This window comes from Streptomyces sp. NPDC021356 (genome assembly GCF_040641015.1).
In the GTDB taxonomy this organism is placed as follows: domain Bacteria; phylum Actinomycetota; class Actinomycetes; order Streptomycetales; family Streptomycetaceae; genus Streptomyces.
The window spans coordinates 1-112,242 of record NZ_JBFACU010000020.1 but is presented as its reverse complement, the minus strand read 5'-3'; the positions used below and the strand labels follow the sequence as shown (position 1 = coordinate 112,242).

Annotated in this window: 102 protein-coding genes and 11 pseudogenes (1 of these 113 only partly in view); 63 read left to right on the top strand and 50 right to left on the bottom strand. The window is 70.6% G+C overall.

Annotation, left to right across the window (positions count from 1 at the left end; all coding sequences use genetic code 11):
* Window positions 1–221, bottom strand: the 5' portion of a protein-coding gene (locus tag AB0G56_RS26105; protein WP_360973305.1) for a helix-turn-helix domain-containing protein. 160 nt of this gene lie to the left of the window's left edge; 221 of the gene's 381 nt are visible here — the first part of the coding sequence; it begins with the start codon at window positions 219–221; the stop codon falls past the left edge of the window.
* A gap of 98 nt (window positions 222–319) precedes the next feature.
* On the opposite strand from AB0G56_RS26105, the gene AB0G56_RS26100 reads away from it, so the two are divergent.
* A complete protein-coding gene (locus AB0G56_RS26100) occupies window positions 320–1,252 on the top strand; it encodes an NADP-dependent oxidoreductase (RefSeq protein WP_360973303.1) in 933 nt (310 codons plus the stop codon).
* Here the strand turns inward: AB0G56_RS26100 and AB0G56_RS26095 are convergent.
* The 3 genes from AB0G56_RS26095 to AB0G56_RS26085 all read right to left on the bottom strand — a co-directional run bounded on the left by AB0G56_RS26095 (window position 1,242) and on the right by AB0G56_RS26085 (window position 3,307).
* On the bottom strand, window positions 1,242–1,685 hold the full coding sequence (locus AB0G56_RS26095) for a helix-turn-helix domain-containing protein (protein WP_360973369.1): 444 nt from the start codon (window positions 1,683–1,685) through the stop codon (window positions 1,242–1,244). The two genes, AB0G56_RS26100 and AB0G56_RS26095, sit on opposite strands and share 11 nt — an antisense overlap.
* 56 nt (window positions 1,686–1,741) lie before the next feature.
* Window positions 1,742–1,975, bottom strand: coding sequence for a hypothetical protein (locus AB0G56_RS26090; RefSeq protein WP_360973301.1), 234 nt, complete (start codon window positions 1,973–1,975; stop codon window positions 1,742–1,744).
* A gap of 405 nt (window positions 1,976–2,380) precedes the next feature.
* Entirely contained in the window at window positions 2,381–3,307 is a 927-nt protein-coding gene (locus AB0G56_RS26085; protein ID WP_360973299.1) for an NADP-dependent oxidoreductase, read from the bottom strand.
* Between the two features lie 132 nt (window positions 3,308–3,439).
* On the opposite strand from AB0G56_RS26085, the gene AB0G56_RS26080 reads away from it, so the two are divergent.
* Together AB0G56_RS26080 and AB0G56_RS26075 are read left to right on the top strand one after the other, a co-directional pair.
* Window positions 3,440–4,501: a helix-turn-helix domain-containing protein gene (locus tag AB0G56_RS26080; RefSeq protein WP_360973297.1), complete on the top strand. Its 1,062-nt coding sequence runs from the start codon at window positions 3,440–3,442 to the stop codon at window positions 4,499–4,501.
* A gap of 86 nt (window positions 4,502–4,587) precedes the next feature.
* Window positions 4,588–5,160, top strand: coding sequence for a HutD family protein (locus AB0G56_RS26075; protein WP_360973295.1), 573 nt, complete (start codon window positions 4,588–4,590; stop codon window positions 5,158–5,160).
* Between the two features lie 112 nt (window positions 5,161–5,272).
* Here AB0G56_RS26075 and hutG read toward each other — a convergent pair whose 3' ends face one another.
* From hutG to AB0G56_RS26060, 3 genes are all read right to left on the bottom strand, one after another.
* Entirely contained in the window at window positions 5,273–6,262 is a 990-nt protein-coding gene (gene hutG / locus AB0G56_RS26070) for a formimidoylglutamase (RefSeq protein ID WP_360973293.1), read from the bottom strand.
* Window positions 6,259–7,944: a urocanate hydratase gene (gene hutU, locus AB0G56_RS26065; RefSeq protein ID WP_360973291.1), complete on the bottom strand. Its 1,686-nt coding sequence runs from the start codon at window positions 7,942–7,944 to the stop codon at window positions 6,259–6,261. The genes hutG and hutU overlap by 4 nt, the downstream gene beginning before the upstream one ends.
* Before the next feature lie 210 nt (window positions 7,945–8,154).
* Window positions 8,155–8,937, bottom strand: a complete 783-nt coding sequence (locus AB0G56_RS26060) for an IclR family transcriptional regulator (protein ID WP_360973289.1) — start codon at window positions 8,935–8,937, stop codon at window positions 8,155–8,157.
* A 62-nt stretch (window positions 8,938–8,999) separates the two neighbouring features.
* On the opposite strand from AB0G56_RS26060, the gene AB0G56_RS26055 reads away from it, so the two are divergent.
* The 20 genes from AB0G56_RS26055 (at window position 9,000) to AB0G56_RS25960 (ending at window position 30,972) form a co-directional block, all read left to right on the top strand.
* Window positions 9,000–9,131 (top strand): hypothetical protein, encoded by a 132-nt coding sequence (locus AB0G56_RS26055; RefSeq protein ID WP_360973287.1) that lies wholly within the window; start codon window positions 9,000–9,002, stop codon window positions 9,129–9,131.
* Between the two features lie 443 nt (window positions 9,132–9,574).
* Window positions 9,575–9,778, top strand: a complete 204-nt coding sequence (locus AB0G56_RS26050; protein ID WP_360973285.1) for a hypothetical protein — start codon at window positions 9,575–9,577, stop codon at window positions 9,776–9,778.
* An 86-nt stretch (window positions 9,779–9,864) separates the two neighbouring features.
* Window positions 9,865–10,671 carry an XRE family transcriptional regulator gene (locus AB0G56_RS26045; protein WP_360973283.1) on the top strand — a complete coding sequence of 269 codons (807 nt, stop codon included), beginning with the start codon at window positions 9,865–9,867 and terminating at the stop codon, window positions 10,669–10,671.
* 10 nt (window positions 10,672–10,681) lie between these two features.
* A complete protein-coding gene (locus tag AB0G56_RS26040) occupies window positions 10,682–11,707 on the top strand; it encodes a hypothetical protein (RefSeq protein ID WP_360973281.1) in 1,026 nt (341 codons plus the stop codon).
* Window positions 11,708–12,235: 528 nt separating this feature from the next.
* Window positions 12,236–12,868, top strand: coding sequence for a hypothetical protein (locus AB0G56_RS26035; RefSeq protein WP_360973279.1), 633 nt, complete (start codon window positions 12,236–12,238; stop codon window positions 12,866–12,868).
* A 121-nt stretch (window positions 12,869–12,989) separates the two neighbouring features.
* Complete coding sequence (locus AB0G56_RS26030; RefSeq protein ID WP_360973277.1) at window positions 12,990–14,177, top strand: FAD-dependent oxidoreductase; 1,188 nt, start codon at window positions 12,990–12,992, stop codon at window positions 14,175–14,177.
* Window positions 14,177–14,434 carry a 2Fe-2S iron-sulfur cluster-binding protein gene (locus tag AB0G56_RS26025; protein ID WP_360973275.1) on the top strand — a complete coding sequence of 86 codons (258 nt, stop codon included), beginning with the start codon at window positions 14,177–14,179 and terminating at the stop codon, window positions 14,432–14,434. Before AB0G56_RS26030 ends, AB0G56_RS26025 begins: the two co-directional genes overlap by 1 nt.
* Window positions 14,427–15,845 (top strand): FAD/NAD(P)-binding oxidoreductase, encoded by a 1,419-nt coding sequence (locus tag AB0G56_RS26020; protein WP_360973273.1) that lies wholly within the window; start codon window positions 14,427–14,429, stop codon window positions 15,843–15,845. The genes AB0G56_RS26025 and AB0G56_RS26020 overlap by 8 nt, the downstream gene beginning before the upstream one ends.
* On the top strand, window positions 15,842–16,771 hold the full coding sequence (locus AB0G56_RS26015) for a dihydrodipicolinate synthase family protein (RefSeq protein ID WP_360973271.1): 930 nt from the start codon (window positions 15,842–15,844) through the stop codon (window positions 16,769–16,771). Before AB0G56_RS26020 ends, AB0G56_RS26015 begins: the two co-directional genes overlap by 4 nt.
* Window position 16,772: 1 nt before the next feature.
* Window positions 16,773–17,774, top strand: a complete 1,002-nt coding sequence (locus AB0G56_RS26010) for a proline racemase family protein (protein ID WP_360973269.1) — start codon at window positions 16,773–16,775, stop codon at window positions 17,772–17,774.
* A gap of 236 nt (window positions 17,775–18,010) precedes the next feature.
* Window positions 18,011–18,679, top strand: a complete 669-nt coding sequence (locus AB0G56_RS26005; RefSeq protein WP_360973267.1) for a GntR family transcriptional regulator — start codon at window positions 18,011–18,013, stop codon at window positions 18,677–18,679.
* A 459-nt stretch (window positions 18,680–19,138) separates the two neighbouring features.
* Window positions 19,139–20,698 (top strand): ABC transporter substrate-binding protein, encoded by a 1,560-nt coding sequence (locus tag AB0G56_RS26000; protein ID WP_360973265.1) that lies wholly within the window; start codon window positions 19,139–19,141, stop codon window positions 20,696–20,698.
* A gap of 1 nt (window position 20,699) precedes the next feature.
* Window positions 20,700–21,656, top strand: coding sequence for an ABC transporter permease (locus tag AB0G56_RS25995; RefSeq protein WP_360973263.1), 957 nt, complete (start codon window positions 20,700–20,702; stop codon window positions 21,654–21,656).
* Entirely contained in the window at window positions 21,653–22,651 is a 999-nt protein-coding gene (locus AB0G56_RS25990; protein ID WP_360973261.1) for an ABC transporter permease, read from the top strand. Before AB0G56_RS25995 ends, AB0G56_RS25990 begins: the two co-directional genes overlap by 4 nt.
* Window positions 22,648–23,463: an ABC transporter ATP-binding protein gene (locus AB0G56_RS25985; RefSeq protein WP_360973259.1), complete on the top strand. Its 816-nt coding sequence runs from the start codon at window positions 22,648–22,650 to the stop codon at window positions 23,461–23,463. Before AB0G56_RS25990 ends, AB0G56_RS25985 begins: the two co-directional genes overlap by 4 nt.
* Entirely contained in the window at window positions 23,460–24,302 is an 843-nt protein-coding gene (locus tag AB0G56_RS25980; RefSeq protein ID WP_360973257.1) for an ATP-binding cassette domain-containing protein, read from the top strand. Before AB0G56_RS25985 ends, AB0G56_RS25980 begins: the two co-directional genes overlap by 4 nt.
* On the top strand, window positions 24,299–25,588 hold the full coding sequence (locus tag AB0G56_RS25975; protein ID WP_360973255.1) for an alpha/beta fold hydrolase: 1,290 nt from the start codon (window positions 24,299–24,301) through the stop codon (window positions 25,586–25,588). Before AB0G56_RS25980 ends, AB0G56_RS25975 begins: the two co-directional genes overlap by 4 nt.
* Window positions 25,585–26,955: an aminopeptidase P family protein gene (locus AB0G56_RS25970; protein ID WP_360973253.1), complete on the top strand. Its 1,371-nt coding sequence runs from the start codon at window positions 25,585–25,587 to the stop codon at window positions 26,953–26,955. The genes AB0G56_RS25975 and AB0G56_RS25970 overlap by 4 nt, the downstream gene beginning before the upstream one ends.
* Window positions 26,952–29,606 (top strand): beta-L-arabinofuranosidase domain-containing protein, encoded by a 2,655-nt coding sequence (locus AB0G56_RS25965; RefSeq protein WP_360973251.1) that lies wholly within the window; start codon window positions 26,952–26,954, stop codon window positions 29,604–29,606. The genes AB0G56_RS25970 and AB0G56_RS25965 overlap by 4 nt, the downstream gene beginning before the upstream one ends.
* A 244-nt stretch (window positions 29,607–29,850) precedes the next feature.
* Window positions 29,851–30,972, top strand: coding sequence for an aminotransferase class V-fold PLP-dependent enzyme (locus AB0G56_RS25960; RefSeq protein WP_360973249.1), 1,122 nt, complete (start codon window positions 29,851–29,853; stop codon window positions 30,970–30,972).
* Between the two features lie 426 nt (window positions 30,973–31,398).
* On the opposite strand, the gene AB0G56_RS25955 is transcribed toward AB0G56_RS25960, so the two are convergent.
* From AB0G56_RS25955 to AB0G56_RS25945, 3 genes are all read right to left on the bottom strand, one after another.
* Window positions 31,399–31,884: a hypothetical protein gene (locus AB0G56_RS25955; protein ID WP_360973247.1), complete on the bottom strand. Its 486-nt coding sequence runs from the start codon at window positions 31,882–31,884 to the stop codon at window positions 31,399–31,401.
* 1,355 nt (window positions 31,885–33,239) lie between these two features.
* Entirely contained in the window at window positions 33,240–34,052 is an 813-nt protein-coding gene (locus AB0G56_RS25950) for an alpha/beta hydrolase (RefSeq protein WP_360973245.1), read from the bottom strand.
* A 112-nt stretch (window positions 34,053–34,164) separates the two neighbouring features.
* On the bottom strand, window positions 34,165–34,830 hold the full coding sequence (locus tag AB0G56_RS25945) for a DUF4097 family beta strand repeat-containing protein (protein WP_360973243.1): 666 nt from the start codon (window positions 34,828–34,830) through the stop codon (window positions 34,165–34,167).
* 232 nt (window positions 34,831–35,062) lie between these two features.
* Between AB0G56_RS25945 and AB0G56_RS25940 the strand changes: the two genes are divergently transcribed.
* A complete protein-coding gene (locus tag AB0G56_RS25940; RefSeq protein WP_360973241.1) occupies window positions 35,063–35,827 on the top strand; it encodes a helix-turn-helix domain-containing protein in 765 nt (254 codons plus the stop codon).
* Between the two features lie 460 nt (window positions 35,828–36,287).
* On the opposite strand, the gene AB0G56_RS25935 is transcribed toward AB0G56_RS25940, so the two are convergent.
* Entirely contained in the window at window positions 36,288–36,989 is a 702-nt protein-coding gene (locus tag AB0G56_RS25935; RefSeq protein WP_360973239.1) for an SDR family NAD(P)-dependent oxidoreductase, read from the bottom strand.
* Between the two features lie 140 nt (window positions 36,990–37,129).
* Here AB0G56_RS25935 and AB0G56_RS25930 point away from each other — a divergent pair, with 140 nt between their 5' ends.
* The 5 genes from AB0G56_RS25930 to AB0G56_RS25910 all read left to right on the top strand — a co-directional run bounded on the left by AB0G56_RS25930 (window position 37,130) and on the right by AB0G56_RS25910 (window position 42,091).
* On the top strand, window positions 37,130–37,591 hold the full coding sequence (locus AB0G56_RS25930) for a MarR family transcriptional regulator (protein ID WP_360973237.1): 462 nt from the start codon (window positions 37,130–37,132) through the stop codon (window positions 37,589–37,591).
* 239 nt (window positions 37,592–37,830) lie between these two features.
* Window positions 37,831–38,697, top strand: coding sequence for a helix-turn-helix transcriptional regulator (locus tag AB0G56_RS25925; protein ID WP_360973235.1), 867 nt, complete (start codon window positions 37,831–37,833; stop codon window positions 38,695–38,697).
* A complete protein-coding gene (locus tag AB0G56_RS25920; RefSeq protein WP_360973233.1) occupies window positions 38,694–39,593 on the top strand; it encodes an aldo/keto reductase in 900 nt (299 codons plus the stop codon). The genes AB0G56_RS25925 and AB0G56_RS25920 overlap by 4 nt, the downstream gene beginning before the upstream one ends.
* An 89-nt stretch (window positions 39,594–39,682) precedes the next feature.
* Complete coding sequence (locus AB0G56_RS25915) at window positions 39,683–40,480, top strand: alpha/beta hydrolase (RefSeq protein ID WP_360973231.1); 798 nt, start codon at window positions 39,683–39,685, stop codon at window positions 40,478–40,480.
* Window positions 40,481–40,873: 393 nt separating this feature from the next.
* Window positions 40,874–42,091 carry an MFS transporter gene (locus tag AB0G56_RS25910; RefSeq protein WP_360973229.1) on the top strand — a complete coding sequence of 406 codons (1,218 nt, stop codon included), beginning with the start codon at window positions 40,874–40,876 and terminating at the stop codon, window positions 42,089–42,091.
* 327 nt (window positions 42,092–42,418) lie between these two features.
* Here AB0G56_RS25910 and AB0G56_RS25905 read toward each other — a convergent pair whose 3' ends face one another.
* Window positions 42,419–43,417: an NADP-dependent oxidoreductase gene (locus tag AB0G56_RS25905; RefSeq protein ID WP_360973227.1), complete on the bottom strand. Its 999-nt coding sequence runs from the start codon at window positions 43,415–43,417 to the stop codon at window positions 42,419–42,421.
* 122 nt (window positions 43,418–43,539) lie between these two features.
* Between AB0G56_RS25905 and AB0G56_RS25900 the strand changes: the two genes are divergently transcribed.
* Entirely contained in the window at window positions 43,540–44,415 is an 876-nt protein-coding gene (locus tag AB0G56_RS25900) for a LysR family transcriptional regulator (RefSeq protein ID WP_360973226.1), read from the top strand.
* 276 nt (window positions 44,416–44,691) lie between these two features.
* On the opposite strand, the gene AB0G56_RS25895 is transcribed toward AB0G56_RS25900, so the two are convergent.
* On the bottom strand, window positions 44,692–46,311 hold the full coding sequence (locus AB0G56_RS25895) for an FAD-dependent monooxygenase (protein WP_360973224.1): 1,620 nt from the start codon (window positions 46,309–46,311) through the stop codon (window positions 44,692–44,694).
* Between the two features lie 88 nt (window positions 46,312–46,399).
* Between AB0G56_RS25895 and AB0G56_RS25890 the strand changes: the two genes are divergently transcribed.
* Complete coding sequence (locus AB0G56_RS25890; RefSeq protein WP_360973222.1) at window positions 46,400–47,008, top strand: TetR/AcrR family transcriptional regulator; 609 nt, start codon at window positions 46,400–46,402, stop codon at window positions 47,006–47,008.
* A 399-nt stretch (window positions 47,009–47,407) separates the two neighbouring features.
* Here the strand turns inward: AB0G56_RS25890 and AB0G56_RS25885 are convergent, their stop codons facing one another.
* Window positions 47,408–47,887 (bottom strand): CGNR zinc finger domain-containing protein, encoded by a 480-nt coding sequence (locus tag AB0G56_RS25885; protein WP_360973220.1) that lies wholly within the window; start codon window positions 47,885–47,887, stop codon window positions 47,408–47,410.
* A gap of 106 nt (window positions 47,888–47,993) precedes the next feature.
* Here AB0G56_RS25885 and AB0G56_RS25880 point away from each other — a divergent pair, with 106 nt between their 5' ends.
* On the top strand, window positions 47,994–48,860 hold the full coding sequence (locus tag AB0G56_RS25880) for an alpha/beta fold hydrolase (RefSeq protein WP_360973218.1): 867 nt from the start codon (window positions 47,994–47,996) through the stop codon (window positions 48,858–48,860).
* Between the two features lie 212 nt (window positions 48,861–49,072).
* On the opposite strand, the gene AB0G56_RS25875 is transcribed toward AB0G56_RS25880, so the two are convergent.
* Complete coding sequence (locus tag AB0G56_RS25875; protein WP_360973216.1) at window positions 49,073–49,618, bottom strand: EF-hand domain-containing protein; 546 nt, start codon at window positions 49,616–49,618, stop codon at window positions 49,073–49,075.
* A gap of 979 nt (window positions 49,619–50,597) precedes the next feature.
* On the opposite strand from AB0G56_RS25875, the gene AB0G56_RS25870 reads away from it, so the two are divergent.
* Together AB0G56_RS25870 and AB0G56_RS25865 are read left to right on the top strand one after the other, a co-directional pair.
* Window positions 50,598–51,032 carry a hypothetical protein gene (locus AB0G56_RS25870; RefSeq protein WP_360973214.1) on the top strand — a complete coding sequence of 145 codons (435 nt, stop codon included), beginning with the start codon at window positions 50,598–50,600 and terminating at the stop codon, window positions 51,030–51,032.
* Window positions 51,005–52,660 (top strand): S1 family peptidase, encoded by a 1,656-nt coding sequence (locus AB0G56_RS25865; protein ID WP_360973212.1) that lies wholly within the window; start codon window positions 51,005–51,007, stop codon window positions 52,658–52,660. The genes AB0G56_RS25870 and AB0G56_RS25865 overlap by 28 nt, the downstream gene beginning before the upstream one ends.
* Window positions 52,661–52,978: 318 nt before the next feature.
* Here the strand turns inward: AB0G56_RS25865 and AB0G56_RS25860 are convergent, their stop codons facing one another.
* Both AB0G56_RS25860 and AB0G56_RS25855 read right to left on the bottom strand, forming a co-directional pair.
* Window positions 52,979–53,995: a hypothetical protein gene (locus AB0G56_RS25860; protein ID WP_360973210.1), complete on the bottom strand. Its 1,017-nt coding sequence runs from the start codon at window positions 53,993–53,995 to the stop codon at window positions 52,979–52,981.
* 353 nt (window positions 53,996–54,348) lie between these two features.
* Window positions 54,349–55,362 (bottom strand): NADPH:quinone reductase, encoded by a 1,014-nt coding sequence (locus AB0G56_RS25855; RefSeq protein WP_360973209.1) that lies wholly within the window; start codon window positions 55,360–55,362, stop codon window positions 54,349–54,351.
* A 114-nt stretch (window positions 55,363–55,476) separates the two neighbouring features.
* On the opposite strand from AB0G56_RS25855, the pseudogene AB0G56_RS25850 reads away from it, so the two are divergent.
* Window positions 55,477–55,595, top strand: a pseudogene (locus tag AB0G56_RS25850) (IS256 family transposase); the annotation flags it as partial.
* Window positions 55,596–55,598: 3 nt separating this feature from the next.
* Here AB0G56_RS25850 and AB0G56_RS25845 read toward each other — a convergent pair.
* Both AB0G56_RS25845 and AB0G56_RS25840 read right to left on the bottom strand, forming a co-directional pair.
* On the bottom strand, window positions 55,599–56,225 hold the full coding sequence (locus tag AB0G56_RS25845; RefSeq protein WP_360973207.1) for a hypothetical protein: 627 nt from the start codon (window positions 56,223–56,225) through the stop codon (window positions 55,599–55,601).
* 319 nt (window positions 56,226–56,544) lie between these two features.
* Window positions 56,545–57,324: a helix-turn-helix domain-containing protein gene (locus AB0G56_RS25840; protein ID WP_360973205.1), complete on the bottom strand. Its 780-nt coding sequence runs from the start codon at window positions 57,322–57,324 to the stop codon at window positions 56,545–56,547.
* A 106-nt stretch (window positions 57,325–57,430) separates the two neighbouring features.
* On the opposite strand from AB0G56_RS25840, the gene AB0G56_RS25835 reads away from it, so the two are divergent.
* Window positions 57,431–57,889 carry a nuclear transport factor 2 family protein gene (locus tag AB0G56_RS25835; protein WP_360973203.1) on the top strand — a complete coding sequence of 153 codons (459 nt, stop codon included), beginning with the start codon at window positions 57,431–57,433 and terminating at the stop codon, window positions 57,887–57,889.
* A 268-nt stretch (window positions 57,890–58,157) separates the two neighbouring features.
* Here AB0G56_RS25835 and AB0G56_RS25830 read toward each other — a convergent pair whose 3' ends face one another.
* The 3 genes from AB0G56_RS25830 to AB0G56_RS25820 all read right to left on the bottom strand — a co-directional run bounded on the left by AB0G56_RS25830 (window position 58,158) and on the right by AB0G56_RS25820 (window position 61,626).
* The gene (locus AB0G56_RS25830) at window positions 58,158–59,198 is read right to left on the bottom strand and encodes a hypothetical protein (RefSeq protein WP_360973201.1); all 1,041 of its coding nucleotides are present in this window, start codon (window positions 59,196–59,198) and stop codon (window positions 58,158–58,160) included.
* A gap of 39 nt (window positions 59,199–59,237) precedes the next feature.
* Window positions 59,238–61,175, bottom strand: coding sequence for a DNA/RNA non-specific endonuclease (locus AB0G56_RS25825; protein ID WP_360973199.1), 1,938 nt, complete (start codon window positions 61,173–61,175; stop codon window positions 59,238–59,240).
* Window positions 61,176–61,254: 79 nt separating this feature from the next.
* Window positions 61,255–61,626, bottom strand: a complete 372-nt coding sequence (locus AB0G56_RS25820) for a hypothetical protein (RefSeq protein ID WP_360973197.1) — start codon at window positions 61,624–61,626, stop codon at window positions 61,255–61,257.
* A gap of 882 nt (window positions 61,627–62,508) precedes the next feature.
* Here AB0G56_RS25820 and AB0G56_RS25815 point away from each other — a divergent pair.
* The 3 genes from AB0G56_RS25815 to AB0G56_RS25805 all read left to right on the top strand — a co-directional run bounded on the left by AB0G56_RS25815 (window position 62,509) and on the right by AB0G56_RS25805 (window position 65,114).
* Window positions 62,509–63,111 carry a dihydrofolate reductase family protein gene (locus AB0G56_RS25815; protein WP_360973195.1) on the top strand — a complete coding sequence of 201 codons (603 nt, stop codon included), beginning with the start codon at window positions 62,509–62,511 and terminating at the stop codon, window positions 63,109–63,111.
* A gap of 1,042 nt (window positions 63,112–64,153) precedes the next feature.
* On the top strand, window positions 64,154–64,363 hold the full coding sequence (locus tag AB0G56_RS25810) for a hypothetical protein (protein ID WP_360973193.1): 210 nt from the start codon (window positions 64,154–64,156) through the stop codon (window positions 64,361–64,363).
* 61 nt (window positions 64,364–64,424) lie between these two features.
* Entirely contained in the window at window positions 64,425–65,114 is a 690-nt protein-coding gene (locus tag AB0G56_RS25805) for a restriction endonuclease (protein WP_360973191.1), read from the top strand.
* Window positions 65,115–65,629: 515 nt separating this feature from the next.
* On the opposite strand, the gene AB0G56_RS25800 is transcribed toward AB0G56_RS25805, so the two are convergent.
* The 4 genes from AB0G56_RS25800 to AB0G56_RS25785 form a co-directional block, all read right to left on the bottom strand.
* Window positions 65,630–66,568: a MerR family transcriptional regulator gene (locus AB0G56_RS25800; protein ID WP_360973189.1), complete on the bottom strand. Its 939-nt coding sequence runs from the start codon at window positions 66,566–66,568 to the stop codon at window positions 65,630–65,632.
* Window positions 66,569–66,789: 221 nt separating this feature from the next.
* Window positions 66,790–67,587, bottom strand: a complete 798-nt coding sequence (locus tag AB0G56_RS25795; protein WP_360973187.1) for an ABC transporter permease — start codon at window positions 67,585–67,587, stop codon at window positions 66,790–66,792.
* On the bottom strand, window positions 67,574–68,521 hold the full coding sequence (locus tag AB0G56_RS25790) for an ABC transporter ATP-binding protein (protein WP_360973185.1): 948 nt from the start codon (window positions 68,519–68,521) through the stop codon (window positions 67,574–67,576). The genes AB0G56_RS25795 and AB0G56_RS25790 overlap by 14 nt, the downstream gene beginning before the upstream one ends.
* 11 nt (window positions 68,522–68,532) lie before the next feature.
* On the bottom strand, window positions 68,533–69,558 hold the full coding sequence (locus AB0G56_RS25785) for a hypothetical protein (RefSeq protein ID WP_360973183.1): 1,026 nt from the start codon (window positions 69,556–69,558) through the stop codon (window positions 68,533–68,535).
* 82 nt (window positions 69,559–69,640) lie between these two features.
* Between AB0G56_RS25785 and AB0G56_RS25780 the strand changes: the two genes are divergently transcribed.
* Both AB0G56_RS25780 and AB0G56_RS25775 read left to right on the top strand, forming a co-directional pair.
* Window positions 69,641–69,952 (top strand): helix-turn-helix transcriptional regulator, encoded by a 312-nt coding sequence (locus AB0G56_RS25780; RefSeq protein ID WP_360973181.1) that lies wholly within the window; start codon window positions 69,641–69,643, stop codon window positions 69,950–69,952.
* Window positions 69,949–70,713 (top strand): hypothetical protein, encoded by a 765-nt coding sequence (locus tag AB0G56_RS25775; protein ID WP_360973179.1) that lies wholly within the window; start codon window positions 69,949–69,951, stop codon window positions 70,711–70,713. Before AB0G56_RS25780 ends, AB0G56_RS25775 begins: the two co-directional genes overlap by 4 nt.
* Window positions 70,714–71,128: 415 nt before the next feature.
* Here the strand turns inward: AB0G56_RS25775 and AB0G56_RS25770 are convergent.
* Window positions 71,129–71,557: pseudogene (locus AB0G56_RS25770) on the bottom strand (DUF664 domain-containing protein); the annotation flags it as partial.
* Between AB0G56_RS25770 and AB0G56_RS25765 the strand changes: the two are divergent.
* Window positions 71,449–71,673: pseudogene (locus tag AB0G56_RS25765) on the top strand (hypothetical protein); the annotation flags it as partial. The pseudogenes AB0G56_RS25770 and AB0G56_RS25765 overlap by 109 nt on opposite strands.
* Before the next feature lie 167 nt (window positions 71,674–71,840).
* Here the strand turns inward: AB0G56_RS25765 and AB0G56_RS25760 are convergent.
* The 3 genes from AB0G56_RS25760 to AB0G56_RS25750 form a co-directional block, all read right to left on the bottom strand.
* The gene (locus AB0G56_RS25760; protein WP_360973177.1) at window positions 71,841–72,542 is read right to left on the bottom strand and encodes an alpha/beta hydrolase; all 702 of its coding nucleotides are present in this window, start codon (window positions 72,540–72,542) and stop codon (window positions 71,841–71,843) included.
* A complete protein-coding gene (locus AB0G56_RS25755) occupies window positions 72,539–73,081 on the bottom strand; it encodes an RNA polymerase sigma factor (protein WP_360973175.1) in 543 nt (180 codons plus the stop codon). Before AB0G56_RS25755 ends, AB0G56_RS25760 begins: the two co-directional genes overlap by 4 nt.
* A gap of 291 nt (window positions 73,082–73,372) precedes the next feature.
* Window positions 73,373–74,407, bottom strand: coding sequence for a LuxR C-terminal-related transcriptional regulator (locus AB0G56_RS25750; protein ID WP_360973173.1), 1,035 nt, complete (start codon window positions 74,405–74,407; stop codon window positions 73,373–73,375).
* Window positions 74,408–74,507: 100 nt separating this feature from the next.
* Between AB0G56_RS25750 and AB0G56_RS25745 the strand changes: the two genes are divergently transcribed.
* Both AB0G56_RS25745 and AB0G56_RS25740 read left to right on the top strand, forming a co-directional pair.
* On the top strand, window positions 74,508–74,915 hold the full coding sequence (locus AB0G56_RS25745) for a hypothetical protein (protein WP_360973171.1): 408 nt from the start codon (window positions 74,508–74,510) through the stop codon (window positions 74,913–74,915).
* 370 nt (window positions 74,916–75,285) lie between these two features.
* Window positions 75,286–75,987: a TMEM175 family protein gene (locus tag AB0G56_RS25740; protein ID WP_360973169.1), complete on the top strand. Its 702-nt coding sequence runs from the start codon at window positions 75,286–75,288 to the stop codon at window positions 75,985–75,987.
* Window positions 75,988–76,568: 581 nt separating this feature from the next.
* Here the strand turns inward: AB0G56_RS25740 and AB0G56_RS25735 are convergent.
* Window positions 76,569–77,087: pseudogene (locus AB0G56_RS25735) on the bottom strand (ABC transporter permease); the annotation flags it as partial.
* Window positions 77,088–77,100: 13 nt separating this feature from the next.
* Window positions 77,101–77,196, bottom strand: a pseudogene (locus AB0G56_RS25730) (ABC transporter ATP-binding protein); the annotation flags it as partial.
* A gap of 292 nt (window positions 77,197–77,488) precedes the next feature.
* On the opposite strand from AB0G56_RS25730, the gene AB0G56_RS25725 reads away from it, so the two are divergent.
* From AB0G56_RS25725 to AB0G56_RS25715, 3 genes are read left to right on the top strand one after another with little or no spacing between them, the layout of a single operon-like run.
* Window positions 77,489–77,926, top strand: coding sequence for a hypothetical protein (locus AB0G56_RS25725; protein ID WP_360973167.1), 438 nt, complete (start codon window positions 77,489–77,491; stop codon window positions 77,924–77,926).
* 38 nt (window positions 77,927–77,964) lie between these two features.
* Complete coding sequence (locus tag AB0G56_RS25720; protein ID WP_360973165.1) at window positions 77,965–79,065, top strand: histidine kinase; 1,101 nt, start codon at window positions 77,965–77,967, stop codon at window positions 79,063–79,065.
* 46 nt (window positions 79,066–79,111) lie between these two features.
* Complete coding sequence (locus tag AB0G56_RS25715; protein WP_360973163.1) at window positions 79,112–79,732, top strand: response regulator transcription factor; 621 nt, start codon at window positions 79,112–79,114, stop codon at window positions 79,730–79,732.
* 287 nt (window positions 79,733–80,019) lie between these two features.
* Here AB0G56_RS25715 and AB0G56_RS25710 read toward each other — a convergent pair whose 3' ends face one another.
* From AB0G56_RS25710 to AB0G56_RS25670, 9 genes and pseudogenes are all read right to left on the bottom strand, one after another.
* On the bottom strand, window positions 80,020–80,451 hold the full coding sequence (locus tag AB0G56_RS25710) for a DUF4267 domain-containing protein (protein WP_360973161.1): 432 nt from the start codon (window positions 80,449–80,451) through the stop codon (window positions 80,020–80,022).
* 251 nt (window positions 80,452–80,702) lie between these two features.
* A pseudogene (locus tag AB0G56_RS25705) lies at window positions 80,703–80,912 on the bottom strand (DUF1772 domain-containing protein); the annotation flags it as partial.
* A 121-nt stretch (window positions 80,913–81,033) separates the two neighbouring features.
* A complete protein-coding gene (locus AB0G56_RS25700; RefSeq protein ID WP_360973159.1) occupies window positions 81,034–81,384 on the bottom strand; it encodes an antibiotic biosynthesis monooxygenase family protein in 351 nt (116 codons plus the stop codon).
* Window positions 81,385–82,043: 659 nt separating this feature from the next.
* Window positions 82,044–83,096: an acetylhydrolase gene (locus AB0G56_RS25695; protein WP_360973157.1), complete on the bottom strand. Its 1,053-nt coding sequence runs from the start codon at window positions 83,094–83,096 to the stop codon at window positions 82,044–82,046.
* Window positions 83,097–83,393: 297 nt separating this feature from the next.
* On the bottom strand, window positions 83,394–85,646 hold the full coding sequence (locus AB0G56_RS25690) for an FtsX-like permease family protein (RefSeq protein ID WP_360973155.1): 2,253 nt from the start codon (window positions 85,644–85,646) through the stop codon (window positions 83,394–83,396).
* Window positions 85,643–86,329: an ABC transporter ATP-binding protein gene (locus AB0G56_RS25685; protein WP_360973153.1), complete on the bottom strand. Its 687-nt coding sequence runs from the start codon at window positions 86,327–86,329 to the stop codon at window positions 85,643–85,645. Before AB0G56_RS25685 ends, AB0G56_RS25690 begins: the two co-directional genes overlap by 4 nt.
* Complete coding sequence (locus AB0G56_RS25680; protein ID WP_360973151.1) at window positions 86,326–86,850, bottom strand: PadR family transcriptional regulator; 525 nt, start codon at window positions 86,848–86,850, stop codon at window positions 86,326–86,328. The genes AB0G56_RS25685 and AB0G56_RS25680 overlap by 4 nt, the downstream gene beginning before the upstream one ends.
* A gap of 89 nt (window positions 86,851–86,939) precedes the next feature.
* Complete coding sequence (locus tag AB0G56_RS25675) at window positions 86,940–87,884, bottom strand: DUF6233 domain-containing protein (RefSeq protein ID WP_360973149.1); 945 nt, start codon at window positions 87,882–87,884, stop codon at window positions 86,940–86,942.
* A 253-nt stretch (window positions 87,885–88,137) separates the two neighbouring features.
* Window positions 88,138–88,476, bottom strand: a pseudogene (locus AB0G56_RS25670) (alcohol dehydrogenase catalytic domain-containing protein); the annotation flags it as partial.
* A 152-nt stretch (window positions 88,477–88,628) separates the two neighbouring features.
* Here AB0G56_RS25670 and AB0G56_RS25665 point away from each other — a divergent pair.
* Window positions 88,629–89,314, top strand: a pseudogene (locus AB0G56_RS25665) (TetR/AcrR family transcriptional regulator).
* Window positions 89,315–90,072: 758 nt separating this feature from the next.
* On the opposite strand, the gene AB0G56_RS25660 reads toward AB0G56_RS25665, so the two are convergent.
* Window positions 90,073–90,423: a hypothetical protein gene (locus AB0G56_RS25660; protein WP_360973147.1), complete on the bottom strand. Its 351-nt coding sequence runs from the start codon at window positions 90,421–90,423 to the stop codon at window positions 90,073–90,075.
* Window positions 90,424–90,925: 502 nt separating this feature from the next.
* Between AB0G56_RS25660 and AB0G56_RS25655 the strand changes: the two are divergent.
* The 3 genes and pseudogenes from AB0G56_RS25655 to AB0G56_RS25645 all read left to right on the top strand — a co-directional run.
* A pseudogene (locus tag AB0G56_RS25655) lies at window positions 90,926–91,135 on the top strand (aminoglycoside phosphotransferase family protein); the annotation flags it as partial.
* 256 nt (window positions 91,136–91,391) lie between these two features.
* Window positions 91,392–93,371 carry a protein-arginine deiminase family protein gene (locus tag AB0G56_RS25650; RefSeq protein ID WP_360973145.1) on the top strand — a complete coding sequence of 660 codons (1,980 nt, stop codon included), beginning with the start codon at window positions 91,392–91,394 and terminating at the stop codon, window positions 93,369–93,371.
* A 593-nt stretch (window positions 93,372–93,964) separates the two neighbouring features.
* The gene (locus AB0G56_RS25645) at window positions 93,965–94,393 is read left to right on the top strand and encodes a VOC family protein (RefSeq protein ID WP_360973143.1); all 429 of its coding nucleotides are present in this window, start codon (window positions 93,965–93,967) and stop codon (window positions 94,391–94,393) included.
* Between the two features lie 30 nt (window positions 94,394–94,423).
* Here the strand turns inward: AB0G56_RS25645 and AB0G56_RS25640 are convergent, their stop codons facing one another.
* The 3 genes from AB0G56_RS25640 to AB0G56_RS25630 form a co-directional block, all read right to left on the bottom strand.
* On the bottom strand, window positions 94,424–94,711 hold the full coding sequence (locus AB0G56_RS25640) for a hypothetical protein (RefSeq protein ID WP_360973141.1): 288 nt from the start codon (window positions 94,709–94,711) through the stop codon (window positions 94,424–94,426).
* 18 nt (window positions 94,712–94,729) lie between these two features.
* Window positions 94,730–94,870 carry a hypothetical protein gene (locus tag AB0G56_RS25635; RefSeq protein WP_360973139.1) on the bottom strand — a complete coding sequence of 47 codons (141 nt, stop codon included), beginning with the start codon at window positions 94,868–94,870 and terminating at the stop codon, window positions 94,730–94,732.
* Window positions 94,871–95,162: 292 nt separating this feature from the next.
* Window positions 95,163–95,636, bottom strand: coding sequence for a cupin domain-containing protein (locus AB0G56_RS25630; RefSeq protein ID WP_360973137.1), 474 nt, complete (start codon window positions 95,634–95,636; stop codon window positions 95,163–95,165).
* Window positions 95,637–95,693: 57 nt separating this feature from the next.
* On the opposite strand from AB0G56_RS25630, the gene AB0G56_RS25625 reads away from it, so the two are divergent.
* The 3 genes from AB0G56_RS25625 (at window position 95,694) to AB0G56_RS25615 (ending at window position 98,365) form a co-directional block, all read left to right on the top strand.
* Entirely contained in the window at window positions 95,694–95,873 is a 180-nt protein-coding gene (locus AB0G56_RS25625; protein ID WP_360973135.1) for a ribbon-helix-helix domain-containing protein, read from the top strand.
* A gap of 1 nt (window position 95,874) precedes the next feature.
* A complete protein-coding gene (locus AB0G56_RS25620; RefSeq protein ID WP_360973133.1) occupies window positions 95,875–96,219 on the top strand; it encodes a VOC family protein in 345 nt (114 codons plus the stop codon).
* 478 nt (window positions 96,220–96,697) lie between these two features.
* Window positions 96,698–98,365, top strand: a complete 1,668-nt coding sequence (locus AB0G56_RS25615; RefSeq protein WP_360973367.1) for an MFS transporter — start codon at window positions 96,698–96,700, stop codon at window positions 98,363–98,365.
* A gap of 291 nt (window positions 98,366–98,656) precedes the next feature.
* On the opposite strand, the pseudogene AB0G56_RS25610 reads toward AB0G56_RS25615, so the two are convergent.
* Window positions 98,657–99,658: pseudogene (locus AB0G56_RS25610) on the bottom strand (IS5 family transposase).
* A gap of 340 nt (window positions 99,659–99,998) precedes the next feature.
* Window positions 99,999–100,718 (bottom strand): TetR/AcrR family transcriptional regulator, encoded by a 720-nt coding sequence (locus AB0G56_RS25605; protein ID WP_360973131.1) that lies wholly within the window; start codon window positions 100,716–100,718, stop codon window positions 99,999–100,001.
* Window positions 100,719–100,881: 163 nt separating this feature from the next.
* On the opposite strand from AB0G56_RS25605, the gene AB0G56_RS25600 reads away from it, so the two are divergent.
* The 8 genes and pseudogenes from AB0G56_RS25600 to AB0G56_RS25565 all read left to right on the top strand — a co-directional run.
* On the top strand, window positions 100,882–102,534 hold the full coding sequence (locus tag AB0G56_RS25600) for an amidohydrolase (RefSeq protein WP_360973129.1): 1,653 nt from the start codon (window positions 100,882–100,884) through the stop codon (window positions 102,532–102,534).
* Between the two features lie 51 nt (window positions 102,535–102,585).
* Window positions 102,586–104,235 (top strand): ABC transporter substrate-binding protein, encoded by a 1,650-nt coding sequence (locus AB0G56_RS25595; protein WP_360973127.1) that lies wholly within the window; start codon window positions 102,586–102,588, stop codon window positions 104,233–104,235.
* The gene (locus AB0G56_RS25590; protein ID WP_360973125.1) at window positions 104,235–105,182 is read left to right on the top strand and encodes an ABC transporter permease; all 948 of its coding nucleotides are present in this window, start codon (window positions 104,235–104,237) and stop codon (window positions 105,180–105,182) included. Before AB0G56_RS25595 ends, AB0G56_RS25590 begins: the two co-directional genes overlap by 1 nt.
* On the top strand, window positions 105,179–106,111 hold the full coding sequence (locus tag AB0G56_RS25585; protein ID WP_360973123.1) for an ABC transporter permease: 933 nt from the start codon (window positions 105,179–105,181) through the stop codon (window positions 106,109–106,111). Before AB0G56_RS25590 ends, AB0G56_RS25585 begins: the two co-directional genes overlap by 4 nt.
* Complete coding sequence (locus AB0G56_RS25580) at window positions 106,108–107,109, top strand: ABC transporter ATP-binding protein (protein ID WP_360973121.1); 1,002 nt, start codon at window positions 106,108–106,110, stop codon at window positions 107,107–107,109. Before AB0G56_RS25585 ends, AB0G56_RS25580 begins: the two co-directional genes overlap by 4 nt.
* Window positions 107,106–107,918, top strand: coding sequence for an ATP-binding cassette domain-containing protein (locus AB0G56_RS25575; protein WP_360973119.1), 813 nt, complete (start codon window positions 107,106–107,108; stop codon window positions 107,916–107,918). The genes AB0G56_RS25580 and AB0G56_RS25575 overlap by 4 nt, the downstream gene beginning before the upstream one ends.
* A gap of 44 nt (window positions 107,919–107,962) precedes the next feature.
* Window positions 107,963–108,352 (top strand): transposase, encoded by a 390-nt coding sequence (locus tag AB0G56_RS25570; RefSeq protein ID WP_360973117.1) that lies wholly within the window; start codon window positions 107,963–107,965, stop codon window positions 108,350–108,352.
* Between the two features lie 100 nt (window positions 108,353–108,452).
* Window positions 108,453–108,566, top strand: a pseudogene (locus AB0G56_RS25565) (IS5/IS1182 family transposase); the annotation flags it as partial.
* Window positions 108,567–108,917: 351 nt separating this feature from the next.
* On the opposite strand, the gene AB0G56_RS25560 reads toward AB0G56_RS25565, so the two are convergent.
* The gene (locus AB0G56_RS25560; protein WP_360973115.1) at window positions 108,918–109,850 is read right to left on the bottom strand and encodes an alpha/beta hydrolase; all 933 of its coding nucleotides are present in this window, start codon (window positions 109,848–109,850) and stop codon (window positions 108,918–108,920) included.
* Window positions 109,843–111,123, bottom strand: coding sequence for an MFS transporter (locus tag AB0G56_RS25555; protein ID WP_360973113.1), 1,281 nt, complete (start codon window positions 111,121–111,123; stop codon window positions 109,843–109,845). Before AB0G56_RS25555 ends, AB0G56_RS25560 begins: the two co-directional genes overlap by 8 nt.
* An 88-nt stretch (window positions 111,124–111,211) precedes the next feature.
* On the opposite strand from AB0G56_RS25555, the gene AB0G56_RS25550 reads away from it, so the two are divergent.
* Window positions 111,212–111,802 (top strand): TetR/AcrR family transcriptional regulator, encoded by a 591-nt coding sequence (locus AB0G56_RS25550; protein WP_360973111.1) that lies wholly within the window; start codon window positions 111,212–111,214, stop codon window positions 111,800–111,802.
* Between the two features lie 98 nt (window positions 111,803–111,900).
* Here AB0G56_RS25550 and AB0G56_RS25545 read toward each other — a convergent pair.
* The coding region (locus tag AB0G56_RS25545) for a zinc-binding dehydrogenase (protein ID WP_360973109.1) at window positions 111,901–112,242 on the bottom strand (342 nt) is incomplete at its 5' end.

Genomic DNA, 112,242 nt, shown 5'->3' with positions numbered 1-112,242 from the left:
GCGTGGCGGCGGACGAGTCCGTGCGCCTCGAGCCGTCGGAGCGTCTGGGTGAGCATCTTGCGGGAGATGCCACCGATCAGCTCGATCAACCCGCCATGGCGCACCGGGCCCTTGCTGAGGCCGTAGAGCACGACCACCGTCCACTTGTCGGCGATCAGCTCGACCGCCAGACGCGCCGGACAGTCGGCGAGAAAGGGATCACCGGGACCGAAACCGCTCATGGCGGCAAAGGTACCTGCTGGTTCCTGTCGGAAACATAGCCTGGCTTCTCTCCCCCCTTTCCGAGCCAGTTCCGAGCCAGTTCCGAGCCAGGAGAGTCATGCGAGTCATCACCCAGCAGACGTTCGGCGGTCCCGAGGTGCTCACCATCGTGGACGCGCCCGAGCCCCGGCCCCTCCCGACCGAGGTTCTCGTCCGTGTCAAGGCGATCGGGCTGAACCCGCTGGAGGCGCTCCTGCGCGCCGGCGAGTTCCCCCCGCTGCTCGGCCGGCCGCCGTTCGTCCTCGGCTGGGACATCAGCGGCGTGGTCGAGGAGGGGTCGCTGACGTACAGGTTCAGGCCCGGCGACGAGGTGTTCGGGATGCCGCTGTTCCCGCGGGCGGCGGGTGCGTACGCCGAGGTCGTGTCGGCGCCGGCGTTGCACCTGGCACGCAGGCCGGCGTCGCTCTCGCACGTCGAGGCGGCGGCACTGCCGGTCGTCGGGCTGACGGCGTGGCAGGGGCTCGTCGACCTCGGTGGCGTGAGCGAGGGGGACCGCGTCCTGGTCCACGGCGGTGGCGGCGGGGTCGGCCACGTCGCGATCCAGATCGCGAAAGCTTTCGGCGCACACGTGATCACGACTGCCAGTGGGAGCAAGCGGAAGTTCGTCGAGGGGTTCGGCGCCGACGAGGTGATCGACTACACGGCGGTCGACTTCACCGAGGCGGTCCGCGACATCGACGTCGTGCTCGACACGATCGGCGGCGACACCGTCGAGCGGTCACTCGAAGTACTCCGCCCCGGCGGTCACCTGGTGACGGCGGTCGCCGAGGAGGATCCGGCGCTCATCGCCAAGTACGAGGCGGCCGGCATGCGCTTCAGCGGCATCGCGGTCGACCCCGATCCGGTCGCCCTGCGAGGTCTCGTCGAACTCGTCGAACAGGGCAGGCTCCGGGTCCACGTGCAGGAGACGTTCCCCTTCGAGCGCGTCGCCGACGCGCACCGGCTGCTCGACGCCGGTCACCTCCAGGGCAAGCTCGTCCTCACCGTCTGATCCCGTCGTGGTGCCTCGCGTGAGCGAGGCGAGGCCCCGCTGATGAACGGCTGGTAAGTCCGGGGTTTGACATCGATGCTGAAGGACGGTCTGTGACGTGTGCCCGGGCGGGCCCGTGCGGAAGCGGCGGACTCGCGGCCGCCTGGCGTCGAACGGGCATCATGTGGCACGTACCGGCTTCGTCGTGTGTGCGGCGGGGGAGGAGCGGAATGCCCTGCGGTAGGCGGAGGGGGGTGCTCTCCAGGGCGTCCCGTATGTGCCGGCGCAGGTTCGTGCCGCTTCCCAGGCAGGTGCGGGCGGCGATGTCGTCCACGGGCAGCTCGGTCGACTCCAGCAGGTGGCGCGCGTGCTCCAGACGGGCCGAGGTGAGCCAGGCGGCGGGGGAGAGCCCGGTCTCCTGCCTGAACCGCCGGGTGAACGTCCGTACGCTCATGTGGCAGTGCGCCGCGGGGTCCTTGAGGGCCAGCCGCCTCTCCAGGTGCGCTGTCATCAGCGCCCGTGCCCCGGCCGTCGAGGACCCGCGTCCCCGGAGACCGGGTGCTCGATGTACTGCGCCTGCCCGCCGTCGCGCATGGGGGCGACGACGTGGTACCGGGCGACCCGGTTCGCCACGGAACTGCCGTGGTCCTCGCGGACCAGGTGCAGGCACAGGTCGATGGCCGTCACGCCGCCGGCCGGGATCCCGCGATCGGCCACGTACAGCGGGTCGGTGTCGAGGTCCACCGTGGGAAGAGCCGCCTGAACTGCTCGGCGTAGCGCCAGTGGGTCGCGGCCCGGCCGCCCTCCAGCAGGCCGGCGGCCGCGAGGACGAACGAGCCGGTGCACGGGACACCAGCCGGACGCGCGCCCGGGCCGCACCCTGGCGGGCGAGGAATCGACCACACAGCGGAACCGGTCCGGCTTCCGCACCGGGTTCGGCTCGGTGAGCAGGACCTCGCGCGGTCGCTGCCAGGCCCCGGCCTCGTTCCAGCCCCGCGGCCCGCGCCGGCACCTCGTGCCCGGACCGGGCCTCAGCTCCTCGCAAGGCGCCCGCCGCCTGAGTTGCGTGCGGCCGCGGCAGAGCCCCGGCGCCGGAGGCGTTCCGGGGCTCCGCCCGCCTCCCTCGGCCCGTGCCGCCCGCCGCGGGGGTCAGCCGACGGTCAGGACGATCTTCCCGGTGGTGCGGCCCTGCTCACCGATCTCGTGTGCCTTCGCGGCCTCGGCCAGCGGCAGGACCGTGTCGACCACCGGCTTCACCACGCCCTGCTCCACCAGGGCGGCGATCTCACGCAGGCCGAGGTGGTCGGGCTCGACCAGCATCCACACCGCCCGCACGTGTTCGGGGACGGCAGCCGGGACGTCGTCCGGGCCGGGCAGGGTGACCAGCCGCCCGCCCGCCCGCAGCACCTTCAGGGAGCGCTCGGCGGTCTGGCCGCCGAGCCCGTCCAGCACCACATCCACGTCCTCGACGGCATCCTCGAACCGGACCGTGCGGTAGTCGATCACCTCGTCCGCGCCCAGTTCCCGAAGCAGGTCGTGCTTGCCGGCGCCGGCGGTACCGACGACGTACGCGCCGCGCGCCTTGGCGATCTGCACGGCGAGGTGGCCGACCCCGCCGGCCGCCGCGTGCACCAGCACCCGCTCACCGGCGCGCACGCCGGCGGTGTCCACCAGGGCCTGCCAGGCGGTCAGCGCGGCCAGCGGCAGCGCCGCCGCCTGGACGTGGGTGAGGTTCGCCGGCTTGGGCGCGAGGTGGCGGGCCGGGGTGACGACGTACTCGGCGTAGGCGCCGGCCTGGCGCGGGAACAGCGGCATGCCGTAGACCTCGTCGCCGGGACGGAACACCCCCACGCCCGGTCCGACGGCCTCGACGGTGCCGGAGACGTCCCAGCCGACCGCCGGCACCTCGCCCCACTCGATCAGGGCCCCACTGGCCCGGGTCTTGAAGTCCACCGGGTTCACTCCGGCCGCGTGGACCCGGACCAGGACCTCGTTCAGTCCGGGCTCGGGCCGGGCCACCTCACGCTCGACGAGCGTCTCCGGTCCGCCCCACTGCTCCACGACCACCGCACGCATGCTGTCCGCCTCGCTCTTTCCGTCTGATCGGATGTGCCACCCGGGTCGTTCCCGGTGCGACGCCGTCCACGATCCGGTACCCGCCCCCTCCACGGTGTTGGCCGCTTGGCCACTATGTGACAGGATCTGGCCATGAGCGAGACGCAGTCGCCATGCACCGACCCCCGCGCCGACCGGGCCGACGACGCACCGGAACCGCACCGCATCGCGGTCCTCGCCCTGCCCGGCGTCCCGCCCTTCGAGCTCGGCATACCCTCCCGGGTCTTCGGCAGTGTCCTGGACGCGGGCGGACGCCCGCTGTACGAGGTCACCGTCTGCACCGCCGACGGCGCCCCCGTCCTCAGCGACGCCGGGTTCACCGTGCAGCCCGCGGCCGGCCCGGAGGCCCTGGCCGCCGCCGACACCGTGATCGTCCCGCCCACGCACGCCATGCCCGAACTGGGCCGCGGCGGTCCGCTGCCGCCCGAGGTCACCGCGGCCATCGCCCGGATCCGGCCCGGTGCCCGGCTGGTGTCCATCTGCACCGGCTCCTACGTCCTGGCCGCAGCAGGCCTCCTCGACGGGCGGCCCGCCACCACCCACTGGAACCTCGCCCCCGAGTTCCGCCGCGCCTACCCCCGCGTGAAGGTCGACGAGGACGTCCTCTTCGTCGACGACGGCGACGTCCTGACCTCCGCGGGCGTCGCCGCCGGCGTCGACCTGTGCCTGCACATGATCCGCCGCGACCACGGCGCCGCCGCCGCCAACCGCGCCGCCCGCATGTGCGTCGTACCGCCCTGGCGCGACGGCGGGCAGGCCCAGTACATCGACCGCCCGGTCCCCGAACCCACCGTCGCCACCACCACCGCCACCCGCGCCTGGGCCCTGGAACACCTCGGCGAACCCCTCTCCCTGAACCGCCTCGCCGAACACGCCCGGATGAGCCTGCGCTCCTTCACCCGCCGCTTCCGCGACGAGGTCGGCATGACCCCCGTGCAGTGGCTCACCGCGCAACGCCTCGAACTCGCCAAACAGTTGCTGGAGACCACCGACCTGTCGATCGGCCTGGTCGCCCATCGCTCCGGCTTCGGCTCCGCGAACTCCCTGCGCGCCCACATGAGAGCGGCCTTCGGAGTCTCACCCGCCGCCTACCGCCGCACCTTCGGCCCCGACGACCCCGTCGGAGCCCGAGCGGCCGTGACGGTCCGATGCTGATCGGTCGACGCCCGGCGACGCGTGCGGTTGCGCGTGCGTCACCCAACCGGCGTGTTTCTGGCAGTTCGATCCCAGGAGGAAACAACATGGCACCACAGATCCTGCGTGCCAAGGACAGGACGCCCGCACCGTGGAAGAACGGTGGCGGCGTGACCTCGGAAGTGGCAGTCCATCCGCAGGGCGCGGGGACGGATGACTTCCTGTGGCGGGTCAGCGTCGCGGACGTGGCGTGCGACGGACCGTTCTCCGCGTTCGCGGGAGTCGACCGGATCATCACCCTCGTCGACGGACCGGGCATGGCCCTCACCGTCGACGGGGCCCTGCACAGGGTGGACGCGCCGTACGAGCCGTTCGCCTTCTCCGGCGACGCGGTCACGGAGTGCCGTCTGCTCGGCGGGCCGATCGTCGACTTCAACGTGATGGTACGGCGTGCCGAGATGACGGCGCGGGTCCGCGTGGCGCGCTCTGACACATCCGTGCGGCCGGCCGCGGGGACGGGTGTTCTGGCGATCGTCCTGGACGGGTCCGCCGTGCTCCAGCGTGCCTGCGTCCGCCTCGGCCGCCTCGACGCGGTACTGCTTCGGGAGGGGGAGGGCGACAGCTTCGGCGTCGACGGGGTCTTGGCGGTCGTGGACCTCGCGGCCAGGACCGGCCGGTGACCGGGCCTGCGTTCGCGTAGGGGAAGCCGCGGCCGCCAGGCCGCGGCTCTCGTCGCTTCGCACGGCCTGGCGGCCGGTTCGGGGGGCGGGCCGGGCCGGCGCCCGCGGGGTGTCACGCCAGGGTGGTCGCCATCCGGTGGATCAGGCGGGCGCCGGCGCGGGCCGTGCGCTGGTCCACGTCGAATTCCGGGTTCAGCTCGGCGATGTCGCAGACCGCGAGCTTGTCACTGGCCGCCACCCGGTGGCAGACCCGCTCGACGACTTCCATCGGCACCCCGTAGGCCGCGGGCGCGCTGACGCCTGGTGCGACCGCGGCGGGGAGCACGTCGAGGTCGATGCTCAGGTGCACGATGTCGCAGCTCGCGAGGAAGTCGTCGGCGAACCTCTCGGCGCGCTCCAGGTCCGGCAGCCCGCACTCGGTGTCCGGCAGCCAGCGCACGCCGAGCCTGTCCGCGGTGCCGAACAGCCGCTGGGTGTTGCTCGGCTGGCTGACGCCCAGCACCCAGTAGTTGAACTCCCGGCCGTGCCGCTCCTCGCTCTGCGCGATCTGCAGGAAGGGTGTGCCGGAACTGGGCCGGATGTCGTCGCGCAGGTCGAAGTGCGCGTCGAGGTTCAGCACCCCGAGACGGCCGCCCTCGCGCAGCGCACGCGTCTGCTGCAGTCCCCGGTAGCTGCCGTACGCCACCTCGTGGCCGCCGCCCAGCACCATCACCGGGTGACCGCGGTCGACGAGCGGGGCGACCGTGCGCCCCAGGCGCTCCTGCCCTGCCTCCAGGACGCCCTCGCCGTTCCCGGTGACCTCGATGTCACCGGCGTCCAGCGCCCGCAGCGGCTTCGGCAGTGCCATCGACGCCAGAGCGCGGCGCAGGGCGCCCGGGCCGTTCGCGGCGCCCTGCCGGCCCTTGTTGCGGCGTACGCCCTCGTCACTGCGGAAGCCGACGAAGGCGACCTCACCCGGTGCCGCCTCTTCCGGGTCGAGGTGAACGGCCTTGTGCCAGCGCAGGTTCTCGGCGCCGGGGCCGTCGTCCCGTCCGGTCCACGGCGTGGCACGCACGTCCGGGGGGACGTGCCGGGCTTCCTGCCGCGTGAACGCGGCGCTCACGCCGCACCGCCTTCGGTCTCCGTCATCGGGATGCGCACGCCCCGCTCCTCGGCCACCGAGGCGGCGTGCTCGTAGCCGGCGTCGACGTGCCGGATGACGCCCATGCCGGGGTCGTTGGTCAGGACGCGGGCGAGCTTACGGGCCGCGAGTTCGGTGCCGTCGGCGATGCAGACCTGACCGGCGTGGATGGAGCGGCCCATGCCGACGCCGCCGCCGTGGTGGATGGAGACCCAGGAGGCACCGGACGACGTGTTGACCAGGGCGTTGAGCAGCGGCCAGTCGGCGATGGCGTCGGAGCCGTCGAGCATCGACTCGGTCTCGCGGTAGGGCGAGGCCACGGAGCCGGAGTCGAGGTGGTCGCGGCCGATGGCGACCGGGGCGGACAGCTCGCCGGAGGCGACCATCTCGTTGAAGCGCAGACCGGCGCGGTGCCGCTCGCCGTAGCCCAGCCAGCAGATGCGGGCGGGCAGACCCTCGAACGCCACGCGCTCGCCGGCCAGCTTCAGCCAGCGGTGCAGGTGCTCGTTCTCCGGGAACAGCTCCATGATGGCCTTGTCGGTGGCCTCGATGTCCTTCGGGTCTCCCGACAGGGCGGCCCAGCGGAAGGGGCCCAGGCCCTCCTCGAACAGCGGCCGGATGTGGGCCGGCACGAACCCCGGGAAGTCGAACGCCCGCTGGTAGCCGGCCTTCCGGGCCTCGTCGCGAATCGAGTTGCCGTAGTCGAAGACTTCGGCGCCGGCGTCGAGGAAGCCGACCATCGCCTCGACGTGCTTGGCCATGGAAGCACGGGAACGCTCGGTGAAGCCGGCGGGATCCTTGCGGGCCTGCTCGTGCCACTCCTGCACGCTCACGCCGACGGGGAGGTAGGACAGCGGGTCGTGGGCGCTGGTCTGGTCGGTGACGATGTCGATGGGCGCGCCCCGCTCCAGCAGGTCGGGGAAGACCTCCGCGGCGTTGCCGAGCAGGCCGATGGAGAGCGGCTTGCGGGCGTCGCGGGCCTCGACGGCGAGGCGAAGGGCGTGGTCGAGGTCGTCGGCGGCGACGTCGAGGTAGCGGTGGGCGATGCGGCGCTCGATGCGCGTCGGGTCGCAGTCCACACAGATGGCAACCCCGTCGTTCATGGTGACGGCCAACGGCTGGGCGCCGCCCATACCGCCGAGGCCGGCGGTGAGGGTGACGGTGCCGGCCAGGCTGCCCCCGAACTTCTTGCGGGCGACGGCGCCGAACGTCTCGTAGGTGCCCTGGAGGATGCCCTGGCTGCCGATGTAGATCCACGAACCAGCCGTCATCTGGCCGTACATCGTGAGCCCACGGGCCTCCAGCGACCGGAACTCCTCCCAGTTGGCCCAGTCGCCGACCAGGTTGGAGTTGGCCAGCAGCACGCGCGGCGCCCACTCGTTGGTCCGCATCACCCCGACGGGCTTGCCGGACTGCACCAGCAGCGTCTCGTCGTCCTTCAGCGTCTTCAGCGTACGGACGATGGCGTCGTACGCCTCCCGGTCGCGTGCCGCCTTTCCGGTGCCGCCGTAGACGACGAGGTCCTCGGGGTGCTCGGCGACCTCGGGGTCGAGGTTGTTCATGAGCATCCGCAGGGCGCCTTCCTGCTGCCAGCCGAGGCAGTTGAGTTCGGTGCCACGCGGGGCGCGGACGACGCCCGGTGCCTCGGGGGGAACGCTGGTCATGTGCACTCCTTACGGAGGGATGGAGCAGTTGCCCCGCCATGACACGGCAACGGGGGGCGCCGGACCAGCGGCGCCGCCTGCGTTTCTCGGATCCGAGACCCTTCCTTCCGCCGCCGGTATCGGTCCGTTCGTGGTCCGGTGCGCAGGGAGAGGGGCCGCGGGAAGAGCGGCACCCACCCGGGCCGGGCGAGGACGACCGGTCCTCGCCCCTCACCCGGTCGTCGGCGCGTGGCCCGAGACGGCCGTGGTGAGCCGTGCGGCACCGAACCGCAGGGCGTCCCGCACCTCGTCGGTGTCGTGCCGGGGGTGGGAGCGGCGCCAGGTGGTGCTGATGGCCGCGATGGGCCGCCCGTGGTGATCGAACGCAGCCACCCCCATCGAGCAGAACCCCCGGGTGACCAGTTCGACCTCCTGCGACCAGCCGCGCTCACGCTCCCGGGCCAACTCCGCCACGAGTCCCGCCGGCGTGCGCGGCCCCTTGCCCGTGCGGGTGGTCAGGTCGCCCGGCCGGGAGAAGAGCGCCCGCAGCTGCGCCTCGGAGGAGTGGGCGAGAATGGCGCGCCCGTTGGCCGTGAGGTGGGCCGGCAGACGTACGCCGACGTCGGTGACGAGGGCGATGTCGACGTCGCCGGCCCGGCCCGCGGACGGCCGCTCCTTGAGCAGGTAGACCGTCTCGGCGCCGTGCAGGATGCCCAGGTGCACCGTCTGGCCGAGCCGGCGCGCGAGAGTACGCAGGATGGGCCGGGCGAGCCGCTCCAGGGGCTCGTGGCGCAGGTAGGCGGAGCCCACCTCGAAGGAGGTGACACCGAGCCCGTACGCCTGCTCCGCCGGCACGTGGGTGACGAAGCCGCGATCGGCCAGAACGGTGAGGATGTGGTACGCGGAGGACCGCGGGATGCCCAGGTCACGGGCGAGCGTCGAGGCCTGCACCAGGCCGGGGCGCGCCGCGAGATACACCAGGATGTCCAGCGCCCGGCCGACGGCTGGCGACACGCTCGAGGACGTACCCGACGACATACCCGGCGTCGTCTCGTGTTCGTTCACCGGACCACCCCTTGACGTACCTGCACAGACAGGAAAATACAGGGCGTGTCGTCGGCGTCCGTCGCATCCTGGCCTCGCCCGGGGGCGAGGCCAAGTGGTGGGCGGCGATCGAGGAGCCGCCGTTCCACCACTGCGGTGAGTGACGGTGGGCCCGGAACTCGCCCGGCGTGGTGCGCGGTCCTGGTCCGCTTCCGCCCAGCGCGTGAGCGGCTGGACGGAAGCGGGGCGGTCCCCTTCGGTGGTTCTTCAGCACAAGGGGGCCGCGCGGCCTCCCAGACCGGAAGGTGCGACGCCGGGGCGTCACTTCCATAGTGCGCTCTCCGGTTCGTCCCGCACCGAGAAGGACGGGATCGCCGTCAAAAGTGTTCATTCAGCCGTGATTTGGTGTCGGTGACGGCCGAGATTGACGTGCTGCGGCGCCTGCGACGTGGCGGGGGCACGGGGCCATTGTTCCGCAACTCCATGATCACGTTGAGTGATGCGCGGTGGGAGCACCATGCTGTGGTCCAGCTTTCCCGGCGGCGCTTCAGCACCGCCGCCGGGGAGGCGCCCCAGACACTTCTCTTCCCTGCGCACGGAAGGCGCCATGACCAGTAAGCAAGTGATGACCGTGGCCGTACTGGCGACGGTCCTCGCGTGGAGCACGGTGATGACCGTGCTCGGGCATCTCGCGGCCGTGGCCGCGCTGCTGCCCTCCCTCGGACTCCTCGTCCAGCAGATCGTCGCCGCGTTCGACGGCGTCGGTGCACAGTGCGACCCGGCGGCCGGGAGCGAGGGACCGTCGCGGTGAACATACCCCGGATATCCGACCAGCCCGATGGCGAGCCTCCCAGCCGCAAAGGACGCCCGCCCGGCCCCATCTGCGACACCGTCGGTGTGACCCACCGGACCTGGCTGGAGCAGGTGCGCAGACGGCTCGCCGCCAGCGGACTGACCCTGGACGAACTCGTCAGCCGCTCCGGCTACTCCAAGACCAGGCTGTCCGAACTGCTGCGGGGCAAGGGCTACTACCCGGGCTGGGCGATGACCTACAGCGTGGTCAAGGTCCTGGACATCCCTCCCTGGCCGTTACGGCGCCTGTGGACGGCAGCCGCACGGGAGGCAGCGAAGAAGGACACCTGGATCGAGGACGGTATCCACGCCGTGCAGCCCCTGGGGCCGGAGGAACCCCCGATCGCCCACCTCGCCTTCAAGCAGGTCATGGGCCGCCCCTACACCGCGTACGCCCAGGCGTTCCTGCAAACCGAAGCCCGTGCCCGCCGGGTGGTCGCGGAGACCTTCGACATCCTGTGGCTGAACTGGAACGAGGCGACGAGCAGCAGCAACACCCCGCGCCACGCATGGAACCTGCTGCGGGCCAAGGTCATGGCGCGGGCCGACACCCATGACGGGCACCCCGACCTTCGCACGGCGGCCCTGCGGACCACGGCCGTCGCCAAAGCCGCCGGTCCCGACGACTGCCTGGCGCGGGCCGCCAGGATGGTGGCCTTCTTCGAGGCCGTCTCCCGCCTCCCCGACGATCAGATGGACGTCACCGTCCTGCGCTTTCTGTGCGGCATCGACGAGGGCGCCGTGCCCGGCATCGTCGGCCTGCCCCCGGCCATCACCCACAGCCTCACACGCCACGCCAGGGGTGCCCTGCACGGCCTCCACCCCGGCATCCGCCCCGACACCCTGGAGTGATCAGCCCCCCATGAGCGCCATCGACGATCTCCTCGCCCAGTCCCGCCTGCTGGACCACTACGTCCCTGCGGACGTCGTCCCCTACGACGACTCGGCCTACCACGCCTTCGACGACGTCGCCCAGGCCGGGAACAAGCCCGGCCACGACCCGGCCGGCGAAGACGCAGCCGCAGAGCTCGCCGCCCTGTGCGAGACGGCCGTCGCCCACTGCAGCGCCGCACAGCTCGTCGACTTCCTCACCGACCAGGTGCCCCAGCCACGCGCCGCCTGGATCCTCGGCTGCGTACTGCAGATCGCCGGCGGCGACGACGGCGCTCGCTTCTGGTGGCAGTACGCCGCCGGCGCGGACGACGCGCCCGCCTCCTACTGCCTCTACCTGCACCACCTCGCCCGCGGCGACGCCCACGCCGCCGCACTGTGGCAGACCCAGATCAGCGCCTACGCACGAGGAGAGGGCAGCGCCTCCTTCTACGGCCCGACCTCGCCCGCCTCCAACGTGGTCAACGCCGACACCAGCCTGCCCACCCTGCTGCGGATCCTCAGCCGCCTCACCCCGGCCGGCCCCCGCCAGCACACCCAGACCGCCACCGCCGTCATCAAGTTCGTCTCCCGTGCCGTCACGATCGGCTACCACCGCCACCCCGACCTCGAAATCCCCGCCCCGGGCACGCACTTCGCCGAACAGCTCCAAGTCATCCTCGCCGCAGCCCCCTCAGCCCCGGACGGTCCCGCGGCCCACGGACCCGCAACCCGTACCACCGGGGCGGGTGGGCGGGCCGAGGAACTGCCCAACAGGACGGCGCCGGAGGCCGCTGACGAGCGCGCCCCCGCCCAGCAGCAGACCCCCGAACCGCGAGGGCTGCTGGTGGAAGTCACCGCCGGCGACCGCGAGTCCGCCCCCCAGTTCTTCAAGGAGGCGAGCGCCGTGTGCTGGAAAGACGCCACCGACGCGCGGCCCAGTGGACGCGGCAGCACCCTCGTCTACTACCTGCACCGCTTCCTCAGCCCCCGCATCCGCACCGCGCCGGCGCATTGAAGGCCCCGACGGCACTGCGACCGCCGGATCGGCCTCAGTCGCAGGGTGCCGTGGAGGCGCTGCGGGGCCCGGCACCTGCCGCCGAAGCCGATCTCGCGGTAGACGCACACGTATTCGCTCGGGCAGTCGATCCTTCCCGTGACGGACCGGCCGCGGGAGAGGGCGGGACGGCGGGCAGCCGCAGGACCACGCCATGGTGACGAGCGGTGCGGGCGGTCCCTGTGGCTGTTCGGTCCCTGAGATCGACGCCCGGGCGACATCTGCGTCACCTGCGGTCTGCGCGCCCTCCCCCTGTTCGCAGCGGACGCATGACGCCGGTCACGACCGCATGCCCACCGCTTGCGTTTGCACGGCCGGGCGCGGGGGACCCGCCGCCCGTGGAGGCTGCCGGCGAGCCTGGGGGCACTTCTCGCAAGGAGTCAGGCATGTACGCTCCGCAACATCACGGCCCTGGGCGCCGACGGCTGCTTCTTCCTGACGTCGGCCCGCGGCGCGGGACCGCTCCGGCCGCAACGTGCGGGTGAGCCGGTGCCCCGGTGGACCACGCGGCGCCCCCCGCTGCTGCGTTTCGAGGGCTGGATCGCGGGCCTGGGCACGTGCTCCGGGACGCGCATCGTGCTCGGCCACTGGCAGCACTCACCGTTCGGCCCGTTCAGCGACGTGATGCTGGAGCGGCCCGAAGGCGAGCGGCTGCTGCTGGCCCCCACGCGACAGACCGCGGACTTCATCGCAGGAACCTACGTCTTCGACACCGTGCGCGTCGTCCCGGTGCGGGTCCGGATCGCCGACGGCTCCTGGACGGTCACCGCGGGCCCGTTGCAGCTGCGCTTCGTCGCCGGCAGGCGAGGGCCTCTGGGTCTTCTCCTGCGGGCCCTGCCCGGCACTCTCGTCCGCCGGCCGGCGTGGAGCACGCTCACGGACTGGCCGGCCCGCCTGCTCCTGCGCGGTGTGCGGACCCGGGGCAGTGCCGGTGCGGGCCGCCGCGAATGGTACGGCGCACGGGATCTGCGGCCGATCCGCGTCATCTCGGCGTCCTTCGAGGGCGCCGACCTCGGCGCCACGTCATCCGTGGAACCGCCCGTCCGCTTCGGCTTCGGATCGGTGCCGAGGAAACCCTCGCTCACCCGGGTCACGACGACGGTGGCCCTCGGCCCCGGGTAACCGGAGCCGGCCGGCCCAGGGCACTGAACTCTGCGAGACCGGAGTTCCTTGACCCAAGAGATCAGAAGATCAAGAGATCAAGGGCCTCCCACCGCAACGGGACATGTGACATAGTACTGATGTGGCCATTCCTCTTCGGATCGTCGTCGTGGGCGCCGGTATCGTCGGCGCGGCGATCGCCCGTGCCCTGGTCCGGTCCGGCTGCGACGTGACCGTCGTCGACCGCGGCCCCACAGCCGGGGGAACCTCCGCCGGCGGAGAGGGCAATCTGCTCGTCTCCGACAAGGAACCGGGCCCCGAGCTGCGGCTGGCGCAGCGTTCGCTCGCCGCCTGGGCGCGGATCGGGGACGAGCTGCGCGACGAGCTCCCCGCCGGATTCCCCGGCTTGGAACTGGAACGCAAGGGCGGCCTCGTGGTCGCGACGACCGAGGCCGGCGCGCAGGCCCTGCTGGCGTTCGCGGACGCCCAGCGGGGTGCCGGGGTGCTGGCCGAGACGGTGGACGACGCCCAGGCCCATGAGCTGGAGCCCGACCTGACACCGCACGGCACCGCCACGGTGTTCTACCCCGAGGACATGCAGGTGCAGCCGGTGGCCGCGACCGAGGCGCTGCTGGCCTCGGCCCGCCGTCACGGTGCGCGTGTACTGCAGGGCGTCGAGGTGACCGGGCCGGTGCTGTCGTCGGGTCGGCTCGCCGGCGTACGGGTCGCTTCCGGGACCCTGCCCGCCGACGCCGTGGTGCTCGCCGCCGGACCCTGGTCCGGCCTGGTCGCCGAGCGGCTCGGTGTCCTCCTCCCGGTGCGTCCGCGTCGCGGCACGGTACTGGTCACCTCACGGATGCCGGCGCGTGTTCGGCACAAGGTGTACGACGCCGACTACGTGGGCGCGGTCGGCTCGGGCTCGGCCGATCTCCAGGTCTCCAGCGTGGTCGAGTCGACCGCCGGCGGGACCGTCCTGATCGGCTCCTCCCGGGAGCGCCGCGGCTTCGACGAGCGCATCGAGGCCCGGGTGCTCGCCGCGCTGGCCGCCAAGGCATTGCTGCTGTTCCCCTTCCTGGCCGACGCACAGGTGATGCGCGCGTACGGAGGGTTCCGGCCGTTCGTCCCCGACCACCTGCCGGTCATCGGTGCCGACCACCGGCTGCCCGGCCTGTGGCACGCGACCGGGCACGAGGGCGCCGGGGTAGGCCTGAGCCTGGCCACCGCCGAGCTGCTGCGCGACCAACTCCTAGACGGGGCCGCCGATCCGCTGGCCGCCGAGTTCAGACCGGACCGTCCCACCCTGCTGCCGCACCTCGAAGGGGCCGCCTGATGACGGGGATTCACATCGAGGTCGACGGGGACCGGATCGCCGGTCTGGCCGGGCAGAGCATCGCCGCGCTGCTGCTGGCCGACGGGCGGGTGGCCTGGCGGCGTACCCGCACCGGCCGCCCCCGCGGTGTCTTCTGCGGGATCGGCGCCTGCTTCGACTGCCTGGTGACCGTCAACGGCCTGCGCGACGTGCGGGCCTGCCAGCGACGGGCCGTGGACGGCGACAAGGTCGACCTGCAGGAGGACGATCGTGACTGAGGTACTCGTCGTGGGCGGCGGACCCGCCGGGATGGCCGCGGCGCTGGCCGCCCGCCGCCGCGGCGCCCGTGTCGTGCTGCTCGAAGCGGGCGACGACGTCGGCGGGCAGTACTGGCGGCATCTGCCGAGCGGGCGCGCCGACACGAGCGAGCGGCTGTGGCATCACGGCTGGGACCGCTTCGTCGCGATGCGCGACGAACTGCTGGCCGACGAAGGCTGCGAGGTCGTGACCGGCGCGCACGTCTGGTCGGTCGACCGGCGTGATGACGCGCCGCCGCTCGTGCACGTGCTCGTCGGCGAGCCGGACGGGCAGGGACGCGAGCCGCGTACCTACGATCCGGCGGCCCTGGTGCTCGCGACCGGGGCGTACGAGCGCACCCTGCCGTTTCCCGGCTGGGACCTGCCCGGCGTCTTCACCGCCGGGGCGGCGCAGGCACTGGCCAAGGGCGAGCGGGTGGCCGTCGGCCGCCGCGTCCTGGTGGCCGGTGCCGGGCCGTTCCTGCTGCCCGTCGTCTCCAGCCTGCTGCGGATCGGCGCCGAGGTCGCGGGCGTGGTCGAGGCGGCCGGCCCGGCGCAGCTCGTCGGAGGCTGGGCGACCCGGCCCTGGCAGCTGCTCGCGGCTCGGCACAAGGCCGGTGAACTGGCCGGGTACGCCCGCCGACTGGCCGCCCGCCGCATTCCGTACAGGACCGGGGCGGCAGTCGTCGCGGCGCACGGCACCGATCGCGTGGAGGCGGTGACGGTGGCGCGCCTGACCCGGGACTGGACGCCGGTCCCCGGTACCGGACGACGGATCGAGGTCGACGCCGTCTGCGTGAGCCATGGCTTCGTCCCGCGCACCGAGCTGGCCGCGGCGGCCGGCTGCGCGCTGGGCGTGGACGGTGCGGTCACCGTCGACGAGCGGCAGCGCACGTCGGTGCCCGGGCTCCTGACCGCCGGCGAGCTGACCGGCATCGGCGGCGTCGACCTGGCCCTGGCCGAGGGGGAGATCGCCGGGGCCGTCGCCGCCGGGGGCGTGCCCGCACCGGGCGCGGTCCGCGAGCGCGCGGTCTTCCGGAAGTTCGCCGCGCGGCTCGCCGCCGCGCACGGCATCCGCCCGGGCTGGCGTGCCTGGGTGGACGACGACACCGTGGTGTGCCGCTGCGAGGACGTCACCGCGGGCGCCCTGCGCCGGACCGCGGAGCTGACCGGATCCCGCGGGCTGCGCTCGCTCAAACTGACCACCCGGGCCGGACTGGGCCTGTGCCAGGGCCGCACCTGCGGCCGCACGGTCGAGGACCTGCTCACCGGTGCGAACGAGCCCGGCCTGCTCGACCCGGGCCGTACCGCCCACCGACCGATCGCCATCCCCGTACGCCTGGGCGAACTCTCCGTTTCGACCAGGACCAGTGACCGAGAGGACGTCCCATGAGTTCCGCACCGACCGATCTGCGCGGAGTGATCGTCGCCACCGCCTTGCCCTTCAAGGAGAATTCCTCGGCTCCCGCCGGACTGGAGGTCGACTACGACCGTTACGCGGAGCACTGCGACTGGCTCATCGCCGAGGGCTGCCACGGCGTCGGTCCGAACGGATCGCTCGGCGAGTACTCCGCACTGACCGACGCGGAGCGTCGCAAGGTCGTCCAGGTGGCCGTCGAGGCGGTCGGCGGGCGCGGAGTCGTGGTCGCCGGGGTGCACGGGCCCGGCTGGCACCAGGCCCGGCACTGGGCCGAACTGGCCGCGGAGGACGGCGCCGACGCGGTGCTGGCGTTGCCGCCGACGATGTACCGGGCCAACCGCGAGCAGGTCGTCGAGCACTACGCGAAGATCGACGAGGTCGGGCTGCCGATCATGATCTACAACAACCCGGTCGACACCAAGGTCGACCTCGTCCCCGACCTGGTGGCCGAGATCGCCCAGTTGCCCAACGTCACCGCGATCAAGGAATTCAGCGGGGACGTACGCCGGCTGTTCGAGATCACCGAGCGGTGTGACATCGACGTCGTGGCAGGCGCCGACGATGTGCTGTTCGAGCTGATGGCCGACGGGGCGGTCGGCTGGTTCGCCGGCTTCCCCAACACCTTCCCCGCCGAGTCGGTGGCGATCTACGAGCACATGCTGGCCGGGCGCTTCGAGCAGGCCCGGGAGCTCTACAAGCACCTCGTCGCGGTGTTCCGGTGGGACTCGCGCACCGAGTTCGTGCAGGCCATCAAGCTCGGCATGGAGATGGTCGGCCGGTACGGCGGCCCGTGCCGCCCGCCGCGCGGCCCGCTGACCGCCGAGCACGAAGCCCAGGTGCGCGCCGACATGCGACGGGCCGTCGCCGCGCTCGAGGCGCGCCGCGCGGTGGCGGCCTGAGATGCGTACGTCGCGGCTGTTCTCCGCTGTCGACTCGCACACCGAGGGCATGCCGACCCGGGTCGTGACCGGTGGCATCGGGGTGATCCCCGGCGCCACCATGAACGAGCGGCGGCTGTACTTCGTCGAGCACCTCGACCATGTACGGCGGCTGCTGGTGAACGAGCCGCGCGGTCACTCGGCGATGAGCGGCGCCATCCTGCAGCCCCCGACCCGCCCCGACGCGGATTTCGGTGTGTTGTACATCGAGGTGTCCGGGTGCCTGCCGATGTGCGGGCACGGCACGATCGGGGTGGCCACGGTCCTGGTCGAGACCGGGATGGTCGAGGTCGTCGAGCCGGTGACCACCATCCGGCTGGACACCCCGGCCGGGCTGGTGGTGGCCGAGATCGCGGTCAAGGACGGGCACGCCGAGAGCGTCACGCTGCAGAACGTGCCCGCGTACTGCGACCGGCTCGACGAGACCGTCGAGGTGCCCGGCCTCGGCGAGGTCAGGTACAGCCTGGCGTTCGGCGGGAACTTCTACGCCATGGTGGACCTCGACGACGTGCGGCTGCCGTTCGACCGCGAGCGCAAGGGCGAGATACTCGGCGCCGGACTGGCGATCATGGACGCGATCAACACGTCGGCGCCGCCCGCTCACCCGGAGATCGAGGGTGTCGGCCATTGCCACCACGTGGAGTTCATCGCGCCCGGTTCGAACGCCGCGCACTCGCGGCACGCCATGGCCATCCACCCGGGATGGTTCGACCGGTCGCCCTGTGGAACCGGCACCTCGGCGCGGATGGCCGAGCTGCACGCACGCGGCGAGCTGGCGCTGCACCAGGATTTCGTCAACGAGTCCTTCATCGGCAGCCGGTTCACCGGCCGTCTGGTGGGGGAGACCACGGTCGCCGGCCTGCCCGCGGTGCTGCCGACCATCACCGGCCGGGCCTGGGTGACCGGGATGGGCCAGTACATGCTGGATCCCACCGATCCCTACCCGGCCGGTTTCGAGTTCTGAGGAGAGAAGAGGGAGGTCACGCGGCTCTTCGCTGCCGGGCCCCGCTGGGCAGAGGCCGCGCCGGATCGGCCCGGCACGCCACCACGCGTGCCGCCGGCGGACGTGACATATCAAGGGACATCCCCTGTTGGTGTTCCCCCTGGCACCCGCGCCGACCGGCGAATGGGATACTCGACACTGCGCCGGTCGGCGGGGTTGGCGGGGTGTGACATTTTAGTCATGGGAGGACGGCGCGGATGAGTTCATCGATCATCGGCCCGGTGTCGGTGGGAGCGAGCCTGCGCGGCACGGTGGAGGACGCGGTGGCCGCGGCCATCGTCTCGGGCGAACTGGCCCCGGGCACCCTGGTCACCGCGCCGACGCTGGCCACACGCTTCGGGATCTCCGCCACCCCGGTCCGTGAGGCCCTGCTCAACCTGCAGGGACGTGGATTCGTCGACGTGGTGCGCAACAAGGGTTTCCGGATCACCGAGGTGAGCGAGCAGGACCTCTGGGAGATCGTGCGGCTGCGCCAGCTGCTGGAGGCCCCGCCGATGCGGGACATCGCGCGCACACTGCAACCGGAGGCCGCCGCCGAACTGCGGCGCAAGGCCCAGGCGATCGTGGAGGCGGCCGCCGCGGCCGATCTGGCGGCCTACCTCTCCGCCGACATGGCCTTCCACCTGCGGCTGCTGGAGCTGCACGGCAACCGCCGGCTGGTCGCGATGGTGAAGGACCTGCGGCAGCAGACCCGCATGGTGGGCCTGGCCGACATGATCGGTACAGCCGAGCTGGCCCGTTCGGCCGCGGAGCACCACAGCCTGGTGGATCTGCTTCAGGCGCGTGACGGGCGGGGCGCGGAAACGCTGCTCACCGCCCACATCGGACACGTTCTCGGCTGGTGGAACGGCCGCTCGGAGGACTGAGACGCCGGTATGACGAGCCCGCCCGGCCGAGCCGGGCGGGCTTTCGGCGCGTGCGCGTGAACCGAAGGGCGTCGCAGTAAATTCTGGCGTGAACCCTTCTCCAGGAAGGTGTCACATACTACTGTCTCCTCAAGCGAATCGGGATCACAGGGATCCCGGTCGCTCCGTGGGACCGGTTGCGGCTGTTCTGCCAGCCGGCCCACCGGACGCGCAGCGCATCCGCTCACCATTTCCGCACACAGTCGCTGGTCCGCCGGCCCGCCACCCTCCCGCTCATCCGGACGGCCGGGCTGCCCGCACCCGACCGGAAGGTAGGACCCCTTGAAGAGAATCTCGTCTTCAGCGGCGCTCGCTGGGCTGGCGGCCGGCGTACTCGCCCTTTCGGCATGCACCGGTGGCGGCTCCTCGTCCGCGGGCGCCGGCGGTGGGAGCGGTGGGACCGCGGTCAGGGGCGGAACCGTGCAGGTCCTGCAGTCGACCGCCTTCTCCTATCTCGACCCGTCCCGCGGCTTCGACGGCGGCGTCAACGCGTTCTACCGTCTGCTGTACCGCCAGCTGGTCACCAAGGCGCCCAACGATGCCAAGGACCCCAACGCGATGGTGCCCGACCTCGCGGAGAGCCTCGGCAAGGTTTCCGCCGACGGTCTGACCTGGACCTACAAGCTCAAGGCCGGGATCAAGTTCGCCAACGGAGCGCCGATCACGTCCAAGGACGTCAAGTTCGGCATCAGCCGCAGCTGGGACCCGGAGATCGGCATCGGCGCGCCGTACCTGAAGCAGCTGATCGCTGCCCCGAAGGGGTATCTGGGGCCGTACCGCTCGGGCGAGTTGCGGACGATCGAGACACCGGACGACCGGACGATCGTCTTCCATCTCAAGGCCCCCTTCCCCGAGTTCGACGCGGCGCTGTCCATGCCGAGCGGCACCCCGTTCCCGGTCGGCACCGGCGGGGGCGACTCGTTCATCAAGAACGTCATCGCCTCCGGTCCCTACGACGTGGAGAAGACAACCCCGGGCAGCCTGATCCAGCTCAAGCGCAACCCTCACTGGGACGCGAAGAGCGACACCGTCCGCAAGGCCTACCCCGATGCGTGGCGCTTCACCATCGGCGTCGACGGCGCCACCATCGACGAGCGCCTCATCGCGGGCCAGGGCGCCGACATCAACGTGGTCGCCGGCAGCGTGCAGACGGCCACCGTCGCCCGCCTGCAGACGCCGCAGCTCAAGGCGCGGACGATCAAGGCGCCGTCGACCTGTCTCACGTACATGAGTCTCAACACGACGAAGAAGCCGCTCGACAACGTGAAGGTGCGTCAGGCCGTCAACTACGCGGTGGACAAAGGCTCGGTACTCAACGCCAGCGGCGGCAGGCAGTTCGCGACGGTCTCCGACACCATCCTGCCGTCGGCGGTCTCCGGGCACGTCGACTACGACCCCTATCCGAGCGCGAACCACGCCGGTGACACCTCCAAGGCCAAGCAACTGCTCACCGGGGCGGGCTTCCCGAACGGCTTCACGATGACCCTGGACGTACGGGCGAAAGAGGTCGACCAGCGCCAGGGCGAGGCGATCCAGCAGGCGCTCAAGCGGGCCGGTATCAAGGTCAGGCTGAACGTGATCGACGCGTCGACCTTCTACGAGACGATCGGCACACCGTCGCAGCAGCACGACGCGGCGATCACCGGCTGGTGCCCGGACTGGGCGTCGAGCGCGTCGACGTTCCTGCCGCCGCTCTTCGACGGCCGGCACGTCACAGCCAAGGGCAACCAGAACCTCGCCCAGCTCGACGACCACGCAGTCAACGCCGAGTTCGACCGCATCAGCGCGATGACCGACCTGAGCGCGGCGAACAAGGCCTGGGGCGAACTGGACAAGAAGATCATGGCGTTGGCCCCCGTCGTTCCGCTGAACGTCGCGAACCGCATCTACCTGCCGGGCACCAACGTGGCGGGAGTGATCGCGCCCAGCGGCGACCTCGACTACGGGATCATCGGTCTCAAGGACCCGGCGAAGGGCTGATATGACGATCTCGTCAACCGGTCCGCAGGCACCGGAGGTGTCCGTACCGGGCGCCGCCGGGACCGCCCCCGACCCTCGCCGGAGCATGGCCCGCGCCCTGCTGCGCGACCCGGTGGCCGTGGCCTGCCTCGGCTACATCGCACTGATCGTGCTCATGGCGGTGTTCGCACCTCTCATCGTCCGCATCAGCGGCTGGGACCCGTACGAGTTCGACCAGAGAGCCGTCGACCCCGACCTCGGCGGCATCCCCGTCGGGTCCTGGGGCGGTGCCTCCTCGTCCCACTGGCTCGGTGTCGAGCCCGGTACCGGCCGGGACGTCTTCGCCCGGATCGTGTACGGCGCCCGCTCCTCGATGCTCATCGCCCTCGGCGCCACGCTGCTCACCACGGTGCTCGGCATGGTGTTCGGCCTGCTGGCCGGATACTTCGGTGGACGGACCGACATGCTGATCTCGCGGGTCATGGAGTTCCTGATGGCGTTCCCCGCGCTCATCTTCATGATCGCCGTGCTGTCCGCACTGCCCGCGGACGACCGGCAGTACCTGCTGGTCGTGGTGATCTCGCTGTTCGGCTGGCCCTACCTGGCCCGGATCGTACGAGGACAGACCATGTCGCTCAAGGAGCGGGAGTTCGTCGAGGCGGCCCGCGCGTCCGGTGCCTCCCGCACCACCATCGTGTTCACCGAGATCCTGCCCAACCTGCGCTCGACCATCGTGGTCATGGTGACCCTGGCGATACCCGGTTACATCGGTACCGAGGCCGGCCTGTCCTTTCTCGGCGTCGGCCTGGTGCCGCCCACGCCGTCCTGGGGGCAGATGATCTCGAGTTCGGTGAACTGGTACGCGGTGGTTCCCACGTACTTCCTGGTGCCGGGCGTCTTCCTGGCGCTGCTGGTGCTGTCCTTCATGGTCCTCGGCGACCACATCCGCAAGGCCGTCGAGCCGGGGGGCCGCTCATGACCCGCTACGTCGTGCACCGCGTGCTGGGCATGCTGCTGGTGCTGTTCCTGGTCTGCCTGTTCACGTACATCATCTTCTTCGCCCTGTCGCCGGACCCGGCCGTGCAGATCTGCGGCAAGAACTGCACCCCGGAGCGCATCGACCAGATCCGCGCCAACCTCGGCCTGACCGACCCGTTCCTCACCCAGTTCCTGCACTTCCTGCAAGGGCTGTTCCTGGGCCGCGACTACGGCAGCGGCCCGTCCACGGTGCACTGCCCGGCCCCCTGCCTCGGCTACTCCTTCCAGACCTCGCAGCTCGTCACCGACATGATCGTGCAGCGGCTGCCCGTGACCGCGGTGATCGCCGTCGGCGCGGCCGTGCTCTGGCTGGTCATGGGCGTGCTCGGCGGTCTGCTCAGCGCCGTGCGCGAAGGGAGGTTCGCCGACCGGTTCATCGCCGGACTCACCCTGGGCGGCATGTCGATCCCCAACTACGTGCTCGCCCTCGCGCTGCAGTACGTGCTCGTGGTGTGGCTGCGGTGGCTGCCGTTCCCCCAGGCCGTGCAGTTCGCCGACGACCCGGGGCAGTGGTTCCTCAACTTCATCATGCCCTGGACGGTGCTGGCGATCGGCTACGCCTCGTCGTACACCCGGCTCACCCGGGCCAACGTCATCGACACCCTGGGCGAGAACTTCGTGCGGACCGCGCGAGCCAAGGGCCTGCGACCGGACCTGGTGTGGCGGCGGCACGCGCTGCGGCCCGCGCTGACCCCGATCGTCACGATCGCGGGCATGGACTTCGCCGGCCTGCTCGGCGGCGCGCTGATCACCGAGACGGTCTTCGGGCTCAACGGCGTCGGCAAACTCGCGGCGGACTCCATCACCAAGAACGACCAGCCGGTGATCATGGCGGTGACGCTGCTCGCCGCGTTCTTCGTCGTGGTCGGCAACATGGGCGTCGACCTCGTGTACTCGGCGATCGACCCGCGGGTCAGAGTGGGAGTGGCGTCATGAGCGACCTGCTGCGCGTGCGCGGCCTGACCGTCGCCTTCCACGGCGTGCCGGTGGTCGACACCATCGACTTCGCCGTACCGCCCGGCGGTGCCCTCGGCATCGTCGGCGAGTCCGGCTCGGGCAAGTCGATGACCAGTCTCGCGATCATGGGGCTGCTCCCGAAGGGCGCCACCCGCGCCGGCAGCATCGAGTTCGACGGCGACGAGCTCACCACGCTGAACGAACGCCGCATGCGCGCCGTTCGCGGCGACCGGATCGCGATGGTCTTCCAGGACCCGCTCTCCTCGCTGAACCCGTACTACACGGTGGGCACGCAGATCGCCGAGGCCTACCGGTCGCACCGCTCCGGCGTCAGCCGCCGGGCAGCCCGCAAGGCGGCGATCGAGGCGATGGAACGCGTGCACATCCGCGACGCGGCCCGCCGAGTCGACGAATACCCGCACCAGTTCTCCGGCGGCATGCGCCAGCGCGTGATGATCGCGATGGCGCTCAGCACCGAGCCCAGCCTGATCATCGCCGACGAACCGACCACCGCGCTCGACGTCACCGTCCAGGCCCAGATCCTCGAACTGCTCGCCGAGGTACGCCGGGACACCGGTGCCGCGCTCATCCTCATCACCCACGACCTCGCCGTGGTCAGCGAGGTCGCCGACACACTGATCGTCATGCGGCACGGCAAGGTCCTCGAGTCCGGCACCACCGAGCAGATCTTCTGCGACCCGCGGCACCCGTACACCCGGGCGCTGATCGACGCGGTCCCGCGGATCGACGACGAGATCGGCGAACTGCAGACCCTGGGAGGCGACACATGAGCTCCGAACCGCTGCTGCGGGCCCGGGACCTGGTCAAGGAATTCCCCATCGCGGGTACGGCCGGACTGCTGCGCCCCGCGCGCAGGTTCACCGCGGTCGACTCCGTCTCCTTCGACCTGCACGCGGGCAGGACCCTCGCGCTGGTGGGGGAGTCCGGGTCGGGCAAGTCGACCACCGCGCGGCTCGCCGCCCGGCTGATCGACGCCACGTCGGGCACCGTCCACCTCGACGGCCGCGACATCACCGCGTTGCAGGGGCCCGGCCTCCTGGAGGTACGCCGCCAGGTACAAGTCGTGTTCCAGGACCCGTTCTCGTCGCTCAACCCCCGGCACACCGTCGAGCGGATCGTCACCGCGCCCCTGCGCTACCAGAAACGGCCGATACCCCAAGGCACCCGGGCGGTCGCCCGAGCACTCATGGAACGGGTGGGGCTCGACCCCGATCACGTCGATCGCTACCCGGCGCAGTTCTCCGGCGGGCAGGCACAGCGCATCGGCATCGCCCGCGCGCTCGCCGTGAGCCCGCGTGTACTGGTCTGCGACGAGGCGGTCTCGGCGCTCGACGTCTCGGTGCAGGCACAGATCATCAACCTCTTGCGCGAACTGCAGCGCGAGGAGGGCTTCGGCTGCCTGTTCATCGCCCATGACCTCGCCGTGGTCCGGCAGATCGCCACCAGCGTCGCGGTGATGACGGCCGGCCGCGTGGTGGAGGCCGGCGAGCGGGACGCGGTCTTCGGCGATCCGCGCCACGAGTACACCCGCAAACTGCTGGCCGCCGTGCCGCGTATCCGCCCCGAGTGGGACACGCGCCGACGCGACTCGACCGGAGCCACCGCATGAACCTGGTGGAATACCCCCTGCCCGGCGCCTGGGTCCGTGAGTTCACCGTCGCCGCACCACTGGACTGGTCGGATCCCGGCGGCGAGAGTATCGAGCTGTTCGTCCGGGAGTTCACCGACCCCGAACGCCGCCACGACGAACTGCCGCTGCTGACCTATCTGCAAGGCGGCCCCGGCGGCGCGAACCCCCGGCCCGCCCCGGTGGAAGGCTGGCTGACCGAAGCCCTGCAGCACTACCGGGTCGTCCTGGTCGACCAGCGCGGCACCGGGCGCAGCACCCCGGTCGACGGAACCGACATCGCGGCGCTCCCCGACGCCCGGGCGGCCGCGGACCACCTGCTGCACTTCCGGGCCGACTCGATCGTGCGCGACCTCGAACACGTCAGGGCCCGGTGCTACGACGGCAAGCGGTGGGCCACCCTCGGGCAGAGCTTCGGCGGGTGGATCACCCTGACCTACCTGTCGGGCGCCCCCGAGGCACTGACCGCCTGCTACGTCTGCGGCGGAATCCCCGGCACACCACCCGATCCGGAGGAGGTCTACCGGCGCACGTTCGACCGGGTGGCCGGCAAGACCGCCGACTTCTACCGGCGCTATCCGCAGGACGTCGCCGCGGTGACGGCGATCGCCGACCGGCTGGCCGCCGGTGACGTGACGCTGCCCGACGGCTCGCCGCTGTCGGTGCGCCGGTTCCAGACCCTGGGCGGGGAGCTCGGCTTCGGAGCCGGCCACCAGCGCCTGCACTGGCTGATCTGTGAAGCGATCCGCAAAGACGGCAGGCTCGACGGTCGGTTCCTTCAGACGGTGCTGGTCAAGACGTCGAACGCGGGAAACCCGCTGTTCTGGACCCTCCAGGAGTCGATCTACGGCGACGGCGCGAACGGTCCCTTCCGCTGGGCGGCCCAGCGCGAACGGGACCGGCGGCCGGAGTTCGCCGAGGACCGCCGGCCGCTGCTGTTCACCTCGGAGATGACGTTCCCGTGGATGTTCGAGGAGATCCGGGCGCTGCGGCCGTTCGCACCCGCGATGGCCGAGCTGGCCGAGCAGAAGGTCTGGAGCCCGCTCTACGACCCGGCCCGGCTCGCGGCCAACGACGTCCCGCTGGCCGCCGCCGTGTACGCCGACGACGTGTTCGTCGACGCCGATCTGCAGCGCGACACCCTGACCCGGGTCGGCAACGCGCAGACCTGGGTGACCAACGAGTACGAACACGACGGCATCGCCGACGGCCGGGTGTTCCACCGGCTGCGGGAGATGGTCCGCGACCGAGGAGGCGAAAAGCGTTGACCGAGATCACCACCCCGCCGTACGCGGGGACGAAGCCGCCGCGTCTGGCCGACGAAAGCCCCGGCTTCCTGGCCCGCATCGGGCAGGGCTGGGCCGAACGCGACGTCCCGGCGCCGGTGAGTCCGGCCGCGGCACGGGCGGCGGCCGAGCACAGGGCCCGGTTGAGCGCCTGCCTGCCGGACCGGACCGTGGTCCTGGCGGCGGGCCGCGCCCGGCACCGTAACGGCGACGCGGACTACCCGTTCCGGGCGGACAGCGACTTCCTCTGGGCCACCTCGTGCCAGATCGAGGGCGCGGTCCTGGTGATGAAGCCGCGGCCGGGCGGCCACGACGCGGTGCTGTACATGCCCGCTCCCGCCCGGCCCGGCGAACGCGACTTCCACGCCAGTGCGGCGCACGGGGAACTGTGGGTCGGCCCTTCGGCGGGGCTCGCGGCGTGGGCGGCCGCGCTGGACCTGCCGGTGCGGCCGATCGGCGAACTCGGTGAGCTCGGTGAGCGGGACGGCGGCCGACCGGACGAACTGCGATCCGTGCTCTCCGACCTTCGCATGATCAAGGACGACTGGGAGATCGCACAGCTGCGTGAGGCCGTGGACCACACGGTCACCGGATTCGCCGCCGTCGCCGACGAGATCCCGCGGGCCGTCGCCGACGCCCTGGGGGAGCGCTGGCTGCAGGGCACCTTCGACCGGCACGCCCGCACCTTCGGCAACGGGCCCGGCTACAACACCATCGTCGGCTCCGGCGAGCACGCGCCGATCCTGCACTGGGTCCGCTGCGACGGCCAGGTCCGGCCCGGTGAGACCTTGCTGCTCGACATGGGCGTCGAAACGAACTCGCTGTACACCGCGGACGTGACCCGGACCATACCGGTGGCCGGCACCTTCACACCGGACCAGCGCCGGGTGCACGACCTGGTCGAGGCCGCGCACCGCGCAGGCATGGACCAGGTGCGCCCCGGCGCCACCTACACCGACTTCCACTTCGCCGCCATGGAAGTCCTCGCCCGCGGGCTGCACGACTGGGGGCTGCTGCCCGTCTCGGTCGACGAGGCCCTCGCACCCGAGGGCCAGCAGCACCGCCGCTACCTCGTCTGCGGTATCGGCCACCACCTCGGCCTGGACGTGCACGACTGCGGCTCGTCGTCGTACGAGCAGTACCAGGGCGCGCGGCTGCGGCCCGGCATGGTGCTGACGGTCGAGCCCGGCCTGTACTTCCACGCCCACGACGAGACCCTCCCCCCGGAACTGCGCGGGATCGGCGTACGCCTGGAGGACGACCTCCTGGTCACCGGGACCGGGCACGAGGTCCTGTCGGGCGCGCTGCCGATCGACGCCGCCGGACTCGAGGAATGGGCGGCCCGATGACCCGCGCACATCCCTTCGCCCTGCGGGACGTGGACCTGCTCGACGGCGTGCACTCCCGGACCCGGGACCAGATGCTGCACCTCGCCAGGGTGTTCCCGGTGGACCGGGTGCTCGCGGTCTTCCGGGCCAACGCCGGGCTCGACACCCACGGGGCGCTGCCACCCGGCACCTGGGAGGACTTCGGCCACCCCGACGAGCGAGCGTGGTCCGAGGCCGACTACCCCGGACCGGGCGTGGCACCCACGGCGAGCCTGCTGCGCGGACACTACGCGGGGCACTTCCTGTCGATGCTGTCGCTGGCATACGCGTCGACCGGCGAGGAATCCCTGCTGAGCAGGACGAACGAGATGGTCGCGGGCCTGGCCGAGGTGCGCGATGCGCTGGCGGCGACCGGACGCTACAGCCACCCGGGATTCCTGGCGGCGTACGGCGAGTGGCAGTTCTCACGGCTGGAGGAACTGGCGCCCTACGGGGAGATCTGGGCGCCGTACTACACGTGCCACAAGATCATGGCTGGGTTGCTCGACGCGTACGAGCTGACGGGCTCCCAGAAGGCGCTTGAGATCGTCACCGGCATGGGCCACTGGGTGGCCGGCCGGATTCTGCGGCTGGAGCGGACACAACTGCAGCGCATGTGGTCGCTCTACATCGCCGGCGAATTCGGCGGCATGAACGAGACCATGGTGAGACTGCACCGGCTCACCCGCGAGCCGTTGTTCCTGCGCACCGCCGGGGCGTTCGAGGTCGACAGCGTGCTCGACGCCGCCGTCGAGGGCCGTGACGTGCTCGACGGCATGCACGCCAACCAGCACCTCCCCATGCTGGTCGGGCACCTCGACCAGTACGACGCCACCGGCGACCGCCGCTACCTCGACGCGGTGGTCGCCCTCTGGGACCAGATCGTGCCCGGCCGGACCTTCGCGCACGGCGGCACCGGCGAGGGCGAACTGTGGGGCCCCGCGGACACCGTGGCCGGGTTCGTCAAGCGGCGCAACGCCGAGAGCTGCGCCACCTACAACCTGCTGAAGATCGCCCGTTCACTGTTCGGGCACACCCTCGACAGCCGGTACGCCGATTACGCCGAGCGCGCCTCGCTCAATCACATCGTCGGCTCCCGCGCGGACGTCACCTCGGACACCAGCCCCGAGGTCCTGTACATGTACCCGGTGGACCCGGGCGCCGTCCGCGAGTACGACAATGCCGGCACCTGCTGCGGCGGCACCGGCCTGGAGAGCCACGTCAAGCATCAGGAATCGGTGTGGTTCCACGCACCCGGGCAGCTGTACGTGACGCAGTACGTACCCTCGCGGCTGCGCCGCGCCGACGGTGAGGTGGTCCTGCGGACCCGGTACCCCCGCGACGGGAAGGTGGCACTCGAGTTCGGCCTCGCCTTCTCGGGCGAGCTGCACCTGCGCATCCCGCCCTGGGCCGCCGGCGCCCGGGTCGACGGCGTCGAGACGCCGGTGCCGGACACCGGATTCGTGACGCTGCGGCGCGATCTCCGCCCCGGCGACATCGTGGAACTCGACCTGCCGATGCCGCTGCGGCTGGTGCCCACCCCCGACGATCCCACGCTGGTCAGCCTGGAACTCGGCCCCACGGTGCTGCTGGCGCGCGACGAGGCCACCACCACCCTGCCGGTCGCGGCGGCCGCCCATCGGCGACTGGACGGCAGCATCGCCGGGCACACCACCGACGGCGACCTGGTCTCGGTGTTCGGCCGGACCTTCGAACCGGCCTGGTCCGGCGGCGACCACCGCTATCACATGTACCTGCGTCTGGCCGACCCGGAGATCGCCTTCCTGGGCAGCGCGCCGGGGGTACCCGACCGCCATGACGCCGAGGGCTGGTCGTTCCTCACCGGACTGTGGGCGCACGGCGGTTACGCCGATGTCACCGCGTTCTTCACCGCGGTCCACCAGGGGGTGGTACGGGCGGCCCGGGCCGGGCTGCTGAGCCGGGACGAGGCGGTCGCGGTGCTCATGGCCGCCGCCGCGAGCACCCTCGACGGCCCGGCCGTGCCCCGCCGCGGTGTGGTCGGCCCGGACTCGGCGGACGGACCGCGCGTGTCCCGGGTGACCTCCGCGGACGGGCGGCCGGTCGAGGACGTCGTCGAGTGGTCGCTCCCGGCTGACGTCGGCGTGGGAGACCCGCTGCCGGTGGTCCGGGTGGAGGTGACCGGCGACCGTGCCCCGTCAGGGTGGTACACCCGCGAGCCGGGCTTCGCGGTGACCTCGGTCTCGCCCGCCACTCTGGAGGCCGCGGTGGGCGAGGGCACATGGCAGCCCGCGACCGGCGTGATCGCGCTGGCCGGCGAGGGCCGGCATGTGCTCCGGGGCCGGGCCACCGACTCTTCCGGACGGGTCGTCCACGTCACTCGCGAGGTCGCCGTGGACACGCGGCCCCCGACGGTGCGTGCCGAAATCCGGCCGCTCGGACCGAGCAACGTCGAGGTGACCCTGTACGCCGCCGACGACGTGTCCGGCGTGGACCACGTGCAATGGCGTACCCCGGAGACGTTCTGGGGCATCTACCAGGAGCCGTTCACCAGGGCGCTGCGCGACGAGCCCCAGACCCTTGAGTTCACCGCCACCGACCGCGCCGGGAACACCACACCGGTCCAGCGGGTGGCATTGCCGCCGCTGCTGTGAGAACCCCGTGTGAGAGGTGTTCTGTCCGTCATGCCTTGTCGGGCCATTCACATGCCGACGGACATGGCACGACGGTCCTCGACGGGCGGTGGGCGGACGCTCCGTTCGCCGGGCGCCCGGCGTACCTGCGGGCAGTGGTCACCACCGCCCGCGCGTGGGAGAGCGCCGCCTTGCCGAGCCGGGCGGAGGCCGCCGCTGTCGACGCGGCCACCGCCGCGGCCCCGATGACGCGGCGGGTGCTCGCATGACGGCAGAACTCGACGACTACCTCGCCTCCTTCGCCGAGCCGGCCGGATACCTCAACTTCGGCAGCTACGGACCACCGTCGCGCGCGGTCGTGGAGACGATCGGCCGGCTCACGGCCGAGGCGAGCGCCGGTGTTCCCTCGGCGGGACTGCACGCGGAGGACGAGAACGCCCTCGCGGCAGTCTCCCGCCTCACCGGGTTCGACCGCGGCGCGGTGGTGCTGACGCCCAGCACCTCGTTCGGCCTTCTCCAGATCGCCTTCGGGCTGCCGCGGGGCGCGGTGCTCGTCAGCGCTGCGGAGTTCCCCTCGAACCTGTACGCGTGGTGGCGGGCGCAGGAGGCGGGGCTCATCACCGTGCGTCCTCTGCGGGCCGTACCCGGGGACGAACTCGCGCCGGTGACGCCCGAACGTGTGGCAGCCTCGCTCACGCCGGACACCGTCGCGGTGGCGGTCAGCGCGGTGGACTTCCGAACCGGGGTTCGCGCCGACCTGCCCGGCATCCGCTCCGCGATCGGCGACCGCCTCCTCGTGGTGGACGGCATCCAGGGATTCGGTGTCGTCGACGCCGACTGGACCCTGGCCGACGCGCTCGTCGTCGGCGGCCAGAAGTGGCTCAGAGCGGGGTGGGGCACGGGCTTCGTGGCGCTGTCCCCCCGGGGCCTCGCGCGCCTCCGGCCGACTCTCGGTGGCTGGACCGGTGTCGAAAGACCCTCGCGCTACGACGGCGTACCCCACGAGCCGCTCCCCGGTGCACAGCGATTCTCGACGACCAACGGATCACCGTTCGCATCCGGGGCACTCGCGACGGCCCTCGCCCAGCTGGAATCGGTCGGGGTCGCCACCGTCCAGCACCGCATCGAGGACACGGCGACCGCCTTCATCGACCGGCTCCTCGCCGCAGGCATGCCGGTGCTGTCGCCCGTCTCACCGCACGAACGCGCGGGTCTCGTCGTGGTGGGCATTCCGCACGGCGACGCCCCGGCCGTCCACGAACGGCTCGACGCGGCGGGGGTGACCGCGACCGTGCACGGGGACGACCGCATACGTTTCAGCATTCACGCCACCACCACCCCGACCGCACTCGACGCGGTCCTGGCCGTTCTGGGAAAGTCGCCATGATCGTGTCAAGCCGTCTTCGTGACCGGCGGGGCGGCGGTGAACCGCCTTTCGCCACGCAGCATCACCCCCGGCACGTCGACCCGGCGGCGGGCGAGCGCGAGCAGTGCCCGGTGTGCTCGCTGATGAGGCGAGCACACCGACAGCCCTGCGCGCACCGACGACCGACGCCACCCCCGGCTCGGGCCCCGCAGCCCATCTCCTACGAACAAGCACGCCGAACGACACCAATCACGCTGTCCGAAGCCGCAGAACCCCCGTTCAGGATCTGGTGTCAGGACCCAAGCGGAGAGCTGCCCCTCTCGGCCTGTCGAATGGCTGCCTGGGCCGGTCCAACAGCAGTCCGGAACAAGGGCCGGGGCAGCTTCGTACGGGGCGTCAGCGGAACGGGCTGTTGCCCACGCACTTGGCGTGGGCAACACTCGCGTGTCAGGTGTAGATCCGGGGAGACTGCACGTTGCCGTAGTAGCCGTAGTGGCCGTTGACCGTGGCCCAGTATCCGGATTGCACTACGTAGGTGCCGCCTGCCGGGGCGGACCAGGCGCGGTCCGTACCGTTCCACTCGTTCTGCGACGGTCCGCCCTGCCCCGGCCCGACCCAGCCCCCACAGACGAAGTCGTGAATCTGGGTCAACGAGCCGTCGCGGTTGACGCGCATGAGCTGTGCGCAGGGATCGACCTGGTCCGGATCACCAGGGTTCCACTGATGTTCGACGGTGGTGACATCCGGGTAGATGCGTGTGCTGTTCCAGCTGTTGCTGCTGTCCGCTGCGTAGGCGCAGGAGTCCATTTCGACATCGCCCGGCTCCATCACATAGGCGCGGCAGCCGCCACCCCAGACCTCGGCGGATGCGGTGGTGGTCCCGAGTGTGACACCGGCGAACGCGAGGCTCGCGACGATGCCGAACTTGGCCATGTGGCTGATTCTCAAGGCTTTGGCCCCTCCCCCTCGGGCCGTGCGGGTGCACGGTCCCTGGCGGGAGCGTTTCACGGTTCGCGGGGCATGACCAGGGCGCATCGCCCGGGAATTGAGGACCTCCATGGTTGATGGAAGGCCTGGCGAGCACCAGTAGATCCAGCGGACCGGGGAGTGGCACACCTGCGCCAGCAGGCGATGTACGCGAGAACGGAAGTCACCCGCTCTCGGCCCCGGAGTCCTCTGTGTGATCCCAGTCGCAAAGTAGCTGCTGCAGCTCGGAAGTTGAGCTGTCCGGAGGCTTCGGGCGCGGCGCGATGGGCCTCGGCCTGGGTGCGGAGACTGCTCGTTCCCCTGAACGCGCGGGGCCGGCCGCACACCGCAGCACCGATGTCGGACCTGCTGGGTACGGTGGCACCGGACGATCAGGCGTACAGGCGGCAGAGGGGCGGGGCCACGACACGCACGGTCATCACGGACAAGGTGTTTCCGCACGAGAAGCTGATCGGCTCACCGCACTCGCTGGGTGGCGCCGATCTCGTCCGTTGCACCTTCCAGGGCGGAACGCTGTCCCAGTACGAGGCCCCGGAGTCGGGGCTGAGAGTGCACGATCTCTCCCTGCGGGACTGCCGGGCCGGCGGCGTACTGCACGGCGTGCAGTTCAGCGACGTCTCGGTGCACAACCTCGCCTCCGGCGCCCGGATTTCGCCGTTCGCCTGCGTCTTCCGGCACGTCACGCTCTTCGGGCGCATCCCGCAACTGGTGGTGCGGCCCGCCCACTCCACCCTCCCGGCGGAGGTCCAGGAAGCCTTCCGGGACGCCGCGGAGCGCTTCTACGCCGCGGTCGACTGGGCGCTGGACATCACCGCCGCGAAGTTCTCCGACGCCGAGTTCTCCGGCATCCCCGGTCACCTCGTCCGCCGCGACCCGGAGACCCAGTTCCTCCTCCACCGAGACCGGGCCGAGGCGGCGGACTCTCAGGCCTTCTCCCCCCGGGCGCGCTCCTACCTCGCCAAGGCCCGCACGTGCCCCTACCCGCCGACGGTGGTCGTGGCTCCGACCCGCTCGAAGTACTTCAAGGACATGCTCAAGGGCCTGGAGAGCCTGCGGGCCGCCGGAATCGCCGAACAGCGGCCGTGCAGAGCCCGAGCGCCACCAGAGGGGCTGTTACGTCACCCGGTCCGCCTCCGCGAACCGCGGAGCGCCCCGCAGCGAGGGGGTACGACCTGGAGGAGCGGCGGGCTACGGCCACACGCGGCCCGCGGCGTGCGGATGCGCGAGACGTTCCTGCTTCGCGCGCGACGGAATCCGAAGGCTTCGCGCGCCGACGCGGTGGACTCCCGCGAGTCGTGTCTTCAGCGTCGGCTGCGGTCGAGGCCGACCTCCAAGACGGCCTCAGCAACAGCACGGAAGTCCTTCCTGAGGATCGCGCCGTGGTTGCTGGGCACCTTGGTGCTGTGGATGTGCGCGTTGCGGGAGGTCACCGCGGCGAGGCTGGTGCGGATCCGCTCCTGCTCGTCGCCGCGGCTGCCGAAGGACGTTCCCGACGCGACGACGTAGCGCACCGGGACGGTGATGCCGTCGAGCACGGGACCGAGTTCGCGCTCGCGGGAGAGCCTGCCGAGTTCGATGTTGCTGTCGGCCTGCTCGGCGGGCGTCATCCGCGGGGTGAGCCCTGTCGGGCGCAGCAGCGGGGTGAACCAGCCCATCCGCTTGAACAGCTTGCGGATGCGCTGCTCCATCGCGTCGTCGAGCCAGTCGTAGGGGTACGCGCCGTCGACCAGGACCGCGCCCAGGGCGCGGTCAGGGTTGCGGTGGGCCCAGTGCGCGGCGACCAGTGCTCCGTAGGACCAGCCCACCACCACGGCCCGTTCCACGCCCCGGGCGGCGAGGACGGCGTCGACGTCGCGGACGGCGGCCTCGAAGGAGTAGTCCGCGGAGCGGCCCGACTTCTTGCCGCGCGCTCGTTCGTCGAAGGTGATGTGGCGCCACTCGCCGCCCAGTTCGGCGAGGACCCGCCGCCAGTACCCCTGGGTGGCGAACTGGCCGTTGAGGTAGATGACCGGGACGCGGGGGCCGCCGGTGTCGGTGACGGCCAGGGCCGTGTCGTCGACCGGCACCATGCCGGTCCACTGCGCGATGGACGAGGACGCGCTGCTGTTCGTCATGGGCTTCCCCCTGGTCGCGTGAGGCGTTGTACGTCTGGTTTCGGACGGCCGGCCGGGGTGGTCGGCGACGGGCCGCCATGGGCCCGGCCGGATGTCCCGTGCTGCTGCTGTTTCAGAGGCTGCGGGCGGTGATGTCGCCGCGGGAGGTGGTGGCGCGGATGTCGAGCTCGGTGGTGCCGTCGTTCTTGAGTGCATTGCTGATACGGCCGTAGGAGGTGCTGCCGTCCAGGGCGGACGAGACGCCGGCGGCGGCGCCGACCGAGATGCTTCCGTCCTGGGTGCGCAGCTCGACCTTGCCGCCCATGGCCTCGCTGATACGGATGTCCCCCCGTGCGGTGCTGATCTGCGCGGGGCCGCCCAGCCGTCCGACCTCGACGTCGCCGTCGACCGCGGTGAGGCGCATGCTCGCGGCCTCGTCGATCTTGATCTGCCGGTACGCCCCCTCGAAGACGACGTCGCCCAGACGGCCGACGCCGCGCAGCTCGCAGGAGGCGGTCTTGGCCTCGATGGTCGAGCCGGCGGGCAGTTGGACGGTGACCTCGATGGATCCGGAGGGGCCGAAGTACTGGTTCTTGGGCTCGGCGGTGCGGATCTGCAGGACGCCGTCGGCGAATTCGACCGTGGTCTGCTCGGCGGTCGTCAGGTCACGGCCCTTGGCGGGGTCAGCCGGCCGGACCTCGACGGTGGTGTCGGCGCGGTCGGCGGCGATGACCTGGATCCGTCCGGCGGGGACGTCCAGGACGGCGGCGATCGGGGCGGGGGTGTCGAACTTCTGCATCGTTCTGTCCTTCGGCTCGTCGTTTCTGACAATGGAAACACTACGTTGCGTTCACGACTCCAGCAATAAGCGTGTTGCATGGAGCTGTCATATATGCAGGTCAGTGCATGGATTTCATTGCAACGGTTTTGGCGATTAATGCAACGCCGCCCTACGGACGTTGCAATGGTCTAATGGTGAACGCTAAGCTGAGCCCCGCCACGAGCCGTCAGGAAGCACGAAGGAGACCGCGATGCCGGGAGGCAGGCTCACTCAGTCCGAACGTCAGCAGATCGCGCTGGGCCTGGCCGACGGCCTCGCCTACGCGGAAATCGCCAGACGCCTGGAACGGCCCACCTCGACGATCACGCGTGAGGTCATGCGCAACGGCGGCCCCACCGCCTACCGCGCCGACCTGGCCCACCGCGCCACCGAACGTCGCGCCCACCGCCGCCGGCAGGCCGTGCCCCGCGATGCGTCGAGGCCCCCGCAGCCCCACGGGCGCGACCCCGAGGCGGTGCGTGAGTACGAGGAGACGCTCACCACCGTCTTCATCGCCTCCGGAACGCCCAAGATGATGGCCCGCGTCATGGCCTGCCTGTGCATCAGCGACACCGGCAGCCTCACCGCCGCCGAACTCGTCCAGCGTCTCCAGGTCAGCCCGGCCTCCATCTCCAAGGCGGTCGCGTTCCTGGAGAGCCAGGACCTCGTCCGCCGGGAGCGCGACGAGCGCCGACGCGAGCGGTACGCCATCGACGACGACGTCTGGTACCAGTCGATGATGGCCAGCGTCCGCTCCACCGCCCAGGTCGCCGAGACCGCACGCCAGGGCGTCGGCATCCTCGTGCCCGGCACCCCGTCCGCCGTCCGCATGGAGAACATCGCCCGCTTCCTCGACTACGTCTCCGAAAGCCTCGCCCGCGCCGCGGACCAGGCCCGCGAGGTCCTCCACACCAAACCCGAAACGACCTCGAACGCCGCCCAGCCAACTCCAGACCGCCGGGGTCAAGTGGGTTGATCGTGTCCGCCGCTGCTCACGCGCCGCCGCCGTGAATCCAGGACTTGCGGGGCGGCACGCGGCACGTTCAACCCGTAACGGGGTCCCGTCCGCAGACGGTGACGGCCGTCCCCTCTTCGTGGAGTGAGGCCGACGCGCGGGCCGGCAGTCGACCGACCGTCAGAATCGTCCTGGACGAGGCCTGCATCGAGGACCCGGACGTCTTCGAGGAGACCGCGGACGCCTCCAGCCGCGCCCCGGCCGAAGCTCGCCAGGCCAAGCTCGATCTGTGGATCCAGGTCCCGGTAGGGGCGTCGTGGAGCCCGTCGGAGGTGATCTGCGAGTGGATGAAGTGCTTACGTCCCGGGACTCGGACGGCAGGCGCTCCGGTGCCTTTTGACGCGGGCGCTGTTCCAGTGTTCTCCGACAGCGATGATCTTCGCGTTGATGACCTCCAGGTCGAGCGGGGACGGCGCGAGTGCTACCAGCGGACGGTCTGGCCCTGGCGGTCCAGGTAGTGCAGTCCGCCCTTGCCGGCCTGGGCCTCGATCGTGTCGACGACACCGGGGATGCTTTCGTCGATCGTCAGGCGGGCGTTGGGGCCACCCAGGTCGGTCTTCACCCAGCCCGGGGCCATGAGCAGGAGCGTGCGCGGGTCGTCGGCGTGCCGGGCGGCGAAGCTGCGCATCAACTGGTTCAGCGCGGACTTGCTTGCCCGGTAGACCTCGAAGCCGCCGTTCGTGTTGTCGGCGACACTGCCCTGCCCCGAGGACATCACCCCGATGGTTCCGGTCGCCGGGACCAGGTCCTGCAGCGTCTCGACGGCGCGCATGGGGCTCAGGGCGTTGGTGACCATGACGCGGGTGAAGTCGTCGGTGGACACGTCGGCGAGGGTCGCCGAGGGGTCGGTGGTGTAGTTCGTTCCGGCGTTGACGAACAGCAGGTCGAGCGTCGTACCGGCCAGGCGCTCGCGCAACGCTGTGACCTGCTCGGGCACCGTGATGTCGACGTTCTCCACCGCGAGGCGGCCCTTTGCCGACCCGGCCAGGGTGTGCAGCTCGGACTGCTGCCGCTCCGTCGCGGTGACCTGCCAGTCCCGACTCAGGAGCTCGGCGGTCAGCGCGTGGCCCAGCCCTCGGGACGCGCCCACGATCAAAGCGGTCTTGCCGTCAGTTGCTGTCATCACTGTTCCCTGCTCCAAGGGCGTCGGGCCCCGAACGTCGATCCCGAAGCTATGTGATCCGGACCGGATCCACGCTACGAGGCGCGGAATTTACTTGTCAACTGACAGCTATCTTTCGACAGGGAAGTTAGGGTGGAGCGGTGGAAGACAACCAGACCTCGCGGCTTTTCGAGCTGGCCGACCTGATCCTGGCGGTGGGCCGGCACATCGAGGCGTCCAAAGAGGCCGCGGCCGAGTCCGGGACGCCCCTGGAAGGAGCGGTGATGCGTTTCATCGACCGCCATCCGGGCACGACGGCCGGCGCGGCGGCCGAGGCCACTCAGCTGATCTCCAGCAACTTCAGCAGGGCGGTGCGCGGGCTGGAGAGGAAGGGCCTGGTGCGGCGCGACGTCGACCAGCGCGACGCCCGCAGGGTGCGCCTCTATCCCACCCCGAAGGCACAGGAGAACCTGCGGCGACTGCGTGACGCCTGGACCCGCCTGCTCGATGGCACGGTCACCGATTCCCACGAGATCGACGCCGTGATCTCAACCCTTCAGCACATCGAGACCCGGCTCGTCGCTCAGTCCCCCAGCGGCTCCCGAGACGGGGGAGCCCAGTAGGCGGAACGGTCGGGGGAACCGCAGCGAGATCGATCTCACCGGCACTTGCCGGCTGCTCCGCTCCCTGAGGTCGGAGGCACGGCGGGCGGGCGGCTTCCACGCTGGGTGCCGGGGTGCCGGGGTGCCGGGGTGCCGGGGTGCCGGGGTGCCGGGATGTCTGGGATACCGCATAGCCGCAGTCCCGGGTGGGTGCACCGCACCCACGCCCCGGCCCATGGGCTGGATCTAGCGTGGTGGACATGGAAAGCAACAACGAGCTCGGTGACTACCTGCGTGCTCGTCGCGCGATGATCACACCGCGGGACGTCGGTCTGCTCGACGGCGGGGACCGGCGGGTGCCGGGGCTGCGGCGGGACGAGGTGGCGCTGCTGGCCGGGGTGAGCACGGACTACTACATCCGCCTGGAGCAGGGTCGTGAGCGGAACCCGTCCGAGCAGGTGCTCCGGGCGATCGCTGCGGCGCTGCGGCTGGACGGTGCCGCAGCCGGTCACCTGTTCCGGCTCGGCCTGCCCGTCTTCGCCACGGCGGCCGCAGCGCCGACCGTCGCCCCGGAGCTGGTGCGGCTGATGGACGGCATGCGCGACGTGCCGGCCTTCGTGGTCGGCGCGGCGCAGGACGTGCTGGCGGCCAATGCGATGGCGCGCGAGCTGTACCGCGGGTTCGCCCGGTACGACAACCTGCTGCGGATGATCTTCCTCGATCCGTTCGCGCGGGAGTTCTACGTCGACTGGGACAAGGCGGCGCACACCGCGGTGGGCAACCTGCGGGCGTCCTCCTCGCAGTTCCCCGAGGACGAGCGGATCGAGCGGATCGTCGGCGAACTCAGCGTGCGCAGCCCCGCCTTCACCGGCCTGTGGGCACGTTACGAGGTCCGTCCCCGCACGCAGGAGGACAAGCACTTCCGCCACTCCCACGTGGGTGAGGTGCGGCTGCACTTCGAGGCGCTGGCCGTCACCAGCGCCCCGGGGCAGCACCTGTCCGTCTACAGCGCGGAACCTGGCAGCGCCAGTGCCGATGCCCTGGTCCTGCTCCGCCGACTGGCCGAGCAGGGCTCGGCTCCCACTGTCCAGGACACCCCCGCAGAGGAAGAAGACGTCCGATCATGACCGCCGCCCTGTCCGACTCCGCCGGCACCTTCGAGATCGCCGGCAAGGAAGTCACCCGTCTCGTCTTCGGCGCCATGCGCCTGACCGGGCTCGGCGTGTGGGGCGAGCCCGACGACCGCGACGAGTGCGTCCGCGTGGTGCGCCGGGCCGTCGAACTCGGCGTGCAGCTGATCGACACCGCGGACTCCTACGGCCCCCACGTCAGCGAGGAGATCATCCGGGAGGCGATCCACCCCTACCCCGATGACGTGCTCATCGCGACGAAGGCCGGGCTGACCCGCAACGGCCCGGACACGATCAGGACCCGCGACGGGCTGGTGCGCCTGGGGCCCAAGGCGTGGCCGCCGGTCGGGCGCCCGGAGTACCTGCGCCAGCAGGCCCTGATGAGCCTTCGCCGGCTCGGCCTGGACCACATCGACCTGTTCCAGCTGCACCGCGTCGACTCCGAGGTCCCGTTGGAGGACCAGGTCGGTGAGCTGAAGAGGCTCCAGGACGAGGGAAAGATCGTCGCGATCGGCCTGTCCCAGGTCACCGTCGACCAGATCGAGCACGCGCGCACGATCGCGGAGATCGCCACCGTCCAGAACCGCTACAACCTGACCGACCGCGGCTCCGCCGACGTCCTGGACCACTGCACCCGGCACGGCATCGGCTTCATCCCCTGGGCGCCGGTAGCCGCAGGCGAGCTCGCCCGCCCCGGCGGACCGGTCGACCGGATCGCGACCGCCCACGGCGCCCGGCCGTCCCAGGTGGCGCTGGCCTGGCTGCTCGCCCGCTCCGAGGTCGTGCTGCCCATCCCCGGCACCTCCAAGGTCGCGCACCTGGAGGAGAACCTGGCCGCGGCGACGCTGCGCCTGACCGACACGGAGCTCGCCGAACTCACCGACGCCGCGTGACCCGCGCCCACCCCGCCGGGCCCACTGCTGCCCTCCACTCCGACTGGCTCTCCCTCCCCACCCACTCACCGAAGAAGGCACCTCAAGCCATGCTGCTTCCCTCCACCGAGGCAGGCCGGGGACGGCCCGTCGTCCTGCTGCACGCCCGGCCCACGGACCGCACCATGTGGGACGCCCACCTCCTGCTGCTCGCCGAGGCGGGCGTGCGGGCCATCGCCTTGGACCTGCCCGGCCACGGCGACGCGACCGTGCCCGGCCGCCGCGAGGTGGCCCCCTGGTCGGACGTGCTAGACACGCTCGACCACCTCGGGGCCGACCGCTTCGTGCTCGCCGGGAACTCACTGGGCGCCCTGGTGGCGCTCCAGGCCGCCGTCACGGCACCCGAGCGGGTGGAGGGCCTGGTGCTGGTCGGGTACCGGCCCCACGACCAGCCCGCCTCCCCGCGTCTGGACGCCGCCTGGGAGGCCGAACGGACGGCGCTGGCCGCCGGCGACCTGGACGCCGCGGTGAAGGCCGGCGTCGAGTCGTGGACCTCGGCCGGGGCGACCGAGGAGGTACGCAACCACGCCGCCCGTATGCTCCGCCGCCGGCTGACCGAACAGCTCACCCACGGCGAACCGCAGCAGGCGGCGGATCCCCTCGGCACGGGCCCGGCGGCGCTGCGCACGCTCAGAGGCGTGCCCGCACTGGTCGGTGTCGGCGAGCACGACATGCCCGACTTCCACGAGGGCGGCGCGGGTCTGGTCCGCGATCTCGATGCGGGTGGGACCGCCGTCATCCCCGGCGCCGGACATCTCGCCCCGCTGGAACAGCCCGCGGCGTTCTGCGCCCTGCTGCTGGACTTCGTCCGCCGCCTCCCGCTGCAGTCGTCGCCCGCACACAGGTAGGACCTGCCTCCGGCCGTCGACGTCACCAGCTGGCTCAGGCCGGAATGCCCACACCTCACCCGAGCTCGTAGACCGTCTCGAAGGGGACGCACCGGCCGCCGTTGGCGACGATGCTGCCTTGCGGCAGGCGGCCCCCTGATGGGCGGCGAGGACGACCGCCCGGTGCCTTCACGTTCGTACACGCCGAGGCCGGCGACATCACCGGTCCAACGGCACCTTGACCAGCCGAAGTCAGTGACTACCCGGCCTTGGGTCAAGGCCCCCTTCGATCTCTGGCAGATCTGCGACATCACCCACAGGACTCAGGGGTGGTGTCGCAGATCTGCCAGCTCTTGGCTTCTTCGGCCTGTTGAACTGATCACGCAACGACGGTCCCTTCACAGGACGGAACTCATGGTTTCGACAACCACCGCAGGCAACGACCTCGGCGGAGCCGGTCTACCGACTCGATCACCCCTGCTCGGCTGGTTGGCCGTCGTCTCGGTGATGCTGGGACTCTTCTTGATCGTCACGACTGAGATCCTGCCGATCGGTCTGCTCACGTCGATCGGAGCCAGTTTCCGCATTTCTGACGGGATGGCGGGGCTGATGATGACCATGCCCGGGTTTCTCGCAGCGATCTCCGCGCCCGTGGTCACGATGGCGACCGCACGGGTCGACCGCCGCCTCATGCTCTGCGTCTTCGTTCTCCTGCTGGCCATGGCCGATTTACTGGCCGCTGCCGCACCCGGCTACTGGCTCGTTCTGGTCTCCCGCGTCATGGTGGGCGTCACCATCGGCGGCTTCTGGTCGATCGGGGCCGGTCTGGCCGAACGCCTGGTGCCCGCTGAATCGGTCGCCCGGGCGACCGCGGTCATCTTCTCCGCGGTTCCCTTGGGCTCCGTGCTCGGTGTACCGGCCGGGACCTTCATCGGTGATGTGGCGGGCTGGCGGATCTCGTTCGTCGTGATGGGCGTGCTGACTGTCGGGGTGCTCATCATGCTCCGCCTGGTCGTGCCGGTACTCCCGCCGGCCGAGGCAATGCGGCTGAGTGTTCTGCGCACCATGTTCCGCAGCGTGAACACCCGCTTCGCGCTCCTGCTGACCTTCCTCATCGTGTTGGCCCACTTCGGGACGTACACCTACGTGACCCCGTTCTTGGAACAGGTCACACACGCGAGCCCGAAGCTGATCACGGTGTTCCTGCTGATCTACGGCGCCGCGGGGATCATCGGTAACTTCCTGGGCGGCGCAATGGTCACCCGTCGGCCGCGTGCCGGCTTCGGCCTGGCAGCCGGCCTGATCGCCGCGGCCACCTTGCTGTTGCCGATCCTGGGTCGCTGGGACATCGGTGCCGTAGCCCTGCTGATCGTCTGGGGTGTCGCCTATGGGGCCGTGCCCGTGTCGTCCCAGACCTGGTTCGCCAAAGCGACGCCGCATGCACCCGAGGCTGCCTCAGTGCTGTTCACCGCCTCCTTTCAGGTGACCTTCTCACTCGGGGCCCTGGGGGGTGGCTTCGTCGTGGACGGCAGTTCCCCGGCCACGGCCATGACGCTTGGCGGGATCATCGCCGCCTGCATGGTCATGGCGGCATGGGCTCACTTCGTACGACGTCTCACCTGGCCTGCATGAGCGACACGGAGTGGGCCGTCGGACGCGACACGATGCCGGTGCCCGGCCGGCTGGAGGGCCGCGGCGGGGATGGTCATGACGCGGAAGACATCCGCCCGCTCCAGCTCAGGGAGGACCATCACACGCGACTCGTCGGCCGTGTACCCGTCGCGGATGAAGACGAGCACCGAGCACCGCCGCGCGTCCGGCGACCGGGGCCGAGCACTCCCTGTCCGGGCGCCGTGAAGGTCCTGGTGGTGTTCTCGGTCAGGACCGCTCCCAGATCGGGCACAAGCAGCTCGCCCAGGGCGGGGGCGGAGTTCGCCACCGTCTGCTGGAGTTACGCGATCACGAGACCACCGTCAGCACGATCTTGCCTTGGATGTGGCCCTGCGCGGCTCGTGTGTGTGCGCTGCCCGCCTCGGGCAGCGGGTAGGTGCTGTCCACCCCGACCTGGAGCTTGCCATTTTCGAACAGGCGTCCGATCTCGGCCAGCTGAGGGCCGTTGGAACGCACCTGGATGTTCGAGACTGTGATGCCCAGACTCGCCGTCTCCTCCGGGTCGTACTCGGCGAAGAACACCGGAAGCATGGTGCCGCCGCGCTTGAGCACGGTCAGGAAGCGTGAGCTGTCCGGGCCGCCGACGGTGTCGATCACCAGGTCGACACCGCTGACCACGTCCGCGGCCTGCGTCCTGGTGTAGTCGATGAACTCATCTGCGCCGAGTTCGCGCAGGAACTGCTCGTGCCGGCCCGAGGCCACCGCGATCACGTGTGCCCCCTTCCATTTCGCCAGCTGCACCGCGAAGTGGCCCACTCCACCGGCGGCTCCGTTGACCAGCACGGTCATCCCTGGCGTGATCGGCACCGGCTGGTGCACCTGGCCGGTGAAAGGAGAGGGCACGTCGTGGCCGAGGTCGACCAGGTACTGCCAGGCCGTGAGCACGGCCATCGGCGCCCCGGCCGCCTGCACGTGGTCGACACCGGCCGGCTTGTGAGCCAGGTCCGCAGCCGGGGCGGCCACGTACTCGGCGTACGTCCGGCCGTCGAATCCGGGGAACCGCAGCATGCCGAAGACCTCGTCACCGACGGCGAACCCCAGCACGTCCGGAGCGACCGCCTGGACCACGCCCGACATGTCCGTTCCGGGGATCAGGGGGAACTCCAGCGCCGGCCTCATTTCGGCCGGCATGACCTTCATCCCCTCACGCAGGTACCAGTCCGGCGGGTTGATGCCCACGGCGTGCACCCGGACGAGCACCTCACCCGGGCCGATCTCGGGAACCGGCACCTCGTCATACCGCAGAACTTCCGGGCCGCCCGCTTCGTGGAACTGGATCGCCTTCATCGCGCCTGTCGCTTTCTCGGGGAAACGTTGCTCCTTGAGTCAAGACCCCGGACGGCATGGTCGTCCAAGACCGGTTCGGCAACCTGAGCATTCCGAAACGGCATGACCCGTACGCTGGAAGGGTGAACGATCTCGGACAGGACCTGGAACTGCGGCTGGTGCGTTACTTCACCGTGGTGGCGGCGCACCAGCACTTCGGCCGGGCCGCCGCCGACCTGCGCGTGGCCCAGCCGGCGCTGAGCCGCCAGATCCAACGGCTCGAGAAGCATCTCGGCGCACGACTGCTGGACCGCGCACCTCAGGGCACCCGGCTCACTCCGGCCGGCCAGAGGTTCCTCCCCCTGGCCCAGGCCCTGCTGCAGGCCGCCCGCCAGGCCGAGCTGACCGTGCGCGAGCAAGCCGAGACGGAACGAATCGCCATCGGCTACGTCGAAGACCTGGTGATCACAGCCGCCGTAGGGGAACTGCGCCGTCGTCACCCGGACGCCGAGATCGCCACCCGGTACCTGAGCTGCCGCGACGTCGGGGCGCTGTCCGACAAGCGCGTCGACGCCCTGATCGCGCGGGCCCCACTGCCGCTCGCCGCCGGCGACGTGTTCACCACCCCGCTGTACGAGGAGCCCCGGATGCTCGTGGTCCCGCGCGGCCATTCCTTGGCCGACCGTGCGTCGGTGACCGTGGAAGAACTGGCCGGCGAGGAGGCGGCGCCGTGCGCGTTCGAGACCGCGGACTGGTCTTCCTACCGGGTCCTCGGGGCCGGCGTGCCACCGATCGAGAGCTACGAGGACAAACTCGAACTCGTCGCAAGTGGCAGGGCGATCGCCGTGCTACCGGTCGGCGATCGGCGTAGCTCACTGCGTCCCGACCTCGTCACCGTCCCGATCGAGGGCGCTCCTCCCAGCCAGGTCGTCCTGGTCAGCCGCAAAGGTGACCCGAATCCGATGATCGGGAATCTCCGGCTCGCGGCCGAGGCCGTCCTGACCGGCCCGGCAGCCTGACCGGAACCAGCCGGACCCGCTTGGCGCTGGACTGTACCGAGCGGCGCTCATACGTGCCGCGTACGTCGCGCATCCGCCGGTATCGCTCGGGGCCAGGTTGAGCCGGTTCAGCGTCCGGCCCTTCGGAACGGCGATCGAGCACGCCGTCTCGACCAGGACTTGTTGCCCAGGACACCTCAGCCGCCGGACACCGCGCAGGCGGAACCAGGCGGTGGGGGCCGGCCCCGCGGCCGGGCGGGGGCACCGTGCGGTGCTTCTGTCGTGGGTTCTGTGGGCTCAGTGTGCCGGGTGACCGATTCCCAGGGCCCGTCTGGTGGCGCCGGTGAGGGCTGCGCGGGGGTCCGGGGCGGTGTGGGGGGCGCGCCAGGCGATCACGTGGTCGGGGCGGACCAGTAGGGCGCCGTGGTCGCTGATGCCGCAGGCGTCGGTGTGCCGTGTCAGTGCGGGCGCGGTGGGGTGGGGCAAGGCGACCGTGTCGAGGAAGGCGCCGTGCGGATCGAGCTCACGGGCAGCTCGTGCCCACAGGTGTCCCTCGGGTCCGGTGAGGAGGAGGTAGCGCCCGTCGCGGACCAGGTCGAGCGTGGAGCGGGGTCCGTCCGGGCCCGCGAGGGACAGGTGCGGCAGTCGGGTGCCCGGCTCGCCGCGCCAGCGGTCCGGTTCGTCGGCCGCCGGCAGGCCGGCGGCCGGGTCGTCACCCGGCATGGGGTAGCGGTAGCCGATGGCCAGCGCTGCCTCGCTGAGCAGCCGGTGGTCCTCGGTCGGGGCCCCGGCATGGCTGGGGGCGCGCAGCAGCGCCTGTTCCACTGTGATCCGGCCCACTGCGCGGCGCTCGGGCTCGTAGTCGTCCAGCAGCTTCGGGGCGGCGTGGCCGCGCAGGACTGAGACCAGTTTGGTGGTGAGGTTCCAGGCGTCCTGGATGCCGGTGTTGGCGCCGAAGCCGCCGGTCGGCGGGGTGACGTGGACCGCGTCACCGAGAAGGAAGATCCGGCCGGCGCGGTAGGAGTCGGCCAGCCAGCCGCCCATCTGCCAGGGCCGGTGTCCGGTGAGGGTGAAGTGTGACGGCGGCAGCCCGAGCGCGCGCGAGACGATCTCACGGCAGTACCGGTCGTCGAATGCGGCCGGACCGGTCGTCGCCGGGTCGTAGGTCACCGACACCGTCCCGCGGTCCTGTGCGCTGTCCCAGGACAAGAAGGCACGTTCTGGCCCGGCGGTGAAGGCTAGGGCGAGCCTGCGGCCGTCGAGGGTCCGGCGCAGATCGGCCACGAAGCCGATCTCCATGACGTGCTCGAGCACCGCGGTGCCGCTGCGGCCGATGCCCAGGCTCTCCCGGACCGCGCTGCTGTTCCCGTCCGCGGCCAGCAGGTACTCGGTCGCCAGTGTGTACGTGGCGCCGTCGGCGCCACGTATCCGGGCTGTGACGTGGTCGTCGCGGCGGTGCAGGCCGAGGAGGCGGTGCCCCAGGCGCAGGTCGGCGCCGGCGGTGCGGGCATGTGCGCGGACGACCTCCTCCAACTCGGCCTGCTTGACGAAGGCGCTGGGGCTGGGTGAGACGTCGCTGAAGTCCTGCGCGGCCGGCAGCGGCCAGCGCCGCAGCTCGGGGCCGGTGAGCGAGGTGACCACTGCCGCGTGATCGGCGGGTGGGTGGTGCTGGGCGGCGTAGACGTCCTGGTCGGCGCCGACCGCGCGGTACGCCTCCATCGTGCGCGGATGGAACAGCTTGGCGCGCAGCCTTGTCGAGACCGCAGGGTGCTTCTCGACCAGGACGGGGGCGACGCCGCGGGCCGCGAGGAAGAGCGCGGCCGAGGCCCCGACGATGCTGCCACCCACGATCAGGACGGGAAGGCGGGCCGCGGACACCGGCGGATCCGCAGCGGCCGCAGTTATGGGAACGGACACGAGAACCTCCTAAAGGAAACAGAACAGGTCTGTTCCATTATTGCCACGCACCCGAACCCAAACGCAACAACCCTGTATCGTTACGGGGGTGAACTCGGAACCACCGGCTCGGCGCGGCGGCCGGCAGCGCGACCCCGCCGCCGACTCGGCCATCATCGAGGCGGTCCTCGACATGGTCGCCGCCGGCGCCACCCTCAGTGGCCTGTCCTTGGTGGCCATCGCCAAGCAGGCCGGAGTCTCGCGCAACAGCGTCTACCGGCGCTGGAAGACCAAGGACGAGCTCTACCTCGACGTGCTGGAGACGATCAACAAGCCGCGGCCGGCACCGGACGGCGCCGGCACCCGCGAAGACCTGGCCGCCGTGCTCCGGGTCCTGGCCGAGCGCGTCGTCGACGACCGGGCCGGCAGCATGCTGCGCGCCCTCAACGCCGAGGCGGTGACCTTCCCGCAGCTGCACCGCCGCTACTTCGAGGAGATCGTCGCCTCTCGCCGAGAGGCCATGAACCGTGTCCTGCGACACGGCGTCGAGCGCGGCGAGATCCGTTCCGACGTCGACCTCGACCTGCTCGCGAACCTCCTCGTCTCACCCCTGCTCGCCCGCATGGCATCCGGCGACACCGACCGGCTCGACCCGGAGGAAGCCGGCCGGCAGATCATCGACCTCGTGCTCGACGGCGCGGCGGCTACGCCGAGATGACGGCCCCCGATCCGGGCCGTGCAGTCGTGCCGTCGGTCCATGACACCTCGCCGCGGCCCTCCGTGTGCTCCCGGCCCGGCGCTGCGATCGAACTTCGCTGAGGTCCGTCGACATTCGTCGAGCCTTGGTGCAGCGGCCGGTGTTGCAGGCGGAGGCGGCCGCACCGGAGCGCGAGCGGCACGGTGAGGCCGGCCGTGCGTCGCACTTCGGGCAGGGGCGGCGCTCGACGTCGTCCGCGTCCGATCGGCCGGACGCGGAGAGGTCGTGAGGGCCCGTCATGGCCCCGGGCTTTCGCACCATGCAAGTCTCAGAAGGGGTTCGACAGGGGGCAACAGACATGCCGGGCCCGGAGGCCAGCGGCCCTCTTGCAGGACCGCGAAGAAGATAACGGGGGGCGCGTCAGCGGGTGCGTTCGTAGTGGCGGCGTGCCTTTTCCCGGTTGCCGCAGACCGCCATCGAGCACCAGCGGGCACGGTTGGCACGGCTGCGGTCGAGCAGGAACAACTGGCACTCGTCGTTGGCGCATGGGCGTAGCCGGCCGGGCATTTGCTTTTTCACGGCGGCCCAGGCGAGAACCACCTCGATGGCCAGCCGGGCGTGCGGCGGAGCCTCGACCGTCCACTGAAGACCGTCCGAAGTGATCTCCGGGGTCTGGCAGACCCCTTCGAGCAGCGGGCTCAACGCGGTGGGCGAACGTTCTCCGCGCACTACGTCCCGCAGGAGGTCCCGCGTCTCGCGCAGCAGCGCCAGTTCCGCGAGGCTGCCTTCGCCGCCGTGCTCCCGTGCCCAGCGTCTGCCTCCGGCCGGGTCGCCGAGCGCATCCTGTTCCTCGCCGTTGACCAGTGGCCTGCTGTTGAGCAGGTCCAGCAGCGTGTCCACCGGGCGCCACTCTCCCTCTAACCAGATCGAATCAATTGACAGGTTAGTTCATCCCGTGCTTGCATGGCGAGTAACTAACCGGATTAATCACTCAAAGGGGTTAGGTATGAACTCGGTGCACCACCGGACCGCCACCGTCGACGGCCACGAGATCTTCTACCGCGAAGCCGGCCCCGCCGACGCCCCCGCGATCGTCCTGCTGCACGGCTACCCGACCAGCTCGTTCATGTTCCGCGAACTCATCCCGCTGCTGGCCGACGACTACCACGTCATCGCGCCGGACCACCTCGGCTTCGGCCACTCCGACGCCCCCCTCGTAGCGGACTTCACCTACACCTTCGACGCCCTCGCCGAACTCACCTCCGGGCTGCTCGACCAACTGGGCCTGGACCGCTACGCCCTCTACGTCCAGGACTACGGCGCCCCCATCGGGTGGCGTCTCGCGCTCAAGCACCCCGAACGGATCTCCGCCCTCGTCACCCAGAACGGCAACGGCTACGAGGACGGTTTCGTCGAGCCGTTCTGGACCGACGTCTGGGCCTACGGGGCGAACCCCGGTCCCGACACCGAACCCGCCGTCCGCGCCGCGCTGAGCATCGACGCCATCCGTTGGCAGTACGTGCACGGCGTGCCCGACCCGAGCGTGGTCAGCCCGGACACCTGGGAGCACGACTTCGCGCTCGTCTCCCGCGAGGGCAACGACGAGGTCCAGCTGGCGCTGTTCCGGGACTACCAGAACAATCGCCCGCTCTATCCGCTGCTGCACGAATTCCTGCGCACCAGCGAGGTCCCGGTGCTCGCCGTGTGGGGCCGCAACGACGAGATCTTCGGCCCAGCGGGCGCGCGGGCCTTCGCCCGCGACGCCAAGGACGCGGAGCTTCACCTGATCAACGGCGGTCACTTCCTGCTGGAGAGCCACCTGGACGTCGTCGCGGGTCACCTGCGCGGCTTCCTCGAACGGGTGCTGGGCTGAAGCCGCACCTCATACGCTCCGGGCGCCGGTCTGCGGAGAGTGACGGCCCCGCCCGACGCCCGGCAGTCCGGCCGCGGTCTTACCAGGCTCGCTCGCCCCGAGCAGCAGGGTGCGCAGCAGTCGCAGGCGCCGTCTCACTGACGAGTACGGAGGTGGAGGGGTCGAGGAGACCCGCTGGAGCCCCCGGGTGACAGACGAGGGTGGCATGGCCGTCAGGTACGGGTCGGCACCGGGCCGCACAGCTGATTCCCCGGTTCCGCCGGGTCGTCGCTGATCCAGAACTGGATCCACAGCTCGGTGAACTCGGGTCGGCTGAGGTGACCGTCCCCGTCTTGGTCGAGTTGGTCGAAGACGCCGGCGGTGTCGACGCTCTCGCCGTGCCACGTGTCGACCAGCAGCCGGTGCTCGGTGGGGGAGATGCGGCCGTCGCCGTTCTCGTCGACGGCGTCGAAGATGGTCTCGGCGGTCGCGGCGACGACCTCACGCATGATGGGCAGTCGGTCCACCATGGCGAGTATCTCGTCCAGGTCGACCTTGCCGTCGTTGTCCGTGTCCACGTGGGTCGCGAGGTGGTCCCACCAGCCCAGCATGACCGTGTCGACCCGTGCGGCGAGTTCGGACCCCGGCCGCACGCCGGGCAGGCCCCTCCAGCGTTCCGCGAGGGCTTGGAAGTCGCGCTGGTCGAGGTAGCCGTTTTCGTCCGTGTCGAACGCGCGGAACATGTTGACGAGCTTGTCGCGCTGGAACTCACTTGCCACGGCCGGCCCTTTCTGTCGGGGTCCACGGTGATCCTGCCCGCGAGCGGTCGAGCCTCAACGGCGCATGGTGGCGCGGGAGGGCGTGCCTGGCTCCCGATCGTGTGCCCGACGCCTCACGCGCCCTGTTTGCCCACGCGCCCTGTTTGCCCGCACGGGACAGCGCGCAGCGGTGACACCCCTTCGGCATCCGGTCGGTCAGGTCGGCCACCCTCGTGGACGGCAGGGCTTTGACATCCACCCGCGTACCCAAGTCGGAGAACTGCATCACCCTGTGGACCTTGACCGCACCGCACGGGCAGCTTGGGGCCGAGTCCGTCTCGCAGCCGGGCTCCGCCGGGGAATACGAAATCCTCACGCAGGAGTGCGCGGCCTTCGCAGGGCAGTGACGGACCTCACACGGGATCTTCAAGTGGTGCCCGGTTTCGTCTAGTTCAGGCAGTGGACAAGCTCGTCGGGCGGCGATGACATGTATGGGCTCGGCAAACCAGGGATCTTGAAGGACGGCATTTCCGGACGATTTCGATGATGTCTGGGCGAGGGGAAAGCGACTGATGGTCGCCGGGGGGCGGGAGCTGTCGAAGTGCGGGGGAATTTGCAAGTGCTCGAGTTCGGCGGACCAGTGGGACTGCCGTTTCCGAGCCGTTTCCGGTTGACGCTCACGGAACGGGTGCGCACAGCGCGCCGCGGTCCGGGCACCGGGCCGGCACCCGACGTGGGCGCACTCGTCGACGACGCCCCCTGCCCGGTCACGACACCGCGCTCGCGATGTGTGACGGACACCCGCGACTCCACTGTGGAGAAGACCCGTTGACTCGCCCCGGCCGTCGAGGCGGTGCCCGCCGCGCGCGGCGGCCACGGCGCGAACACCCCGCGCACCCGACGGATCCCGGCTGGGTGCCCTGATTGAGCAGGACACCCAGCCGACCCCGCGCCGGGCGCGCACATCCGGCAGCCCCCCGTGGATCGACGAAGGAACGGGATGAAGGCCCACGTCGTGACCGCGGCCGAGCCGCATCGCAAGAAGTTCATCGCGCGCGCCCTGCCTGCGGCCATGGCCGCAGGCGAGGTGGTGTGGGGCTTGTCCCCGGCTTTCCCGGCTGGGGCGCAGGGCAGCGGCGAAAGCGGCCCGGCGGTGCCTGTGGCCGGCGAGGCGCCCGGCCACGGGTTGGCGGACTTCAACCACCCGGGGGCCGACCGGATCCTCCAGGAGCGGGGGCGTCGCCCTCGAGTGAAAGTCATCGCGAGGCGCCAGGAGGACACCATCTGCTTCCGGCCGGTCGGCCCCTCCGGCCGGCTCGGCCTGAAGACCCCCGGGACTCACGCGATGCGCTCGTCCGATGTAGCGCGTCGAAATTCCAGCTCACCACCGCATCCAAAGGAACCAACATGCATCGAATCAAATCAACCCCTTTGACGAAACTCGCCGCAGTGGCAGCGGTCCTGGTGTCGGGGCCCCTCCTCCTTCCCACCGCCCCCGCCTCCGCTCTCGCCGGCACGCCCGTCGCTGACACCGGTTACACGTTCACCGCGAAACTCGCCATCGGTGACACCTTCAGATCCTGCACCGGAACACTCATCAACGCCCAGTGGGTACTGACCGCGAGCAGCTGCTTCGCCGAGAACCCGGACCTCGGCTACCAGGCCGCCCCAGGCGCGCCGAAGTGGAAGACCACCGCGACCATCGGCCTGACCCGGCCGGGCTCCACCGTGAGCCAGGTCAGGGATGTCGTGGAGCTGGTGCCGCGCGCGGACCGGGACCTGGTGCTGGCCAAGCTGGCCTCCCCCGTCACCGGTATCGCCCCGCTGCGGGTCGGGGCGACCGCGCCGACGCAGGGTGAGCAGATGCAGGGTGCGGGTTACGGGCGCACCAAGGACACCTGGGTGCCCGACACCCTCCACACCGGCGCCTTCACCGTCAACCAGGTCGACGACACCCAGCTCCTGATCGACGGGACACCGGTGTGCAAGGGTGACACCGGAGCCCCTGTCCTTCGTGAGAAGAACGGCTTGCTGGAACTCGCCGCCGTGGCCAGTACCTCCTGGCAGGGCGGCTGTCTGGGATCGGCCGCGACCCGCACCGGCGCCGGCGCCACCCGCGTCGACGACCTCGCCGGCTGGGTGAAGCAGTCCACTTCCTCCACCCTGACCCCCTGGCGTCTGCAGATGGTCGCCACCACCGCCGGCAAGAACCTCTTCCACACCATCCGGGACAGCAACTGGGACTGGTCCGCCTTCGGTGACGTCGAGCAGGAGGCCGGTGACATCGGCGAGGTCGCCGTCGCTTCCGACGCCGCGATCTCCGGCACCAACACCATCGTCGCCCTCGGCAAGGACGGCACCCTCTACCAGGCCGTCCGCAACCCCGACGGCACCTGGGTCGCCTTCCGCCCCCTGACCACCGAACTCGGCGCCCTCGCCGGGATCAAGAAGATCGCCGCCACCTCCGTCGGCAGCGAACTGCAGCTCGTCGCCATCACCGACAGCCGCGTCTACCACGCCACACGGGACGCCTCCGGCCAGTGGTCCAAGTGGGGCGACCTGACCGCCGGCATCGGAGCTCTGCCCAGCCCCACGCAGGTGACCATCGCCCGTGTCGGCGACAGCACGCACGTCGGCGTGGTCCTCGCCGACGGCAGGGCCTTCCACACCATCCGCCACAGCGATCGCACCTGGGACAAGTGGGGCGAGATCACCAAGGTCCCCGGCGCCCCCGCCAAGGTCAGCGACATCGCCTTCGCCGGCACCGGCAATGATCTCCAGGCCGTGCTCACCGAACCCACCGGCGGGATCAAGCACGTCGCCCGCCTCTCCACCGGCGCCTGGACCGCCTTCGGTGACCTCGCCGCCTCCGTCCTGGGTACCGGCCCCGTCACCGCCGTCGCCGCCACCTCCGTCGACGGCGAATTCCATACGGCCATCATCAGAGACGGCGTGATCAAGCACACCATGCGCCACACCAACGGCACGTGGGAACCGGCGGACACACCCCCCGGCGCCCCCGCCGACCCCACCACCCTCGCCATCACCGGCAGCTGGAACTGACCCCAGCACACGAAGTCCGACAACCGGGGTGGTGGGCGGCCGATCCGCCTGCCACCCCGGACCCGCCGCGTCATGCTCCGCTCATGCCCGCCTCGCCCTGCCCTGTCCTGCCCCGATGTCTGCCTACGCCCGGCATCCGCCGTGACCTGTCCCCGGTGACCGGGAACACCAGGGTTCACAGGACTGCGAACCGTGACGGAGCACGGGCGCGGTGGCGTGCCGCCGCTTGTCGACCGTGACGGCGAAGATGACGGAGAAGGCGTCGGGTTCGTGGTCGCCCGACTTCTCGCTGGGCCGTCGGCCACAGGCGCGGGACGTTCACCGGTCCGGTTGCGGACCCGGACCGGACGCGGCGGCGAGGTGGTGGGAGTCAGGCGTGGGTGGTGAGACCGTCCGCCCCTTGTCGACCGTCAGCTCCGTCAGCGCGAAGCAGCCGACGGACAGGGTGAGCAGTCCGGCGATCAAGTCGGCGGTGTTGGCGACGCCCAGCAGGGCCGACGTGGCCGGTGAACGCCCCACGTCCATCCAGCCGCTGGACCCGAAGACGACACCCGTCCCCGTCCAGGCCATCGCCAGCGGCACCCGCACCCGCGCCCATCCCCACCGGCGGAACACCAGCGCGTGCAGGCCGGCCGCTCCGGCCAGCGCCGCCAGGCCGTGCACCAGGTCGCCCGTCCGGCCGACAGCGTTCCGGTGGGCGATCCACTCCGCGTTCATGCCGACTCCCGACCCCAGTCCCCACGCAAGGTGCAGCACCCCCGAGAAGACGAGGAACCCCAGGGCAAGCCCGGCGAGTACCCGCTGCACCCCCTGGGTACCGGCCGGATCGGTCAGGTCCCGCACGCGCGTGCGCAGCAGTCCACCCCAGCGCTCGTCGGCGTACAGCGCGAATGCCGCGAGCAGGACCAGTCCTTCGGCACCGAGCCCGCCGTAGACGACACCGAACACCCAGGGTCGGAGCGTGTCGTTGGTCATGACCGGGTTCTTCGCGCCGGTCGCCGCGATGACGCCTTGGCTCACCGGCAGTGCGACCATCAGCGCGACGAGCATCCCCGTCGCCACCCACATCGGGAAGAGGATCAGCCAAGCGCGCACGGTCCGCCCGCCGGGCCGGTTCAGAACGTGGGCGATCAGCGCCGCGATCGCGTCCATTGCGAACGTCACCGCGTTGGCCGCGACCCACTCTGCGCGTGACAGGGTGCCGAGGTCCTTCACCCCGACATCGGCCCCGGCGACCCACAACAGCTTCAGTGTCAGATACGGCAGGCACGCGACGACGGCGAACCGGGCGAGGAGCCGGCGCCTGCGGGCTCGGCGTTCAAGGTGACCACACATGGACACGACTTTGTTGCACTGAGCGCGGCGGCACGTCACACCACGGGACCAGGCCGCTCCTCCGCACGGCGGAGGAGTTCCGATCCGTGCCAGCCGTCGTACATGCTCCGGCGGGCGCGGGTCGGACCATGGCCCAGAGGGCTGAGGCCTGGCGGTCGACGGCGCCACAACCCCGACGAACGTCATCCTGGCGAACCCGACGTCCGACCCGGCTGGTCGGCGATCGGCGGTGGTCTGGGAGTGGCCATGCCACCGAATTCCGGCACTGCGGGCACGGACAGACCGCCACCGGCTCACAACTTCGGGCACAGCTCCCCGACACTCCGGTCACCTGCCGACAAGCAGTGCCACGGTCACGGGATATCGAGCAGGACCTTCCCGACCACGCCCCGCTCAAGTGCGGCGTGGGCGTCAGCGGTACGCTCCAGCGCGAAGCGGTGCAGCGGCACCCCGGCCTCCTCGCCGACGCGCAGCGCACCCGCGTCCACGGCCGCTGCGACGTCAGTGAGCGCCTGCTGCTTCGCGGCACGCGGCACGGTGTAGACGAAGACGCTCTGCCACCGCAGGTTCGCCGCCAGCGAGGAGAGTACCGGGACGGACAGATGCTCGTCCTCGCCGCCCGAGTAGTAGGCGACCACAGCGCCCGGGGCGGCCACCGCGATGTCGAGAGCGGAGTTGGCGCCCGGTGCGACCTCCACGACGATGTCGACGCCCTCGGGGGCGAAGGCCAGGATGTCCGCAGCCGCGTCCTGCGTACGGTAGTTCACCACGTGGTGGGCGCCTGCCGCACGCGCCAGCACGGCCTTGGCAGGGCTGCTGACCGTGGTGACCACACGCGCTCCGGCCCAGCGGGCGAGCTGGATGGCCGCGTTGCCGACCGCGCCGGCGCCGCCTGCCACCAGTACGGTCGCGCCCCGCAGGGTGCCGGGCGCGATACGCCCCGGTCCGCCGTCGTGAACGGTCAGCGCGCGGTGGGCGGTCAGGGCCGGGATGCCCAGGGCGGCGCCGAGTTCGAACGGAGCGTGGTCGGGCAGGTCGACGGCGTGCGGGGCGGGCACGAGCGTGTACTGCTGTGCCGTTCCCCAGGGCCGCTCCCACGCGGCCTCCCAGATCCACACCCGCTGTCCGACCCGCACCGGGTCGACCTGCGAACCGACGGCGTCGATCACCCCTGCGCCGTCCTGGTGGGGCACCTGCTCGGTCATCCCCGGCGGCAACGGGCGCCTGCGGCTGCGCCAGTCCGTGGGGTTGACACCTGAGACGTGGACACGGACCCGTACCTCGTCCGGGCCGGGTTCGGGCACCGGACGCTCGACGAGTCGCAGGACCTCGGGTCCGCCGGCAGCCGTCCGGATGACGGACTTCATCTCTCACTCTTCCTTCGCTCGTCCTGGGGAGAAGCTGTCGCCCGGGGAGAACGCCGCTCTGTATCGGACTCGCCCTTCAACTCCCTTACGGAGCGAGGTATTCCGGGAGTGTGTCCGGAGACCAGCAAGGTGCTTTCGCTGTTCTGCCCGCACGGCCTGTCGTCGGGCGACTTGGTGCCCGCGCTGGAGCAGTTCCCCGGCTCCTCGGCGGCCTCTCGCCCGCCACCGTCACAACGTCAACGCGGCAGCGAGAGTCGGCGTCGCTCTGTACCTTCTATCGTTGCGATGACACGGTCGGTCAGGCTTTCCCAGGGGTGCGGAGCGAGGACCGGCACGTCTGCAGTCCGCGCCTGCGCGGCGAGCCATCGGCCGTACAGCACGCTGACGCGTGCGCGATGGCGCTGTGGTCCGGCCTCCGGCTCCCGGCACAGGTAGTTGGCCGCCACCTGCGCCTCGTCTTCCTCATGGAGGAAAACGGCACGGACGGGGCCGCCGGGGGGCGTCGCTCCGGGCAGGACGTAGTCCCCTTCCAGGATCACCGGAGTGTCGGTGTCCACATGGTTGGCAACCACCGCCGTGATCGCCGGCGCCAGCGTCTCGGCGACCGCGATCTGCCGTTCGACCACCGACTCGGGCGTCTGGCGGGCGGCGTCCGGGTGGGTGCGCCAGAAGTGGATCTCCGGCAGCTGCTCCGGAAGTGTTATCGCGAGGAGTGCCTCCACGATGTCGTCGACCTCCACGACGGGGATGTCGTATCGTCGCGCCAATGCCCGCCCGACACTGGTCTTCCCCATCCCGGACGCGCCTCCGACGATGAGCACTCGCCAGTCGGGAAGAGTTCTCGCCTCATCCTTACCGTTCATGCGGGCACAGTAACGGCCGGTCTGCGTGACGATGACGAACTCCGCCGGGGCGCTGACGGACCGGGCCGACGCCGAACGACGGAGTAGCCGCCACCCTGAGTCCCAGTTCGCGGCCGGGGCGTCCAGGGCACCGGCACCCGGCAGGTCGGCTGTGGCGGGTTCTGCCGGGCGAGGGTGACGGTGATCGGGGTGTCCGGGCACTGTTCGACGGCCTTGGTCAGAGTCGTCGGTTCACGGTGCCGGTTCGTCGCGGACGGGCAGGGCCACCGTCTCGTATGGTGACGAGTACCCCTTCGCCCCGATCTTCGTGGCCACAGCATCAGCGAGCGCGCAGTCGATGGGCCTTCTGGCGGCAGGCGTCGCTGCAGTACCTGCGGGGACGCCCGGTTGCCGCGGCCGGCAGCGGGCTGGTGCACACAGGGCAGAACCCCTCGCGAGTTTCGTTACGGACCGACGCGACGCTTTCGTCATGGTCGGGCGGAGTCGGTTCCCATTCGGGTGCCGTTGTCGCGGCCGGCAGTTCGCTCGCCGCTGCCGGGCGCAGGGCGTCGCAGGTCAGGGCCACCATGCGCCCGCTGGAGTTCCGGCTGGCCTCCATGGCGATACAGCCGGTCGCAAGCGCCACCACGTCGGCCTCGTCCACGTCCGCCCGTACCGCGCCTGCCTGTTGGGCTCGCAGCAGCAGCGCGGCGACCGCCTCGCGGAACTCCCGCTTCAGACCGGAAGTCGTCGCGGGGCGGATCTGCGCTCGGCCGTCCAGCGCTGCTGCCAGGGCCTTGTTGAACGTGACCCTCTCAACCATCTCGGCGAAGAACGTGAAGAACGCCCCGCCGGGGTCGTCGGCCGTGATCATCGCGCGGGTGTCTGCGGCCATCCGCGCGACGCGGTGCACGATGACAGCTTCGAGCAGGGCGTTCTTGCTGGGGAAATGTCGGTAGACGGTGCCCGCGCCGACCCCGGCCCGGCGGGCCACCTCGTCCAGCGGGACATCGGCCCCCTCGGTGGCGAACGCCTCCTCGGCGGCCCGCAGCACCCGGGCCCGATTGCGGCGGGCGTCCGCGCGTGGTTGCCGACCGGTCTGGGTGCCTGCGTCCGCCATGGGGTCGGCCTTTCTTCTCCCGTAGGCCCCTGATTGACAAGCGGGGCGCCCGTTCCGTAACTTCAAGCGGGTCGTACGTTCCGATTCTATCCCCCGGGGGTCTGCCATGCCCGCAGCCAGCACGCTCAGCCCGCGTGAGGTCGCCAAGCGCTTCCTGCGGGTCGCCGCAGAGGGCACTTCCGACGAACTCGCCGACCTGTACGCCGAGACCTCTGTGATCGAGATGCCGTTCGGACCTCAGCCCGGCGTACCGCTGCGCTTCGAGGGCCGTGAGGGTCACCGCGCGCGGTTCAAGAGGTTCGCGCCGTCGCTGCGGGTGGAACGCATCGACAGGGTCACCCTCCACGAGACGGCCGACCCCGAGGTCGTGATCGTCGAGTACGACTACCACGCCACGGCGGTCCCCACCGGACGCCCCTTCACCAACCGTTACATCATGGTCATGCGCATCCGGGACGGCCTCATCGTGCACTCCCGTGACTACGTCAACCCCCTTGTGAGCGCTGCCGCATTCGGCAACCTCGACCGCCTGCACCAGGCTGCCGGGCAGTCCCTGGCCGACTGACACATCAAGTCCGCCCGTACTGACGGGCTCCGAGTCGGTCTGCGTGGCAGTCGCTCAGTCCCTGCTCGGCTTGGGCCTTGACTTCTGATCTGGAACACGGGGCGGGGCCGCTGGGCCCCGACGAGAACGAACGCCGACGCCGGGGTGCGGCGCGTGGTCGGCGGGCACGTGTCTCAGGTTTCCCGGGCTGTGAGCTGGATCGGCAGTCGACCGGCCGCTGCGAGGTGGTGAAGCTCCTGCCGGCTCCTGCAGGCTCCTGGCGTGCTGGTCACTGGACCAGCTCGATGTGGGGATGGGACGGGTCGGCCGGGCAGGCGTGGAGCTGGAGGTTGTAGCCGCCGACGATGTCGATCAAGGTGAAGTTGCCGTCCCGGGCGCCCAGGGGAGGCGGGGCCTGGTTCGTCGGTTCCTCCTCGGCGATCCAGGACTTGCTGATGCCGTCCCACTCCGAGGAGGCGATGGTGAGGAGCGGGACCTCCTCGGTACCGCACTCCGGGCAAGGGCGGTCGACGGGGTCGATGTCGCCCCAGGTGGTCCAGCCGCCGGTCTTCCAGCCGGGGGCGGTGGAGAGGTTGCCCAGATAGAGCTCGCCCAGATCGTCCGTGTACGTGCTGTACTGCGCGGGGTCGATCGTCTCCCAGCGGCGCACGTCGTTCAACTGGTCCCGAAGCTCGTCGTCCAGCTCCCTGGGGTGGGGAAAGTCGGTGACCTGCTCCGGTGAGAACAGGCACGGCTGCGGGAGGTAGTAGTCGAGCTGGACGATCGGCGGCTCGGGCGGTGCGTCGAGGACGTCGGTGACGGTGGCGGAGGAGCGCCAGAAGAGTGTGGTTTCGGGGTGGGCGTCCGCGTGGTCGAAGGGACACCACAGGACCTGGAGCAGGTCCGCGTCGGGCGGGCACGGGAAGGGGATGTCGCGGGCGTAGAGCTGGGCCACGGGCAGGAGGGGGATCGGGCCGTCGAACCACGGGCGGCCCGCCCTGATCCGCTCCAGGGTCGCCAGTTCCTCGGGGGTCCACTGGGCTGCCTCGGGGTCGAGGTGCAGCCGCTCGGCCGATGCGGCATGGACGCGGCGGAGGAGCCGGATGTCGTCCGGGGAGTGGACCACCGGCGCCACGCGACTGTCGTGCGGCTCGTCGCAGTACGGCCACGGCTCGTCGGCGGGCCACAGGAGCGGCCCGCCGACGGAGCTGTCGTGCACGGTGGGCGATCCGGGGCGCGGATGCAGCCGGGTCGCCGTGCGCGCCAGGGGGGCCAGCTGAGGGAAGAGCGCGGTGATGTCGAAGGGCCGCGGTGGGGTGGTGAGACTCATGCCGGCTCCCGTGGGCGCGAACTGCTGCGGATCTGTGAATCAGTTACCGAGGTTGAGCGTCCCAGTATTCATCAGGGTGTTGGTGACGTAGACGTTGGGGAACAGTTCCTCGGTCGTCCCGTTCGCCCGTTGGACGTCGGCGCGCATCGTGACGCCCACCGGGATGGTGCTGTTCGCGTCCTTGTAGACGGGCGTCACCTGGTAGAAGATCGCGTCGTTCGCTCCGAGAGTGGAGCTGGGGTCCTGGATCATTCTCTGCGCCATGTCCTCGTAGGTCCGCATGCTGGGCGTGCCCGTGTTCATCCCGGACTGCCAGCAGGGGACGAGATTGGACCGGGTCAGCGCAGTCGTGCCCATTCCGCCGAGGATCCTTGCGATGAGATGGCACCGGGCCAGCCCGTTGGTGACTCCGTTCGCCTTCTTGAACGCCTCCGCGTCCTTGTACCCGGTGACGGGATCGCTGGTTCCGCTTCCCTTGGTGGTCTTCTTCCCCAGGCACGCCTGCGCCTGGGTCGGCCGCTGTCCGGGCCCGTCCGCCGGGGCAGTCTGGTTGACGAGCGGAACCGGCTCGGTCGTGTTCTTGAACCAGCCGTCGCCGTTGGGAAGCGCCCCGGCCGGCGGGGGGTCGTTCAGGCAGCTGGCCTGCGGTCCGGTGTCCGGCGTCGAGACCGTCAGCTCGAACTTGTCGGCGTCGATCACCCGCTGGGCCGTGAAGCCGTCGGCGAGCTGCGTCTCGGCGAACTGCTTGTCGGCGGGGGTGACATGGGACTGCACGCAGGGTGAGGCGGGGTCGAGGACGTGTCCGTCGTTGAGGACGTAGGTGTCCCATTCGCCGTTGCCGAGGTTGGGGATCACCTCGACGCACCGGTCGCCGGCGGCGCCGCCCTCCTTCGCCTCCCCGAAGGGGAAGTCGGCGCAGGTGTCACTGTCGACGAGCTCCGCCTGGGCCGTGAAGCCCGCGCAGGTGGCGGCGGTGCGGTCGGCCACACCGCTCGTCGACCGGGTCAGGGGGCTGCCCTTCTTCCCCCAGGCGCCGCTGAGGTTCTTCTGGGCCCAGCCATAGGTGGCCACGGCGCCGCCCGCGTCCGCGCTCGTCGCCTTCATCGGCACGACGGCCATGACCGAGGGGACGGCACAGCCCGCCACCGAAGTGCCGCCGACCGCGTCGTCGCACCTGATCTGACGCGCGTTCTTCCACGACGCGTTCGGGTCGACCGCCGTCGCGCCCGGCGACGTCACGTACATCGCGTACGCCGTGTAGAAGGAGGCGGAGGAACCCGCCGTCTGGGACGAGGAATAGGTGACGGTGCCGGTCAGGGTCTGGCCGAGGACGATGCTGCCGCCGAACCAGGGAGCGGTCTTGGTGGCCGTGCAGCCGGCGTCGCAGGAGGCGCGGAACTTGGCGTTCAGCGCGGCGACGTCGCCGGTGGCGCTGATCATGGTGACGGAGACCTGCTCGCTCCAGGTCGTGGCCGTCGCAGAGAGGTCACCGCCGGTGGAGACCTCCAGGACGCCGCGGCCCAGCTCGACGCCGTCGCTGTTGCGGAGGATGTAGGTGACGTTGATGCCGGTCACGCAGTACGAGAAGCGCTCGTAGCTGTAGTTGCCGGGGCTGGTGATGTCGCAGCTGCCGGCGGTGGCCGCGGCGGTGGCGGCCACGCCGGTGCGGGTCTTCGCCTTCGCAGGGGCGGGGGCGACCGTCACGCATGACTCGACGGCACCTGCGCGGCGCTCCTTGGAGCCCGGCGCGGTGGCGGTGCAGTCCTCACCGGAGCCGGCCGCGAACCTGCTGGTCCCGGTGGTCTTCGCGCCGGATGCTGCGGACTTGGTGGCCAACGTGGCCTTCGCCGGCGCGGGCGGCTCGGCCGCCTGGCTCGTCGCGGCTGTCGTGAGGACGAGGGTCAGGGCGGTGAGGACGGTCAGGACCGTCGAGCGGGCGCGTCTTCTTGTGGCGCGCCCGCCAGGTATTCCATGCATGGAGGCAGGAACTTTCCGTGAGATGAGAGGGCAGGGGCGCTGCCTGATTGCGGCGCCCCGGGAGAGAGGACGGGCGGGATCAGGCAGTCAGGCCCCAGATGTCGCTGAGGCCCTTCGTGCTGCCGGAGACCAGGTCCTCGCCGGTGTCTGTGATCTTGCTGACGACGGGCTTGACGAGGCCGCCGCCGAGCGCCTTGTCCGCGGCGCCCCGGATCTCGGTGCCGGTCCCGTAGCGGGCCGTGGAGGCGGCGGCCTTGACGCCCTTGCCGCCGGTCAGCCACGCGCGGACGGCCTTGGCGCGCTCGGTTTCCGGCACCGGCACCGGGCCGGTGCCCGCTGTCTCGGCGGCCGCGGCGGTGGCCGGCCGCAGGACCGAAGAGGTGGCGGCGACAGCGGTCGCGGCCGCGAGCGCGCCGAGGCCGCGGCGTCTGCTCCAGAAAGCTTTCTGCATACGGGACTTGCCCTTCTGCGAGTAATGCGGTGACGTGTCGGATTTCGCGCCGTGGCGGACGGCGGATCCGTGGATCGACGCCCGCTGCAATTCGTGAACAGTACCAACATCCTAGAAATGTGCGGAAGTTGGACCTGTCGAGGTGCCAACGGTGCACTGTGGCATGAAAATTGTTCGAGTAGGCACATTTCCCATGAAAGCATGAGGTCAGATCATGCGGGCGTGACGCAGATCATGGAAAGCTTGCTTCCAATGCCCAGATATGAGCAGTTCACGGCGCTGGGCGTGGATACGTCGCTGTGCTGGGACGCCAGAGCCGATGTCGATCACCGGGGTTCGAACAGTGCGTCGCGGAGGCGCGCCAACGGTGCGCAAGGGGGCCTTTCATTCCGCGTGTGCGGCTTCCCCTGGTCGCGACCGGTTTCACGAGCGGCGGTTTTCAAGCCTGCGCGGTGGTTACGGAATTGGGAACGCGAAGAAGGAAATCAGCGCCGACGTCGCATGGCCACGGAGAATGCGGCTCACGGTACGCACGCTCGCCGGACCGGAACCTCCTGGTGCCTGGTGCCTGGTGCCTGGTGCCCGGCTGTCGGCTCGTCTGCTCGGTCGCCACCTGCCTCATCACCTACAGACATGTCGACGCCTATGTCAGGACCTTCAAGTGTTGGCCGTGAGCGAGTCGGCGGCCGCGAAGAGGGCGGCGTCACGTCCGGAACCAGCCTGCCGCGCCAGTCCGGAACCAGCCTGCCGCGCCAGTCCGGAACCAGCCTGCCGCGCCAGTCCGGAACCAGCCTGGCGCGGCAGATCCGCCGCAGCCGACCTCGCGGCGACCCTCGCCGCGGACTCGCACGACACCGACAGCATCGACACGAGGAGCACGACATGACAGAGCAGGTCGCTGGCCGCAGAGTCGTCACCAACCTGGCCCTCTCCCTCGACGGCCGCTACGCAGCGCCGGACAACCCGCTGGGCATGAGCTGGGTGATGCCGTACGCCGTCTCAGACGTCGCCCGCGACCACCTGACGAGCCTCTGGGAGCCGGCCACGACGGCCCTGCTCGGGCGGGTCAACGCCGAGGGGTTCCTCGGTTTCTGGACCACCGTCATCGGCACGGAGGGCGCCGACCCGCGCGACGAGGGCTTCGCGAGGTGGCTCGTCGACACCGACAAGGTGGTGCTCTCCTCGACCCTCGACGAAGCGCCGTGGGAGCGGGCGACGATCGTCGACAAGCCGGCCGCCGAGGTGGTCGGGGACCTGAAAGCAACCGAAGGCGGTGACATTCTCGTGCTGTCCAGCGCGAGCGTCATCAAGGCGCTGCCGGCGAGCGACAAGGTCGACCGGCTGGCGCTCACGATCTTCCCGGTCTTCCTCGGTGGCGGGCCCCGCCTCTTCGCCGACGGTCTGCCCGCGGGGCAGCGGACACTCGTCAGTCAGGCCGCGGGCGAGCACGGCACGCTGGCCCTCGTCTACGACCGGGTCCGCTGAGCCGACCGATTGGCTCTGCACTGCCCCTCTTGCCCAGCACCGAGTGATCGTCGGCCACCAGTACCTGGCCGGCCGGGCTGCTGCAGCGACTACGGCAGGCCAGCCTGGGGAGTCCAGATAGACCTCGTTGCTGGCAGCGGCGCCGACCGCGTCCTGTACCTCCTGTCCGTGCTGTAGGCACCACCAAGACGCGCCATCACCCGGGGGCCACGGCCATGGGGGAGCGCCTTTCCCCGGCCGCGTACGTGGTGCCGGGGTGGCGAGGCCGCTCGGGCCGGCGGCGGCCGGCTCGGGGCGTCGCAGCGCCACGTCGTGGCGCCACTCGCGCAGCGACCGCTGCCCCTGCCGTTCGCCTGGCGGTGCTGGCCCCCGTCAGTCGCAGATGCCGCGGCCCGCGCCTCCTACGCCCTGCGTTCGCACTGTCCGGGCAGGCGAGCCGGACTTGAAGCAGCTTTCCAGGACGCGGCCATCAGGACCGTGATCGTCGGCTTGCTTGTCTGTCCGGATCCACGAAGTCGACTCCTTGCGCAGCCTTCCGCTTTCGCCGCTCCGTCCGGCATGCGTCAACCATCGTGCTCCGGGGCCGCCCGTTGCGGTGATCTCCGGCCCGATATCCGTCATGGTGATGTGGCCGTCGTCAGACTCGCGCTCATGAGAAGGCCGGCACCGGGAGGGTTCGGTCCCCGCTCGCAGGGTGGGTGCTCGCCCGACACACGACGTGGTAGGCGTAGCGCTGGTCGCCGACTTCGGCGAAGGGATGGCCGCCCGGACCGCGTGGGCGATGGCATACCCGGCCCGTCATCCTGACGACTGCGGGTACGCCATGGCCCACCTGAATGACGAACGTCCCTCTGCCGACCGAGATGGGGTACAGGATCGCAACTGATCTCCCTGCGCGGTATTCGGCCAGGTCCGATGGGTTTGTGCCATTCGGCGGCAACCCGTCTCCAACATCGCTGAGGCGCCGCTACACAGGAAGGCCGGGTGTGGCGTGCTGCCGTCCCAGCAGGGTGATGGCCGGTCGGTGGGGAGGTCTGGACTGTTGTTGACCATCAACGTGGCGGTGTTGCTCGCAGTCGTCGTCGTCTGGCGGCTGCGTCGGCGTACGGAGGCCCGTAGCCGCTTCGACGAGAAGACGACCGTCGTCATCGTCCTGGCGCTGGGCGTCCTGATCGCGCCCACCCCGGCGGGCCAGGGGATCTTGAACATCGTGGGACAGCTTGCGAGCGGCGTCACGCAGGCCGGCCGATGAGTCCCCGCACACGCAGGGGACGGTCGGGGTGCGGGCCACTGGTCGTGGGAACGGGGGAGTGATGGCAGCACGTCGACGGCGCCGGCGTTTGAAGAAGCGGACGCGCAGGCAGTTGCAGGGCTGGGGCGGGCTGGTGGCGCTGGCTGCCGCGGTGTGGGTGGCCGGGCACTGGACGGTGGTGTGGCCCGTCCTGGTGGCCGTGCTCGCCGCGGCCGTGGTGGGCGGGGCCGGATGGGCGCTGCTGCGGGCGCATCGTCGCGCGGTCGGCCAGGACCGCGCGTGGCGGGCCCAGGAGGAGGCCAGGGCAAGGGAGTTGTCGATGGCCGAGGTCGACGCGTTGTCGTGGCAGCAGTTCGAGACCTACGTCGCTGAACTGTGCCGACGGGACGGCTGTACGAAGGTCGTCGTCAGCGGCAGGAGCGGCGACCTGGGCGCGGACGTCGTCGGCTACCTGTCCGACGGCCGCAAGCTGGTCGTCCAGTGCAAGAAGTATGCGCCGCAGCGGAGCGTGTCCTCGCAGGACATGCAGAAGTTCGTCGGTACCGCGCGCCTCGAACACGGCGCCGACGTCGCCTTGTTCGTCACCACCTGCCGCACGTTCACGAAGGCCGCACTGGGCCTGGCGCTGCGCCAGGACATCGTGGCCCTGCACCGGGACCTGCTGGGCTCCTGGGTCAAGGGCGCTCATCTGGAGACCTTGATCCCGCTGAACGGAAGCGGCGACGGCACCCGGCGACGCCCCTCTGCCTGACCGTCAACGACCCGGTGGACCGGCTGACGTCATGGTCGAAATGCCAGGCCGGAGCGGCTTCCCGTCGAGTCCGACGGTGACGGCGGTGCGCAGGCGGCCGACAACCCGGCGGGACTTGGGGCGTCGGGCGCCCATGCGCCACATCGACCAACTGGCCCCCAGATCCTCGGCCCCCGGATCCTCGGCCCCCGGATCCGCGGCCCCCGGATCCGCAGCCCCCGGCTCCTCGGCCCCTGGACCTGCGGCCCCCAGATCCTCGCCCCAGATCCACGGCCCGCCGTCTCTCCCACACGGGCCGCCCGCTGACCTGAGCCCGAGCCTCGGACGACCGACAGCGGCCGCAGCTTCTGCCCCGTTGAAGCCCTCGGCTTCGACCCGGCCGCGTCGGCCTGCCCGCAGCTCAAAGGATGCGCTCGCGCACGTGAAGGTGGCCGTCGAGGGGATATGCGGGCGGTGCCGCGGGCGGGAGGTCGGTCAGTTCGTAGTGGCACTTCTGCGCGTGTTCGTCGGTCGCGTCATCGGGCCGCTCGCGCCCGCAGGGCCTGAACGGACCAGTCGGTCAGTGGTGCCAGGGGCTCGGGGGCCGGCCAGTCATTGATCACTGCGAGCAGGTGGAAGTACCGGTCCTTGCGTGCGCCGTTCGCGGACTCCAGCCGGTGCAACAGCCAGTCCTGCAGCTGAGCGTCGTCGGCGCGGCCGACGGCGAGCGCACACTCCGCGGTGAGCGTCGCGACCACAGGATCGGCCTGCGGTGAGTCGGGGCTGATTCCGGAGCTCACGGCTGCTGCCGCGCGTTCGCGGGTGACCGCGAAGACGTCCGGGCGGGGCGGCGTGCCGACGCCGTCGGGCAGATCGGCCACGTGGTCTGCGACCAGGCCCCGCATGGCGTCACGAAAGCCGGGGTCCAGGGACAGCTCCGCCAGCTCCACCCATGCCTCCACCTGTTCCTGTGTGGGGCTGTCGGGCAGTTCAGGGGTCATGGAACGTCGTACGGCGGCTCTACCGGACATGACGTGCCCGTCGTCGAAGATCGCATCGAGGAATTCGCTGATCAGGCGCCGTCTCTCGGTCCTGGACAGCGTGGCCAGCTGGTGCATGCGCTCCATCTCCTCAAAGGTCGGCTCGCGTCTGGCCGCGGTGGTGAGCACGGCTTGTCGCAGACGCAGGACGCTGATCTGCACGTTCAGGGCGGCGGCGTGCTCGGCGGCGACTTGGGCGAGCGTGAGTTCCTGGTTCGTGACACGCCGGATCACGTCGAGGCCGAGGCCGAGTTCGCGCAGCGTCCGCACGACGGCCAGGCGAACGACGGCCTGCGGGCCGTAGCGGCGGTATCCGGCGGGGGTGCGATCGGCCGGTGTCACGATGCCGCGGTCGGAATAGAACCGGATCTTCTTGACCGTCAGCCCTGTGCGCCGAGCCAGCTCACCGATCGGGTACTGGGTACCGTCGTCCATGTCCCCACCTTCAGGTCTCCCTCCGTGGGAGAGTCAAGTCCTTCCCCAGGGGCACGATGCTGGTTCACCGTCGGTGGTGCTGTCGAGGACGGCGGGAACCATCCTCAGGCTGTGGCGGCGGGGCCGGCCCGGCCGTCTCCACCCTCTCGTCGACCGCGGCAGGCAGCGGCGAGACTCGTCGCGCAGCTCGGGCATCGCGGGCATCGCGGGCGGAGCGGGTGTCATGCCGCGGGGTCGCGTCGCAAGAGCACGAGGACGGCGGAGCATATGGCCACGACGATGGTGGCGACCTGGACCGCGATGCCGGTGCCGAGGTGGGCGGTCCCGGAGGGGTCGAACAGGTGGGTCCAGTCCTGCCAGTAGTGCACGGGCAGGACAACCTGCGCGGTGTGCAGGGCATGCGCGCCGTTGAACAGGCTGGCAGCGATCACGAAGGCCACGGCGGCGCCGAGGGCTTCGACGCCGCGGGGCAGCAGGAGTCCCAGGGCGAAGGTGATCGTCGCGATGCTCAGCATGCACAGCAGGCAGTAGCCGGTCGCCGACAGGACGCGGGTGGCCGTCTCGCCGCCGGTGAGATTCGGAGCGCCGACGATGTGGAACGGGTGCCGGCCGAAGACGGCGACGCCGGCGAGCAGGCCGGCCGCCAGAACACACAGGGTCGCGATCGCGGTCACCACAACCAGAGTTCCGAGCTTCGCCGCCAGCAGGCGTGCTCGGCTCACGGGCGCGACGTACAGGTAGCGCAGGGTTCCCCACTCCCGGTCGGACGAGGCGATCGCGGCGGCCGGCAGAGCCACCATGATCGGGAGGAGCAGCGGTTCGACGAACGCCATGCTCGCCATGGCGTGGTTGAGCGCGGAGTAGGGGGATGCGCCGAACAGGCCCGTCTGGCGGCCGTTGCGATGCCCGGCGTCCGAGGCGTACGAAAGGCCGGACAGTACGGGGACGGCGGCCAGACAGGCGAGCACGAGGAGCGTGCGGATCCGCAGTAGTTGGGTGGACAGTTCAACGCGCAGCATGCTCGCCGGCTCCTTCGGTCATGGTCAGGAACGCTTCTTCCAGGGACTTGCTCTCCTGCTGCACGGACGTGACGCCGATGCCCTCCGTGACCAGCGCGCGGACCAGGTCGCGGGAGTGCACGCCGGGCGCGGTGACGACGATCGCGTCCCGCTGTGTCGTTGCCGTCGCGACGCCTGGCAGTGCGCGCAGCACGGCGGCCCCCTGCTCGGTGTCGTCCACCTGGAGTCGATAGGTGCCGGCGGCGCCGAGCAGTTCGTCCATCGGTCCTGCGGCGATCAGCCGGCCGTGGTTCATCACGACGACGTGGGTCGCCAACTGCTGCACCTCGGCGAGCTGGTGGCTGGAGACGAGTACGGCGGCCCCTCCCCGGGCCATCTCTCCCAGGTACTCGCGCAGGGCCCGGACCTCGCCGGGGTCCAGTCCGTTGGCCGGCTCGTCCAGGATCAGCACATCCGGTTTCCGCATCAGGGCCTGGGCCAGCATCAGCCGCTGCTTCATTCCCATCGAATAGCCCTTGACCTTGCGGTCGAGCGCCTCGCCGAGACCGGCGAGGTCCAGGGCGTCGTCCAGAGCGGGGGGCGGCCATGCCTGTCGTGTCGCCGACCACAGGAGCCGCAGGTTGGCCCGGCCGGTGAGGTGTGGCACGAACGCCGGGCCGTCGATGAGAACGCCGACTGCGCGCAGCACCTCCGCGCCCAGACCGACCGGCTCGCCCAGGAGGCGCGCGGTGCCGGTGTCCGGGGACGAGAGGCCGACCAGCATGCGCATCGTTGAGGTCTTGCCCGCCCCGTTCGGGCCCAGCAGCGCGCAGATCTGACCGGCTTCCACGGTGAAGCTGAGCCTGCTGACGGCCTGCCTGCGTCCGTACCGTTTGGACAGCTCGCGGGCGCGGATCACCGGGTTTGCCTGTTCATGGGATGCGGACGGTCGCATCGTCACGCCTTTCACCGGTGCATGCCTGGGCGTCGGAGGTGGGTGGCGGCCGCGCCGAAGCGGCGGCGCGGGCCGGAGGAGCCGTGCGGGAAACAGGCGAGCAGGAGAGCGGCTGTGACCAGGGACGTGGCCAGACCCGCGCCGAGTGTGAGGACGGCCAGGGCCGGTACGGACGTCAGCGATCCCGTCCCGAACAGCGGCCACAGTGCGTCACGGAACGCCGTGGCCACACTGATCGCGACGCATCCGGCGACGGCCGCTGCCTCGGCGATACGGCGGGGCCGGGTGCGCGGCGGGCGGGCGATGAATCCCGCGACCGCGTTGCTGATCACGCAGAAAGCGAGATTGGAGGTCGCTGCGACGATCAGAAACCAGGCCATGAGCAGCGGATCCGTCCAGCGTTCGCCGATGGCCTGCGCGCCGGTGAGGGCCGCCGCGGCCAGCGAGCTCAGCGTGAGGAACACCGTCATCGCGCGACGGCGCACCCAGACCACCGCGTCCGGACCGAACCAGCGCCGCAGGACGGGAATTTGCCGGCAGAGGAAGACGGCGTCGCCGAGCCAGTCGTTCCGCGGGCCGCCCGCCGAACGGCGCCGGCGGCGACATCGCCGGAGCGAGACCGCTGCCACCATGGTGAGTACGGAGTTGACGACCAGCCCGCCGATCAGCACCGATGCCCATGGCCCCGAGGACGAGGCAGGCGTCCTGATGAAGACCGCGGCCCACTCGGACACCACCGTGAGCCCGACCAGCGTGACCATCGCCCCCGCCGCACGCACCGTCTGCCGCACCCGGTCCGAACCCCCCGGCGCCCGCCACGCGAGCAGCCGCAACGTGATCACCAAGGCGAGCATCGGCACCGCGAACTGAGCCGAGGACACCACCACGTCGTACGGGTCGTCCTGCCACGGGCTGGCCGCCCTGACCGCGTTGTCCTGGGTCGCGAGCACCGTCAACGCCTCGAACACACCGGCAGCGCCGAGGCTCGTCCAGACCACCGCCGAGTAGGCCCGCCCGTTCTCCTTCACGTGTTCCATGGCTCGCTATAGTACGCACCTCGTACTACGTGACAAGTAGTATCGCGGCTCGTATCATGAGGAACCGGAGGCAAGGAGACCCATGCACAGCAACGACGCCCAGATGCTCGTGCTCACCGTCCTCGCGGACGGCCCGCTGCACGGATACGCCATCAACACCGCGATCGAAGAACTCACCGGCCGCAAACTCGGCCCCGGCAGCCTCTACGGAGCACTGTCCCGGCTGGAGGCGCGCGAGCTGATCCAGCCTGCGGACCAGGCGTCGGAAGCCCAAGAACGCCACCGCACCATGCAGATCACCGAAGCGGGCCGCGACCAACTGCGCACCGAACTCCAGCAGATGGCCCGCATCTCCGCCGTCGGCCTGCGCGCACTCGGGATCACCCCGGCATGAACGCGGCCACGCTCCTGACCCGGCTCTACCCGCCGCCCGTGCGCGACCGCTGGGGCGACGACATCAGCCACGAGGTGTCCGCATCGGGAATCCGCTCCTGGCCCGACACCCTCGCGGGCGCCGCGCGGCTGTGGCTGCACCCCGGCGACTGGCCCGAGACGTTCGCCGGCCAGACCCGCCGCGTGCTGACCGTCGCCCTGTTCGCGCTCACCGCGGCCACCGGGCTGCTGCTGCGCTCGGCCGAGCCCTCCACCACCCTCACGGCCGACATCCGTCATCCCGCGACGAGCCTGTGGCTGGCCCCGCTCCTGCTGGGCATCGTCCTCGCCGCACCGCTTCCACCGCTGAGCGGCGCAGCGCTCCGCGACCTGGCGGCCGACGCTCTCCGCACCCTGGCAGCCCCGACCGCCGCGGTCGTCGCCCTGTGCCTGACGGCCTGGAGCGGCATCGCCGAACACCTCACCGGCTTCGCCGACACCGCCGCGGTGGCCTACTACTGGCTCACGCTCGGATTCGTCGCACTCCGCCTGTGTGTCCTCGTCGCCCGCATCTCCAGGACCGCGACCCTGCCGACCACGCGCCGGCTGTCCGCCGCTCTTTGGCACATCGGGACAGCACTGGCCCTCGCCGCGAGCCAGAACCTCCTCGCCGTCGTGCGGACCGCTCTTCGCCCGGGCTCCCTCACCGAGACTCTGGCGCTGGGCCTCCTGGCCATCACGGCCATCAGCATCGGCCACGATCTACGGCAGAAGAGGGCGTAGACCCCAGCCACTGGAGTGCGACCAGCGCTCCACGAACGCCGAGTGCCAAGTGCCGGTACCGCTGAAGCGTTCCCGACCCTTGCCCCAGGATTTGCCGTGGCCGTCGCGCCCCCGAGAGTCGTGGTCGTCGTGCCGACCTGCAACCAGCGGGACGACCTGCCGGTCCTGGCCGGCCTGCCCGCGGACCTGCCGGTGCCGACCCGCCGCCCCAGAAGTCACCCATCCTCGGGGTACCGGGCCGCCTTCTTCATGCCGGCTTCCACCTCGGTGCGCGAGTGCCCCGCCTCGGCATGCCCGGTGACTGCGGCCAGCGGGCGGCCCGTTGCGGCTGAGCAGATTTCATGTCCCCAAGTGAGCTGTCGCACCGCGTCCTGCGACCCCAGCTCGGTGCCCACGCCAAACCGCGGGTTCGAGGTCACGCGTCTCGGCCGGCTTCCTGAGCTGCACGCTCCAGCCGGCTTCGGTGGTTCTTCCACCACGCCGAGTCGCCCGGCGGCATGCTGTCGTTGTTCTTGTTCATCCCGACGGCACCGTCTGTGAACTCCCGGAGGATATCGGCGTGACCGGCGTGCCGGTGCGTATCAGCGATCACTCGCACCACGGCATGATGCAACGACACCTTGTCCCTGCCGTTGGGCCACCACGGCACCCTGCCAGTCGTGTCCAGCGCCAGCGCGTCGATTGTCGCGTCCGCGTGCACCCACGCCCGGCGGTAGAGCTCCACGATGTACTCGCGTGACTCCTCGACGGTGGCCCACATATCCGCGTTGGACTCCGCACCGTCGTCGAGCCAGGGCAGCGGCTCACCGGACGGTCGCCCGAAGGTGTCGCCGAGGCAGCCCAGTCGTGGGGATCGATCCCTCCCCGCCCGTGCTGGCTCAGGCGCGGTGCGCCAACGCTCACCCGGCAGTTCGGTGTCTGGCGGGCACGGCCGAAGCCGATCCCACCGGTTGCGCCCGGTTCGACCTGGCACTGCTGTCCCGGGTCGGCCACCACCTGACCGGACCGGGGCGGCTCATGAGCTGTCCCGGTCCGGGCGTCTTGGCGGGGCGACGGTTGTCGGGACGATGTTCCCGGAACGGCTGGACGCCTCGCCCGGTGAGCGGGGTGGCGGTGAGCGCAGTGGCTCAGGGCCGGGCGAGCAGGGTCAGTAGGGCTATGGTGTCCGACTCGTGGGAAGCGAAGGCGCCGTGGTCGCTGTGCCAGGTGACCGTGTGGGTGGCGCGCTGCGTGAAGCGGCGTTGCAGCTCCGGGTGGATGACCCGGTCGTCGGTGCAGCGGACGTAGGTGCTGGGCCGTGAGTGCCAGGCCGCGGTCGCTGCCGCCTGGTGGCCGGCCGCCATGACCTGTGGGACCAGCTCGGTGACGTGACGCAATCGCCGGTCCGCGTCGAGCCGGCCGTGGAACAGCGCCCCTGCCTGGGCCGGATCGATCGTGGTGGTGCCGGTGATGTCACCGATCATGCACGCGCCCAAGTCGCTCGGCGGTGCCTGGGCGAGCAGCCCGAAGCTGGTCTCGCCGACATCGGGCATCATCGCGGCCAGGTACACGAGATGCGCCACCTTCCGCGGCGGCAGACCACTGATGACGGCGCCGCCGTAGGAGTGGCCGCAGGCGACGACGGGACCGGACTCGGCGATGTCGTCCAGTGCGGCTTCGGCCGCGGCGACGTCCCCCGCCAGTGATCCTCGGTGCAACTCGGCGACGGCCACGGGCACGCCCCGCGCGCGCAGCCCGGCGGCGACGCCGTTCCACGCTCTGCCGCTGTGCCAGGCGCCGTGCACGAGGAGCACGCCTCGGGGCCTGGCCGGGAAGGTGTTCGTGCTCACTCCGGCTCACCCAGCCCCTCACGCACGGCACGGCGGGCGCGGTGCAACCGGGACTTCATCGCCGGCGTACTCAGTCCGAGCGCCGAGGCGACGGTCTTCCCCGGCAGTCCCTGGATGTCCCGCATGATGAGGACGCGGCGCTGATCGTCCGGCAGAGAGGCGATCACTTCGACCAGCCGCTCGATCTCCAGCCGGCCCAGCACGTCGTCCTCGGCCGAGGACACGGCCGTCTCGACGGCCGTTTCCGAGCGGTGCGCGAGGCGCCGCGCGCGCCGCGAGCACTCGCTGTGCACGATCCGGAACATCCATGACGCGAGCGCGGCGGTGGCCCGCAGTGTCCCGATCCGGCGGAACAGGACGATCATCGCCTCCTGTGCCGCGTCCTCGGCGTCCTGACTGCTGGCACACAGCGAGAACGCGAACCGCCGGACATGTGGGTACACGCCGGAGATCAGCACCCCGATCGACGACTCGTCGCCGCGCTGCGCGGCGCTGACGAGCTGGTCACCCGGCCAGGAGCTCCTGGTGAACTGGGCCATGGTCCTCCCACCTTCCTCGACTCTTCGGCCGTACGGCCGCTTACCCATGCGTTCATAAGAGTCGGCGGCCGGTGCGAAGGATTCAGACGAGTCGGGTTCAGCAGCCGTGTCACTGGCCGGAGGCGAAGTCCGGACAGAGGCCCGGGGCGATCCGATCGAAACGACCCGGCGCTCCAGCTGGCGATCGGGAACCGGTGCAGGCCCGGAACTGAGGGGTGCCGGCCGGGCCGTTCGTGGTCCCGGGCGTGCCGACGCGTCGTCGTGGCGAGCGGAGCTGTGGACAGGGTTCGCTCACAGGTCCAGGATGGTCGCCACCAGTTCGCGGCGGCTGCGGACACCGGTCTTCGCGAAGACGCTCTTCAGGTGGTCCTGCACGGTGGCTGCGGTGATCTGGAGTTCCATGGCGATGGCCCGCGAGGGCAGGCCTGCGACGACCCGCGCCAGGACGTCCCGCTCGCGCGGCGTGAGCCCGTACGCGAGCAGCAGCACCTCGGCCACCTCGGCGGCCGGGGCCGGATGCATCGTCACGGCGAGGGGTGCCGGGTACGGGCCACCGCTCAGCGGCGAGGCGTGGACCGAGAGCCACCGGCCCGACCGGCCACGGATCCGCCCGTAGGCGGGCAGCGCCGCGCCTCTCCCTCGCGCGGCGACCTCCATGACCGCGATGGGCAGCTCTGCCCCGGACGAGGCCAGTTCGTCCCGCCAGAGTTTCGCGGCCGGATTCTCCGAGAGCAGCCGCAAGTCCTGATCGAGCAGGAGCACACCCGCCTCGGCCGGGCCGGGAGCGGCGTCGGCAGGTGCCCGGTGGACAGCCCGGCGCAGGGCCGCGGCCACAGGGGCGGACAGCCGCCGCAGAACGTCGACGTCGGCCGGGGTGAAGTCGGGCCGATCCCCGCCGCGGAACAGGGCGATGGCGCCCCAGCACCGGCGGTCCACCACGAAGCTCGCCCGCAGCTCGTGCCGCGCGTCGATCATCGGGAGCACCGCCCGGTACCGGTGGCTGGATTCCGGGTCACCGCCAGTGGCCGCAGCGAGCGTGCCTGCGGACACCTCGGAACGGGCGAGCGCCGCGAACTTCAGTACGTCGTCCACCAGGTACTCGTTGTGCGCGGCGGCCGCGGCCGCGGCCGGTGTGAGCCCGGCACTCACGTCGTCGGTGATCAGCAGCGTTGTGGGGTCGAGCGTGCCGAAACAGTAGGAGTCGGCCGGGACGAGCCGCGTCAGCCGCTCGGCGATCCGGCGTCGCAGCTCCCGGGAGCCGAGGGCGAGACGGCAGATCGCCTCGATGTCACGCACGGTCTCGCGCTGGGCCACCGGGGAACTCACCGAGCGAACGATATCCCAGAAGTGTGGGATGGCCGGCGGCTGCCCCGATGTCTACCTTCGAACCGGAAATCGCAAGGCAAGGCACAGGAGGTGTCGCGGCATGTCCCCGTCCATGCTCACCGTCGGACTTGATCCCGCGCTGGTGGACGACGCGCCCTCGTCACGGGCGGCGTTCCCCGAGATCGACGCCGAAGTGGTCCGGGCCGGCGTGGCCGCCGGGCGGGCCCGGTTGGAGGAGCTGGGCTTCACCGTCGACGTCTGTCTGCTCGACTACGGCCGCACGGCCGAGGCGGTCTACCGCGCCGCGCTGTCCGGTAAGGACTACGACATCGTGGTGATCGGCGCCGGCGTCCGGCTGGACCCGGCGCTGACCCCGCTCTTCGAGGTCTTGGTCGACACCACCCGCGAACTGGCACCCGGTGCGAAGCTCTGTTTCAACGTGAGCCCGTCGACCACCGCCGAGGCAGTCCAGCGGTGGTGGCCCGAACGCGGGCCACTGGTCTGGTAATCCAGCCGGACTTATCCATCAGTGCTGGTCAACGGCTTGCGTGTGGAGAGTGCAGCGGGCTGGGCGAAGACCGGGGCGGCCGTTGTCGGGCGGAACCACGAACGTGTGGCCGCGCTGCTCGCGGTGGCAACGCGTCGGGCAGTCCCTTCCACAGGAGGAGGACGTCCGGCGCCTCCTCCATGGCGCCGCGCTCCGGCCCCCGCGCCGCGACAAGACGGCCCTGTGCGCAGGGGACCAGCGCCTGCGGACCCGTCAACTTCCCGCTGCCGCCATGGGCAGCGTCCGCGCCGGTCGATGGAACGTCCACGACCGGCAGAGTCCGGTAGCGACGGCAGGCGCGGCGGACCGAACAAAGGAGAGGTGCGAACGCATGGGTGCCAGCGGCATCGTCGACGAGACCGGGACGGGAGGGGCCGATCCGGCAGAGCCGTCGGTTCCCGCGTCGGACAGGATCGAGGGGGGTGTCTCGGGGGAGCGCCTGGTGCTGTTCACCGACGCGGTGACCGCGATCTCCATCACCCTGCTGATCCTGCCGTTGGTGGACCTCGTCCCAGAAGCCGCGTCCGCCCACGAGGGCGCCAGCGAGGTGATCACCGGTCACCTCGACCAGGTCTGGAGCTTCCTGCTCAGCTTCGCGGTCGTCGCGAACATCTGGCGGGAGCACCACCGGTCCTTCTCATCGGTCACGAAGCTCACCCGCTCCCTGACGGTATGGAACATGGGGTGGCTGCTCTCCGTCATCGTACTTCCTCTACCGACGGAGATGATCGGCACCTTCGGCCGCGACCGATTCGTGGGGGCGTTCTACTACTCGACCCTCCTGGCCGGCATGGTCTGCCGGTTCGCCATGCTGAGGACCCTGAAAACCACCCCCGCACTCCTCGAGGAGGACGGCCCGGCGGCCCGCCAGAGGACCGAGGACCTGTACACCGAGAGCTACCTCAACGTCCTCGCCCTGATCACCGCCTTCGCCATCGCGCTCGCCGTACCCGTCCTGCAGTACTACAGCCTGCTGCTGCTCGCCGTCCTGCCGAGGCTGGCACGTCTCCGGCGCCGGCGCACCGCCCGCTGACCACTGGAACGGAAGGCCCAGGAGTGTCGAGGTCGGCGCCCAGATCGATGAGGAACTCGTCCGTCTCCATGCCCCGGGCCAGGGTCAGCGAGATGCCGCCGAGCATGCCGGGCACGGCCGATGAAGGAGTGTGGTGGTGTGCGCCTGTCCACGCGAGGCCGTCACGCATGCCGGTCAGCCTGTCGGCCGGTCCTGGCGGCGGTCTTGGTGGTGGCAGCCGGCCAGGCCGGCACCGTCTGCGGGGGCCGTCCTGGCCGGCCAGAACGTCCTCGGGCGCTCGGCCGGCCCTTCCCGCAACAGCCGGTTCGCGGCGCCGGCGGCCTGCCCTTCGCCTGTTCATCGAGATCCGCGACTGAAACGGGGAAACCGTCCCGATCGCCGCGAAGTCCGACAAGTACGCCCGGTTCTGCCAGCGGCAGGAGAGGGACACCAAGAGGGACGCCGACAACGTCGAGAAGCCGGTGTGGCGCACCCGCCGGTCCGCGCCCCCGTCCGAGGAGTACGCGCGGGTCCATCCGCCGGTCCTGCTCTTCTTCGCGCTGGGGCACCGCGGCATCAGGCAGGCCGGCGCCGGTCAGAGGTCACTCGCGTACGCCCGCCAGCTCCACCGCCCTACGGCGCAGGGAGAGGCCGGCCGGAACGACCGCCGAGATCACGGCGAGCACCACGCAGGCACCCAGGGCCACCGCGAGCGTCGCCCACGGGAGCTCGATGGACGTCCACACCGAGAGCAGGCCCGACGCGCCCCACATGCCCACCAGTTCGAGCCCGGCGACCAGCGCTCCCAGCAGTCCGCCGACCACGACCACCAGCACTGCCTCGGCGCCCACCAGCCGCAGCACCTGCCACCTGGTGGCGCCGGCCAGCCGTAGCACCGCCAGCTCGCGGACCCGGTCGGAGGTCGCCATGACCATCGTGTTGGCCAGCGAGATCCCGGTGTAGAGGAGAGCGATCCCGAGGACCGGGAAGAAGCCCATCCGGGTCGTCCGGTCGTCCCCGGGGTACGTTGCCCGCACCCAGCCGTTCCTGGTGAGGACCTTCCCGCCCGACGCCCGCACGGCCTGACGCAGACCGGCGGCCACGGTGCCCGTGTCGGCACCGTTCCCGAGGCGTACGCCGACCCAGGGTCAGCTTGGTCTCGCTCGTCGTCGTCAACTCCGTGTCGCCCACGGTGACCGAGCCCGAGGTGGGCCGGTCCAGGCCCGCGGCGTGGGTGAGTTGCTCCAGCGGATCGCGGCGGCGACGCAGCAACTGGCGCACCACTTCGACCACCGAGTTGTTCCAGCGGGTGGAGGGTGAGTGTGGGCCACGGGCAAGCAAGCAGTGCCCCTCGGCCGGTTCCTGCGGACAGTGCTGCACCAGCGAGCCGGCTGGGGGCGTGCTCTTCGACGCCGAGCCGGGGTGCCGGGAGCGGCCGTTCGCGAGCCCTGACAAATGTCATGGGAGGGTCGTGGGTCAGCTCACTGCCGCAGGAGGGGCTCGCGGGCCGACCCTCGAAGGTATGACCTCACCTGCGGCAGTACCCGAGCCGACATCCGCATCCGACCCGGCGCCGACCGGACGGGCCCTGCGCCCGGTCAAGCGCCTCGTCGGCTGTTACCTCGCCCTCAGCGTCGCGACCCTCGTCGCCGTCTTCCTGCTCCGCGACCACGCCGACGTCGTCGACGACGCGGTGTGGACCCGCACCGTCATCGTCGCCGGGAGTGCGGCCCTCACCTACACCTTCGCCGTCGGCGCCGCGCGCGGCTCGCGCCGCGCCTTCCTTCGGCTGCGCATCGTCACGGCCGTGATGACGGTGGCCGTCGCCGTCATCGTGGCGCTGCCCGGCCTCTTCCCCGTCTGGCTCCGCATCGAGCAGAGCGTGTGCGGACTGCTCCTGCTCGGCGTCGTCCTCGTGGTCAACGGCCGTGAGATGCGTGCCCTGTTCCGGTCCCGATGAGCGCACCGCAGCTCAGGAGCGGTGTTACCGTGCCCGCCATGCAGATGCCAGGAACCCAGGCGGTGAGCCGTGATCCGCAGCGCTGGTCACGGGGGTGGCGGCGGACGCTGCTCGCCACCGGCATGCTGGCCTACCCCGCCGTCACCGCGGTCGGGGTCACCCAGTACAGCACGGGTGGCGCCCGGATCGCCGGGTTCGCCGTCGTGGCCGCGTTCTGCCTCTGCTACGTCCTGGGGACGCTCGCCGCCGGCCGGGGAGCGCCGCGCCACCCGGTCCTGCCGTTCGCCGTGCTGACCGTGCTGTTCGTCGCCACGCTACCGTTCGCCCACGAGTACGCGTTCTTCCTGTGCACGGTGATCGTCGCCTTCGCCGCGCTGCGCCGCCGCCGATACGCCGCCCTCCTGATCGGCACCGGGGCGGTGGCCGCCGTCGTCGTCCCCTGGGCAGTGCGGCCCTGGCACAGCGGCCCCGGCTGGCTGGAGGCAGTCGCCCTCGTCTTCACCGCGCTGACCGTGTCCGCGTTCGGCGAGATCGCCCAGTCGAACCAGGCGCTCGTCGAAGCCCGCGCCGAGGTCGCCCGGCTCGCCCAGCAGACAGAGCGAGACCGGATCGCCCGGGACCTGCACGACCTCCTCGGCCACTCCCTCACGGTCATCACCGTCAAGAGCGGCCTCGCCCGCAAGCTCGCCGTCGCCGGGTCGGAGCGCGCCGTCGACGAGATCACCGAGGTCGAGCAGTTGTCCCGGCAGACCCTCGCCGACGTGCGGGCCGCGGTCTCCGGGTACCGCGAGGTGACCCTCGCCGGTGAACTCGCCCGCGGGCGCGAGCTGTTGCGCGCCGCAGGCGTGGAGGCACGGCTGCCGCTGACGACGGACCCCGTCGGGGCCGAACGGCAGGAGCTGTTCGGGTGGGTCGTGCGGGAGGGACTGACGAACGTGGTGCGGCACGCGCGGGCCACACGGTGCGAGGTGACCTTGACCGCGTCGGCCGTGGAGATCCGGGACGACGGCGCGGGCGGCGGCACCGGGGGAGCGGGGCACGGACTCGTCGGGCTGCGGGAGCGGGTGGCGGAGGCCGGCGGCGTCTTGGAAGCCGGGCCGGTCGCACCGCGCGGCTGGCGGTTACGGGTGGCGCTGTGAGGGGCGGACGCCGGGCACCGGGAACGAGACAGGGAGAGACGACGCGATGACGGCCCACCGCACCATCCGGCTGCTGCTCGCCGACGACCAGGACCTGATCCGCAGCGCGCTGTCCGCCCTGCTCGACCTGGAGGACGACTTCGAGGTCGTCGCCTCCGTCGACCGCGGCGACAAGGTCGTCGACGCCGCGCTCGCCCACGACCCGGACGTCGCCCTGCTCGACATCGAGATGCCCGGACTCGACGGGCTCGCCGCCGCGGCCCAGCTCGCCACACGGGTGCCGCGGTGCCGCGTCGTCGTCCTCACCACCTTCGGCAGGGCCGGCTATCTGCGGCGCGCCATGACCGCCGGTGCCGTCGGCTTCGTGGTGAAGGACGCGCCGCCCGAGGCGCTCGCCGACGCCGTCCGCCGCGTGATGCGCGGAGAGCGCGTCGTCGACCCGGAGCTCGCGGCCGCCACCCTCGCCGCGGGCGAGTCACCGCTGACCCCACGCGAGCGGGACGTGCTGCTGGCCGCCCGGGCGAGCGGTTCCGTGGCCGACATCGCCGGCGCCCTCCACCTCTCCGAGGGCACGGTCCGCAACTATCTGTCGTCCGCCATCGCGAAGACCGGCACGCGCAACCGGATGGAGGCGGTGCGGGTGGCCGACGAACGCGGCTGGCTGTGACCGCTGTAACCCCGGAAACCCACGACCGGGACTCCACCCTGTCCGCGCCCGCCAACTCGAACGCGCAGCACGGCATGTCCGAGTCGCCTGTGGTCGCAGGTGATCCGGTCCACCGACGACGGCTGCCCGAAGCGCCGGAAAACCGGTGGAGTCGGCGGAGTATGTGTCCTCTTCAGGGCCGGTGACCCGGCAGCGCCGGTCTCAGGACCAGGCGATCTCGCCATGGCGGTCGATGAAGCGTCCGGTGTGGGCACCGGGCCCCTCGGTGGCGAGGGCGACGTGACGGCCTACCGGTAGGCGGGCTGCGGGACGGGCGCTGCCGGAACGGCCGCGACCTTGCGGGTCTCGCGCATGAGCAGCAGGCCGTTGACCACCATCAGTGTCGCGGTCAGGCCGTGGACGCCGAGCGCGGTGACCACGGAGCCGTGGTGGACCAGCACGGTGGCCATGTCGCCGTACGCGGCAAGAGCCTCCACCAGCAGCGCCCAGCCCAGCGCCCGGCGATGGCCCGTCACCAGCAGGATGCCCAGGACCAGGGCCAGGACGACGTCGCGGATTCCCTTGATGATCAGGAAGCCGTCGCCGTCGCCGGCCGGCCAGCTCGGCAGACCGAAGCCCGGCGCCGTCGTCTCCGGGCTCAGGATGAACTCTCCTCCGAACCAGAGGATGAAGAGGATGAAGGCGGCGGCCAGGACGGTGTTTATCTTCTTCAGCGACATGGTTCTTCTCCTTGCGAGTCTTCGTCGGCTTGGTGGGCTTCGTGGAGCTTGCTGACTCGTGGGGGCCCGATCAGGCCGCGCGGACGCGGGTGACCGAGGGGGCGCAGTTCGCCGGGATCGCGGTTGTGGGATATGGACATCGGCCGCATTCCCGGATGCCCGGGTGCCGGGATTTCGGTGGCTCGTTGCCACCTGAGGAGTGGGAATTGTGCGTCGCCTGCGCGGCGTCGGCCCGCGGGGTCAGGCGAGGGGGCGTCCAGCTGGGCGAAGGCCGCGATGATGAGGGCGACACGGACGCAGTGGAGCCGGCCCCAGCGGTTCATCTGCTGCTCCCCCTCGGCGGGCCCGTTGTCAGGGGTCGTCGTCTTGCGCCGGTTGTCGATCGAGGCGAGCAGCGGGGGGAGGGGGATCCCCCTGATCACGCTGAGGATCAGCAGCGCGCCTGGGGTGAGAACGAGGCCGGGACGAGCTGGCCGCTGAAGCGCCCGCGGCATCGGCGGCCCGGCTCGGTGCACGGTGGACGACTGCCCGGATGAGGTGGGGGGCTTTTCCGGTTGCCCTCTACTGGCTACAGCTGCCGTCTCATACGTCGATCTGCTCGAAGATGTGCGGGTACGACACGATGTCGTCGGGGAACTCGGCCGCCATGCGCTGGAACTCCGGGCTGCCGAACGCCGTGGCGAGCGCCTCGGTCGACTCCCAGACCGCGATGTTCATCAGGAGTTGGCTGTCCGCCGTTCCCTTGTGCATCTGCAGGGAGACGAAGCCCGGCTGAGCCTTCATGAAATCCGCCTGCCTCCGAAAGAGGATCAGGAATTCCTCGGTCCTCACCTTCGGGACGAAGAAGGTGTTGGCCAGGACGATGGGCCCGGTCTCCGCCATGAACTGCGCGAACATCGGCGTGTTCGCGTCCAGGCTCTGCAGCTTGGCCATCTTGGGTACTTCCTCTCACTGTCGGTTGCCCCACGGCACCGAGGCCGGGCACCGGCATACTCGATCCGGCAACGCGCACGACGCTCGCCTGTCCGTAGGGGTACTGCCATCTGGGTACCGTTCCATCGTCCCGGCGTGAGCGGGCCGTGAAGTCAGCCGCAGTTCCCGTTCCGATGGGCGACTTCGGTCGGACCACGCGCAACCGTGTCAGTCCTGCGGATGACACCGGACCCTGAGGACGCGGGCTCGCGGCCGTCTTGGAGGAACCGCCGCGCGCCATCCCGCCGCCTCACAAGCCGTCAGCACTCTCTTGGAGTTGCTCGCAATCCGTCCGAACCCAACGATGCCCAATGCCCTCTCCCGCCTCCGGCTGATGCACCCCGATATCACCGTCGTGTGAGCCGATCGGGTTTACGCGGGCAAGCTCTTTGCCTGGCCCAAGAAGGCCGCGGGCCGGCTGCTGGGCGGACGGGTATGGGACGTTTTCCCGCGTCCTCGCGCCGAGGCTGGTGCTGTCGGCGCCTGGCCAGGGGCAGCTGCTGCAAGGGTTTCCGGATGGTGTTCTGCTCGGCGGGGACAACAAGCGGCTCTCGCAGCAGCTCTTCGCCACCGGGGCGCGCGGACCGCGGCGCGGGACGTGAGCGCCGCGGTCCACCGCTTCATGGAAGGAACTTCACCTCTGGGAAGGCCGTGCTCGGGCCGTCGAGGAGATGCCCTCGGCGATGCCGCAGATGCAGGTCGAAGAAGGCGAGTGGGTAGGCCTGTTGGATCCGTACCGACCGGGCCGGATCGAGGGTGCCGATCATGTCCTGGATCTGCTGGTCGGTCATGCCGAGGATCTTGCCTGCCTGCGGGATCAGCGTCGCGTTGTCGCCGTAGGAATTGTGGATGGCCCCGGCGGCCTGGATGTCGAGCCGCCAGTCGCGCAGGTGCGTCCAGAACTCGGCGACGTCCGGCATGGCGGCCCGGGTGAACACGGCGGTCATCATCATGAACGGCCGGTCCAGGTCGGCGGTGATGGTCGGCTGCATCGGGCCGTCGATGCTGAGCCCGGCTCTGACGCGCCGGTCGGCGAGCATGGTGAGCGCGGTGGCGGTGCCGCCCTTCGACCAGCCGAATGCGCCGATGCACCGCGGGTCGAGGGCGCCGGGCAAGCCGGGAGGCAGTGGCTTGCCGTCGATGTCGGGGTTGCGGCCGGCGGCGAGCCCCTCCACGCAGTCGAGGAGGAACCGAAGGTCCGCGGCGAAGTCCCTCGGGAACATCGGGACGTCGCCCGGGGTGAGTACCCGGCCGTCGGGGAACTCGGTGAACGTGTCGTAGGTGTGGTCGACGGTGACCACGGCGTAGCCGTGGCTGGCGAGTTCCTGGACCATGATGGTGTGGTCACCGCGGTGGCTGCCCGAGCCGTGCGCGTACACGATGACGGGCAGGCGGTGGCCCGTACGGTGCACGGGAGCGCCCACGTGCCCGGCGGTGAGCGGGCCGAGGGCGGGGTCGAGGGGGAAGCCGGCGTCCGTCAGGAACGCCCGCAACGCGCCCTCGGTCATCCAGGGGGCACGCGGCCGGTCCTCCGCCCCGCGGGCGGGGTACCAGAGGCTGGCCATCAACTCGCGGTGTCGCCCCGGGCCGGCCACGGGATCCGGACGTGCGGTGTCGACGAGGTGGAGCGGCACGGTGCCGACGGGATGCGGTCCGGTAGGCGGAGGCAGCATGAGCTGCGCCGGGCTGGAGGCTGCCGGAGCCGCCCACGCGGGGGATGCGACGCCGAGCGGCACGGCAGTTGCGATTCCGGCGGTCAGCGCTGCCCCGAGCATGCGACGGCGCGTCATCGGATTTCGGCTGTCGGACGCCGTGACGGTCATGAATCCTCCGGGTCTGGGTTTCTTGGTCGGAACCGGGCTCGCAGCCCGTGGTGCCGGTGTGTGGCGGCATCGTCAGGGCCTCGCGTCCGGTCCAGCCCCGGACGCCGATGGCAACGATGACCGGGACCGTCGCGGGCAGTTGGTGTGTCAGCCGTTGCGGGCGGCCTCTGGGCCGGTGATGCGTTTGAGCAGGGGGAGAGTCGAGGCGATGATGCCCAGCGAGGCGACGAGGCCGACAACGACGAGCGCGTAGTACGCCACGCCCGGCGACACCAGGTCGTAGTGCATCTGCGATTTCAGGAACAGGGCCGAGGCGGCGAAGGCCGTGCCGATCGAGATCGCGGACACTGCCAGCAGCGGCAGTGTGCTCTCCAGGCCGATCACCCGCTGCAGCAACCGCAGCGGCGCGCCGGTGAGCCGCAGCAAAGCGAACGGGCGCCGGCGATCCGACAGGCCCGCGACCACGCTCACCGCCAGGCTGCAGCCTGCGATCGGCAGGGTGGTCAGCAGCACCACGTCGGCCAGTTGCCGCCAACCGGCCAGCTCTTGCTGCAAGTCGGTGCCCCAGTCGTCAACCGTGCGGGCCTGCTGGTGCGGGTAGGCGGTGGCGAGCAGGGTCCGTACGCGTTCCATGGCGGCTGTCGACCCGTCGGTGGCCACGTAGACCAGTTGTACGGGCAGCTTGGCGACGGCTGCGGTGCTGATCGCGGCGGCGGGCCACGGCAAGCCCGGGTGTGACTGCAGACTGGCGAACGCGTAGAAGTCGACGGCCGTGACGCTCGCGCCGGCCGGGCAGCGGCCCACCATGGGAGTCTCGGCCAGGTCGGAGCAGGTCACCAGTGCCGGCGCGTCCGGGCGGGGATCACCTGGGTGGACTGTCCGGTTCACCACCTTGCCGACGCCGCCGGGGTTGGCGTGGACGACCGCCGCGCCCCGCACGCCCGGGATCGCGCGCACCTCGGTGAGCAGCCGTGTCGGGATGGCCCCGGCCAGCGGCGCCTGGCCGTCGCTGCCGGCCTCCACCACCGTCCGGGTCTGCCGGTCGCCGTCCAGTGTGCCGCGGTAGTCGTTGATGGTGCCGATGATGCTGACTGTCGCGGTGGTCACGAACAGGGCCAGGATGAGCCCGCTGACCGCGCGGAAGCCGGCCTTCGGGTCGTCGGCGAGCCGCCGCACCGCGATCAGGGCGGCCGGCCGTCGGGTGCGCCGGGCGCCGGCCCGGGCGACGATCATGGTCAGCCACGGCCCGGCGATCACCAGGCCCAGCATCACCACCAGGAAGCCCGGGAGGTAGGCCGCCGTCTGGCCGTTCCCGGTCGCCGGGCGGTGGCCGGCGAAGACGAAGTACGCCAGTTCGGCCAGGCCCGCAAGCAGCGGGATCAGCCGCCAGGCGCGCGGCGGGCGCGGGGGCACCCGGCGGGTCACACCGAGCGGGGAGATGGTGACCCGGCGCAGTGCGAGGCGCGCCGTGATCGCCGCTGCCACCGGCACGCCGACGACGACGCCGAGGGCCTGCGGGGCGCTGAGCGTCAGATCCGAAAGGAAGAACCGCTGCTGCCCGGTGAGCGGAATGGTCGCGACCAGCGGGCGCAGCGCGGCGTAGAGCCCGAAGCCGGCCACCGTCCCGGCGGCCGTCGCCAGCGCGGACTCCACCGCCGAGATCACCGACACCTGCCGGGGAGTGGCGCCGACCAGCCGCATCGCCGCGTACCGCTGTTCGCGCGTGGCGGCGGACAGACGGGTCGCGGTGGCGATGAAGATCAACACCGGGAAGATCAATGCCCCGGCCACCACGGAGGAGATGAGCGTCAGCGCGTCGCCGCGCACCGCCTTGTCCCAGCACGCGTTGGCGCAGGCGGATGGCCGGGTACTGGCGATGGTGGTGACCGCCCTCGCCCCCGGTGCGCCCTTGATCTGGGCCGGGGCACGGCCGATGACGGCGACCAGCGAGTCCGGGGAGGCCAGCGCGGCGTCGCCGATCGTGCCGGTGAGCCGCCCAGGGAAGCGGTCGCCCAGCTGGTCGTCCGGGGTGTCGCGGATCAGCTTCGCCAGCGCGGGCGAGGCGTAGTACTCACCCGGCGCCGGCAGGTGCGTCAGGCCGGGCGGGACGGGCGAGGTCGGGCCGGTCGCGGCGACGTCGACCTCGGTGAGGGACTTGCCGTCGTAGTAGTCGCCGTGCGGCCGCCACCACAACGGGTCCGCGGACGCCTGCTCGGTACGGCTCGCGGCGCCGGTGTCGAGCCACACCTGCCGCTGGTTCGTCCGCTCGACGGCGTTCATGCTGGCGAACGTCGACAGCAGCAGCCCGACGCCGATGGCGACCGCGGCGGCGATCATGGCCAGCCGGGCGAGCGCCTCCCGGCCGCCGCTGACCGCGAGGCGGAGCGCGAAGGCGATCACGAGGCGATCCGTCCGGTCGTGAGCACGCTGGCCTTGCCGTCGCGGACGATGGCCTCCCGGTCGGCATGCGCGGCGACCCGGGGCTCGTGGGTCACCAGGACGATGGTGGTGCCCTCCTCGTGGGCCGCGTCCACCATCAGGTCCATCACCTGCTCGCCGGTCAGCGAGTCCAGCGCCCCGGTCGGCTCGTCGGCGAACAGCACCTTGGGCCGGGCCACCAGACCGCGGGCCAGCGCCACCCGCTGTGCCTGACCCCCCGACAACTCCCCGGAGCGGCGGCGCTCCAGGCCGTCCAGGCCCAGCCGGGCGAACCAGGGCCGGGCCTCGGCGAGCGCGGCCGCCCGGCGCATGCCGGAGAACAGCAGCGGCAGGGCGACGTTCTCCTCGGCGGTCAACTCGGGGACGAGCTGGCCGAACTGGAAGACGAAACCGAAGGTGTCGCGGCGCAGGGCGCTGCGCTCCGCCTCGTTCAGGGTGTCGATGCGGTGTCCGTCGAAGTGCACCTCGCCCGAGTCGGGGGTGAGGATGCCGGCCAGGCAGTGCAGCAGGGTGGACTTGCCCGAGCCGCTCGGGCCCATCACGGCGAAGACCTCGCCGGCCTCGATGGTCAGGCTGGCGCCGCGCAGAGCGGGAGTCTCACCGAAGGAGAGGGTGAGGTCGCGGGCCTCGATCAGGGCGGTCATGGGCGCACCGCCGCTGCCAGCGTATCCATCCGGGCCGTGGTCAGCTCGATCCATCGCAGGTCGGCCTCCAGGTGGAACAGGCCGTGGTCGGCGAGCAGGGCGTCGATGATCGGACCGGTGCGGCGCAGCTTCGTCAGCTCGTGCATCCGCTGCAGGTGGGCGGCCCGCTGGGTGTCGAGGTACTGGTGGGCGTCGCGGCCGAGCATCAGGGCCAGCACGACCTTGGTGAACAGCACGGTCTGCAGATTGGGCTCGGGGGCCACCGGCTCGGTGAGCCAGGTTTCGAACTCCGTCGCCCCCGCCTCGGTGATCACATAGCGCTTGCGCTCGGGGCCGACCCCGGGCTCCGCCTCGCCGGCGATGACCTTCCCGTCCCGCGCCAGCCGGCCGAGGGTCGTGTAGACCTGCCCGTACGGCAGCGGCTTGCCGCGGTTGAAGAAGGCGTCGTAGTCGCGCTTTAGGTCGTAGCCATGACTCGGCTCCCGCTCCAACAGCCCCAACAGGGTGAGAGGAACACTCATGGGAGGACCATACACCGGAGATATACTCTGAGTGTATATCTGCTGAGAGTGCGTTCACTCCTGGAACCTCGTATCCGGTTGCCGGCCTGTCACCGGCGGCCGGCGTGTCGCCCTGAGTCGACTGTCAGGGACGCTGGTTCACAGCTTTGACCGGCTCCCGTTCGACGGCTCGCGCGGCGGCGAGTGGCGGCTTCGTGCGGCGCCGGCGGCGCGGATGAGTTCGGCGGTCTGGACGGTGGCGGTGGTGACGCGCTGACGCGCAGGACCAGTGCGGTCAGGAGCCGGCGGGCGAGGTCGATTTCGGCGTCGGCCGGTCCGGGGTGGGTGACGGCGAGGGTGAAGGAGCGCTGGGTCTGAGAGGTGGCGCGTGCACCGGCGACGGCGTGGTCTTCGGCTTCGGTGCGGGCGGTGGCGTAGGCGTCGGCGGCGCGGTGCATGTCGCCGTGGGGCCACCAGCGGTCTCCTTCGACGCGGTGGCGGCGGCCGGCCCGGCGGAGGGTGGCGGCGGTGGCGAGTGCGGTGGGGAAGTCGCCGGCGAGGCGGGCGAGGTGGGCCAGTCCACGGCGGGCGGCGGGGGCGAGGCTGGCGCGGCGGTCGGCGCGCGGCGGGGCGAGACGGCCGCCGCGGTCGGCGACGTGTGGGCGGATGCTGACAGCGAGGTCTGACAGCGAGGTCTGACAGTGCCCGTCTCGCATGCGCACGTCCGATCGACTTGTCGTACGGCTGTCCGATGCCGGCTTCTTCAACTCGAGGATGCCGAGGTGCCGGTCAGGGCGACAGCGGGTGCACGCGGGCAGCCCTGAGGTGAGCATCCGGCGGGCTTCGTCGCGGGCAATGGGGCGCCGGCCTTCGACGGCGGCGTAGCAGTCGCCGACGTGGACCCGGGTGGGCGGGTTCCCCGCGCCGAAGCCGAGTTCGACGATCCAGTCCGGGACGGGCGGGCGTCGCCGACCACCGTGTTCCTGCTCGGCTTCCCGCTGCCGTGCGACGGCGATCTTGTCGTCGATCCGCTGCGGCCACACGGCGTCCCACACCGGAGCAGCCGCCCCCGGCCCGGTCGCGAGCTTTCCCCCGCCACCGGTCGGTGCAGGTCATGGCAGTCCGGGTCGGTACAGCCGTGGTGGCGAGCGCCGGCGCGCGGTCCGGCCCAGGTCGCGCCGGCGAAGGCCGCCGTAGCCGTGGCCGCCTTGCTGCGGGCCGCTGGTTGCGGGCCGAAGCGTCCGCCGTGTCAGGGCACGGTTCGAGGGAACAGCCGGAGGCGTCGGCACCATCACCGCGCAACAAGTGCGGTTTGGGCGCCCATGCTTCCAGCACGGCGTACTGGGCCGCGGCGCCCCCGTGATCCACGAAGGGGACGAGGCCGAAGACCGCATCTCCCACAGCGGTGCCGCTCACCCCCTCGCCCACCTCGTCGACGACTCCCGCGGCATCCATGCCGGGCATGTGGGGGAAGTCCACGGTGGCGATGTCCCGCAGCATCCCTGAGCGCAGGTACCAGTCAGCAGGGGTGACGCCGGTGGCGCGCACCGCGATGCGGACCTGGCCTGGTCCGGCGTGCGGCTCTTCGACCTCCTCGACGCCGAGGACCTCGGAACCGCCGTAGCGGTGGTACTGCACAGCAAACACGGACAATCTCCATGCACATGGCACGTCGTTCAGCGGGAGAACTCACAGCCGCTCACCTCTGCGGCAGAGAGGTGACCGCGAGGCACCGCGGCACCAGGTCACGCTAAACCGCTAAACGGTCGATCCCTTCCGTTTGTGATCAAGTGGGAGACATGCCTGGCCAACTGTCTCGGAACCCGTCGCCCTCCGCCTCCGAACCGCCCGCCCGGGGGCAGAGAGCCGACGCCCGGCACAACCGCGCCCGGCTCCTGCAGGCCGCCCGCGAGGCGTACGCACTCCACGGCACCGACGTATCTTCCAGCGCAATCGCCCGCAGAGCGGGCGTGGGTGCAGCCAGCCACCCTCTACCGGCACTTCCCGACACGCGGCGCTGATCGCCGCTGCGTTCTCCGAACAACTCGGCCAGTGCATCGCAGCCCTCCACGAGGCCCTTCAGGACGACGATCCCTGGCGCGGACTCCGTAACGTCCTCACCGAGGTGTGCGTGATGCAGGCCCAGGACCGCGGGTTCAGCGCCGCGTTCCTCTCCCGGTTTCCCGACGCGCCCGACGCCCGTCGTGAGCGTGCCCGCGCCGAGGCATGCCTCGCCCAGCTGGTACAGCGCGCGAAGGACACCGGACAGCTACGCGAGGACTTCGACCCCAGCGACGTCACCCTTCTGCTCCTGGCCAACAACAGCGTCCTGCGCGAGCCCCCGGCGGCCTCCATGGCCGCATCCCGCCGCCTGCTCGCCTACTTCCTCCAGTCCTGCCTCCCGACGACCGACGGCACACCCCTGCCCAAGCCCGCGCCACTTCGCCTTGACGACCTCTACAAGCCACCGCATCGAACGGGCTGACCGCCAGGCGTCCGCCAGGGGACACGAGCCCCTGCCACCGCACTGCCGACAATTCCGCTCGTCATCTCGGATGCCTCGTGATCGCCGACCGCCCCCGAAGACCGTCGACAAACGCTGTTCCTGGAAATCAGCGAAGTCGGCCCGTTATCAGCGATCCCCGTTGAAGAACAAGCTCATGCGGCTGTTCCGCGGTGTGCTGCCTCGTCCGGGTCGCCGTGCGGCCGTGTCAGAGCGTCGTCCACCGTCGGCTGACGGCTGCGCTCCGTCTCGTCCAGCTCCCAGTGATGCTCGCATTCCTCACATCGAGGGCCGGCCTCGCCCGGCTCGAACACCTCGCCGTTCGGGCAGTCCGTGCCGTCGCCGCGGCCCACACACGCTTCCCTGTCTTCCCCCATGTGTCGACCGTGGCGTGCCTCCCCAAGGTGTGGGAGAGGGCCTCGGGGGCGCACAGGCGCTTACCACTGGCACGACGCCTCAGAGCACGCCGACAACAACGCCGGATCCTGGCCGAGTTCGCCGGCGGCCACGCGGACCGCACCTGGGACCAGCGCATGCGCGCGAACTCATCCACCCCGACCTGCTCATCCTCGACGACTTCGCCCTGCGCCGGCTGTCCACGCCCCCCAAGCGCCCCGAGAACCTCACCCGACAAGCTGCCGAACACCTGACCCCCCCCGCCCGGTAGCTGCGTTTCCTTCCAGGGACAGCAGCCGATGACCGACTCGTGGCGGGGCACGGCCAACCAGCCCGGCCCGGGTTCACAGCCACCGTTGGGCCGCTTCGACGCTGTCACCGCCGCTGGTGTTGAACGCGACCGCGGCCTTCGGTGCATATCGTCGGACCAGGTTCACGACCTGCTCGAACAGCGGCAGAAGAGGTTCCGGCTTGCGAATCCCGCCACCGATGACGACGACGTCCCACTCGCGTTCGGACAGTGCCGCGATCACCGTGGGCTCCGCCGACTCGTCCAGCGCGATCAGTGTCATGGAGGCATCGATGGCATGGGCACCAAAGCGTGCGAGCTCCTGGTCGAGGGCCGCGCGGATGGCGCCCCCGTCCATACCAGGCACGGTGTTCGGATCGACTCCAAGAATGAGAACGGTGGGCATGGCAGGGAAGACGATCAGCTGCCTGCGCTGGTTCCCCGACACGCAAACCGCCGCCAGAGCGACAGCACCGCCAGGAGGACGGACGGCCACTTGGGCAACTGCATGACCACAACCCCTGGGGGATCACGTGAACGTCGACAGGCTCACCTCTGCCGTCCGTGATGCCAGCGGAGCTGGGTTCGAGGACGGTGGGACTGGCGGTGGTGTGCGTGCTGAGGCTTTCGCCGTCCTGGGTCGCTGAACGGGCTCGCGCAGGGGCACGGAGCTGTTCAGCCGGCCGCCCGAGTTCGGCTGCCGTGGCAGGCGAGGGGTCGTTGAGTCCGCTGTGCACAGCCGTCGGGTTCTTCAGGAAGCGCCGGGGCACGGCCACAAGGAGCCCTTGCGGCAGAGCCCGCAACGCGGCGAACCGCCCGGCACCGCGCTACGCGCGCACCCGGCACCGCGCTACGCGCGCACCCGGCACCGCGCTACGCGCGCACCCGGCACCGCGCTACGCGCGCACCCGGCACCGCGCTACGCGCGCGCCCGGCACGCCTGTCTCCTGGCGCTGAAGGAGCACGGCTTCGACACGGCTCCGGCCCCTGTCGGTCTCACTGCGGACGGCCGCGAGCAGATGACCTTCGGCCCGGGCGACGTGGGTCTACCGCCGTTCCCGGACCGGGCCATGACGAAGACCGCCCTCGAATCGGTGGGGAGTCTGCTGCGGCGCCTGCCCCGGACCGGGATCAGCCCGGGCTTCGGAGCACCCCGGTCTGGCGCCTGCCCCGGGCCATGATCCGCCCGGCCCTCGGCCCACCTTGGGCTTCGGACCGGCGGCCGGGCATGGTCCCGCACCGGAACGGCGTTTCGAGCGGCGGCCGTTGAGCGAGTACGGCCGACTGTGCCCCGTCCGCCCGCCGCCCAGCCCCTGACCTCTCGCTGACAGCGGCCTGACAGGAATCGCAAACCGCTCTGTGAGCATGCGTGCCATGAGACACCACACCCGCGGCATCCTTCTGACCGGTGCCCTGAGCGCCGGCCTCCTCGCTTCGGCCCTTCCCGCCGCGGCCGTCGGCACACCGCTCGCCGGCCTCCGGGCGGAGCAACCAGCCGAAGCCGGCCCGGACCTGCTTTTCCTCCCCAACATCGACGACGACGCAGGCGCGTGCCGGGCCCGAGCCCACTCCCTGGTCGAGCAGGCAGTGGAGCGCGAGGCCGCCAACGACGATGCGCTGTACGAGAAGCAGACCGAACTGGAGAAGGAGCCCGATCGGGAGAAGGCCGAGGCGGAGTGGGCGCAGGCGGTCCGCGACCACCGTAGGGACCAGAACAAGACCGACCGCGACCTCGCGGCCTGCAACGATGCCGCCGACGACATCGTCAACGGCAGAGGCGACGAGGCTGACATCGCCCGGTTCCGCACGCGTTCCTGGGCCGGTGCCCCTGCTTCCGCGAGTGGACGGATCACGATTCCGGCCAAAGACGCCCATCGGATCCGGCTCTTCGTGCACCGGCCCGGCGGCTCGGCACCGCTCGGCTGGGAGACGGTCGGCCCGCAGACCCGTCTGACCGCGCAGGAGCTGCGGCGCGGCGTGGAACTCGGCGTCGAAGGCCTCGACGTGATCAGGGATGCCGCGGACTGGGACGGTCGCACCAGTGTCACGCTCACCGTCACCGCGGACGGTGCCAGCGCGTCGGCACACCTGAGGCTGCGTCAGGCCCCCGTGCTCACCCAGCTCAACACCGCCCCGGTTCAAGAGGTGTTGCGGGCCGCGACTGCCGAAGGCGACACCTACGCCGAGGCCTTCGTCAGGGAGCTGGATGCCGCACTGCCCGACGGCGGGGTGACGTCTGACTCGCGCGCCCTCGACACCAAGGGCGACGCCTGGGCCCAGGACATCTTCGAGCCGGGCTACACCGCGATCCCCGGTCCGGACGGCCGCCCGCACGGTATGCGGGTCCTCATCACCTCGGTCAACGACGACCGGCGCGTCGCCGCCCGCACCGCCTTCACGGAGTTGGCCGGACACGACGTGGCCGCCGTCCACATCTCCCACGTCCCCGACGTGAACGAGAACAGCAGTTACGACTCGATGGGCAACCTGGAAACAGTGCCGCCGAGCCCCGGCAACCCGCACGGCCGCGTCGTGATCGGCGGGAACGGCCTGGCTCCGGGGGAGAGCGGTCCCGCTCCCGAGATGCTGTCCTTCCTGCGCGCTCAGGGAATGCAGGACCCGATTTCCCTGGACACCTCATGGCTGACCATCGGTCACGTCGACGAGTTCGTGCAGTTCCTTCCGGTACCCGGCAGCAGGCTCGGCTGGCGTGCCGTGGTCGCGGACCCGCGTGCCGGTCTCGCCCTCCTGCGCGATGTCCAGAGGAAGGGCCATGGCGGTGACCTCCTGCACGGAGGCCTGCCCAAGCTGGAGTGGCCGTACGACGGACGCATCGACCAGCGCACCATCGACGGCTTTCTTGCCGACACCCAGTTCACCGGCACCAACGAGCGGGCGGCCGAACGGATCGACACCAACATCGCCGTGCTGAGGGCGAAGGCCGGTTTGACCGATGCCGAAATCATCCGCGTCCCGGCCCTCTTCACGGCTCGGTCTCTCGACTACGCGATGCTCGAGGCAGAGATCCGCGGCATGGAGGACGGGCCGGCCAAGGACGTCAAGCAGAAGCAGCTCAAGGCGATGCGGGACAGTGTCGCCGAGATTCCCGGCACCGCCAACGGGCTCGTGCTCAACGGCGGCCGCTATGTCGCCCCCAAGCCATACGGCCCGATCGTGGACGGCAAGGACATCTTCGCCGAGGCGACCACCGCTGCCTTCCGCAGCACCGGCTATCGGGTGAGCTACGTGGACGACCTCATCGATGTACACGTCAGCGAGGGTGAGATCCACTGCGCCACCAACACCCTCCGGGACGTCTTCAGCTCCGGGGCCCGCTGGTGGCGCGACCGCTGAACCGTCCTGGAGGGGCCCGGCTCCGCCGGTCGGCCAACAGCCGCACCCGTACCACGCCGTGCTGCTCTGCCGAGTCGTCGAGCCCGAGCTTGACCCTCCCACGGATCTCGGGTGGTCGAGACGTCGGCTACCGAGGGTTCTCCAGGACTTCGACCGGGGGATGCCGTGCTGGTCCAGGAGCGGCTGGAAAGCGGTCGGCAGTCGTGGTGATGGACTTTCCTCCGCCGGTGGCAGGCCGCCGAGGCGTTCGACGTGCACGGCGATGGCCGTGAGTACGCGTTGGTGGCGGGCATTCTGCTAGGGCGCGTATTGGGTCGTGATCAGCAGAGCCGTGACGAACCGCTATGACGCAACGGCGGCTCGATCCGCGGGCGGACACGGCCAAGAAACGATGTTGCCCCCGCCTGTGATGGTCACTAAGATCGGTCGGGTGACTGCCGGGTCGGCCATGTGCCACGCACGAGTGAGGGTCCCGGCCTCGGCGTGAGCACGAGGCGGGCAAGAGGCCCGCCCCCCTTCTCCGCGTCTTAGCTCCCTGCGCCCGTATACGGCGCCCCATTCCAGCGGATCCCAAGACCGGAGACACACCACTGATGTCCTATGACCAGCAGTACCCGCATGAATCCGAGCTGTCGGCGGCCGGCGTCCAGCTGAACCACACTGCCATCTACGCAAGCGACCGGCACCTGTCTGCCGAGTTCCTCGCCGCGGTCCTGGGCTTGAAGGTCGGCGCCCCGTTTGGGCCGTTCCTGCCCGTCGACCTTGGCAACGGCGTGACGCTCGACTACTACGAGAAGAGGGACGAGCCGATCCAGTCGCAGCACTACGCCTTCCTCGTCCCTGACGAGCAGTTCGACGCCGTTATCGCCCGTCTGGAGGTGGTCGGGGTCACCTACTACGCCGACCCCAGCCACACCGAACCCGGCCAGATCAACCGTCTATTCGGTGGTCGCGGCGCCTACTTCGACGACCCGGACGGTCACAACATGGAGGTCATGACGCGGCCTTACGCCCGCCCTTAGTGGTCGGCGCCGGAAGCCTTCGGGGGTTGATCATGCGGTGAGGCGGAACGAGGATTCTTCCTGTTGATCGGCGGTGTGCCGGTCGAGCCTGGCCAGCAGATCGTCCAGGTCAGAGGTGGTGAACTTCCACTGGAAGGGCTGTGCCGTGGCGTTGTAACGGTCTTCGAAGGCTCGAAGCCGGTCCCCGTCCTGGGCAAGGTCGGTGAAGTCGTTCGGCGAGACGACCTTACGCTGCGCGACGGAGAAGTAGATCTCCACCTGGTTCAACCACGAGGCATGGACCGGGGTGTGGACCATCACCGCGTTCGGGAACGCCACAGCCAGCCGGTCGGCGGCCTACGTGTCGCGGTGGGAGGAGCCGTTGTCGACGATCCACAACACGCGCTCGGCGCTGACGTAGGGTTCAACGCTCATGACCTGGGCGACCAGGTTCATGAACGGGTCGATACCGTTGCGGGGTTCGGTGCGGCCGAACACCTTCGCCTGGTGGACGTCGTAGGCGGCCAGGTAGGCCAGGGCACCGCCGCGGCCGTAGGTGTGGCTCGCCCTCGGTCAGTCGGCTTCGGCTTGGCCGGTCTCTTTTCGGCCCGCGGCGGCGCTTGCACTTCGTGCAGGCCACTTCGTTGGTCCGGTGCAGGACGATGCCGTGCGTGATTTTTGGCGATGCGTTCGCTGCGGGTGGCGACGGCGTCGCGTGCGATTTCGCGGATGAGAATCGACCGGGCTGGGGTGCTGCCGCCGGTGCGGTTGTGGAGGCGGTGGTCTTGCCTTACCAGGCAGGGCTGGTGACGAAGTGGGTGTCGTAGCGGTGTTGCTCGGTGAGCAGGCTGTCGCGGCTGGCTTCGCCCCGGCGGATCCTGGCCACCTGCCGAAGGTAGTCGAATCGTTCGATGCCAGGGGTGATCACGATCAGGGCATCGGCGGTGTTCTCCGGGGCGGCGCGGAAGGCGTGGTCACAGCGCGGTGGGATGACCAGGAAGTCACCGGAGCCGGCGGTGATGACCTTCGATCCCACAAGCACCTGGAGCGTTCCGTCGATGACGAAGAACAGCTCGGAGGAGTGGTCGTGCCGGTGTGGGACCGCGCCGTCGGCGCCGCGGGCGAGTCGGATGCGGTGGGCGCTGAGAGCCCCGTTGCTGGCACTGGCGTCAGCCAGTAGGCAGTGGCCGATCTCGGGCAGTTGCTCGGCGTCGCCTGCGCGGACGACAACCGGGTCGTGTGGATCGGCTGCAAAAACAGACATGCTTGATCCTTCCCATGAGGCTAGTATGCTAGCAATCTAGCGAGCTAGTATCGTCCTATGGGTGATACGGAAGTCAAACAGTTCAACGTGTATCTGCCGCTGGGGCTGATCAGGCAGGTCAAGCATCACGCGATCGAGACGGGGATGTCGTTGTCGGCGCTGGTCGCAGACGCCTTGCGTGCCTACCTCGACGACGCCCATGGGCAGCGGCAGTCCTCTTCCGGAAAGGAGTCATGACATGGCAACCGAAGGGTTCGAGGCGGTGTTCGTGGAGACCCACAACTGGGGGAAGAGCGCCAAGTTCTTCCAGGAACTGGGTTACGAGTTGGAGACCTCCACCGGCGACGGCTCCGGCGTGTTCCGCAACGGCGAGGGTCCTTATCTCGTCGTTGTCGAGATCCCCGAGGACCGGGAGCCCGGCGTGCAGGTCGCGCTGAAGGTGTCCGATGCGGACCTGTTCCGTCCCGATCCGGCCGTGGAGGTGGTCACCCCGTTCCAGGACACGCACTACGGGACCCGGGAGATGACCGTCCGGGACCCCGACGGGCGGCTGTGGAGTCTGCAGGCTCCTGCCAAGAGCTGACATTTTCCCTCTCGTCTGGGTGGGCTGATTCACCTCGGCCGATGGTGCCTGCGGTCCGCCCGGTGAATCCTGCGGCAGTGACGGGTTTCGCCCTGCCGGGGCAGTGGCCATTGCGCCCGCAGGAGGTTCAGCAGGGTGCTGCTGAACCTCCTGTTCGTGAGCACAGCCTGATCGAACCGCCGAGGCGAACTCCGAGGAACGGCACCGGCTATGCCATGACGGAGACCGAACGCGACCGGCCATCGAGCCGACGAGCAGCTTCGCGGGCTCCTGGAGCAGCCCGTGCAAGCGCCGTGAGTCGCCGGGGTGCTCGCCTTCCCTGTCAGGCGCTGTCCAGCCTGCCCACAGCCGAGGTCACACGCCTGCGGGCAACGGCGCACGGGAGGGGATCCGTACGCGGGTACCGGGCGAGGACATCTGGAGCAACAAGACGTGTTGGGCCCACACGGTGGCGGCGCTTCCGTCACTGACCGTGGGGATGCGAGGAGCGAAGGATGGGATACGAATGAGCAGATGGCGTGGCAATCCATGGGCGGTACTGCTGACGCTCAGCCTGGGATTCTTCATGACACTGCTGGACCTGACGGCCGTCAACGTCGCCATCCCCAACATGATCGGCGACCTGCACGCGTCGCTGGACGAGGTGTTATGGGTGATCAATGTCTACATCCTCGTCCTCGCCGCACTGCTGATCACGTTCGGCCGACTGGGCGACGTGCGCGGGCCGCGCACCATGTTCATCGGCGGTGTCGCGCTGTTCACCGTGGCATCGGTGCTGTGCGCCCTGGCCCAGGATCCGGCCCAGCTCATCGCCACCCGGGCCGTTCAGGGCCTGGGTGCGGCGGCGCTGATGCCGCAGACGATGACGATCATCATCGGCACGTTCCCGGCCGAGCGCCGGGGCACCGCACTCGGCGTCTGGGGCGGAGTCGCGGGCGTGGCCACGATCGCCGGGCCCACCCTCGGCGGGTTCCTGGTCAGCACCGCCGGCTGGCGGTGGATCTTCTTCGTCAACGTTCCGATCGGCGCGATCGTCCTGGCGATGGCCGTCACGCTCGTGCCCGACATCCGGCACGGCACCCACCGAAAGCTGGACATTGCGGGTGTCATACTCGCCGCGGCGACACTGGTATGCCTCACCTTCGCGCTCACCGAGGGCCAGCGATATGACTGGGACACAGGGATCTGGGCGCTGCTGGGCACGGCTGCCCTGCTGCTGGTGCTGTTCCTGATCCACCAGGGCACCCGGCAGCACGGCGAACCGCTGCTGCCCTTCGTGCTCTTCCGCGACCGCAACTACGCGGTCATGAGCTTCGTGTCCGCGACCGTCCAGGTCGGGATGCTCGGTCTGTTCCTGCCGGTGATGATCTATCTGCAGTCGGTGCTGAACTTCAGCGCCCTCACAGCCGGACTCGTGATGGCGCCGGCGATGGTGGTGTCAGCGGTGCTGTCGCCGGTCGCGGGCCGAATGGCGGACCGGATCGGCGGCAAGTACGTCCTGATGACCGGTCTGACCCTGTTCGCGGCCGGCATGGCCTGGCTCACCTGGGTCACCGATGTCGGCCGCGCGTGGTGGGAGTTCCAGCCCGCCCTGGTCACGGCGGGGGTAGGCATCGGCTGCGTGTTCGGCCCGATGGTCACGGTCGCCATGTACAACGTGGAGCCCACGATGGCCGGGGCGGCCTCTGGCGTGATGAACACGATCCGCCAGATCGGCACAGTGATCGGCAGTGCCGCAGTCGGCGCAGTACTGCAGAACCGCCTGGCCGCCTCGCTGCAAGACGAAGCGGCAAAGCGGGCTGCCGGCCTCCCGGCCGACGTCCGCGGCCAATTCCTGGCCGACTTCCGCAACGCCGCCGAGAGCGGTCAGGAAGTCGGCATCGGGCGGAACGGCGCGGTGGTCCACCCGCCGCAGGGAACACCGACAAGCCTGGCCCATCACATCGATCAGGTGGCGGCGTCCACGTTCGAACACGGGGTCGTCCACGCGATGCGGCCGACCCTGGCAGTGCCCATCATGGTGATCGCGGTCGGCGTCGTCTCGTGCTTCTTGGTACGACGCCGACAGGTCGGCAGCCCGCGCCCCGCTCCCGAACCAGTCGACCTCAGCACCTCGGCCTCAACGCGCCCGGAGTTCCTGGGCTGAGGCCGTCGTCGACCGTGGCTGTGCTGTGGTCAGTCGCTCTTGCCGCCTTTGGGGCGACAGCGTCCGGCGGCGGCTGGCCACCCTCGTGCGTCCGCACAGTCGGCTTGTGCGGCTCGGCGGCGGTGCCCGCCTGTCGGCTGTGCCGGGGTGCCACCCCATCTCGACCCGTCCGGCCGCGACCCGTCGGCGCTGGCCCCGACCTCTGACCGGCGCTCAGACGCATGGTCGGCTCCGCAGTCAACCCCCGAAAGACTTCTGAAGCCGACCGCTCAGGGCGTGACAGGGCTGTGATCAAGGGGTGCCTCGGGTGAGGTCTTTGATCCAGATCATCGAGGCTCGTAGGGGGAGGCCGGCGAGGTAGCTGTCCGGGGCCTTGTCGTATCGGGTGGCGATGCCTCGCCAGGCCTTGAGCTTGTTGACAGGCGCTCGACGGTGTTCCTCTCCTTGGAGAGGGCGGCGTCGTGGCTGACGGGGCGACCGCCCCCGGAGCCCTTCTCCTTCCGGTTGGAGGCTTGGGCCTTCTTCTCGGGGATCACTGCCTTGATGCCGCGTTGACGCAGGTGGGCCCGGTTGTCGCGGGATGAGTAGGCCTTGTCCCCGGCGACCGCGTCCGGCCGGGTGCGGGGGCGGCCGACGGGGCCGCGGACCCGTAACTTCTTGAGCACCGGGATGAACTGCGGACTGTCCGCGGCCTGGCCCGCGGTCAGCACGAACGCCGGCGGGCGGCACTTGCGGTCGGCGGCCAGATGGACCTTGCTGGTCTGCCCGGCCCTGGAGCGTCCGAGGAGAGCGGCCTTCAGGCGGACTCTTCACCGACGCCGGATGCGTCGTCGCTCTCCCGCTCGGGATCTGCTTTGACGTCCTGCCCGTTTTGTTCTTCGAGGCTGCCCCCTTTGACGTGGCCTTCTCCTCCTCGGCGGCAGCCTTCTCCAACACGGTGATGACGTCCTCGCCCGGGTGCATCCCGGCGGCATCGTGGTGTGCCCGCGCGGTGGTGGAGTCGATACTGACCAGGGACAGGTCCATCTCACCCCGCTTCGCCGCTTCCGCGATCAGGCCCTCCAGCAGGGCCTCGCAGACGCCGGCGTCACGCCACTGCCGGAAGCGGTTGTGCACGGTCGACCAGGCGCCGAACTCCTGCGGCATCTCCCGCCACTGCCCGCCGGTCTTGAACCGCCAGATCACACCCTCGAGCTGCTGCCGGAGCCGCTCGGGGTACGGGCCGTACTCGCCGATCGGCAGGTACAGCCCGATGAACTCCCACTCTGCGTCCGTCAGTTGCACTCGCGTCACGCAAGAAGATCTATCGGACCAGCCCCACCGCGAGAGCGAATCGCAGATTGATCACGACTCGATACGCGCCCTAGGTGCGGACGCGGACTTGCAGGTCGCCAGGTCGCCAGGTCGCCAGGTCGCCAGGTCGCCAGGTCGGCAGGTCGGAAGGTCGCGGAGTTCTCGCGGGGAAAAGCCCACCTTTCGGGCACTCTCGCGGTGGTGCACCAGGGGCGGTCAGGACACTGTTTCCCTTCGCGTATGCGGAGACAGCCTACGGTCACACCATCGAAGTGGTCCGCAAGCCGTCCCACCGACTCGGCTTCCGCGGTGTCGTCCGCAGCGCTCCCGGCGTGCTCGCTCAGCCGGTGCGCTGCGCACGCTCGATCTTCAGCGCGATCCCGTCCAAAAACGTCTCCAGTACCAGCCGGAAGACCTCTTCGTCATTGCGGAAGAGCTCGGTCAGCCGAGGTGAACTCTGGTGCAGCAGAGGAAACCGATCGGCCGGCAGCAACCCGTACTTGACGGCCCAGGCGGCGTCGTCCTTGGCCTGGGCCTCCGGGTCCAGGGTGAGGAACGCCGCCGAGGACTGGACGAAGGCCAAGGTCAGGTCGAGCAGCGTCCGGTAGCACTCGGCGGCCTCGATCACCGGCAGTCCGGCGCGGTGGAGGACGTCGATTATCTCCTCGACGCTCTTGGTCTCGGCGGGACTGGCGGTGGTGCGTGTCGCACAGAGGACGGCCAGCGCGGGCCGGGCGAGGTGGACGGTGCGGATGGCGTGTGCGGTGGCGCTCAGCCAGTTGCGCCAATGCCGGTGATCCGGTGCTGAACGTGCGGCAAGTGTCAGCGACTCCTCGATCAGGAGGTCGGTCAACGCCAGTACCAGTTCGTCCTTGTCGCGGAAGTGCCGGTAGACGGCTGTAGGGTCCGCGCCCAGTTCCTTGCCGAGCCGGCTGAACGTCAACAGCCCGCCGCCTTCGGGCGAGCACAGCCGCATGGCCGCCTTCAGGATCGCTTCGCGGCTGAGTACCGCTCGCCGCTTGGATTTGGGGCCGGCTGCCGTGGTGCCCTGCTCCGCCACTGCGGTTCCTTCCGTTCAAGGCCGGGGCCATGCCTCCAGGTGAGTGGATCCGATCGTAACCGCAGCACCTTGTCAACGCCATTGACAGTGCTCGTGTCATCGGCTGTGATGTTCGCTCATCCGGCCGAAACAAGTTCCTTTCGAGCTCTCGCACGGAGGTTCAGTGCCCCGCGATCACCACTTCGCCGACCTCGTCTTCAGCGGCGGACCCGTCTACACGGTCGACCCGGCCCGCTCCTGGGCCGATGCGGTCGCCGTCCGCGATGGGCGCATCGTCGTCGTCGGCAGCGACCATGACGTCGCCCACCTCATCGGCGCCGGCACCGAGGTCGTCGACCTCGCCGGAAAGCTGCTGCTCCCCGGCTTCCAGGACGCCCACGTGCACCCCGTCCTGGCCGGAACGACCATGCGCACCTGCGACCTGCACGATCTAGAGGACGCCCAGGACTACATCGACACCGTCGCCGCCTACGCCGCCGCCAACCCCGACCGCGAGTGGATCACCGGCGGCGGCTGGAGCATGGAGGCGTTTCCCGGCGGCACCCCGCACCGCGCGCTGCTCGACGCCGTGGTCCCCGACCGTCCCGTCGCCCTGCCCAACCGCGACGGCCACGGAGTGTGGGCCAACACCCGCGCCTTGGACATCGCCGGGATCACCCACGCCAGCTCCGACCCGCCCGACGGCCGGATCGAACGCGACGCCGACGGCACGCCCACCGGGATGCTTCAGGAAGGCGCCGCCGAACTGGTGACGCAGCACATCCCGGCTGTCTCCGCAAAGGACTTCTACGAGGGTCTCCTCGCAGGCCAGCGCCACCTGCACAGCTTCGGCATCACTGGCTGGCAGGACGCCGCGGTCGGCCCGGGCTTCGGGCCCGGCGACGTCTACGGCGCCTATCTCGCCGCTGCCACGCAGGGCACTCTCACCGCCAGGGTGCGTGCCGCCCAGTGGTGGGACCGGGAAAGCGGGATGGAGCAGCTTCCGCGGTTCCTCGCCCGGCGTGAGGAGGCACAGACGGGGCGCCTGAGCGCGGGCAGCGTCAAGATGATGCTCGACGGCGTAGCCGAGAACCACACCGCCGCCATGCTGGAGCCCTACCTCGACGGCTGCGGCTGCTCCAGCGGCACGTCCGGCCTGGACTTCATCGACCCCGAAGAACTCGGTGGGTACGTCAGCTCGCTCGACGCGGAAGGTTTCCAGGTCCACTTCCATGCCCTCGGTGACCGCGCGGTGCGGAGCGCTCTCGACGCAGTCGAGGAAGCCCTGCGCCGCAACGGCCCGCGCGGCAACCGTCACCACCTGGCGCACCTGCAGCTCGTCCACCCCGACGACATTCCGCGCTTCCGCGAGCTTGGCGCCACCGCCAACATCCAGCCGCTGTGGGCCATGCACGAACCACAGATGGACGACCTCACCATTCCGTTCCTCGGTGAGCCGCGGGCCGGCCGGCAGTACCCCTTCGGCTCGCTCGTCCGCTCCGGCGCGATGCTCGCGGCCGGCAGCGACTGGTCCGTGAGCACCCCCGACGTGATGCTCGGCGTCCACGTCGCCGTCAACCGCCGCGGCCCCGGCGCCGACGACCGTGTCCTCGCCCCGGCGGAGCGCCTCGACCTCGGCAGCGCCCTTGCCGCTTACACGGCCGGCACCGCACGTGTGAACCACCTCGACACCGACACCGGCTCGGTGGAGACCGGGAAGTACGCCGACCTGGTGGTACTCGACCGCAATCCCTTCGCCGGGCCGGCCGACGCCATCGGCGAGACGCGGGTGCTGCGTACCTACGTCGAGGGCGCGCTCGTCCACGCCGCCCGATAGCCCGGGCCGGCAGCCGTCCGGACGCCCTTCCCGTCGAAGAGAGGCACGATCGTGCACAGAACACTCCTGCGTGCCGCGCCCCTTCTCGTGGCGCTCGCCCTGCTCGCCGGCGCCTGTGGCTCCGGTGGCTCCGGCACCGGAGCCGGGGTCACGAGCAACTTCAGCACAGCGCGGGTCTCCACCCCACCCGGCAAGGGTCCGTTGGACAAGTTGACCTGGTACGGCGACTACCGTGCCCCGTACTCCGAGGACCCGCTCAAGACCGCCGACTATCCCGAGGAAACCGTCCTCGGCAACGTCTGCCGGCCGTTGCTGCGCACCGGCCCCGACTACAGCCTCAACCCCGGCATCGCCAAGAGCTGGTCGCAGCCGGACTCCCGGCACCTGGTCCTCGACCTCGACCCGCGCGCCACGTTCAGCGACGGGCATCCGGTCACCACCACGGATGTCGTGTACAGCCTGCTGCGCAACAAGGACCCCGACGAGGCCAGCAACTACGCCGACTCCTACGCCGACGTCACCTCCGTCAAGGCGACCGGCGCCCGCCAGGTGACCATCAGCTTCAGCAGGCCCGACTACGTGTTCGTGCGCAGCCTCGGCATCCTGGCCGGGGCCGTCGTCGAGAAGGAGTTCGCGGTCAAAGCGGGCCCGAACTTCGGCAACGCCGACACCGGGGTGGTCTGCTCCGGTCCGTACACCATCGCCTCCTTCGACGGCACGAACACCATGGTGCTCAAGCGCGACCCCGCCTACTGGGACCGCGCCCACGCAGGCAAGGCCACCACCCTCACCTTCAGGTTCCTCGCCGACCCCTCGGCGATAGCCAACGCGCTGACATCCGGCAGCCTCGACGGCGCCTTCGACCTCCCTCCCTCCACCATCACCCGGCTGAGGAGGACCGCCAACGGAAAGCTCTACGTCGGCGCGACGGGCTCCACCACCCAGAACATCGACCTGATCGTCTCCCGGTTCACCGGTCCCCTCTCCGACGTCCGGGTACGGCAGGCGCTGTCCATGGCCATCGACCGGGACGGCATCGCGCGAACCCTCTTCAACGGCGCGGCCGACCCGCTCTACACCGTCGCCGGCCCGGGCATGTGGCAGACCAGCCCCGCCAGGTCCGTCTACTCCGCCGCCTACCAGAAGCTGGTGCGGCGCCCTGACACCGGCGCGGCCACCGAGCTGGTCGAGAAAGCCGGGGCCACCGGCAGACAGATCAACATCGGCTACGCCGCCGACAGCCCCGCCCAGGCCCAGATCGCCCAGGTCCTCCAGCAGGCCGGCAACTCGATCGGCCTCAAGACAAAGATCACCGGTCTGCCCGACCAGCAGTACGGCAACCTCTTCATCACACCCAAGGCCCGCGCCCCCTACGACTCCTTCCTCACCATCAACTACCTGGAATACCCCGAGGCCGCGAACATGTACGCAAGCTACGCGACCAAGAACGGCGCGCAGAACTTCAACGGCTACACCGATCCCACCGTCGAGGCCGACCTCTCCAAGGCCCAGGGCACACCGGACCAGCGGATACGCGCCCAGTACGTGACCCGGGCCCAGGCGGTCATCGCCAGGGACCTGCCCTGGATCCCCATCGTGGCGCCCCGCGCCCTGCTGTTCCAGAACAAGGCAGTCACCGGAGCCCCCCTGACCTTCTCCTACATGGACAACGCCTGGGCCGCCTCGATGGGTGCGCCCTGATGGGCCGGCTGTTGCTGAACCGCCTCGGCGGACTGGCCACCACGCTCCTGCTGTCGAGTGTAGTGATCTTCGGAAGCCTCTACCTCGCGCCCGGCAGCCCCGAGGACGTCCTGTTCGGCAGCCGCGCGCCGTCCGCCGCCGCCCGCGCTTCGGTCGCCCACCAACTCCACCTCGACCGGCCGCTGCCGGTCCGCTACTGGGACTGGCTGACCGGCGTGCTCCACGGTGACCTCGGCCATTCCATGGTCACCGGTCAGGCCGTCTCCGGCCGCGTCGGGCATGGACTCGGTGTCACTCTCATGCTCGTCGCCCTCACCATGAGCGTGGTCGTGGTGTTCGGCCTCGGTCTCGGCGCCGCCGCCGCGCTGCGGCCGGGCCCGGTGGACACCGCCGCCAACGCCCTGACCTCGCTCTCCGTCACGGTCCCCCCGTTCGTCACCTCCGCCTTGCTGATCTCGGCCTTCGCCGTCCATCTGGGCTGGTTCCCCGCCTCCGGTCTCGGCACCGGCGCCGGCGGCGAGGTCCGGGGCCTGGTCCTGCCGGCCGCCGCGCTCGCGCTCACCAACTGCGGCTTCCTCGCCCGGATCACACGCAACGCGCTGCGCGAACAACTGGCGAAGGAACACGTCCAGACCGCTCTCGTGCGCGGCCTGCCCCGCTGGGCGGTCCTCCGAGACCACGTGTTCCGCAACGCCCTGCCCCCGATCGTCACCGCCGTCGCGCTGCTCACCTCCGGAACGTTCGCCGCCACCTTGATCGTCGAGACCGCCTTCGCCGTTCCCGGCATGGGACAGCTCACCATCAGCTCCGTGGCCCAGAAGGACTTCCCGGTGGTACAGGCCGTCTCACTCCTCCTGGTCGCGGCCTTCGTCATCTGCAACGCCCTCAGCGACCTCGCCCAAGCCCTGATCGACCCGAGACTGCGCAGCACCGGAAGGACCACATGACCGCCGCACCCACCCGGCCCCCCGACACCGCCCCCGCACGGCCGCCCCGCACACGCCTGACCCGGCTACGGACGCTGCTCGGACCGGCCGGCACCGCCGCCGCGGTCTTCCTCGCCATCGTGCTGGTCATCGCGATCGCCGCCCCGCTGCTCGCCCCCCACGACCCCGACGCCCAGTCCGTGCTCGACCCCTACGCCGCGCCCTCCACCACCCACCTGCTCGGCACCGACGGCCTGGGCCGGGACATCACATCCCGGCTGATGTACGGGTCACGCACCAGCCTGATCGGCCCCGTCCTGGTCGTGGCCGTCGCCCTGCTCGCCGGCATTCCCCTCGCCCTCGCCGCCGCCTGGTCCGGCGGGGCGGTGGCCGCCGTCATCGCCCGCCTCTTCGACCTCGTCTACGCAACTCCCGGCCTGCTGCTGGCGGTCATCGCAGTGGCCCTGTTCGGTCCCGGCCTGGCCCCGGCCGTCGCTGCCCTGTCGATCGCCTACGTCCCCTTCCTGGCCCGCATCGTGCTGGCCGCCGCCCGACAGCAACGGGTCAGCCCCTACGTCGACGCGCTCACCGTCCAGGGCTTCGGCGTGCTGCGGATCACGCTGCGCCACATCCTGCGCAACATCACCCCGGTGGTGCTCGGGCAGACCGCCATCGCGTTCGGCTACGCACTGCTCGACCTCGCCTCCCTGTCCTACCTGGGCCTTGCCGTCCAGGCTCCCACCCCCGACTGGGGCGTCATGGTCAGCGACAGCAACGCCCTGATGGGCGGCTACTGGCTGCCGATCCTCGCGCCCGGGGTGCTCATCGTGCTCTGCGTGCTCTCGCTCACCGTCCTCGGCGCCCGTATCAACGGCGAGCGCCCCCAGCCCTACCTGCGCCGCCGCGCACAGCCCAGGATGCGCAAAGCCCTCACCGGAGCGCTCTCATGACCGCCACACCGCTACTGGAACTCAGTGACTTCACCGTGCGCCTCGCCGGCGACGACCCAGGGGCCGACGCCCACAAGACCGTACTCGACGACATCAACCTCACCCTCGCCCCCGGTGAAGCCCTCGGCCTGGTCGGCGAGTCCGGATCCGGCAAGTCCATGACCGTGCGCGCCATCACCCGGCTGCTGCCGCCGGGCACGCGACTCGACGGCACCATCAGCTTCGACGGCAAGGAGGTCGGCGCGATGGACGCCGGCGCGCTGCGCGGCTACCGCGACAACGGCGTCGGTGTCGTCTTCCAGGACCCTCGCGCACACATCAACCCCACCCGCCGCATCAGCGCCTTCCTCACGGAAGCCCTGGTCCGCAACCGCGGCGTCCGTCGCAAGGAAGCCGAGGCCCGGGCCGCCGCCGTGCTGGCCGAGGTCGGCATCGACGACCCGGTACGGCGGCTGCGGCAGCACCCGCACGAGATCTCCGGCGGCATGCTGCAACGCGTCATGATCGCATCAGTGCTGCTCGCCGAACCCCGGCTCATCCTCGCGGACGAACCCACAACCGCCCTGGACGTCACCATCCAGGCCGAGGTCGTCGGCATCCTCGACCGACTCCGCCGCGAACGCGGCCTCGGGATGGTCTTCATCACCCATGATCTGGACCTGGCCCTCGCGGTCTGCGGCCGGGTCGCCGTGATGTACGCCGGCCAGATCATCGAACTCCGCGAAGCAACCGAACTGCACACCCGCGCTGCCCACCCGTACACCCTGGGGCTCCTCGGCTCGCGCCCCTCGATCGAGCAACGGGCCGAGCGTCTCGATGCCATCACAGGACGCCCGGTGTCGGCCTTCGAGGCCGGGAACGGCTGTGCGTTCGCGCAGCGTTGCGCCCACGTCCAACCAGCGTGCCACGCGGTGCGGCCGCGACTGGAACCTTTCCACGGCGGCCTGGTCCGTTGCCACCGGGTCACCGAGATCAACGCCCGGGAGACAAAGTCATGAGCGCTGACGCGGTATCGGTCACCGGCCTCAGCAAGACCTTCCGCGTTCCGGACGGCATGAGCGGCCACACCCACCACACAGCCGTCGACCAGGTCACATTCGCCATCGAGCCAGGAGGCTCACTGGGCATCGTGGGCGAATCCGGATCGGGCAAGACCACCATCGCCCGCATACTCGTCGGTCTGGAACGGGCCAGCGCCGGCAGCATCGCCGTCCTCGGCCGCGACCGCACGGCCCCAGCCCGGCGCTCGGCGGAACGCGACCGCAGAGCGCGGGAGATGCAAATCGTCTTCCAGGACCCCTACACCTCGCTCGACCCCAGCCAGAGCGCCCAAGCGGCGGTCGACGAGGTACTGCGCCACCACACCAAGCTGACCACCGGCCAACGGGCGGCCCGGCGCGCCGAACTGGTGGACCAGGTCGGCCTGACCGAACGTCAGGCCACGGCCCGCCCACGCGAACTCTCCGGCGGCCAGCGCCAACGCGTCGCCATCGCGCGAGCCCTCGCCGCTGAACCCCGCGTCCTGATCCTGGACGAGGCCGTCTCCGCCCTGGACGTGTCCATCCAGGCGCAGGTCCTCAACCTGCTCGCGGACATCCGCTCAGCGACGGGCATCGCCTACCTTCTGATCTCCCACGACCTCGCGGTGGTACGGCAGTTGTGCGACACCGTGCTGGTGCTGCGCCACGGAAGGGTGGTCGAACACGGTGACTGCGCACAGGTCCTGGACACCCCGGCCGAGGAGTACACACAGGCGCTGCGTGCCGCTGTCCCGGTGGCGGGCTGGCGCCCTGGACCTTCCACCTGACTGCCGGCGCTGCCAGTGACGCGCCGGGTGGGAAGGATGTCGCTGTGCCCAGCCCATATCCCGAGGAGTTCCGCGCGAACGTCGTGCGGGTCGCGAGGAACCGCGGCCCGGGTGTGCCAATCGAGCAGGCGGCCGCCGACTTCGGAGTCGACGCGGTGACGCTGTCGAAGTGGATGCGCCGCGCGGACATCGACGCCGGGGTGAAACCCGGAACGACCACGCAGGAGAACGCAGAACTACGGATCGCGCGTCAGCGGATCAAGCTGCTGGAGCAGGAGAACGAGGTCCTGCGCCGGTCCGGGCCGCAGCTCACCTGTCGCAGACCGATCTGCCGGTACAACCGCTGGTGGAGCGTGTTCGGCAAAAGGCGCGGCAGGTCCAGAAGGACCAGGCAGTGTCTTCAATTGATCTCGGGTGGTGGACCACGGTCATGATACGTCGTCATGAACTGACCGATACGGAGTGGGAGTTCATCTGCTGCGGGCGGCCCGGACTCGGGCGGGCGCGGCCGGTGTCATCGGCTGGCTGGTGTCGGTCGACTCCACCGTCGTCCGGGCCCACCAGCATGTGGCGGGAGCCCGAAAAAGGGGGCTCCGCAGTCCCGGTCTCGGCCGCTCCCGAGGCGGACTGACCAGCAAAACCCACCTGCCCTGCGGGCATGCCCGAGCGGCGCGCCCACGACTATGTGCGCAACGGCTTGACCACCTTGTTCGCCGCGTTCGATGTCGCCACGGGCGAAGTCATCACCGCCTCGCCTCCGTCGGCCGGGCCGCGAGCGCGGCGGAGGCCGTCACGTCGTGGGGCACACAAGATCCAGACCCTGGAAGCAGAGAGCCGGGCATGGTTCAAGGACTGGAATGAGGACCCCGAACCGCTCATCTGGACCAAGACCGCCGAAGAGATCCTCGACTCCCTCGCCCGCTTCTGCCGACGGATCTCCGGCGCAGGACACTGGCCAGGGGTGCGGGCGCCGGTTCTCCCACATGCTTCCGCCCAGTCTCAATCGTCTTCGGTGATGAAGTCGGTCAAAGCGGCAGCGACGGCTTCGGGCTGTTCATCGGGGATGAAGTGTCCTGCGTCCGGCACGACGATCCCGGTGGCGTGGTCGGCCCACGGCCCGATGGAAGCTGCCATGTCGGGGATGGAGCCGTGGCTGCTGGAGATCCCGAGAACCGGGACCGTCAGGCGCTGTTGTTCCAGCGCCTCGTGGTTCTTCTGCGCCGACTCGGCGGCGTCCCGGTAGTAGGCCAGGGATGCACGGAGACCGCCGCCGGCGGCCACGGACGCGGCGTATTGCTCGATTTCGGCGTCGTCGAAGGTGTCAGAGGAAAGGGTCTTGACCTTCAGGAACCAGCCGACGTACTCCCGCTCGCGGCCGGCGAGCAGTGCCTCGGGCAGGTCGGGCACGAGGTGGAAGGCGAAGTGCCAGGTCTTCCACGCCTGCTCGGGGTCGGTCGGAATGGCGTCGGGGAGTGTGATGCCCGGGATCCCGGCGTCGAGCAGTGCCAGGCCACGCAGCTGGCTCTGGTACTTCAAGGCGAGGGAAAAGGCGACCCACGCGCCGATGTCGTGGGCGACCAGCCAGTATGTCGAGACTCCGAGCGCCTTGACCGCGGCGTGGACGTGCGCAGCGACCGTGTGCGTGTCGTAGCTGATGTCCGGGCGTTCGGAGTGGCCCTGGCCCGGCAGGTCGATCGAGATGACTCGGAATCGGTCGGCCAGGTTCGGCATCACCTTGCGCCATGCCCACCAGGTCTGCGGGAACCCGGCGAGCAGCACGACGGCTGGACCGTCCGGCCGGCCGCCCTCGACCGCGTGAAGCCGGACGCCGTCCGCGTCGACCCAACGGTGGGTGAAACCGGCCAGGTCGGGCAGCGGCAGGTCACGGACCGGGTTGCCGGAGACGCGTGGGGTGCTTGCGGGATCATTCATGATTCTCCTCCACTGGTGTGAGGTGTGTGGACGGTCTGCTGAAGGTGTGAGGTGTGTTGGTTGGTTCGGTGCGTCGGCCGAGGGCGAGGCCCACGAGCGCCGTGGACACGACGAGAGCGGCGAGCATGGTGCTGGAGACCCGTGTCCCGACGGCCTGATCGGCGAAACCGAGCAGCAGGACCGGGACGACGAGCCCGGAGTAGAGGAACAAGAAGTAGGTTGCATTGAGCTCGGCTCGATTGCCGGGATCGGACAGTGCGTCGGTGACGCTCAGACCATGTCGGAACAGCGTTCCGACTGCCGCGCCGGCGAAGACAGTGCCGACGATGAAAAGCGGCACGGAGTGGGTCCACAGCGCGGCCTCGATGACGATCATCCCCACGACCAGGAGGGCCGTCCCCATGTCGCGTCGCACAAGGGCCGCAGGCGTGACGATCTGCGCCAGCAGCGCGCTGATGAACAGCGCGCCGACACCCACGCCGATGACGGCGAAGTTCGACACACCCAGGTCATCGCGCAGGAACGCAGGAGCCAGCGAGGAGAAGAACCCGTTGACGCCCGAGGAGGCCGCGACGAGCACGCCGCTGGCGACGAACGACCGCACCCGGCTCGCTCCGTCGGGAAAGACGGGGCGACGGATACGAGGCTGCCGGCACGCCGTTCGGTCTGCGGTCTCTTCTGCGGTCTCGGGGATGACCAGCCAGGAGACGCCGGCGACGGCGCACGTCGCCAGGTAGCACCAGAACACGGTGTGAGTCGGTGCCGTGACGCATTGTGCCAGGACGCCCGCGGCGACGACGCCGAGACCTAGGCCGCCGATGTTGGCCGCGGTGCTCAGCACTGCTGCCGTCCTGCGCCCGCGCACGAGTTCCGCGATCGCCGACGTTGCCGTCGCGGTGATGAGCCCGGTCGCCACGCCGCTCAGCACACGCGAGATCAACAGGACCGTGAGGCCGTCCGCCAGTGCGAATCCCAGAGTGCTCAGCGCCGTGAGGGCGAGCGACAGCGCGAGAACGGGACGGCGGCCAATGGCGTCGGACAGTGAACCGGCCACGAGTAGGGTGCCGACGACTCCGACGACGTAGGCGATGAACACGGCAACGGTGGTGAGCGGTCCGAAGCCGAATTGCGAGGCCCACAGCACGTACAGCGGGATCGTCAGCGTTCCGCCCGCCATGACGACGGTGTAGACGGACGCGATGGCGCCGACCGCGAGCACGCGGTGCGCGTGTCGCTGCGCTGTGCGGTTTGCGGGGTGTCCGGCCTTGATCATGCCTTCACCCTACCCCATCTTGAACTGGTCGGTTCAAGATGAGAGGATGGTCTCCACCAGGAAGGGCAGAGCAAGAGGGAGGTGCGGCATGGCAGGCAAGAAGCAGTTCGACATCGCCACAGCGCTCGATGCCGCGATGATCCAGTTCTGGCGGGCCGGCTACGCGGACACGTCGGTGGACGACCTGTCCCGGGCGACCGGGCTCAACCGCAGCTCCATCTACTCCTCCCTCGGCGACAAGGACACGCTCTTCATGCGCTGCCTGGATCGCTACACCACGCGTTACGGAGACAGGTACGACGCCGCGTTGTCCTGTGCCGCCGACCAGCCCCTGGCAGCCGCGCGGGCGTTCTTCGACATCACCCTGGAACGCATCGCGGACCCCGGTCTGCCCGACGGATGCCTGGTGGCCCAAACTGTCATGGCGACCCCGGTGCTGAGCCCGAGCGTGGCGGCGCATGCACGGGAGGCGATCGGCTTCCAGCACACCCGGCTACGCGCCGCGCTGAAGGCCGGCCGACTGGACGACGAGGCGGCCGAGTCCTTCGCGACCCACCTCGCGGCCGTGAACCAGTCCCTCGCCGTCATGAGCAGAGCCGGAACGAGCACGGAGCAGCTGCGCGCCATCGTCGACGTGACCCTCGACGCACTTGCGCACACTCTCGGCGCGAGCGACTGAGATCTGCCCGGCAAAAGCGCGCCACCGATCCCGACACACATCAGGCCCCGAAACGCCGAAGTCGGTAATCCTGGTCGCTGAGTTCACCTTGTGTCGGTTCACAGTGCGACCACGATTTTGCCGTGCACGTGCCTCTCGGCCTGCGTCGTCACGGCTTCGCGAATCCGCTCGACCGGGAAGGTCGCCGCGATCGGCACCGTGATCTCGCCAGAATGGATTGCGTCGGCGATCCGCTCCAGGGTGCCCGGGGCCGCGTCGAGGGCGCCCAGCTTGCGCACACCGGGCGGCGGGGCGGGGCCGTCGGCCACGACGGTGATCCGCTCGGGTGCCACGCCGAGCTTGAGTGCGGTCTCGGCCACCTCCCTTCCGAACAGGTCGGTTGCGGCGGTGATCCCCTCGGGCGCCAGGGCCCGCACCCGGTCCGCCAGACCAGGACCGTA

Bases quoted from the DNA above. Each gene is read 5' to 3' on its own strand.
- AB0G56_RS25790 (WP_360973185.1), bottom strand. From the start codon at position 68,521: ATGCGACCGTCCGCATCCCATGAACAGGCAAACCCGGTGATCCGCGCC.
- AB0G56_RS25825 (WP_360973199.1), bottom strand. From the start codon at position 61,175: ATGCATGGAATACCTGGCGGGCGCGCCACAAGAAGACGCGCCCGCTCG.
- AB0G56_RS25820 (WP_360973197.1), bottom strand. From the start codon at position 61,626: ATGCAGAAAGCTTTCTGGAGCAGACGCCGCGGCCTCGGCGCGCTCGCG.
- AB0G56_RS25870 (WP_360973214.1), top strand. From the start codon at position 50,598: ATGAAGGCCCACGTCGTGACCGCGGCCGAGCCGCATCGCAAGAAGTTC.
- AB0G56_RS25775 (WP_360973179.1), top strand. From the start codon at position 69,949: ATGAACGCGGCCACGCTCCTGACCCGGCTCTACCCGCCGCCCGTGCGC.
- AB0G56_RS25990 (WP_360973261.1), top strand. From the start codon at position 21,653: ATGACCCGCTACGTCGTGCACCGCGTGCTGGGCATGCTGCTGGTGCTG.
- AB0G56_RS25860 (WP_360973210.1), bottom strand. From the start codon at position 53,995: ATGTGTGGTCACCTTGAACGCCGAGCCCGCAGGCGCCGGCTCCTCGCC.
- AB0G56_RS25915 (WP_360973231.1), top strand. From the start codon at position 39,683: ATGCTGCTTCCCTCCACCGAGGCAGGCCGGGGACGGCCCGTCGTCCTG.
- AB0G56_RS25835 (WP_360973203.1), top strand. From the start codon at position 57,431: ATGCCCGCAGCCAGCACGCTCAGCCCGCGTGAGGTCGCCAAGCGCTTC.
- AB0G56_RS25935 (WP_360973239.1), bottom strand. From the start codon at position 36,989: ATGACAGCAACTGACGGCAAGACCGCTTTGATCGTGGGCGCGTCCCGA.
- AB0G56_RS26100 (WP_360973303.1), top strand. From the start codon at position 320: ATGCGAGTCATCACCCAGCAGACGTTCGGCGGTCCCGAGGTGCTCACC.
- AB0G56_RS25950 (WP_360973245.1), bottom strand. From the start codon at position 34,052: ATGACGAACAGCAGCGCGTCCTCGTCCATCGCGCAGTGGACCGGCATG.
- AB0G56_RS25925 (WP_360973235.1), top strand. From the start codon at position 37,831: ATGGAAAGCAACAACGAGCTCGGTGACTACCTGCGTGCTCGTCGCGCG.
- AB0G56_RS25995 (WP_360973263.1), top strand. From the start codon at position 20,700: ATGACGATCTCGTCAACCGGTCCGCAGGCACCGGAGGTGTCCGTACCG.
- AB0G56_RS25590 (WP_360973125.1), top strand. From the start codon at position 104,235: ATGGGCCGGCTGTTGCTGAACCGCCTCGGCGGACTGGCCACCACGCTC.
- AB0G56_RS26025 (WP_360973275.1), top strand. From the start codon at position 14,177: ATGACGGGGATTCACATCGAGGTCGACGGGGACCGGATCGCCGGTCTG.
- AB0G56_RS25755 (WP_360973175.1), bottom strand. From the start codon at position 73,081: ATGGCCCAGTTCACCAGGAGCTCCTGGCCGGGTGACCAGCTCGTCAGC.
- AB0G56_RS25920 (WP_360973233.1), top strand. From the start codon at position 38,694: ATGACCGCCGCCCTGTCCGACTCCGCCGGCACCTTCGAGATCGCCGGC.
- AB0G56_RS26085 (WP_360973299.1), bottom strand. From the start codon at position 3,307: ATGCGTGCGGTGGTCGTGGAGCAGTGGGGCGGACCGGAGACGCTCGTC.
- AB0G56_RS26050 (WP_360973285.1), top strand. From the start codon at position 9,575: ATGACCAGTAAGCAAGTGATGACCGTGGCCGTACTGGCGACGGTCCTC.
- AB0G56_RS25785 (WP_360973183.1), bottom strand. From the start codon at position 69,558: ATGGAACACGTGAAGGAGAACGGGCGGGCCTACTCGGCGGTGGTCTGG.
- AB0G56_RS25855 (WP_360973209.1), bottom strand. From the start codon at position 55,362: ATGAAGTCCGTCATCCGGACGGCTGCCGGCGGACCCGAGGTCCTGCGA.
- AB0G56_RS25645 (WP_360973143.1), top strand. From the start codon at position 93,965: ATGTCCTATGACCAGCAGTACCCGCATGAATCCGAGCTGTCGGCGGCC.
- AB0G56_RS25615 (WP_360973367.1), top strand. From the start codon at position 96,698: ATGCGAGGAGCGAAGGATGGGATACGAATGAGCAGATGGCGTGGCAAT.
- AB0G56_RS25625 (WP_360973135.1), top strand. From the start codon at position 95,694: ATGGGTGATACGGAAGTCAAACAGTTCAACGTGTATCTGCCGCTGGGG.
- AB0G56_RS25555 (WP_360973113.1), bottom strand. From the start codon at position 111,123: ATGATCAAGGCCGGACACCCCGCAAACCGCACAGCGCAGCGACACGCG.
- AB0G56_RS25975 (WP_360973255.1), top strand. From the start codon at position 24,299: ATGAACCTGGTGGAATACCCCCTGCCCGGCGCCTGGGTCCGTGAGTTC.
- AB0G56_RS25905 (WP_360973227.1), bottom strand. From the start codon at position 43,417: ATGAAGGCGATCCAGTTCCACGAAGCGGGCGGCCCGGAAGTTCTGCGG.
- hutU (WP_360973291.1), bottom strand. From the start codon at position 7,944: ATGACCAGCGTTCCCCCCGAGGCACCGGGCGTCGTCCGCGCCCCGCGT.
- AB0G56_RS25575 (WP_360973119.1), top strand. From the start codon at position 107,106: ATGAGCGCTGACGCGGTATCGGTCACCGGCCTCAGCAAGACCTTCCGC.
- AB0G56_RS25945 (WP_360973243.1), bottom strand. From the start codon at position 34,830: ATGCAGAAGTTCGACACCCCCGCCCCGATCGCCGCCGTCCTGGACGTC.
- AB0G56_RS25845 (WP_360973207.1), bottom strand. From the start codon at position 56,225: ATGAACGGTAAGGATGAGGCGAGAACTCTTCCCGACTGGCGAGTGCTC.
- AB0G56_RS25550 (WP_360973111.1), top strand. From the start codon at position 111,212: ATGGCAGGCAAGAAGCAGTTCGACATCGCCACAGCGCTCGATGCCGCG.
- AB0G56_RS25830 (WP_360973201.1), bottom strand. From the start codon at position 59,198: ATGAGTCTCACCACCCCACCGCGGCCCTTCGACATCACCGCGCTCTTC.
- AB0G56_RS25940 (WP_360973241.1), top strand. From the start codon at position 35,063: ATGCCGGGAGGCAGGCTCACTCAGTCCGAACGTCAGCAGATCGCGCTG.
- AB0G56_RS25745 (WP_360973171.1), top strand. From the start codon at position 74,508: ATGTCCCCGTCCATGCTCACCGTCGGACTTGATCCCGCGCTGGTGGAC.
- AB0G56_RS25700 (WP_360973159.1), bottom strand. From the start codon at position 81,384: ATGGCCAAGCTGCAGAGCCTGGACGCGAACACGCCGATGTTCGCGCAG.
- AB0G56_RS25740 (WP_360973169.1), top strand. From the start codon at position 75,286: ATGGGTGCCAGCGGCATCGTCGACGAGACCGGGACGGGAGGGGCCGAT.
- AB0G56_RS26005 (WP_360973267.1), top strand. From the start codon at position 18,011: ATGAGTTCATCGATCATCGGCCCGGTGTCGGTGGGAGCGAGCCTGCGC.
- AB0G56_RS25710 (WP_360973161.1), bottom strand. From the start codon at position 80,451: ATGTCGCTGAAGAAGATAAACACCGTCCTGGCCGCCGCCTTCATCCTC.
- AB0G56_RS25960 (WP_360973249.1), top strand. From the start codon at position 29,851: ATGACGGCAGAACTCGACGACTACCTCGCCTCCTTCGCCGAGCCGGCC.
- AB0G56_RS25800 (WP_360973189.1), bottom strand. From the start codon at position 66,568: ATGGACGACGGTACCCAGTACCCGATCGGTGAGCTGGCTCGGCGCACA.
- AB0G56_RS25650 (WP_360973145.1), top strand. From the start codon at position 91,392: ATGAGACACCACACCCGCGGCATCCTTCTGACCGGTGCCCTGAGCGCC.
- AB0G56_RS25840 (WP_360973205.1), bottom strand. From the start codon at position 57,324: ATGGCGGACGCAGGCACCCAGACCGGTCGGCAACCACGCGCGGACGCC.
- AB0G56_RS25685 (WP_360973153.1), bottom strand. From the start codon at position 86,329: ATGACCGCCCTGATCGAGGCCCGCGACCTCACCCTCTCCTTCGGTGAG.
- AB0G56_RS25560 (WP_360973115.1), bottom strand. From the start codon at position 109,850: ATGAATGATCCCGCAAGCACCCCACGCGTCTCCGGCAACCCGGTCCGT.
- AB0G56_RS25795 (WP_360973187.1), bottom strand. From the start codon at position 67,587: ATGCTGCGCGTTGAACTGTCCACCCAACTACTGCGGATCCGCACGCTC.
- AB0G56_RS25865 (WP_360973212.1), top strand. From the start codon at position 51,005: ATGCATCGAATCAAATCAACCCCTTTGACGAAACTCGCCGCAGTGGCA.
- AB0G56_RS26010 (WP_360973269.1), top strand. From the start codon at position 16,773: ATGCGTACGTCGCGGCTGTTCTCCGCTGTCGACTCGCACACCGAGGGC.
- AB0G56_RS25620 (WP_360973133.1), top strand. From the start codon at position 95,875: ATGGCAACCGAAGGGTTCGAGGCGGTGTTCGTGGAGACCCACAACTGG.
- AB0G56_RS25965 (WP_360973251.1), top strand. From the start codon at position 26,952: ATGACCCGCGCACATCCCTTCGCCCTGCGGGACGTGGACCTGCTCGAC.
- AB0G56_RS25980 (WP_360973257.1), top strand. From the start codon at position 23,460: ATGAGCTCCGAACCGCTGCTGCGGGCCCGGGACCTGGTCAAGGAATTC.
- AB0G56_RS25660 (WP_360973147.1), bottom strand. From the start codon at position 90,423: ATGCCCACCGTTCTCATTCTTGGAGTCGATCCGAACACCGTGCCTGGT.
- AB0G56_RS26095 (WP_360973369.1), bottom strand. From the start codon at position 1,685: ATGAGCGTACGGACGTTCACCCGGCGGTTCAGGCAGGAGACCGGGCTC.
- AB0G56_RS25725 (WP_360973167.1), top strand. From the start codon at position 77,489: ATGACCTCACCTGCGGCAGTACCCGAGCCGACATCCGCATCCGACCCG.
- AB0G56_RS25880 (WP_360973218.1), top strand. From the start codon at position 47,994: ATGAACTCGGTGCACCACCGGACCGCCACCGTCGACGGCCACGAGATC.
- AB0G56_RS26015 (WP_360973271.1), top strand. From the start codon at position 15,842: ATGAGTTCCGCACCGACCGATCTGCGCGGAGTGATCGTCGCCACCGCC.
- AB0G56_RS25695 (WP_360973157.1), bottom strand. From the start codon at position 83,096: ATGCTGCCTCCGCCTACCGGACCGCATCCCGTCGGCACCGTGCCGCTC.
- AB0G56_RS25805 (WP_360973191.1), top strand. From the start codon at position 64,425: ATGGCAGCACGTCGACGGCGCCGGCGTTTGAAGAAGCGGACGCGCAGG.
- AB0G56_RS25955 (WP_360973247.1), bottom strand. From the start codon at position 31,884: ATGGCCAAGTTCGGCATCGTCGCGAGCCTCGCGTTCGCCGGTGTCACA.
- AB0G56_RS25585 (WP_360973123.1), top strand. From the start codon at position 105,179: ATGACCGCCGCACCCACCCGGCCCCCCGACACCGCCCCCGCACGGCCG.
- AB0G56_RS26075 (WP_360973295.1), top strand. From the start codon at position 4,588: ATGGCACCACAGATCCTGCGTGCCAAGGACAGGACGCCCGCACCGTGG.
- AB0G56_RS25720 (WP_360973165.1), top strand. From the start codon at position 77,965: ATGCAGATGCCAGGAACCCAGGCGGTGAGCCGTGATCCGCAGCGCTGG.
- AB0G56_RS25715 (WP_360973163.1), top strand. From the start codon at position 79,112: ATGACGGCCCACCGCACCATCCGGCTGCTGCTCGCCGACGACCAGGAC.
- AB0G56_RS25630 (WP_360973137.1), bottom strand. From the start codon at position 95,636: ATGTCTGTTTTTGCAGCCGATCCACACGACCCGGTTGTCGTCCGCGCA.
- AB0G56_RS25910 (WP_360973229.1), top strand. From the start codon at position 40,874: ATGGTTTCGACAACCACCGCAGGCAACGACCTCGGCGGAGCCGGTCTA.
- AB0G56_RS25780 (WP_360973181.1), top strand. From the start codon at position 69,641: ATGCACAGCAACGACGCCCAGATGCTCGTGCTCACCGTCCTCGCGGAC.
- AB0G56_RS25985 (WP_360973259.1), top strand. From the start codon at position 22,648: ATGAGCGACCTGCTGCGCGTGCGCGGCCTGACCGTCGCCTTCCACGGC.
- AB0G56_RS25815 (WP_360973195.1), top strand. From the start codon at position 62,509: ATGACAGAGCAGGTCGCTGGCCGCAGAGTCGTCACCAACCTGGCCCTC.
- AB0G56_RS26040 (WP_360973281.1), top strand. From the start codon at position 10,682: ATGAGCGCCATCGACGATCTCCTCGCCCAGTCCCGCCTGCTGGACCAC.
- AB0G56_RS25680 (WP_360973151.1), bottom strand. From the start codon at position 86,850: ATGAGTGTTCCTCTCACCCTGTTGGGGCTGTTGGAGCGGGAGCCGAGT.
- AB0G56_RS25580 (WP_360973121.1), top strand. From the start codon at position 106,108: ATGACCGCCACACCGCTACTGGAACTCAGTGACTTCACCGTGCGCCTC.
- AB0G56_RS26080 (WP_360973297.1), top strand. From the start codon at position 3,440: ATGAGCGAGACGCAGTCGCCATGCACCGACCCCCGCGCCGACCGGGCC.